General features: G+C 65.2%; 99 protein-coding genes (1 of these 99 running past the window's edge). 55 read left to right on the top strand and 44 right to left on the bottom strand.

The window, feature by feature from the left end:
• Positions 1–555: the 3' end of a DHA2 family efflux MFS transporter permease subunit gene (locus tag LK535_RS00500; protein ID WP_227769948.1), read on the top strand. It extends 1,032 nt beyond the left edge of the window; 555 of the gene's 1,587 nt are visible here — the last part of the coding sequence; its start codon lies off the left edge, out of view; the stop codon is at positions 553–555.
• 112 nt (positions 556–667) lie between these two features.
• Here the strand turns inward: LK535_RS00500 and LK535_RS00495 are convergent, their stop codons facing one another.
• Together LK535_RS00495 and LK535_RS00490 are read right to left on the bottom strand one after the other, a co-directional pair.
• Positions 668–1,696 carry an aspartate-semialdehyde dehydrogenase gene (locus LK535_RS00495; protein WP_227769947.1) on the bottom strand — a complete coding sequence of 343 codons (1,029 nt, stop codon included), beginning with the start codon at positions 1,694–1,696 and terminating at the stop codon, positions 668–670.
• Positions 1,697–1,762: 66 nt separating this feature from the next.
• Positions 1,763–3,994, bottom strand: a complete 2,232-nt coding sequence (locus LK535_RS00490; protein ID WP_415837046.1) for a DPP IV N-terminal domain-containing protein — start codon at positions 3,992–3,994, stop codon at positions 1,763–1,765.
• 213 nt (positions 3,995–4,207) lie between these two features.
• On the opposite strand from LK535_RS00490, the gene LK535_RS00485 reads away from it, so the two are divergent.
• On the top strand, positions 4,208–5,272 hold the full coding sequence (locus tag LK535_RS00485) for a potassium channel family protein (RefSeq protein ID WP_227769945.1): 1,065 nt from the start codon (positions 4,208–4,210) through the stop codon (positions 5,270–5,272).
• A 106-nt stretch (positions 5,273–5,378) separates the two neighbouring features.
• Here LK535_RS00485 and rplS read toward each other — a convergent pair whose 3' ends face one another.
• The 3 genes from rplS to LK535_RS00470 are packed head-to-tail and all read right to left on the bottom strand — an operon-like array spanning position 5,379 to position 8,007.
• Positions 5,379–5,765, bottom strand: coding sequence for a 50S ribosomal protein L19 (gene rplS / locus LK535_RS00480; protein ID WP_227771019.1), 387 nt, complete (start codon positions 5,763–5,765; stop codon positions 5,379–5,381).
• A gap of 5 nt (positions 5,766–5,770) precedes the next feature.
• Positions 5,771–6,496: a tRNA (guanosine(37)-N1)-methyltransferase TrmD gene (gene trmD, locus LK535_RS00475; protein WP_227769944.1), complete on the bottom strand. Its 726-nt coding sequence runs from the start codon at positions 6,494–6,496 to the stop codon at positions 5,771–5,773.
• The gene (locus tag LK535_RS00470) at positions 6,493–8,007 is read right to left on the bottom strand and encodes a serine hydrolase domain-containing protein (protein WP_227769943.1); all 1,515 of its coding nucleotides are present in this window, start codon (positions 8,005–8,007) and stop codon (positions 6,493–6,495) included. Before LK535_RS00470 ends, trmD begins: the two co-directional genes overlap by 4 nt.
• 171 nt (positions 8,008–8,178) lie before the next feature.
• Here LK535_RS00470 and LK535_RS00465 point away from each other — a divergent pair, with 171 nt between their 5' ends.
• Positions 8,179–9,084 (top strand): NAD(P)/FAD-dependent oxidoreductase, encoded by a 906-nt coding sequence (locus LK535_RS00465; RefSeq protein ID WP_227771018.1) that lies wholly within the window; start codon positions 8,179–8,181, stop codon positions 9,082–9,084.
• An 83-nt stretch (positions 9,085–9,167) separates the two neighbouring features.
• Here the strand turns inward: LK535_RS00465 and rimM are convergent, their stop codons facing one another.
• Genes rimM through ffh form a run of 4 tightly spaced genes read right to left on the bottom strand, consistent with a single transcriptional unit; the run spans position 9,168 to position 11,771 of the window.
• Positions 9,168–9,611, bottom strand: coding sequence for a ribosome maturation factor RimM (gene rimM / locus LK535_RS00460; protein ID WP_227769942.1), 444 nt, complete (start codon positions 9,609–9,611; stop codon positions 9,168–9,170).
• A gap of 13 nt (positions 9,612–9,624) precedes the next feature.
• On the bottom strand, positions 9,625–9,762 hold the full coding sequence (locus tag LK535_RS00455; protein WP_227769941.1) for a hypothetical protein: 138 nt from the start codon (positions 9,760–9,762) through the stop codon (positions 9,625–9,627).
• A gap of 48 nt (positions 9,763–9,810) precedes the next feature.
• Positions 9,811–10,224: a 30S ribosomal protein S16 gene (rpsP, locus tag LK535_RS00450; protein ID WP_227769940.1), complete on the bottom strand. Its 414-nt coding sequence runs from the start codon at positions 10,222–10,224 to the stop codon at positions 9,811–9,813.
• Between the two features lie 32 nt (positions 10,225–10,256).
• On the bottom strand, positions 10,257–11,771 hold the full coding sequence (ffh, locus tag LK535_RS00445; RefSeq protein WP_227769939.1) for a signal recognition particle protein: 1,515 nt from the start codon (positions 11,769–11,771) through the stop codon (positions 10,257–10,259).
• A gap of 196 nt (positions 11,772–11,967) precedes the next feature.
• On the opposite strand from ffh, the gene LK535_RS00440 reads away from it, so the two are divergent.
• Complete coding sequence (locus tag LK535_RS00440; protein ID WP_227769938.1) at positions 11,968–13,584, top strand: putative bifunctional diguanylate cyclase/phosphodiesterase; 1,617 nt, start codon at positions 11,968–11,970, stop codon at positions 13,582–13,584.
• Between the two features lie 16 nt (positions 13,585–13,600).
• Here LK535_RS00440 and LK535_RS00435 read toward each other — a convergent pair whose 3' ends face one another.
• Complete coding sequence (locus tag LK535_RS00435; RefSeq protein ID WP_227769937.1) at positions 13,601–15,109, bottom strand: YifB family Mg chelatase-like AAA ATPase; 1,509 nt, start codon at positions 15,107–15,109, stop codon at positions 13,601–13,603.
• A gap of 124 nt (positions 15,110–15,233) precedes the next feature.
• Between LK535_RS00435 and LK535_RS00430 the strand changes: the two genes are divergently transcribed.
• From LK535_RS00430 to dapE, 8 genes are all read left to right on the top strand, one after another.
• Positions 15,234–15,491 carry a hypothetical protein gene (locus LK535_RS00430; protein ID WP_227769936.1) on the top strand — a complete coding sequence of 86 codons (258 nt, stop codon included), beginning with the start codon at positions 15,234–15,236 and terminating at the stop codon, positions 15,489–15,491.
• Positions 15,492–15,575: 84 nt separating this feature from the next.
• The gene (gene rpmH / locus LK535_RS00425) at positions 15,576–15,710 is read left to right on the top strand and encodes a 50S ribosomal protein L34 (protein ID WP_028056723.1); all 135 of its coding nucleotides are present in this window, start codon (positions 15,576–15,578) and stop codon (positions 15,708–15,710) included.
• 35 nt (positions 15,711–15,745) lie between these two features.
• Complete coding sequence (gene rnpA / locus LK535_RS00420) at positions 15,746–16,066, top strand: ribonuclease P protein component (protein WP_227771017.1); 321 nt, start codon at positions 15,746–15,748, stop codon at positions 16,064–16,066.
• The gene (yidD, locus tag LK535_RS00415; protein ID WP_227769935.1) at positions 16,063–16,275 is read left to right on the top strand and encodes a membrane protein insertion efficiency factor YidD; all 213 of its coding nucleotides are present in this window, start codon (positions 16,063–16,065) and stop codon (positions 16,273–16,275) included. Before rnpA ends, yidD begins: the two co-directional genes overlap by 4 nt.
• Before the next feature lie 15 nt (positions 16,276–16,290).
• Entirely contained in the window at positions 16,291–17,994 is a 1,704-nt protein-coding gene (yidC, locus tag LK535_RS00410; RefSeq protein WP_227769934.1) for a membrane protein insertase YidC, read from the top strand.
• Entirely contained in the window at positions 17,991–18,701 is a 711-nt protein-coding gene (gene yihA / locus LK535_RS00405) for a ribosome biogenesis GTP-binding protein YihA/YsxC (RefSeq protein ID WP_227769933.1), read from the top strand. The genes yidC and yihA overlap by 4 nt, the downstream gene beginning before the upstream one ends.
• Positions 18,702–18,738: 37 nt before the next feature.
• A complete protein-coding gene (locus LK535_RS00400; protein WP_227769932.1) occupies positions 18,739–19,404 on the top strand; it encodes a glutathione S-transferase family protein in 666 nt (221 codons plus the stop codon).
• On the top strand, positions 19,401–20,528 hold the full coding sequence (dapE, locus tag LK535_RS00395) for a succinyl-diaminopimelate desuccinylase (RefSeq protein WP_227769931.1): 1,128 nt from the start codon (positions 19,401–19,403) through the stop codon (positions 20,526–20,528). The genes LK535_RS00400 and dapE overlap by 4 nt, the downstream gene beginning before the upstream one ends.
• A gap of 162 nt (positions 20,529–20,690) precedes the next feature.
• Here dapE and LK535_RS00390 read toward each other — a convergent pair whose 3' ends face one another.
• The 5 genes from LK535_RS00390 to LK535_RS00370 form a co-directional block, all read right to left on the bottom strand.
• The gene (locus LK535_RS00390) at positions 20,691–20,942 is read right to left on the bottom strand and encodes an ATP synthase F1 subunit epsilon (RefSeq protein WP_227769930.1); all 252 of its coding nucleotides are present in this window, start codon (positions 20,940–20,942) and stop codon (positions 20,691–20,693) included.
• A gap of 116 nt (positions 20,943–21,058) precedes the next feature.
• On the bottom strand, positions 21,059–22,531 hold the full coding sequence (atpD, locus tag LK535_RS00385; RefSeq protein ID WP_227769929.1) for a F0F1 ATP synthase subunit beta: 1,473 nt from the start codon (positions 22,529–22,531) through the stop codon (positions 21,059–21,061).
• A gap of 23 nt (positions 22,532–22,554) precedes the next feature.
• On the bottom strand, positions 22,555–23,436 hold the full coding sequence (locus tag LK535_RS00380) for a F0F1 ATP synthase subunit gamma (RefSeq protein WP_227769928.1): 882 nt from the start codon (positions 23,434–23,436) through the stop codon (positions 22,555–22,557).
• Between the two features lie 114 nt (positions 23,437–23,550).
• Complete coding sequence (atpA, locus tag LK535_RS00375; protein ID WP_227769927.1) at positions 23,551–25,080, bottom strand: F0F1 ATP synthase subunit alpha; 1,530 nt, start codon at positions 25,078–25,080, stop codon at positions 23,551–23,553.
• A gap of 3 nt (positions 25,081–25,083) precedes the next feature.
• Positions 25,084–25,653 (bottom strand): F0F1 ATP synthase subunit delta, encoded by a 570-nt coding sequence (locus tag LK535_RS00370; RefSeq protein ID WP_227769926.1) that lies wholly within the window; start codon positions 25,651–25,653, stop codon positions 25,084–25,086.
• A 135-nt stretch (positions 25,654–25,788) separates the two neighbouring features.
• On the opposite strand from LK535_RS00370, the gene LK535_RS00365 reads away from it, so the two are divergent.
• Positions 25,789–26,466, top strand: a complete 678-nt coding sequence (locus LK535_RS00365) for a dienelactone hydrolase family protein (RefSeq protein ID WP_227769925.1) — start codon at positions 25,789–25,791, stop codon at positions 26,464–26,466.
• 43 nt (positions 26,467–26,509) lie between these two features.
• On the opposite strand, the gene LK535_RS00360 is transcribed toward LK535_RS00365, so the two are convergent.
• The gene (locus LK535_RS00360; protein WP_227769924.1) at positions 26,510–28,033 is read right to left on the bottom strand and encodes a hypothetical protein; all 1,524 of its coding nucleotides are present in this window, start codon (positions 28,031–28,033) and stop codon (positions 26,510–26,512) included.
• 61 nt (positions 28,034–28,094) lie between these two features.
• Positions 28,095–28,874: an enoyl-CoA hydratase gene (locus LK535_RS00355; RefSeq protein WP_227769923.1), complete on the bottom strand. Its 780-nt coding sequence runs from the start codon at positions 28,872–28,874 to the stop codon at positions 28,095–28,097.
• A 115-nt stretch (positions 28,875–28,989) separates the two neighbouring features.
• Between LK535_RS00355 and LK535_RS00350 the strand changes: the two genes are divergently transcribed.
• The 3 genes from LK535_RS00350 (at position 28,990) to LK535_RS00340 (ending at position 33,263) form a co-directional block, all read left to right on the top strand.
• Positions 28,990–30,477 carry a hypothetical protein gene (locus tag LK535_RS00350; protein WP_227769922.1) on the top strand — a complete coding sequence of 496 codons (1,488 nt, stop codon included), beginning with the start codon at positions 28,990–28,992 and terminating at the stop codon, positions 30,475–30,477.
• Positions 30,478–30,538: 61 nt separating this feature from the next.
• Entirely contained in the window at positions 30,539–31,576 is a 1,038-nt protein-coding gene (gene ada / locus LK535_RS00345; protein WP_227769921.1) for a bifunctional DNA-binding transcriptional regulator/O6-methylguanine-DNA methyltransferase Ada, read from the top strand.
• A 163-nt stretch (positions 31,577–31,739) separates the two neighbouring features.
• Positions 31,740–33,263, top strand: coding sequence for a CpaF family protein (locus LK535_RS00340; RefSeq protein WP_227769920.1), 1,524 nt, complete (start codon positions 31,740–31,742; stop codon positions 33,261–33,263).
• A 57-nt stretch (positions 33,264–33,320) separates the two neighbouring features.
• Here LK535_RS00340 and LK535_RS00335 read toward each other — a convergent pair whose 3' ends face one another.
• Positions 33,321–35,501 (bottom strand): TonB-dependent receptor, encoded by a 2,181-nt coding sequence (locus LK535_RS00335; protein ID WP_227769919.1) that lies wholly within the window; start codon positions 35,499–35,501, stop codon positions 33,321–33,323.
• A gap of 119 nt (positions 35,502–35,620) precedes the next feature.
• Here LK535_RS00335 and LK535_RS00330 point away from each other — a divergent pair, with 119 nt between their 5' ends.
• The 6 genes from LK535_RS00330 (at position 35,621) to treY (ending at position 44,579) form a co-directional block, all read left to right on the top strand.
• Positions 35,621–36,040: a PilZ domain-containing protein gene (locus tag LK535_RS00330; protein ID WP_227769918.1), complete on the top strand. Its 420-nt coding sequence runs from the start codon at positions 35,621–35,623 to the stop codon at positions 36,038–36,040.
• 105 nt (positions 36,041–36,145) lie between these two features.
• Positions 36,146–36,505 carry a DUF2934 domain-containing protein gene (locus tag LK535_RS00325; RefSeq protein WP_227769917.1) on the top strand — a complete coding sequence of 120 codons (360 nt, stop codon included), beginning with the start codon at positions 36,146–36,148 and terminating at the stop codon, positions 36,503–36,505.
• An 82-nt stretch (positions 36,506–36,587) separates the two neighbouring features.
• The gene (gene glgX / locus LK535_RS00320) at positions 36,588–38,690 is read left to right on the top strand and encodes a glycogen debranching protein GlgX (RefSeq protein WP_227769916.1); all 2,103 of its coding nucleotides are present in this window, start codon (positions 36,588–36,590) and stop codon (positions 38,688–38,690) included.
• A complete protein-coding gene (gene treZ, locus LK535_RS00315; protein WP_227769915.1) occupies positions 38,678–40,375 on the top strand; it encodes a malto-oligosyltrehalose trehalohydrolase in 1,698 nt (565 codons plus the stop codon). Before glgX ends, treZ begins: the two co-directional genes overlap by 13 nt.
• On the top strand, positions 40,372–42,243 hold the full coding sequence (gene malQ / locus LK535_RS00310) for a 4-alpha-glucanotransferase (RefSeq protein WP_227769914.1): 1,872 nt from the start codon (positions 40,372–40,374) through the stop codon (positions 42,241–42,243). Before treZ ends, malQ begins: the two co-directional genes overlap by 4 nt.
• Positions 42,240–44,579 (top strand): malto-oligosyltrehalose synthase, encoded by a 2,340-nt coding sequence (treY, locus tag LK535_RS00305; protein WP_227769913.1) that lies wholly within the window; start codon positions 42,240–42,242, stop codon positions 44,577–44,579. Before malQ ends, treY begins: the two co-directional genes overlap by 4 nt.
• A 21-nt stretch (positions 44,580–44,600) precedes the next feature.
• Here treY and LK535_RS00300 read toward each other — a convergent pair whose 3' ends face one another.
• The gene (locus LK535_RS00300) at positions 44,601–45,260 is read right to left on the bottom strand and encodes an epoxyqueuosine reductase QueH (protein ID WP_227769912.1); all 660 of its coding nucleotides are present in this window, start codon (positions 45,258–45,260) and stop codon (positions 44,601–44,603) included.
• Positions 45,261–45,490: 230 nt separating this feature from the next.
• On the opposite strand from LK535_RS00300, the gene acnD reads away from it, so the two are divergent.
• From acnD to LK535_RS00270, 6 genes are all read left to right on the top strand, one after another.
• Positions 45,491–48,115, top strand: a complete 2,625-nt coding sequence (acnD, locus tag LK535_RS00295; protein ID WP_227769911.1) for a Fe/S-dependent 2-methylisocitrate dehydratase AcnD — start codon at positions 45,491–45,493, stop codon at positions 48,113–48,115.
• The gene (gene prpF / locus LK535_RS00290) at positions 48,115–49,305 is read left to right on the top strand and encodes a 2-methylaconitate cis-trans isomerase PrpF (RefSeq protein WP_227769910.1); all 1,191 of its coding nucleotides are present in this window, start codon (positions 48,115–48,117) and stop codon (positions 49,303–49,305) included. The genes acnD and prpF overlap by 1 nt, the downstream gene beginning before the upstream one ends.
• A gap of 77 nt (positions 49,306–49,382) precedes the next feature.
• Positions 49,383–50,540, top strand: coding sequence for a 2-methylcitrate synthase (gene prpC, locus LK535_RS00285; protein WP_227769909.1), 1,158 nt, complete (start codon positions 49,383–49,385; stop codon positions 50,538–50,540).
• A gap of 114 nt (positions 50,541–50,654) precedes the next feature.
• Positions 50,655–51,575 (top strand): methylisocitrate lyase, encoded by a 921-nt coding sequence (gene prpB, locus LK535_RS00280; protein WP_227769908.1) that lies wholly within the window; start codon positions 50,655–50,657, stop codon positions 51,573–51,575.
• Positions 51,576–51,715: 140 nt separating this feature from the next.
• Entirely contained in the window at positions 51,716–53,116 is a 1,401-nt protein-coding gene (locus LK535_RS00275) for a short-chain fatty acyl-CoA regulator family protein (protein WP_227769907.1), read from the top strand.
• Between the two features lie 87 nt (positions 53,117–53,203).
• Positions 53,204–55,351: a TonB-dependent siderophore receptor gene (locus LK535_RS00270; protein ID WP_227769906.1), complete on the top strand. Its 2,148-nt coding sequence runs from the start codon at positions 53,204–53,206 to the stop codon at positions 55,349–55,351.
• Between the two features lie 127 nt (positions 55,352–55,478).
• Here LK535_RS00270 and LK535_RS00265 read toward each other — a convergent pair whose 3' ends face one another.
• The 3 genes from LK535_RS00265 to LK535_RS00255 are packed head-to-tail and all read right to left on the bottom strand — an operon-like array spanning position 55,479 to position 58,655.
• Positions 55,479–56,381, bottom strand: coding sequence for an N-acetylmuramic acid 6-phosphate etherase (locus tag LK535_RS00265; protein WP_227769905.1), 903 nt, complete (start codon positions 56,379–56,381; stop codon positions 55,479–55,481).
• Positions 56,371–57,765 carry an FAD-binding oxidoreductase gene (locus tag LK535_RS00260; protein WP_227769904.1) on the bottom strand — a complete coding sequence of 465 codons (1,395 nt, stop codon included), beginning with the start codon at positions 57,763–57,765 and terminating at the stop codon, positions 56,371–56,373. The genes LK535_RS00265 and LK535_RS00260 overlap by 11 nt, the downstream gene beginning before the upstream one ends.
• Entirely contained in the window at positions 57,762–58,655 is an 894-nt protein-coding gene (locus LK535_RS00255) for a BadF/BadG/BcrA/BcrD ATPase family protein (protein WP_227769903.1), read from the bottom strand. Before LK535_RS00255 ends, LK535_RS00260 begins: the two co-directional genes overlap by 4 nt.
• 128 nt (positions 58,656–58,783) lie before the next feature.
• Here LK535_RS00255 and LK535_RS00250 point away from each other — a divergent pair, with 128 nt between their 5' ends.
• Together LK535_RS00250 and LK535_RS00245 are read left to right on the top strand one after the other, a co-directional pair.
• The gene (locus LK535_RS00250) at positions 58,784–60,292 is read left to right on the top strand and encodes an MFS transporter (protein WP_227769902.1); all 1,509 of its coding nucleotides are present in this window, start codon (positions 58,784–58,786) and stop codon (positions 60,290–60,292) included.
• Complete coding sequence (locus LK535_RS00245) at positions 60,289–61,305, top strand: serine hydrolase domain-containing protein (RefSeq protein WP_227769901.1); 1,017 nt, start codon at positions 60,289–60,291, stop codon at positions 61,303–61,305. The genes LK535_RS00250 and LK535_RS00245 overlap by 4 nt, the downstream gene beginning before the upstream one ends.
• Before the next feature lie 27 nt (positions 61,306–61,332).
• On the opposite strand, the gene LK535_RS00240 is transcribed toward LK535_RS00245, so the two are convergent.
• The 8 genes from LK535_RS00240 to LK535_RS00205 form a co-directional block, all read right to left on the bottom strand.
• Positions 61,333–61,671, bottom strand: a complete 339-nt coding sequence (locus LK535_RS00240; protein ID WP_227769900.1) for a YciI family protein — start codon at positions 61,669–61,671, stop codon at positions 61,333–61,335.
• Between the two features lie 91 nt (positions 61,672–61,762).
• The gene (gene dacB / locus LK535_RS00235; RefSeq protein ID WP_227769899.1) at positions 61,763–63,214 is read right to left on the bottom strand and encodes a D-alanyl-D-alanine carboxypeptidase/D-alanyl-D-alanine-endopeptidase; all 1,452 of its coding nucleotides are present in this window, start codon (positions 63,212–63,214) and stop codon (positions 61,763–61,765) included.
• The gene (locus LK535_RS00230) at positions 63,211–64,095 is read right to left on the bottom strand and encodes a LysR family transcriptional regulator (RefSeq protein ID WP_227769898.1); all 885 of its coding nucleotides are present in this window, start codon (positions 64,093–64,095) and stop codon (positions 63,211–63,213) included. The genes dacB and LK535_RS00230 overlap by 4 nt, the downstream gene beginning before the upstream one ends.
• A gap of 25 nt (positions 64,096–64,120) precedes the next feature.
• Positions 64,121–65,371, bottom strand: a complete 1,251-nt coding sequence (locus LK535_RS00225) for a dicarboxylate/amino acid:cation symporter (RefSeq protein ID WP_227769897.1) — start codon at positions 65,369–65,371, stop codon at positions 64,121–64,123.
• Positions 65,368–66,360: an N-acetyl-D-Glu racemase DgcA gene (gene dgcA, locus LK535_RS00220; protein ID WP_227769896.1), complete on the bottom strand. Its 993-nt coding sequence runs from the start codon at positions 66,358–66,360 to the stop codon at positions 65,368–65,370. Before dgcA ends, LK535_RS00225 begins: the two co-directional genes overlap by 4 nt.
• A complete protein-coding gene (gene dgcN, locus LK535_RS00215; RefSeq protein WP_227769895.1) occupies positions 66,344–67,363 on the bottom strand; it encodes an N-acetyltransferase DgcN in 1,020 nt (339 codons plus the stop codon). Before dgcN ends, dgcA begins: the two co-directional genes overlap by 17 nt.
• Positions 67,364–67,433: 70 nt before the next feature.
• Positions 67,434–69,029, bottom strand: a complete 1,596-nt coding sequence (locus tag LK535_RS00210; RefSeq protein ID WP_415837044.1) for an N-acyl-D-amino-acid deacylase family protein — start codon at positions 69,027–69,029, stop codon at positions 67,434–67,436.
• A complete protein-coding gene (locus tag LK535_RS00205; RefSeq protein WP_227769894.1) occupies positions 69,029–71,362 on the bottom strand; it encodes a penicillin acylase family protein in 2,334 nt (777 codons plus the stop codon). The genes LK535_RS00210 and LK535_RS00205 overlap by 1 nt, the downstream gene beginning before the upstream one ends.
• A 271-nt stretch (positions 71,363–71,633) precedes the next feature.
• Here LK535_RS00205 and LK535_RS00200 point away from each other — a divergent pair, with 271 nt between their 5' ends.
• Positions 71,634–74,663 (top strand): TonB-dependent receptor plug domain-containing protein, encoded by a 3,030-nt coding sequence (locus LK535_RS00200; protein ID WP_227769893.1) that lies wholly within the window; start codon positions 71,634–71,636, stop codon positions 74,661–74,663.
• 115 nt (positions 74,664–74,778) lie between these two features.
• Here LK535_RS00200 and LK535_RS00195 read toward each other — a convergent pair whose 3' ends face one another.
• Positions 74,779–75,471 carry a CatB-related O-acetyltransferase gene (locus tag LK535_RS00195; RefSeq protein ID WP_227769892.1) on the bottom strand — a complete coding sequence of 231 codons (693 nt, stop codon included), beginning with the start codon at positions 75,469–75,471 and terminating at the stop codon, positions 74,779–74,781.
• 119 nt (positions 75,472–75,590) lie between these two features.
• Here LK535_RS00195 and LK535_RS00190 point away from each other — a divergent pair, with 119 nt between their 5' ends.
• The 4 genes from LK535_RS00190 (at position 75,591) to LK535_RS00175 (ending at position 78,926) form a co-directional block, all read left to right on the top strand.
• A complete protein-coding gene (locus LK535_RS00190; protein WP_227769891.1) occupies positions 75,591–76,721 on the top strand; it encodes a right-handed parallel beta-helix repeat-containing protein in 1,131 nt (376 codons plus the stop codon).
• Complete coding sequence (locus LK535_RS00185) at positions 76,705–77,757, top strand: nodulation protein NodZ (RefSeq protein WP_227769890.1); 1,053 nt, start codon at positions 76,705–76,707, stop codon at positions 77,755–77,757. The genes LK535_RS00190 and LK535_RS00185 overlap by 17 nt, the downstream gene beginning before the upstream one ends.
• Before the next feature lie 120 nt (positions 77,758–77,877).
• On the top strand, positions 77,878–78,333 hold the full coding sequence (locus LK535_RS16865; protein WP_321576524.1) for a hypothetical protein: 456 nt from the start codon (positions 77,878–77,880) through the stop codon (positions 78,331–78,333).
• A complete protein-coding gene (locus LK535_RS00175; protein ID WP_321576523.1) occupies positions 78,330–78,926 on the top strand; it encodes an oligosaccharide flippase family protein in 597 nt (198 codons plus the stop codon). Before LK535_RS16865 ends, LK535_RS00175 begins: the two co-directional genes overlap by 4 nt.
• Before the next feature lie 205 nt (positions 78,927–79,131).
• Here LK535_RS00175 and LK535_RS00170 read toward each other — a convergent pair whose 3' ends face one another.
• The 3 genes from LK535_RS00170 to LK535_RS00160 are packed head-to-tail and all read right to left on the bottom strand — an operon-like array spanning position 79,132 to position 82,154.
• Complete coding sequence (locus LK535_RS00170) at positions 79,132–79,998, bottom strand: CpsD/CapB family tyrosine-protein kinase (RefSeq protein ID WP_227769888.1); 867 nt, start codon at positions 79,996–79,998, stop codon at positions 79,132–79,134.
• Positions 79,995–81,323: a GumC family protein gene (locus LK535_RS00165; protein ID WP_227771014.1), complete on the bottom strand. Its 1,329-nt coding sequence runs from the start codon at positions 81,321–81,323 to the stop codon at positions 79,995–79,997. The genes LK535_RS00170 and LK535_RS00165 overlap by 4 nt, the downstream gene beginning before the upstream one ends.
• Positions 81,324–81,335: 12 nt before the next feature.
• Positions 81,336–82,154, bottom strand: a complete 819-nt coding sequence (locus tag LK535_RS00160) for an SLBB domain-containing protein (RefSeq protein ID WP_227769887.1) — start codon at positions 82,152–82,154, stop codon at positions 81,336–81,338.
• A gap of 337 nt (positions 82,155–82,491) precedes the next feature.
• On the opposite strand from LK535_RS00160, the gene LK535_RS00155 reads away from it, so the two are divergent.
• From LK535_RS00155 to LK535_RS00130, 6 genes are all read left to right on the top strand, one after another.
• Positions 82,492–84,432, top strand: a complete 1,941-nt coding sequence (locus LK535_RS00155; protein WP_227769886.1) for a right-handed parallel beta-helix repeat-containing protein — start codon at positions 82,492–82,494, stop codon at positions 84,430–84,432.
• Between the two features lie 221 nt (positions 84,433–84,653).
• Positions 84,654–85,223: a CHAP domain-containing protein gene (locus LK535_RS00150; protein ID WP_227769885.1), complete on the top strand. Its 570-nt coding sequence runs from the start codon at positions 84,654–84,656 to the stop codon at positions 85,221–85,223.
• Between the two features lie 218 nt (positions 85,224–85,441).
• On the top strand, positions 85,442–86,689 hold the full coding sequence (locus LK535_RS00145) for an MgtC/SapB family protein (RefSeq protein ID WP_227769884.1): 1,248 nt from the start codon (positions 85,442–85,444) through the stop codon (positions 86,687–86,689).
• Between the two features lie 184 nt (positions 86,690–86,873).
• The gene (locus LK535_RS00140; RefSeq protein ID WP_227769883.1) at positions 86,874–87,257 is read left to right on the top strand and encodes a c-type cytochrome; all 384 of its coding nucleotides are present in this window, start codon (positions 86,874–86,876) and stop codon (positions 87,255–87,257) included.
• Between the two features lie 67 nt (positions 87,258–87,324).
• A complete protein-coding gene (locus LK535_RS00135; protein WP_227769882.1) occupies positions 87,325–87,801 on the top strand; it encodes an NUDIX domain-containing protein in 477 nt (158 codons plus the stop codon).
• A 195-nt stretch (positions 87,802–87,996) separates the two neighbouring features.
• Positions 87,997–89,517 (top strand): flavin-containing monooxygenase, encoded by a 1,521-nt coding sequence (locus LK535_RS00130; RefSeq protein WP_227769881.1) that lies wholly within the window; start codon positions 87,997–87,999, stop codon positions 89,515–89,517.
• Between the two features lie 226 nt (positions 89,518–89,743).
• Here the strand turns inward: LK535_RS00130 and ggt are convergent, their stop codons facing one another.
• Entirely contained in the window at positions 89,744–91,471 is a 1,728-nt protein-coding gene (gene ggt, locus LK535_RS00125; protein ID WP_227769880.1) for a gamma-glutamyltransferase, read from the bottom strand.
• Entirely contained in the window at positions 91,471–94,566 is a 3,096-nt protein-coding gene (locus tag LK535_RS00120) for a TonB-dependent receptor domain-containing protein (protein WP_227769879.1), read from the bottom strand. The genes ggt and LK535_RS00120 overlap by 1 nt, the downstream gene beginning before the upstream one ends.
• A gap of 335 nt (positions 94,567–94,901) precedes the next feature.
• Between LK535_RS00120 and LK535_RS00115 the strand changes: the two genes are divergently transcribed.
• Positions 94,902–95,111, top strand: coding sequence for a hypothetical protein (locus LK535_RS00115; RefSeq protein ID WP_227769878.1), 210 nt, complete (start codon positions 94,902–94,904; stop codon positions 95,109–95,111).
• Here LK535_RS00115 and trmB read toward each other — a convergent pair whose 3' ends face one another.
• The gene (gene trmB / locus LK535_RS00110; protein WP_227769877.1) at positions 95,112–95,792 is read right to left on the bottom strand and encodes a tRNA (guanine(46)-N(7))-methyltransferase TrmB; all 681 of its coding nucleotides are present in this window, start codon (positions 95,790–95,792) and stop codon (positions 95,112–95,114) included. It abuts the gene before it with no gap.
• Between the two features lie 65 nt (positions 95,793–95,857).
• Between trmB and LK535_RS00105 the strand changes: the two genes are divergently transcribed.
• Positions 95,858–96,502 (top strand): phosphatase PAP2 family protein, encoded by a 645-nt coding sequence (locus LK535_RS00105; protein ID WP_227769876.1) that lies wholly within the window; start codon positions 95,858–95,860, stop codon positions 96,500–96,502.
• Between the two features lie 116 nt (positions 96,503–96,618).
• Here the strand turns inward: LK535_RS00105 and metK are convergent, their stop codons facing one another.
• Together metK and lnt are read right to left on the bottom strand one after the other, a co-directional pair.
• Complete coding sequence (metK, locus tag LK535_RS00100; RefSeq protein WP_227769875.1) at positions 96,619–97,827, bottom strand: methionine adenosyltransferase; 1,209 nt, start codon at positions 97,825–97,827, stop codon at positions 96,619–96,621.
• Between the two features lie 60 nt (positions 97,828–97,887).
• Positions 97,888–99,435, bottom strand: coding sequence for an apolipoprotein N-acyltransferase (gene lnt / locus LK535_RS00095; RefSeq protein WP_227769874.1), 1,548 nt, complete (start codon positions 99,433–99,435; stop codon positions 97,888–97,890).
• A gap of 163 nt (positions 99,436–99,598) precedes the next feature.
• Between lnt and LK535_RS00090 the strand changes: the two genes are divergently transcribed.
• Entirely contained in the window at positions 99,599–100,045 is a 447-nt protein-coding gene (locus LK535_RS00090; protein ID WP_227771013.1) for a VOC family protein, read from the top strand.
• Positions 100,042–100,344, top strand: a complete 303-nt coding sequence (locus LK535_RS00085; protein ID WP_227769873.1) for a polyhydroxyalkanoic acid system family protein — start codon at positions 100,042–100,044, stop codon at positions 100,342–100,344. The genes LK535_RS00090 and LK535_RS00085 overlap by 4 nt, the downstream gene beginning before the upstream one ends.
• Positions 100,345–100,418: 74 nt before the next feature.
• Here the strand turns inward: LK535_RS00085 and LK535_RS00080 are convergent, their stop codons facing one another.
• From LK535_RS00080 to LK535_RS00070, 3 genes are read right to left on the bottom strand one after another with little or no spacing between them, the layout of a single operon-like run.
• Positions 100,419–101,432 (bottom strand): inorganic phosphate transporter, encoded by a 1,014-nt coding sequence (locus LK535_RS00080; protein ID WP_227769872.1) that lies wholly within the window; start codon positions 101,430–101,432, stop codon positions 100,419–100,421.
• A 15-nt stretch (positions 101,433–101,447) separates the two neighbouring features.
• A complete protein-coding gene (locus LK535_RS00075) occupies positions 101,448–102,092 on the bottom strand; it encodes a DUF47 domain-containing protein (RefSeq protein ID WP_227769871.1) in 645 nt (214 codons plus the stop codon).
• Positions 102,093–102,125: 33 nt separating this feature from the next.
• On the bottom strand, positions 102,126–103,325 hold the full coding sequence (locus LK535_RS00070; protein ID WP_227769870.1) for a penicillin-binding protein activator: 1,200 nt from the start codon (positions 103,323–103,325) through the stop codon (positions 102,126–102,128).
• On the opposite strand from LK535_RS00070, the gene rsmI reads away from it, so the two are divergent.
• Entirely contained in the window at positions 103,324–104,169 is an 846-nt protein-coding gene (gene rsmI / locus LK535_RS00065; RefSeq protein ID WP_227769869.1) for a 16S rRNA (cytidine(1402)-2'-O)-methyltransferase, read from the top strand. The two genes, LK535_RS00070 and rsmI, sit on opposite strands and share 2 nt — an antisense overlap.
• A gap of 29 nt (positions 104,170–104,198) precedes the next feature.
• Here rsmI and LK535_RS00060 read toward each other — a convergent pair whose 3' ends face one another.
• Positions 104,199–105,107, bottom strand: a complete 909-nt coding sequence (locus LK535_RS00060) for a calcium-binding protein (RefSeq protein WP_227769868.1) — start codon at positions 105,105–105,107, stop codon at positions 104,199–104,201.
• A 310-nt stretch (positions 105,108–105,417) separates the two neighbouring features.
• On the opposite strand from LK535_RS00060, the gene LK535_RS00055 reads away from it, so the two are divergent.
• The 3 genes from LK535_RS00055 to LK535_RS00045 all read left to right on the top strand — a co-directional run bounded on the left by LK535_RS00055 (position 105,418) and on the right by LK535_RS00045 (position 107,620).
• Positions 105,418–105,798, top strand: coding sequence for a YraN family protein (locus tag LK535_RS00055; protein WP_227769867.1), 381 nt, complete (start codon positions 105,418–105,420; stop codon positions 105,796–105,798).
• A gap of 118 nt (positions 105,799–105,916) precedes the next feature.
• A complete protein-coding gene (gene gshB / locus LK535_RS00050; protein WP_227769866.1) occupies positions 105,917–106,870 on the top strand; it encodes a glutathione synthase in 954 nt (317 codons plus the stop codon).
• A 141-nt stretch (positions 106,871–107,011) separates the two neighbouring features.
• A complete protein-coding gene (locus LK535_RS00045; protein ID WP_227769865.1) occupies positions 107,012–107,620 on the top strand; it encodes a DedA family protein in 609 nt (202 codons plus the stop codon).
• Between the two features lie 31 nt (positions 107,621–107,651).
• On the opposite strand, the gene thiS is transcribed toward LK535_RS00045, so the two are convergent.
• Positions 107,652–108,659, bottom strand: coding sequence for a sulfur carrier protein ThiS (thiS, locus tag LK535_RS00040; RefSeq protein WP_265333958.1), 1,008 nt, complete (start codon positions 108,657–108,659; stop codon positions 107,652–107,654).
• 110 nt (positions 108,660–108,769) lie between these two features.
• Between thiS and aroQ the strand changes: the two genes are divergently transcribed.
• The 6 genes from aroQ (at position 108,770) to purL (ending at position 115,303) form a co-directional block, all read left to right on the top strand.
• A complete protein-coding gene (aroQ, locus tag LK535_RS00030; protein ID WP_227769864.1) occupies positions 108,770–109,201 on the top strand; it encodes a type II 3-dehydroquinate dehydratase in 432 nt (143 codons plus the stop codon).
• 34 nt (positions 109,202–109,235) lie between these two features.
• Positions 109,236–109,727: an acetyl-CoA carboxylase biotin carboxyl carrier protein gene (gene accB, locus LK535_RS00025; protein WP_227769863.1), complete on the top strand. Its 492-nt coding sequence runs from the start codon at positions 109,236–109,238 to the stop codon at positions 109,725–109,727.
• Between the two features lies 1 nt (position 109,728).
• A complete protein-coding gene (gene accC, locus LK535_RS00020; protein WP_227769862.1) occupies positions 109,729–111,078 on the top strand; it encodes an acetyl-CoA carboxylase biotin carboxylase subunit in 1,350 nt (449 codons plus the stop codon).
• A 158-nt stretch (positions 111,079–111,236) separates the two neighbouring features.
• Entirely contained in the window at positions 111,237–111,557 is a 321-nt protein-coding gene (locus LK535_RS00015; protein WP_227769861.1) for an arsenate reductase family protein, read from the top strand.
• Positions 111,554–112,984, top strand: coding sequence for a phospholipase D-like domain-containing protein (locus LK535_RS00010; protein WP_227769860.1), 1,431 nt, complete (start codon positions 111,554–111,556; stop codon positions 112,982–112,984). The genes LK535_RS00015 and LK535_RS00010 overlap by 4 nt, the downstream gene beginning before the upstream one ends.
• 96 nt (positions 112,985–113,080) lie before the next feature.
• Positions 113,081–115,303, top strand: coding sequence for a phosphoribosylformylglycinamidine synthase subunit PurL (gene purL, locus LK535_RS00005; protein WP_227769859.1), 2,223 nt, complete (start codon positions 113,081–113,083; stop codon positions 115,301–115,303).
• Positions 115,304–115,343: the final 40 nt, after the last annotated feature.

Raw genomic sequence — 115,343 nt, 5'->3', positions numbered from 1 at the left:
CAGATGATGGGGAAGGTCGACACGCGCATCGTCATCATGGTGGGGCTGGTTATATTTGGCGTATCGCTGCGCCAGATGTCCGGCTTTTCCCTTGAGCAGGATTTCTGGCCGGTGATCACCGCGGGCTTCGTTCAGGGACTGGGCATGGGGCTGGTCTTCATGCCGCTGAACGCCCTCGCCTTTGCCACCCTAGACGGACGTTATCGGACCGACGGGTCGAGCCTGCTGAACCTGTTCCGGTCGATCGGGCAGTCAGCCGGCATTTCCATGGTCACCGTGCTGCTCGCTCGTAATACGCAGATCAGCCATGCGGACTTGGCGCAGCACGTTACCCGGAACACCATTGCAGGCTTCGATCTCGCACGGCTCAGCGAACTTGGCTCCCTGTCGGACGCTGCCATGTCGACGGCAGACGCGATGGTGAACAAGCAGGCGGCAATGATCGCCTATCTCGATGATTTCTACTTGATGAGCTGGATTTCGTTCGCGGCCGTTCCCTTGGTGCTGCTGTTGCAGAAGCCAAAGGGCAAGATCGAGGTGGTGCACAGCGAGTGACCTCCAGCGGGTGATCTCCCGGTCCCCATGCACGTCGCAACAGACGAAAACGGGGGCGCCGCCGTTGGAAGCGCCCCCGCATTGATCGAGCGAACCTAGACGAAAGAAGGCGTTAGGCCGCCTTCTTCAGGTGCCGGCGCCCCAGCAACTCCGCGATCTGCACTGCGTTGAGCGCCGCGCCCTTGCGCAGGTTGTCGCTCACGCACCAGAGCGACAGACCATTCTCGACCGTGGAGTCTTCCCGCACGCGGCTGATGAAGGTGGCATAATCGCCCACGCACTCCACAGGGGTGACGTAGCCGCCATCCTCACGCTTATCGACCAGCATCACGCCGGGCGCCTCGCGCAGGATCTTCTGCGCCTCTTCCGCGGAAATTTCGTTCTCGAACTCGATGTTGATCGCCTCTGAATGTCCGACGAACACGGGCACCCGCACGCAGGTGGCGGTGACTTTCACCTTCGGATCGAGGATCTTCTTGGTCTCCACCACCATCTTCCACTCTTCCTTGGTCGAGCCGTCCTCAAGGAAGCTGTCGATGTGCGGAATGACGTTGAAGGCGATCTGCTTGGTGAACTTCTTGGCCTCGGCCTGATCGCCGACGAAGATGTTCCGGCTCTGCTCGAACAGTTCGTCCATGCCCTGCTTGCCGGCTCCCGAAACCGACTGATAGGTCGCCACCACCACGCGCTTGATCTTTGCGACGTCGTGCAACGGCTTCAGGGCCACCACCATCTGCGCCGTGGAGCAATTCGGATTGGCAATGATGTTCTTCTTGCGGAAGCCATCGATGTCACCGGGGTTTACCTCAGGGACAATCAGCGGCACGTCTGGATCCATGCGGTACAGCGACGAATTGTCGATCACCGTGCAGCCAACCGCCGCGAACTTGGGAGCATAAACCTTGGTCGCCTCGCTGCCGATCGCGAACAGGGCGAAATCCCAACCGGTCGGATCGAAATGCTCGATGTTCTGGACCTTCAGCATCCGGCCCGTCTCGCCATATTCGATCTGGTCACCGACCGATCGAGAGGAGGCGAGTACGGCAATCTCGTCAGCCGGAAACTCGCGCTCAGCGAGGATGTTGATCATCTCGCGCCCGACATTGCCCGTCGCTCCAGCGACCACCACCCGGTAACCCATAAACCAGTCCTTCAACTCGTAACCGCGCGGCCTTAGCCGCGCGCGAAAGATTCTGCCAACAAAGCTTTACTTCACGCCATTTTTCGTCACGTGCCGGTCAAGGAAGTTGAGCATCGTCGTCCAGGGATGGATCTCCCGCACCGCGCCGTGTGCCTTGCCAGGATACAGCATCATCTCGAAGGGCTTGTTGGCGGACTGCATTCGGGCCGCAAACGCAGTCGCATTGTCGAGGAACACGTTGTCATCGGCCATGCCGTGCATCAGCATGAGTGGATCGCTGATCCGTGCCGCTTGCTCCAGCGCACTGGAGCCACGGTAAGCCTCCGCATCGCGCGTCGGATCACCCATGTAACGCTCTGTATAATGAGTATCATACAACGCCCAGTCCGTGACCGGCGCGCCTGAGATACCGGCCGCGAACACGCCCGGGTGTGCTTCCATCATCTTCAGGGTCAGATAGCCGCCGTAGGACCAGCCATAGATCGCGATCTTGTCCGGATCCACGAACGGGAGCGATTTCAGGTAACCGGCACCGGCGAGTTGGTCGTCCACCTCGACCGTGCCCATCGCGTGCCAGATTGCGTCCTCAAATGCTTTGCCACGATTGTCCGAACCGCGATTGTCGATCTGAAAAACGATCCATCCCTGCTGCACCAGGAACTGGCGCAGCGGCATGTTGCCGGGCCAATCGCGCCACACGTCCTGGCTGCCGGGACCGCCATAGTGCATGAAGAAGACGGGGTATCGCTTGCCCTTCTGCAGCACCGGCTTGATCATCTGCCAGTGCAAAGGCGTACCGTCCGCAGCCTTGATGGTGCCGAACTCGGTCGGGCGGTGCGTGGCCAGGAACGGCGCATAGGGGTGATCGCCTGCGACCGCATTCTCGTTCACCCAGGCGATCCGCTTGCCATTTGCGTCGGCGATATAGGTCTGCCTGGGCTGGCTCGGGTTGGATCGGCTGATGATGAAGCGCGTTCCTGCGCCATCCGCCGCCACTCCGCCGAGAGACCATCCGGTCTCGGTCAGCCGGGTGATCTGCTGCGGCCGCGCCAGGTTGAGCGCGTAGAGGTGGCGTTCAAGCACGCCATCCTTGTTGGCGGTAAAGACCACCCGGCCATTTGCCTCATCCACGGCAACCAGCGAGTCGACCACCCACTGCCCCTTGGTAAGCTGGGTCCAGTTGCCCGCCTTCCAGCGATACAAATGGCCGAAGCCGTCCCGCTCCGACCGCCAGATCAGGCTCCCGTCGCTAAGCAGCCGATAAGCGTCGGAAAGGTTGACCCAGCTCTTCTCGCCTGCCCGCTCGCTGAACAGCACGGTCGACTTGCCGGTCGCTGGATCGACTCGAAGCATGTCCAGCGTACGCTGGTCTCGCGACTGCCGCTGTACCAGCAACGCCGAACCATCCGGCAGCCAATCCACCCTGGCGAGATAAATGTCGCGCTCCGGTCCGAGGTCTACCTTTACCTTGCCCGTTCCATCCGGCTTCATGATGAAGAGATCGACCAGGACGTTCGGCGCCCCTGCCGCTGGGTAGCGCTGTTGGTAGATACTGGTGCCGGTCGCGCCGATCGAAGCCCGGGTAAACACACGCACCGGCGCCTCGTCGAACCGCTCGACGGCCAACAGCCGGTCGTTCGGCGACCACCAATAGCCGGTTCGCCGATGCATTTCCTCCTGCGCGACAAATTCTGCCTCGCCGAAGTGAACGGTACCGCTGCCCTCCGTGGTCAGCTGGCGCGCACCACCGCCGGCGGCGGGCTGCACCCACAGGTTCTGATCGCGGACGAAGCTGACGTAGGTGCCGCGCGGGGATACCACCGGGTTCAGTGCGCCCCGCGTTCCATCCAGCCGCTGAACGTTGCCATCGAGAGTGGCGACGAACAACTCGCCGTCCACCGGCACCAGGATCGACTTGCCATCCGGGGCCCAATCGTAGTCGAGGATGCCGGTCTTTCCGGTCTTGGACCGGTCGCGCTCGCGCTGCATCTTTTCCGCCTCGGAAAGTTCAGCGCCGCTACCAACCTTGCGCGAGTCCACCAGCATGCGGGATTGCCCGGTACGGGTGTCCATCGCCCACAGATCGAAGCGGTTGCGCTCGTCGGCACGCGGCCGCACCGACGTCAGCAGCGTGCCGTCGGGCGAAAGGCGCAACGCTTGGGGCTGACCGCCGGCAAGATCAGGACTTGCGAACACACGCTGGAGGGTCAACTTCTCCGGCGGCATAGGTGACTTAGCCATCGCAGCGCCTGCCCAGATCGTTAGCCCGGCTCCGATCGCCGCCATCCATATGCGCATTCACTCTTCCCAAATGCAGTGAGCCAGCGGGTTAGCCCGGCTTCCGCCGAAGCGCAAAGCGCGCAGCCGCGATCCCGCCGGCGCAGCACCGGGGGATTGTGCGCCGGCGTACCTGCTGGCCACCTCCCGCACGGGAGACGACCTGATCGTCGGCCCGCCCTGCGACGGCAGGGGATCTCGACTTGGTACGGCTTGCGGGTTTAGGTCGCGGCAATGCGCCTGAACAAGCACGTCAAGGATCTGCACCTGCGGCGCCGCAGCGCGCTGCCGGACTGGGCCAGCCTTGGACTGCGCGTCGCACTGGCGCTGGCGCTGATCGGGGTGGCGCTGGGCGGGCACTGGTTCGACCGCGAAGGTTTGCGCGACAACATCGATGGGTCGATCAGCTTCACGGACGTACTGTACTTCACCATGATCACCGTCACGACGGTGGGTTACGGCGACATTGTTCCGGTAACGGACAGCGCACGGCTGTTCGATACCTTCATCGTCACGCCTATCCGCTTGTTCGTGTGGCTGATCTTCCTAGGGACAGCTTATGACTTCCTGTTGCGGCGCACATGGCAAAGGTGGCGGATGAGGGTAATTCAACGTCAGTTGAGCGGCCATGTCGTGATCGCCGGTTACGGCACTAGCGGCACAGAGGCACTCCGGGAGCTGATCCGGCGAGAAGTGGATCCGGCAAACATCGTCGTCATCGATCGCGACGAGCGGGCGCTCTCCGATGCTGAGGGATGTGGCGCTGTCGTTCTGGACGGTGATGCGACCCGTGACGCGACCCTACAGATTGCCCGCATCGATCACGCCGCAACGCTGATGGTCTCTGCCGGGCGAGACGATACTACGATCCTGATCGTTCTGACGGCGCGCCGCCTTTCGGGACAGGTTCGGATCAGCGCGGTAATACGATCCGATGACAACGAGCCGCTCGCGCGCCAGGCGGGCGCGGACGTCGTGATCAATCCGGCGAGCTTTGCCGGGCTGTTGCTTGCGGGATCCACCAATGGTCCGCACGTCTCTGAATATCTGACTGATCTCGCCGCGGCCCACGGCCGCGTGGCCTTGCACGAAAGAGATGCGACGGCGGACGACGTCGGTCGGCCGCTAACCGGCCTTGCCACGGGGTTGGGCGTGCGCATGTTCAGGGGCGGCCTATGCATCGGCTTTGATCAGCCTGAGGCCGCATCCGTACAACTGGGCGATCGCATCGTGGAGATCGTTCGGGGCAGCGCTGATCTTCAGGGCGATCCGCCAAGGAGCCATCCGCGCGCTTCCTGATCCGCTTCGCGCCCGAGGGCATCCGCGTCGGCCGGCGACCTGACCAATAAAAAAAGGCGCCGGTGGTGGACCACCGACGCCTTTTTCGACTGATTGCGCTGAGGGATTACTCCGCAGCGGCAGCCGTCGGACGGTTGTCGCGACGCTCGGCGATACGCGCCGACTTGCCGGTACGACCGCGCAGGTAATAGAGCTTCGCGCGACGGACGGCGCCCTTACGCACCACCTCGATCGAATCAACGTTCGGCGAGTACAGCGGGAACACGCGCTCCACGCCCTCACCAAACGAGATCTTGCGGACGGTGAACGACGAGCCCATGCCCTTGTTCGAACGCGCGATGCACACGCCTTCGTAGTTCTGGACGCGGGTACGCTCACCCTCGACGACCTTCACACCGACCTTGAGCGTATCACCCGGGCGGAATTCCGGGATCTTCTTGTTCGCGGTCAGCTTGGCAATCTGCTCGGCTTCGAGCTGCTGGATCAGGTTCATAAACTTCATTCCTGTTCGTCGCCGCGCGCCAGAGGGCGGTTGACCCGAGCGCCGACGTGGCGCTCCCACAGGTCCGGCCGCCGTAGCCGTGTATCTTCCTCCGCCCGGCGCTGACGCCAAGCGGCGATTTTCGCATGATCCCCCGATCGCAGCACTTCGGGGATCGTGCGCCCTTCCCATTCCTGAGGTCGGGTATAATGCGGATACTCGAGCAGGCCGCTTTCGTGGCTTTCCTCGACACCGCTTGAAGCGGCGCCCATTACGCCGGGAAGCAGCCGGACGCAAGCGTCCAGGAGGACCAGCGCGGCCGTCTCCCCACCGGACAGCACATAGTCGCCGATCGAAACCTCCTCGATTTGGCGACCCTCGAACAGGCGCTCGTCAAAACCCTCGAAGCGCCCGCACAGAATGATGGCGCCCGGCCCTGCCGCAAGCGCTCGCACCCGCGCCTGGGTCAGCGGCTTGCCCCGCGGAGTCATGGCAAGAACTGGTCGGCCTTGCCCCTGCGCGTCCACCGCAGCCGCCAGGATATCGACCCGCAGTACCATTCCCGCCCCGCCGCCCGCCGGCGTGTCGTCCACCGTCCGGTGGCGGTCGGTGGCGAAGTCGCGAATATTGACGGCGTCGAGCGCCCAACGTCCCTCCGCCAGCGCCCTGCCGGCAATGGCATAGCCAAGTGGCCCGGGGAACATCTCGGGGTAAAGCGTCAGGACGGTTGCATGAAAGGTCACTCGGCGGCGGTAAAGCTCAACACCTGAAGACTCAACGATGGTGTCGGCGCACGCTGCACCCGTCCGGCGACGTTGCCGTTGGCGCACGTCCAGGTGAACGTGCCCTCCATGGCAGAGATGGGCGTAATCGGCGCATCGGTGCGACAGGCGCCGACGCGCTCCTTCAGTTCAACGATATCCTTGCGACGCCGGGCCAAATCGCGATCAAGCGCCACGTTGTTCGCCAGCGGCGCGCGAGCGGGATCACCGCGCTTCCACACGTCGCGCGCGATGTCATAGGCGCGGGCGAGGTCGGTGGAGACCGGAAGTGCGCGTTCATCCGCAAGCCCCGCCTGACGCAACTGGTAGAGCACCTCCAGCACCGGCTTGCTGGGTCCGGCATAGGTACGGTTCGCGAAGGCGAATACACCCACGCCTGCCTCCGGCAACATCATCACGATCGAGCCATAGCCCGGGTAACCGCCACTGTGAGACACGATGCGGCCGACATCACAGTCATTCACGACGGACCAGCCCATCCCATAAGCCGTGGCCACCCGGCACATCCGTCCGGACGCGCTCGCTTTGTCCACCGTGCTTACGAAATTGGCGCCTTCAACAATCTCGCGAACTGTCGCCCGCTTTATCGGACCGGCTTCGGCGCCGTCGCGGGCCGGCCAGCCAGAGAGAAGAAAGGCGACCCAGCGCCAGTAATCATTGGCACTGGTCTGCACCCCGCCCATCGCCCCGAACGCGCCGTCCGCCATGTCCGGTTCGCGAACCCAGGCGTCGTCCTGCCAGCGATAACCAAGAGCACGCACGTCCTGTGGCCCGTTCAGCACATCATAGCCTGTGGTCGTCATCCCCAAGGGCGCCATGATCTCGCGGCGTATGTAGTCCTGGTAGCGCACCCCCGACACATTGCTTACGATCCGCCCCAGCGTGGCATAACCAAGGTTGGAATATTCCATTCGTTGGCCAGGCGCCTGGGCGAACGGCACGCCCGACTTGAGCATGGCACTGAAAGCAGCTTCCGGCAGGGGCTGCTGCCGATCGCCCCAAGGATTGTCCTCGACAAAACCGGCAGTGTGGTGGAGCAGATCCGCCACCCGGATCCGCCGACTGTCCGCGCTGGGGTATGTCCAGCCGCGCATTTCGGGGACATAGCGTTCCGCCGGCGCATCCAGCGACAGGCGATCTTCGTCGCGCAGCTTCAGGATCGCCATGGCAGTGAAGGCCTTCGACATGGACGCAATACGAAACAGGCTGTCGGGCGTCACCGGCTTACCACTGGCGACGTCCTGCACGCCGAGCCCCCGCACCAGGACAAGTTTGCCGTCTTTCACCACGCCATAGACCAGCCCCGGCACATGGGTCTGCTTCATCCACGTGTCGAAGATCATGGTAAGCTGCGGCTCAAGGCCCTCCACGCTTGATGCGCGGGGTGCAGCAGCAGGCGCAGGTGCCACCACCTGCGCTGAGGCAGCAGTCGATGAGGCAAGCAGCAAGGCAGCAGATAACGCGCGGATCATGATCTTCCCCCGGGTCGTATTCGGGTGCCAGCGTTACCTGCCGCCCTTTGCCCGTCAACTACGACGGGCAACGCGGAACCGTCGTCGTCGATCGGGGCGGGCGAAACGGCCTCTCCCCGAAGCGCCGTTTCGGTGATGGAACCACCTGCGCTCTTGATCGCTCCGACCGCCATGCATGATTGTGTCATCATCGGCGGCGGACCGGCAGGACTGACGTCCGCCATTTATCTCGCCCGTTTTCACCTCGACATTCTGTTGTTCGACAACGGATCCAGCCGAGCCGCCCTGATCCCCTGCACCCACAATCACGCCGGTTTTCCGGGGGGGATCAGCGGCAAAGACCTGCTCGGGCGGATGAGCGAACAGGCCGCCTCCTTTGGCGTAAGGCGCCATCACGCACACGTCACCGGGATTGAGCCACAGGAGGACACCTTCCTCGTCCGCACTTCCGACATGGAGGTTCAGGCCAGGACAGTGCTGCTGGCGACCGGCGTGGTGAACAACCGACCCGACATGGATGATGCGCTGCATGACCGCGCCCTGGAACAAGGATTGCTTCGCTATTGCCCGATCTGCGACGGCTATGAGGTCACGGACAAGCGGATCGGGGTGATCGGAACCGGCAGCCACGGCATGCGGGAAGCGCTCTTCCTGCGCGGGTATTCCAGAGACATCACCCTGATTGCGCCGGATGCCGAGCACATGCTTGACGAAGAATGCGCTGCCGCACTTGATACTGCCGGCATCGCCCGCGTCGACGGCCCGTGTGGCGGCTTCGCGATCGAAGACGGACAGTTCGCCATGGATAGTGCAGCGGGACGCCTGCGCTTCGACAGCGTTTATCCCGCGCTGGGATCAAAGATCCGCTCTGAACTCGCGCTGGCAGCAGGCGCGCGCGGCACCGACGACGGCTGCATCGTCACGGACGAGCATCAACGTACCACGCTGCCCGGGCTGTACGCCGCAGGGGATGTCGTCAGGGGATTGGATCAGATCAGCCACGCCATGGGTCAAGCCGGGGTCGCGGCCACAACGATTCGTAACGAGCTCAGCGAGCGACGCGCGCTGCGACGTTAAATGCTGGACCTTGACGGTGAAGGCAGGATCAGCGGCAGAGATCAGCCGCTCATTGCGCGGAGCCACCGGCTCTCACGCGCCGATCACTCGGCTGCGAATGCCTCGGCAACGACCAGCCGTTCGCTATCCCATTCAGGCACAGCCTGCTGGTTCATGGGCACCATGAAACGCTTGCCGGTCGGCCGCTCGATTTCAATCACGTCGCCAGCCCCGAAATTTTCGACGGCAACGACTTGCCCAATCACCTCACCGGCTTCGGATGTGACGGGGAGCCCGAGCAAATCGGCATGATAATATTCCCCCTCCTCAAGAGGCGGGAGGGCCGATCGCGGCACCGTCAACTCGGTTCCGCGCAGCGCTTCTGCGGCGTTGCGGTCCAGTACTTCGGCGAACCGGGCGATGTTGCCGCGAAGCGACCGGAGCGTCAGCGCTCCGTTGTTGAACGACGTGAACGCCGCCACATCGTCGGCGAAAAGCTTCAGCTTCACTTCGCCGGCGATGCCGTGCGGCCCCGTCACCGCCGCCATGACGACGGTAGGCTCACCCGTTAGGTGAGCCTTCGTCGCCGGCCGGGGCGTCGTCGCGCCCTTCAGCTGGGTCGGGGGCGGAGACCCCTTCGTTGCTGGCGACCTTTTCGTCGTCATCATTGGCGGTCCGGGGGTCAGGATCTGGAATCATGGCGAGCTCCTTTCAGCGAAAGGAACGCGCCATGATCGGATCGGATGCTTACTCGGCGGTTGCTTCGGCCGCTTCGGTCTCGCCCGAACCTGCGTTCGCCGCTTCAGCCTCAGCCTCCTGCTGTGCCTTCAGCTTCTCGGCGCGCTCCTCGGCTCGCTCCTTGGCCTTCTCGCCCGGCTCGGCCTTCTTCGGGTTGTTGCGGGCCGCACGCTCACGCACGCCAGCCGCGTCAAGGAAGCGAGCAACGCGGTCGGTCGGCTGCGCACCGTTGCTCAGCCAGTGACGGGCACGCTCGGCGTCCAGCACAATGCGCTTCTCGTCGTCCTTGGCGAGCAGCGGGTTGTAGTTGCCGATCTTCTCGATGAAACGGCCGTCGCGGGGGCTACGCGCATCGGCAACGACGATGCGGTAATAAGGACGCTTCTTCGAACCGCCACGCGACAGGCGAATGCTCAGTGCCATTGTAGTCTCTTCCTTCTACGTATCTGAAAAAATTACTTCTTGAACTTCGGAAATCCCGGCGGCAGCGCGCCACCACCGCCCAAACCAGGCAGGCCCGGCAGCCCACCGCCACCCGCTTTGCCCAGCATGTCGCCAAGCTCCGGGCCGCCGATGGCATTACCGATGCCGGCCATGCCGCCGCCAGGGCCACCTTTGCCGAGCATGGCCAGCATGCCCTTGATGCCGCCCATCTTGCGGATCTTCTTCATCGCCGTGGACATTTCCTGATGCATCTTCAGGAGCTTGTTCACGTCCTGAACGGTCGTGCCGCTGCCCTTGGCGATGCGGATCTTGCGCTTGGCGTTGATCAGTTCCGGCTTGGCGCGCTCCTTGGGCGTCATCGAGGTGATCATCGCGTCCATACGAAGCAGGATGCGTTCATCGACCGCGCCGTTGGCCATCGCCGCCTGCGCCTTCTTCATGCCCGGGATCATGCCCGCGAGCGCGCCAAGGCCGCCCATGCGCCGCATCTGCGCCAGCTGGCCGCGCAGGTCGTTCATGTCGAACTGACCCTTGGCCAGCTTCGCCGCCATGCGTTCGGCGTCTTCCTGCTGGATCGACTCCGCCGCCTTTTCGACGAGGCTGACGACGTCGCCCATGCCGAGGATACGGCCGGCAACGCGCTCGGCATGGAACGCCTCGAGCGCATCCATCTTTTCGCCGACGCCGGCGAACTTGATCGGCTTGCCAGTGACGGCGCGCATCGAAAGCGCCGCGCCGCCGCGCGCGTCGCCATCCATCCGGGTCAGCACGACACCGGTGAGCGGCACCTGATCGGAGAAGCTCTGCGCGACGTTGACCGCGTCCTGCCCCGTCAGCGAGTCGACGACGAGCAGGATTTCCTGCGGCGTCGCGATTTCCGCGACGGCCTTCATCTCGTCCATCAACGCCTGGTCGACGTGCAAGCGGCCCGCCGTATCGAGCATCAGGACGTCGAAACCCTGCAGCTTCGCGGCCTGCAGCGCCCGCCGCGCAATCTCCACCGGTTGCTGGCCCGGCACGATGGGCAGCGTCTGGACCTCGACCTGCTTGCCGAGCGTCGCGAGCTGCTCCTGCGCAGCAGGACGATTGACGTCGAGCGACGCCATCAGCACCTTCTTGCGATCGCGACCCATCTGGCCGCCCGACAACCGCTTGGCGATCTTCGCGGTGGTAGTCGTCTTGCCCGAACCCTGCAGGCCGACCATCATCACCACCGCCGGCGGCGTGACGTCGATCTTCAGCTCGGCGGCCTGCGGATCTTCCCCGCCCAGCATCGCGACCAGCGCGTCATGGACGATCTTGACGACCTGCTGGCCCGGTGTGACCGAGCGAAGCACGTTCTGGCCGATCGCCTTCTCGGTTGCATCGTCGACGAACTGACGCGCAACCGGCAGCGCGACGTCCGCCTCCAGCAGGGCGACGCGCACTTCGCGCATCGCTTGGCGCACGTCCGCCTCCGTCAGCGCGCCGCGGCCGCGCAGACGATCGAACACACCGCCAAGACGATCGCTCAGGCTGTCGAACATCGCGTCAAAACTCCTTCACCCGCCCAAACGCAAAAGCGCCGGCGGGCGAAACCTCGCCGGCCAGCGTGCACCACATGGGCGCTTGTCATCAGCGTTCAACACGGAACGTGCGCGCCCTGTAACGCAACAAGCCAGCAAGGGCAAGCCGCGGCACCATTAACGCCTTCTACATACTATCGTCGCAAAGTGGCAGGACATGGATGAGTCCACCGCCTACGAGCCCGCGCGTCCTGCCGGGGGCGAGACGCGCGCGACGCCGGTCGGCCTCGCGACGATGGCGGCCGTCGCATTGTGCGTGGTCGTCATGGCCGCAGTGATCATAGCCGTTATCCGAAACGGGTCGGCAGCGGCGGAACCGCTGGTATGGCCGCTCATCATCGCACTTCTGCTGAATCTTGCGGTCATTCTCGTCGGTCGCAAACGCCACGTGGAGCTCGCACAGCGATTGCACCATCATCTGGACAGCAGCGAAGGTGCGCGTCGACTTTCCCTCAACGATCCCCTCACCGGTTTTCTGAACCGGCGCGCCCTGGTCGAAGAAGGCGCGGCGATGATCCAGGACGCTACGCAGCGCCGCCTCGCCGTTGCGATGCTCATGATCGACCTCGATCGGTTCAAGACGATTAACGATCTGCACGGCCACGCGGTTGGCGACGCGCTGCTTGCCCGCGTCGCGACGGAGATTCGCAACGAACTTCCGCCCTTGTCCCTCGCTGCGCGCGTCGGGGGGGACGAGTTTGCCTGCGTCTTCATCTTCAATCCATCCGAGCCGAAGACGGTGCAGCGTATCGCGGAACGGCTGGTCAGCCGGCTGGCGCGCCCGGTTGATCTTGGCGATACGTCGATCCGTGTTTCCGCCTCGATCGGGATCGCGCGCTCCGATCAGGAGCGCACCTCGGTCGAAGCCCTCATTCGGGCGGCAGACATCGCGATGTATGCCGCAAAGGAAGCCGGCCGAAATCGCTTCAGCTGGTTCGATCCGGACATGGCCCGCGCGCTGCACGCCCGCAACGAGTTGGAGAGCGCGCTTCGCGCCGCCATCCCGGCCGGGCAGATCGTGCCCTATTTCGACCAGCAGATCGATCTGAGCAGTGGCCAGCTGCTCGGCTTTGAAGTGCTCGCGCGGTGGGAACATCCGATACACGGTCAGATCAAACCGGATCGCTTCATCCCCATTGCCGAACAGACCGGCATGATAGCCGATCTTTCCCAGTCTCTGATGAGCCAAGCCCTCCAGGCCGCTCGCGATTGGGATCCGGCACTAACCATCTCGATCAACGTCTCGCCCGTCCAATTGCGCGATGCTTGGCTGCCGCAGAAGATCATCAAGCTACTGCTGGAAACCGGATTCCCCGCGCATCGGCTGGAGATCGAGATCACCGAACGGGCATTGCTCGAGAATCTGCCGCTTGCTCAATCCATTATCGGCAGCCTGAAGAACCAGGGCATCCGCGTCGCGCTCGACGATTTCGGCACTGGCTATTCCAGCCTCGGCCACCTGCGCGCGCTTCCCTTTGACCGGATCAAGATCGACCGCAGCTTCGTGCAGGCGATCGCTGATGATCAGGACAGCGCCGCCCTTGTGGGTGCCGTCGCCAGTGTCGGGGCTAGCCTGAACCTGCCGGTGACCGCGGAAGGCATTGAGGATCTTGCGCTGGAAGCGCGGATGCGCGCACTCGGGTGCGCGCGCGGACAGGGATATCTGTACGGCCGCCCGATGGACGCGGCGAATACGCGTCGGCTGCTGGCCGAGCGCCGTCTGCTAGCCGCCGGCAGCGCAGCGTCAGAAGCTGAGCGCCGCCTCGTCGGCTGAGCGAGCGGGACGCCGCCTAGTTCCTCGGCGGCTGCCGTCGATAGCTCAGCGCCTCGGCCACATGAAGGCGTCCGATCTCGGCACTGCCGGCCATGTCAGCGATCGTGCGCGCCACCCGCAGGATGCGGGTATAACCGCGAGCGGATAGCCGCATCGCTTCGGCCGCCTGCGCCAGCAGGGCGCGACCGGCAGGATCAGGCGTCGCGAACTTCTCCAGCAGCTCGCCATCGATTTCCGCATTCGTGCGGATCCCGGCTTCGCGATAACGCTCCGCCTGGGCGCTGCGCACTGCAGCGACTCGCGTCGCGACCTCCGCCGATCCTTCCGCGGAGGGTGGCAGCATCAGGTCCACGGCACTGACCGCCTGCACTTCCACGTGCAGGTCGATCCGGTCGAGCAGCGGACCAGAAACCTTCGCCTGGTAATCCGCCGCGCATTTTGGAGCTCTTGCGCACGCGAGCCCCGCATCGCCAAGATAGCCGCACCGGCACGGGTTCATCGCCGCGACCAACTGAACTTTCGCGGGGAACGTAACGTGCGCATTGGCCCGGGCCACGCTGACGTTCCCGGACTCGAGCGGCTGTCGCAGCGAGTCGAGGACCGCGCGCTGGAACTCAGGCAACTCGTCGAGAAAGAGTACGCCGAGGTGCGCCATGCTCACCTCGCCCGGCCGCACCTTCAGCCCGCCGCCCGTCAGCGCCGCCATGGAGGCAGAGTGATGCGGTGCGCGGAAGGGTCGGGTGCGCGTCAGCCGCCCACCCTCCAGCGTGCCGGCCACCGACTGCACCATGGAGACCTCAAGCGCTTCCCCGGGGTCGAGCGGCGGCAGTATTCCCGGCAGGCACGCCGCCATCAGCGACTTGCCCGAGCCCGGTGGCCCGACCATCAGCAGATTGTGGTTGCCGGCCGCTGCAATCTCCAGCGCGCGTTTTGCCGTTTCCTGACCACGGACCTGCCGCAGGTCGGGGCCCTTTGCGCTCGTCTCCACGTCGCCGGCGCGCGGTGCCGGCAAAAGGCCATGGCCTTTCAGATGATTGATGAGCGACAGGAGGTCGGGTGCGGCGACCACGTCGATTGATCCACTCCAGGCTGCCTCTGCGCCTTGGGACGCCGGACAAATCAGCCCCTTGCCGATCTCCGCCGCGTGCAGCGCCGCCAGCAACACGCCCGGCGAGGGCGCGAGCCGGCCATCCAGTGTCAGCTCGCCAACAATGACATATTCGGCCAGCGCTTCGGCATCGACCACCCCCATCGCGGCCAGCAGGCCAAGCGCAATCGGCAGGTCGAAATGCGACCCCTCCTTGGGCAAATCCGCCGGCGACAGGTTGACCGCAATTCTCTTCGGCGGCAGCGCAAGCCCCATCGCGGCGATTGCTCCCCGAACCCGCTCGCGACTCTCGCCCACCGCTTTATCGGCCAGTCCGACCAGATTAAATGCTGGCAAGCCTGCGATCAGCTGCACCTGCACTTCAACGGCGCGCGCCTCCAATCCGAGATACGCTACCGTTGCGACGATCGCCGCCATAGATCCCCCCTGCTCCCCGCCCCTGCTCATACCGGCTTTCCGGCCGCTGCGAAGCTCCCGCGCGCGTCTTGCCAATGCAACACACCTTCGCCACATGGCTGCCATGCGCGACCGCCATCCTGTGATGCGTATTCTGCAACTGACCCTCGGTGGGCTCCTGCTTGTGGGTGCCGCGCTGATGGGTCCCCTGCCCGGCCCCGGCGGCATCTTCCTGTTTGCAGGGGGCATGATCCTGATCCTGCGCAACTCGCGCTGGGCTCAGGTGCGCTGGGCGCGCGTGAAGCGGCGCTGGCCGCGCATTGGCAACATGGTCGATCGGGTCATGCGCCGGCCTAGCGAGCGGCGGCGGCGGGCGCGCGATCGTGTCCTCGGCTCGCGTTGACTTGCACCGCGCCTTCGCTTATGCCGCGCACCATTCGGGCCGTCCCTCGTGGCGGCCTTTATTTTTCAGATTCGGGAATGAACCATGAAGCGGACCTTTCAGCCGAGCAACCTGGTGCGGGCACGCCGTCACGGCTTCCGTGCACGGATGGCGACGGTCGGCGGTCGCGCCGTGATCCGCGCGCGCCGGGCGCGCGGCCGCAAGAAGCTGTCGGCCTAACCGTCTTACAGGATAAGACGGACTCAAGCTTGACCATGCTTACTCGCCGCCGGGATTTCCTGGCGGCGAATGCTGGACGGCGTGCGCCAATGCCTGGCTTCGTGCTGCTGGTGCGCCCACGCGATGATGGCGACGCTGCGATGCGCGTTGGCTACACCGTAACCAAGAAGATCGGCAACGCTGTGGTACGTAACCGGATGAAGCGCCGGTTGCGTGCCTTGGCGCGTGAGCTGTTGCCGACTGAGGGCGTATCTGGCGCCGATCACGTGCTGATTGGCCGCATGGGCGGCATCGAACGTGATTATGCCAGTCTTCGGGCGGAGCTCAGCAAGGCGCTGCGCAAGGTCAGCCGATGATCGCACGGCTGTTGATCCTCCTGGCGCGCGGCTGGCAGCTTGGCCCTTCGCTGATCCTGCCGCCGTCGTGCCGATATCAGCCAAGCTGTTCGGCCTATGCAATCGAGGCGCTGCGCCGCTATGGGGCCGCACGTGGCGGCTGGCTGGCGGCGAAGCGGATCGCGCGTTGTCATCCGTGGGGCGGGCACGGCTATGATCCGGTGCCGTAAGGGAATTGGGCGCTCGTGAACCAAGAGAATAAGAACTTTGTCCTGTTCGCGGTGATCGCGGCGCTGATCCTGTTCGGATGGCCGGTGATCCAGAACCGGTTCTTTCCGACCGCCAACCCTCCGGTAACCAAGATCGAGGCTGGCAAGCAGAAGGTTTTGCCTCAGCCTGCTGCCGATCCCACTGCCGACACGCCCGCTGCGATCCGTGATCGCACGGCTGTTCTGCGCGAAGCGCCGCGCGTTCAGATCGACACGCCGACCATGCATGGCTCGATCAATCTGCGCGGCGCCCGGATCGATGATCTGGTGCTGAAGAACTACAAGGAAACCATCGCTAAGGACTCGCCCCCGGTGCGTCTCCTGTCGCCGGCTGGCACGCGCGATGCGTATTTTGCTGGTTTCGGCTGGCGTGACGAGGGCTTGGCGCCTCCGTCCTCGGACACGGTCTGGACTGCATCTTCCCAGCTTCTGGCGCCCGGCAGGCCGGTGACGCTGACCGCCGCCAATGCGAAGGGTCAGCGCTTCGCGATCGAGCTGTCGGTTGATGACGGCTATATGTTCAGCATCAAGCAGACGGTGGCAAACGCGGGTCCGGCGCCTGTTCCCGTCGCCGCCTACGGCCTCGTCAACCGTGCTGGCGTTTCGGAGGATCCCGACAGCTGGACCGTTCACGTCGGGCCGATGTCGGTGCACAACGACAAGGCGGATTACGACGTCAACTTCAAGGACGTGGACGAAGGCGACAAGCGCTTCTCCACTACCGGCGGCTGGCTGGGCTTCGTCGACAAATATTGGCTCACTGCGCTGATCCCCGATCAGGCACGCGCCTTCGACGGCCAGTTCCGTGCGGGCGCCAACAAGGCGTACCAGGCCGATTACACCAGCAGCGCACAACTGCTGCAGCCCGGTCGTCAGGTCACGCAGAGCAGCCGCTTCTTCGCCGGCGCGAAGGAAGTCCGTCTGCTGGATCATTATACCGATAAGGAAGGCGTCAACCGCTTCGACTATGCGCTCGACTGGGGCTGGTTCCGCCTCATCGAAAAGCCGATCTTCTATTATCTCGACTGGCTGTTCCGCCACTTGGGCAACTTCGGCATCGCCATCATCCTGCTGACGCTGACGATCCGTCTCCTCATGTTCCCGATTGCTCAGCGCCAGTTCGCCTCCATGGCCAACATGCGCGCCGTGCAGCCGAAAATGAAGGCGATCCAGGAGCGGTACAAGGACGACAAGCCGCGCATGCAGCAGGAGATCATGGCGCTCTACAAGGCCGAGAAGGTCAATCCTCTCGCCGGCTGTCTGCCCACCCTGCTTCAGATCCCGATCTTCTACGCGCTGTACAAGATGCTGATGCTGACCATCGAAATGCGGCATCAGCCGTTCGTCGGCTGGATCAAGGATCTGTCCGCGCCCGATCCGCTCACCCCGGTGAACCTGTTCGGCCTGCTTGCCTTCACGCCTCCCTCGTTCCTCGCGATCGGCGTAGTGCCTATCCTGCTCGGCATCAGCATGTACTTCCAGTTCAAGCTGAACCCGGCTCCGATGGATGACGCGCAGAAGCAGATCTTCTCGCTGATGCCGTGGGTGCTGATGTTCGTAATGGCCCCGTTCGCAGTCGGCCTTCAGGTCTACTGGATCACCTCCAACGTGCTCACCATTCTGCAGCAAAAGCTGCTCTACGCCCGCCATCCAGGCCTGAAGGAAGCTCCCGCGAAATGACCACCCCCTCCCAGCCTGCGGAAGAGAACCAGCCGCAGGCTGGCGCGGAAGCTTTGACGGACGACGATCAGGCGACCAACTCGGCCGAGGCGATTGAAACCGCGCGCAAGATTTTCGCGGGGCCCATCACGTTTTTGAGATCGGCTCCGGCGCTTCAGTTCCTGCCAGAACCCCATGTTCCCGAAGTGGCCTTTGCCGGCCGCTCCAACGTCGGCAAATCGTCGCTGATCAATGCACTGACCGGCCGCAAGACCCTGGCGCGCACCTCTGTGACGCCGGGACGCACACAGGAATTGAACTTCTTCGACGTTGGCGAGCCGCTCCAGTTCCGCCTCGTCGACATGCCCGGCTACGGCTTCGCCAAGGCGCCCAAGGACATGGTCAAGAAGTGGCGCTTTCTGGTGAACGACTTCCTGCGCGGGCGGCAGGTTCTGAAGCGCGCGCTGGTGCTCATCGACGCGCGTCACGGCATCAAGGATGTGGATCGTGAGATCCTCGACATGCTCGACAAGGCGGCGGTCAGCTATCGCATGGTCCTGACCAAGGCAGACAAGATCAAGGCGACCGACCTTGCCGAGGTGACGCAGCGCACGATCGCGGAGGCTCGCAAGCGACCGGCCGCCCATCCGGAGATCATCGCCACTTCCTCGGAAAAGGGCATGGGCATTCCGGAACTGCGCGCGGCGGTAGTCGAAGCGATCGGTTGAGTTGCGCATGGGACGCGGCGGCGATACGCCCGGTCCCATGAAGCTCATCATCGGCAACAAGGCCTATTCGTCCTGGTCGCTCCGCGGCTGGCTCGCCTGCAAGCAATCGGGCCTGCCGTTCGAGGAAGTGGTCGTGCCGCTGTACGATCAGGATTGGGACCGCCGGCGTGAGGGCGCCGAATTCGCACCCTCTTCCGGGAAGGTGCCGATCCTGTGGGATGGCGAGGCTGTCGTGTGGGACAGTCTCGCGATCATCGAATATCTCGCCGACAAGGTTAGCCGGGACCGGTTCTGGCCGGCTGATGAGGCGGCCCGCGCCATGGCTCGCTCGATGGCGGCCGAGATGCATTCCAGCTTCATCGCGCTGCGCCGCGAGCATAGCATGAACATTCGCCAGGTTTATTCGCCAGTGCCGCCCTCTGAAGCTGTAGTGGCGGACCTCTCGCGAATCATGGAGCTCTGGGCACAAGCACGCGCGCGTTTCGCAGGAGACGGCCAGTTCCTGTTCGGGGACTTTGGGGCGACGGACATCATGTTCGCCCCAGTCTGCACCCGCATCGTCACCTATTCGCTGCCCGTTCCGCGATTTGCCGCCGCTTATATCCACTCGGTGCTCACCCACCCCTTCATGCAGGATTGGATTGCCGGTGCGCAGGAGGAGGATTGGGTGATTGAGCAGTTCGAGCAACCCGCCCGCGCATGACCGATACGCTTGAGCTGGCGAAGGCGCTGATCGCCTGCGAAAGCGTCACGCCGGCACGCGGAGCGGTGTTCGACGTTTTGGAAGCCGCGCTAGAGCCCCTCGGCTTCGACGTCGAGCGGTTCATACTTGGCGAGTCGCCGGACGGCCCGGTCGAAAACATGCTGGCGGTTCGCGGCAATGGCTCGCCCCATATCGCCTTCGCTGGTCATGTCGACGTGGTGCCACCCGGCGAGGGTTGGACGAGCGGCGCCTTTACTCCCGACGTCCGCGGCCGGCTGCTTTACGGTCGTGGCGCAGTCGACATGAAGGGCGCCATTGCAGCTTTCGTCGCGGCGGCAGCAAGGGCTCAGGGGCCGGGCACGACGAGCCTCATCATCACTGGCGATGAGGAAGGTCCAGCCGTCTACGGCACCCGTGCGCTGATCGAACGTATGCAGGCTCGGGGGTTGAAGCCGGACTTCTGCTTGGTGGGTGAGCCGACCTCTGCGGCGCGGCTCGGCGACATGATCAAGATCGGTCGCCGGGGATCGGTCAACATCTGGATCGACGTGCCTGGCCGCCAGGGCCACGTCGCTTATCCGCATCTCGCTGATAATCCTATCCCGCGGCTGGTCGCCGCCTTGGCCGAGATCGACGGCATTGTGCTTGATGAGGGTAATGCCTGGTTCCAGCCGTCGAATATCGAGGTCACGGACATTGCGGTCGGCAACCCGGCGACCAACGTCATTCCGGCCAAGGCCTCTGCCCGCCTGTCGATCCGCTTCAATGATCAGCATCGCGGCTTGGATCTGACGCAACGGATCACCTCCGTGGTTCACCGCCACGCTCCCGAAGCGCAGGTTCGCGGAATCGTATCGGGAGAGGCGTTTCTGACCGGACCAGGGCCGCTCTCGACGATCCTTTCAGCAGCCATCGAGGCAAACACCGGAATCACGCCCGAGCTTTCCACCACTGGCGGCACCTCGGACGCTCGCTTCCTCTCGGCACTCTGTCCGGTGGTCGAGTTCGGGCTGCTTAACGCCACCATGCACAAGCTAGACGAGGCCGTATCCGTCGCAGATCTCTACGCGCTTACTGACATTTACGCTGACTTTCTCGCCCGCATCGGCAACGCTGGTTCCTGAGACGGAGGGACTTACGCGCGGAGGTCAGCACCGGTGCCCGGCACGCAGCTCCACCCAGTGCTGGGGCAGAGCCCTCCGCCATTCACCCACCCTGCATACAGAAAGAGCGCGGAATGCCCCAGGCACTCCGCGCTCCCCTGATACGCGCCCACTGGCGTTGGATCAGCCGGCCTGTTCCGCAAGGACCGTCAGGCCGTTGGCATTCACTTCCGCGAAACCGCCGCGGATGGCGATCGTCTCGGGCGCGGCGCCCTGGGTCTTGTGAACCAGCAGGTCGCCATCGCGGATGGTCGACATCAGCGGAGCGTGGCCTTCCAGCACGCCGAAGTCACCTTCGGTGCCCGGCACGGTGACCATATAGACGTCTTCGCTACGGACGAGACGTTCGGGAGTGACGAGTTCGAAGTGGAGCATCTCTTCTTCTCACTCCCCTCCCGGATCCAGGAGGGGTTTGGGTAGGCCGCTTGGAAGGGGAGCCTTACGGCCGCCCCCTCCCCTGATCCCTCCCGCGGTGCGGGAGGGAGATCGGCTTACGCCTCCTGCGCCAGCTTCTCGGCCTTGGCGACGACTTCGTCGATGCCGCCGACCATGTAGAACGCTGCTTCCGGCAGGTGATCGTATTCGCCGTTCACGACTGCCTTGAACGAGCGGACCGTGTCCTCCAGCTGCACGAACTTGCCCGGAATGTTGGTGAACACCTCGGCGACGTGGAACGGCTGCGACAGGAAGCGCTGGATCTTGCGCGCGCGGCTGACGGTCAGCTTATCCTCTTCGGACAGCTCGTCCATGCCGAGGATGGCGATGATGTCCTGCAGAGACTTGTACTTCTGCAGGATCGTCTGCACCGCACGAGCCGTCTCGTAATGCTCCTGACCGACAACGCGCGGCTCGAGAACGCGGCTGGTCGAGTCCAGCGGGTCCACCGCCGGATAGATGCCGAGTTCGGAGATCGCGCGGCTGAGCACCGTCGTCGCGTCGAGGTGAGCGAACGAGGTGGCCGGCGCCGGGTCGGTAAGGTCGTCGGCGGGCACGTACACGGCCTGCACCGAAGTGATCGAGCCCTTGTTCGTCGAGGTGATGCGCTCCTGCAGCGCGCCCATGTCGGTCGACAGGGTCGGCTGGTAGCCCACGGCCGAAGGAATACGGCCGAGAAGTGCCGACACTTCTGCGCCCGCCTGGGTGAAGCGGAAGATGTTGTCGACGAAGAACAGCACGTCCTGGCCCTCGACGTCACGGAAATACTCCGCGATCGTCAGGCCCGAGAGAGCGACGCGTGCGCGGGCGCCCGGCGGCTCGTTCATCTGGCCGAACACCAGCGCCACCTTCGAACCTTCGCTGGTCGGGTTGCCGTCGGCGTCCTTGGCGATAACGCCAGCGTCGAGGAACTCGTGGTAAAGGTCGTTGCCCTCGCGGGTACGCTCACCGACGCCTGCAAACACCGACGTGCCGCCGTGGCCCTTCGCGATGTTGTTGATCAGCTCCTGGATGAGCACGGTCTTGCCCACGCCAGCGCCGCCGAACAGGCCGATCTTGCCGCCCTTCGCATAGGGGGCGAGCAGGTCGATGACCTTGATGCCGGTGACGAGAATGGCGCTCTCGGTCGACTGATCGACGAACAGCGGAGCGGACGCGTGGATCGGCGCATGGTGCGCCGAGTTGACCGGACCGCGCTCGTCGATCGGCTCGCCGACGACGTTCAGGATGCGGCCGAGCGTTGCCGGGCCAACCGGCACGGTGATCTGCGCACCGGTGTCGGTCACGTTCTGGCCGCGGGTCAGGCCCTCGGTCGAGTCCATCGCGATCGTGCGGACGGTGTTCTCACCCAGGTGCTGGGCAACCTCGAGCACAAGGCGCTGGCCGTTGTTCTCGGTTTCCAGCGCCGACAGGATCGCCGGCAGGTGGTTGTCGAACGTCACGTCGACGACGGCGCCGATCACCTGGCTGATGCGGCCGACATTGTTGCTGCCCGAAGTGGTCGGACGATCCTCAAGGACGGTGGCCATGTTCTGCTTCCTGCTTTCGAAACTTAGAGCGCTTCGGCGCCCGAGATGATCTCGACCAGCTCGGTCGTGATCGCTGCTTGGCGCGCGCGGTTATACTGAATGCTGAGGCGCTTGATCATATCGCCGGCGTTACGCGTCGCATTGTCCATCGCGGTCATGCGGCTGCCCTGCTCCGACGCGGCATTTTCCTGCATCGCGCGGAAGATCTGGATCGCGACGTTGCGCGGCAGCAGCTCGGCGAGGATCGCTTCCTCGTCGGGCTCATATTCCACCGCCGCACCGCCGTCGTTGGCCGTCGTCACCTCACCGGCCGGCACTGCCACCGGAATGATCTGCTGCCCGGTCGGGATCTGCACCAGCGCTGACTGGAACTTGGCGAAGAACAGGTGCGCGACGTCGAACTCGCCAGCTTCGTAACGGGCGATCAGATCGTCGGCGATCTCGCGCGCTTGCTCGAAGCCAAGCACCTTGTGCTGGCCAAGCTCATGGTCCGCAGCGATGCCGTTCGGATAGAAGCGGCGCAGCACGCGGCCCTTCTTGCCGGCGAGATAGAAGCGCACGGTCTTGCCAGCGCGCTCCAGCTCCTCGGCCTTCTTGCGGGCAGCGCGAACGATGTTGGTGTTGAACGCACCCGCCAGGCCGCGCTCCGAGGTCGCGACGACGAGCAAGTGGACCTGATCCTTGCCGGTGCCGGCGAGCAGCTTGGGGCTGTTCTCGCTGACGGTCACCTTCGATGCGAGGCTGGCCATCACCGCCTCCAGCCGCTCGGCATAAGGCCGGCCGGCCATCGCCGCTTCCTGCGCACGGCGCAACTTCGCGGCGGCGACCATCTTCATCGCCTTGGTGATCTTCTGCGTCGACTTCACCGAGCCGATGCGGATCTTGAGGGCCTTCAACGACGCCATTCTGTTTCCACTTTGTTGTGCCCCCGCCGCATCGGCGGAAGCCCAGACCGGGTTCCCGCGCCGGGCTTCATCAAGACGTTGCCTCGATGAACCCTATCGCGGGAACACAACTCCTTACGCGAAGGTCTTCGCGAACGCGTCGAGCGCAGCGACCACCTTGCCCTTGGCTTCGTCGCCAAGATCACGGCTGTCGCGGATCAGCTTCAGCGTGTCGCCATGCTGGTCGCGCATGAAGGCCAGCATTGCCGCCTCATAACGAACCACGTCCTGCACGGGCACGGTATCGAGATAGCCGTTGGTGCCGGCAAAAATCGACACCGTCTGCTCCTCGAACGGCAGCGGCGAGAACTGCGGCTGCTTCAGCAGCTCGGTCAGGCGCGCACCACGGTTCAGCAGCTTCTGCGTCGAGGCGTCGAGGTCCGAACCGAACTGAGCGAAGGCCGCCATTTCGCGGTACTGCGCCAGCTCCAGCTTGATCGAGCCGGACACCTTCTTCATCGCCTTGGTCTGCGCCGACGAGCCCACGCGGCTCACCGACAGACCCACGTTGATCGCTGGGCGGATGCCAGCGAAGAACAGGTCGGTTTCAAGGAAGATCTGGCCGTCGGTGATCGAGATCACGTTGGTCGGGATGTACGCCGACACGTCGCCCGCCTGAGTCTCGATGATCGGCAGCGCGGTCAGCGAGCCATTGCCATTGGCGTCGTTCATCTTCGCCGCACGCTCCAGCAGGCGCGAGTGGAGATAGAACACGTCGCCCGGATAGGCTTCGCGGCCCGGCGGACGGCGCAGCAGCAGCGACATCTGGCGGTAGGCAACTGCCTGCTTCGACAGATCGTCATACACGATCACGGCGTGCATGCCGTTGTCGCGGAAGAACTCACCCATCGCGCAGCCGGTATAGGGCGCAAGGAACTGCAGCGGCGCAGGATCCGACGCGGTCGCGGCGACGATGATGGAATATTCCATCGCGCCATTCTCTTCCAGCGTGCGGACAAGCTGAGCGACCGTCGAACGCTTCTGACCAACGGCGACGTAGATGCAGTAGAGCTTCTTCGACTCGTCGTCGCCCTTGTTCACTTCGCGCTGGTTGATGAACGTGTCGATCGCGACGGCCGACTTGCCGGTCTGACGGTCACCGATGATCAGCTCGCGCTGGCCACGGCCGACCGGCACGAGCGCGTCGATCGCCTTGAGACCGGTCTGCACGGGCTCGTGCACCGACTTGCGCGGAATGATGCCCGGCGCCTTCACCTCGACGCGGCGACGCTCGGTCGACACGATCGGGCCCTTGCCGTCGATCGGGTTGCCAAGGCCGTCGACCACGCGGCCGAGCAGGCCCTTGCCGACCGGTACGTCCACGATGGTGCCGGTACGACGAACGGTGTCGCCTTCCTTGATCTCGGCGTCCGAGCCGAAGATCACGACACCGACGTTGTCGGCTTCCAGGTTGAGGGCCATGCCCTGCACGCCATTGGCGAACTCGACCATCTCGCCCGCCTGGACGTTGTCGAGGCCGTAGATGCGCGCGATGCCGTCACCGACGCTGAGCACCTGGCCGGTCTCGCTGACCTGGGCCTCGGTGCCGAAATTGGCGATCTGGTCCTTGATGACCTTCGAGATTTCTGCGGCGCGGATATCCATCACTTAGCCTTTCATCGCGCTGGCGAGCGCATTCAAGCGGGTACGGATCGACGAATCGATCATCTGAGAACCGATGCGGACGACGAGCCCGCCAAGGAGCGCGGGGTCGACCGCCAAATCGACCGACACTTCGCGGCCGACGCGTTGGCGAAGCTGCTGCTTCAGCTCGGCGACCTGATCGTCGGTCAACGCGTGGGCGCTGGTCACTTCGGCGGTCACTTCGCCGCGATGACGCGCGGCGAGCGTGCGAAACGCGCGGATGATCGCGGGCAGCTCCGCCAGGCGGCGGTTCTGCGCCAGCACGCCCAGGAAATTGCGGGTTGTCGCGTCGACACCCAGCTCGTCCGCCGTGGCGAGCACGGCCTTGCTGGCTGCATCGCGCGCCACCACCGGCGACGTCGTCAGCGCCTTGAAATCATCCGATTGATCGAGCGCGGTGCGAACCTTTGCCAGGCTCGCCTCCACCGTATCGATCGTCTTCGCCTGTTCGGCGAGGTCGAACAGCGCGGTCGCATAACGCCCGCCCAGGCTCGCCTGGATGCTGCTGCCTAGATTACCGCTGGAACCATCCACGCGATTCGATCCCCGTTCGCACTAAGAGTAACCCCCATGCGAAAACACGGCGCGCGAACGGCGCCGTCGCTTGGGTTGGCCGGCGCGTAGCAAAGGGGTAGCGTTGATGCAACAAGCTGTAACGAGAGGGTGACGATGGGCGAAATGATCCGGATGGCGATGAGCGACGGTGCGAACATCGCCGTCTACCATGCACCTGCCGTGGGCGAGCGTCGCGGCGGCGTGGTGCTGGTGCAGGAGATCTTTGGGGTTACCGAGCATATTCGTGAGATGGCCGACGATTATGCCAGCGAAGGCTATGAGGTTCTGTCCCCCGCGCTTTTCGATCGTGAGCACCCCGGATTTGAGGCGGGCTATACCGGCCCCGATTTCGAACGCGCTGTTGAGCTCGCGCGTACGCTGCATCCGTTCGACTTGTCGTTGAAGGACACGCAGACCTGCATTGATGCCCTGCGCGACAAGGGGCCGGTGTTCGTGGTGGGCTATTGCTATGGTGGCTCCATCGCCTGGGCTGCGGCGACCAAGCTGGACGGCGTCGCGGCCGCTTCCGCTTATTACGGCAGCATGGTGCCCGCCTTCGCTGCTGAAGCGGCGCCGCGCGTGCCGGTGATCGCTCATTTCGGGCGCTACGATCGAGGAATCCCGATGGAGGGCGTGGAGTCGGTCATCGCCAAGGATTTCACGCTCGCCGAAGTGCACGTCTATGAAGCCGGTCACGGCTTCAATTCGGATCGCCGCAAGGATTATCACGAGCCATCGGCGGAGCTCGCCCGGGATCGCACCCTCACGCTGTTTCGTGAGAATGGCGGCTGATCCAGCGCTCCGCCGCCATCGTCATCTGTTAGAAGCGCCAGGTTCACTTTTCCCCGGCGCTTTCCTCCTCACCATTCGCCGCCCCCGCGCCCGCAGCGATGGCCTCCTCACCCTTAAGGCCCGCCTCCAGCGCGGCCAGCACCCGACTGGATGGGTTATCGACCCCGGCGTGGGGATTGTAGGCAAGCGGCCGTAGAAGCTGCTGGGCGGCCGGAATCTCGCCCGCGCCGATCCTCGCCATTGCGGCTGCGAAGCGCACGTAATTGTCCTGAGGGGCGAGCTCCTGCGCGCGGTGCAGCCCCTTGATCGCCGAAGGCGTGGGCTCGATCCCCTGCAGGATGAAGCTCTGCCAGAACCACCACAGGGGTTCGGCGTCGTCCGGATCAGCGCGATTCGCCTTTACGATGCTGGCGCGGGCGGCATTCCACGCTTTCGGGTCGGTGGATTTCGCCTGCCCTAATTGGCGAAGCTTCACGCGCCCCTGGTAAAGCAATGCCTGCACGGATTTCGGGTCGCGCCCCACCGCCTTTTGCGCGGCCGCAAGCGCCGCATCATCCTCGCCTGCGTCAAAGGCCATTTCGGCCAGCCATCCCTGCACCACCGGATCGTCGGCATGCCGGGCCCCGATCGGCGCCGCCTTGGCGTAGAGCTTGCGACCGCTTTCTCGATCAACGCCGCGCAATGATTGCATGCGCAGGTCAATCAGGTCCGCCTCGCCCTCGCTCAACCGGCGAATGGCGATCGGCGGGGTCTGCGTGCCGGCGAACGGCATGGACAGGCCGAGCATCCGGCGCTGGTTGAGATAGCCGGAGAGCTTTCGGTCCAGCAGCTTCAGATCACCAAACGTCTGCTCCGCCGCCGCGACCGAGCCGGTGCCCTGGTTCAGTGCCTTGAGATAATCGAGGAACTGCGCGTTCCGCTCCCCATCGAAGCTGAAATAATGGGTCATCAGCCAGCCGCGCCCGTAAAAGGCGTCCATGTCCATCCCGCTTTTGCGCACGGGATCGAACATCTGGCGCGCCGACAGCCGCTCGCCTTGCATCAGGCCGTAAGCGCGATGTTGCGCAGCATAGCCAATAGTGGCGTTTTCTTCCGTGATCCGCATGGTGGAGGCGAATTCGGCGAAGCCCTCGGAATACCAGGCGGGAAACGCAATGTTGTAGGTGCCCAGCAGGAAGTGATGGGCATATTCGTGGAACAGGACGATCCGGCCCCAGTCGTTGTGTTCGGTCCACCCACCCTTCGCGCTGTATGCGGTCGATCCGCTCACCCGCGACAAGTAGAAGCCGGCAGCATTGGTGCACCGGCAAAGCCGCCTCACATCGCCATCGTCGACCAGGAACACCGTCACCTTGCGGGACTCGATCTCCGGCTCGTCGGCCACCTTGAGGAACCGGCGCAGCCCCCAATCGAGGCGCTCCAGCGCCTCGGACTGGCGCCGAAGCACCTTCTCGGAGGTGTTCGAATATAAGGTGAAGTGCCTGGATTTCGCTTCCAGCCATTCGGCCTGCGCGGCCGGCGCCACGGCCAGCCCACACAGCAGGGCCAGCAACCCACGCCAGATCATCGTCCTCTTCCCCCTTTGTCCCCGGGGACGAGGCTAGCGCGGAAATTGCTGACTCAAAACCTTATTGTGATCGTCCGCGCGCCTGCACGGCGGCCCGCCGCGCTTCAACGGCCTCCGGCGTGACCGCCCGGTTCGCCGCCGACGAGCGCTCATGCTCCAACGCCATCGCTTCGCCGAACGGCCGGGCAAAGCCGTCGTCGATCAGCTTCTTGTATGCGGCAATGAAGTCCGCATCGGCGGAGGCGATGTCCGCGGCAAGCTGACGGGCCGTTGCCAGCAATTCGCTTGCGGGCACCACCCGGTTAACAAGGCCCCATCGCTCCGCGGTCGCGGCATCCAGGAAATTGCCACTGAGCGACAGTTCCTTGGCGCGCGAGATGCCGATCAGACGGGACAGCTTCTGGCTCAGCCCCCATCCCGGCATCACGCCGACGCGAGCGTGCGTGTCCGCAAACCGCGCCTTGTCGCTGGCGATTAGGATGTCACAAGCAAGCGCGACCTCGAAGCCGCCAGTGATCGCCACGCCATTGATCGCACCGATCACCGGCTTGCGGCACAGCTCGATCGCCTTGACCGGGTTCTCGTCCGCCCCGGTCGCGTTGGCCGAGCCAAGCGCCCCCGCCTTCGATCCGAGTTCCTTCAGGTCCAGCCCGGCGGTGAACGCCCGCTCGCCCGCCCCGGTCAGCACCACCGCGCGTACTGCATCGTCCGCATCCACCTGCGTCATTACGCGATACAGCTGCGACCGCAGCGCCGACGACAATGCGTTCATCGCCTCCGGCCGGTTCAGCGTCACCGTGGCAACACCATCCTCGATGTCCAGCAGTACCAGATCAGTCATTCCTCGCCTCTCTCATTATTTCGCCGCATCGTAACGACGGAGCCGCCAGCGTCCACTCCGTCTCTGGCGCGACACCGCGAGGCTGCTACGAGAGCGATCGGGGGGAGAATGTCAGATGCTTAAATTGTTGGTGCTTGCCGTTGCGGCCGCGGGGACGTTGGGTGCCGTGGCCGAGCCGTCACCGTCTGCGATGGCGGAACTAGAAAAAGCCACCGCAGCGTTTGATGAGCCGAACTGCCCGGCAGTGCTCGAGTCGGTGGCGCGCCTGAAAGCGATGCCAGACTACAAGCAGAACGACTTCGTTTACCGTGTCACGCTAGAATTTTCCGCGCTCTGTCTCGGACAATCGGGCAAGGAAGCCGACAAGGCCGCTGCCTATGCCGACGCGATGCTAGCGAGCGCGATGGCTGGCAGCGGTGACGGCGTCTGGGGTGTGCGGCTCGACCGCGAGGTGAGAACGAAAGATTGGCCGGCCGCCGTCACATCGTTCGAACGGGTCGCTGTCGAGCGGCCGCTCATGTTGAACAGGCTCCCCCTGGCATGGCTGAACTACATCGACCTGCAGCTACGCCGCGCCAATCAGACTGCGCTGCGTCGCCGCTATCTCGCGCTCTTCGCCGACAGCAGCTACTGGCCCGATGAGCCCGGCGGCAGCACCGAAGGCTTCCGCTTCCGCTACGCCCTGCTGCTGGCGGATGCCGGGGAACAGGAGAAGGCCAACGCCATTGCCCGCCTCCTCACCAATGCATCGTTGCTCATCTCGCTCAGTCTGGATCCCCGCTTCCGCCCCGTCTTCGGCGACGATCTCGACCTGCGCGCCGTCACCGAGGGCTACCTGACGCAGCTTCGCACCCAGGTCGGTCGCTTCCCCAACGCGATCCGGCCGGTGATCGACGTGGCGGAGCACCAGCGCCTGCTCGGCCGCCCGCAGGAGGCGCTGGCGACGCTGCGTGCGCTCGAACCGGCGATCAAGGGCGACACGCCGCTCAGCGACCGCGACGACAATGTGATCTGGTGGTGGGACCAGATATCGCGCGCCCATTATGCAGCGGGCGACGTTCCCGCCGCCATCGCCGCCCTGCGCACCGCGAGCGCGATTCGGGAAGGCAACGCCGTCAACGTCAGCCAGACGATCAACCTCGCCAACCTCCAGCTCACCACCGGCGATCCAGCCGGCGCGATGGCGACGCTCAAGCCACTCGATGGTGCCGGCGACGGCACCGCCAGCCCTTATGGCGTCATGCAGGTGGTCGGCGTGCGCGGCTGCGCCAGCCATCGACTCGGCCAGCAGGCGGTGGCTGACGCCGATCTCGCTTATGCCGCGTCACATCGCAGCGACGCGCCGAGCACGCTCACCATGCTCCAGCTGTGCCGCGGCGATCTCGACGGCGCCGCGGCCAGCATGATCGCGCGGCTGGAGAATAAGGATCAGCGCCACGGCGCGCTGGAGGAGCTCAGCACCTTCGACGCCCCGCCAAACACGCTGCCGCGCGATCCGGTCGACTTGGCGCTAGCGACATTGCGCACACGCCCTGACGTGAAGGCGGCGGCACAGAAGGCCGGCGGGACGCGGAACTTCAATATTCAGATGTCCGGCTTCTAGCACCGCTTTGATCGCAAGCGACGGGATGTGCGCCGCCGCCCGGCACGCTAGATCGGCAGGCATGAGCGACACGATCGATCACCAGAGCGCCTGGGCCGCCTTCGCCGCACGCGATCGGCAGGCGGACGGGCGCTTCGTCGTCGCGGTGCGCACCACCGGCATCTATTGCAAGCCGAGCTGCCCGGCGCGGCATCCCCGACGTGAGAACGTCAGCTTCTATCCCGATCCGGCGCAGGCACGCGCCGCGGGCTTTCGCGCGTGTCTGCGCTGCTGCCCCGACGACGAGGCGCGGGACCGCGTCGCCGTCGCTGGGGCGATCGCGCTCATGGAGGCGGCGGAGACCGGTCCTGGGCTCGAAGATCTTGCGGCAGCGGTGGGCTATGCCCCGCATCACTTCCACCGCCTCTTCAAGCGCGCGACCGGCGTCACCCCTGCGGCCTGGGCGCGCGCGCTGAAGTCGAGGCGCGCCGCCGAGGCGCTGAGCGAGGGCGCCACCATTACCCAAGCCATCTACGAGGCCGGCTATTCCTCCCCAAGCCGCTTTTATGCGCACGGGGCGCAACGGCTCGGCATGGCGCCAAGCGCTTGGGTGCGCGGCGGCGCTGGAGTCACCATCCGCTGGACCATCGCAACCACCAGCCTTGGCCCGATGCTGGTCGCAGCGACGGAGCGCGGGATTTGCCGGATCGCTTTCGATGAGAACGACAGCGCCCTGCGCGCGCGCTTTCCGGCGGCGGAGATCGCAGCCGGAGGCGAGTCGCTGGCCGCGCTGGCGGCGCAAGTGGTGGCCGCCGTGGAGCGCCCCGGACGCGACCTCACCCTGCCCCTCGACGTGCGCGGCACCGCCTTTCAGGAGGCAATCTGGCAAGCGCTCCGAACCATTCCGCCGGGCGAGACCAGATCCTATGCGGATCTTGCCGCTCTTGCCGGCCGTCCGGGTGCCGTTCGCGCCGCCGGCTCGGCATGTGGCGCAAACCACGTTCCCGTGCTGATCCCCTGTCATCGCGTAACCCGGGCGGATGGCGCGATCGGCGGCTATGCCTTCGGCGCCGAGCGCAAGCAGATCCTGCTCGATCGGGAGCGTGATCGGGCTGAGTGAGCCAGCCGATCCGCTACCCGAAGTCGCCCTGGTCTTTAAGCCGGCGCCTGGTCTTACCCTGCCGCGGCCCCTCTGCCGGCACCGCCCGCCTGGCCGCACGTTTAGGTAAACGTAAAGCCTTCGCGCGTAGATTGATGGTGCAGACAGCAGGATTGTTGGTCAAATGAACGCATTCGGGCGTCGTAATAATGTGGGTACGGGCTCGCGGCCGGGTTTCGGCGTGGCCCGTCCGATGCAGGGCGGTGCGCCGCGCCCTGATCACGGCGGTGAGCAATTCCCCTCGCTCGACGCGCTCCCCCTGCCGGGGGAGATTGCCGCACCGGATAATTTCGGCACCATCCCCGCCGTCCAGATGGACGCGATGCAGCGCCTGGCCGAGCGTCAGGCCGCCTCCGGGGAAGCCGGCAACAGCCGCGTCGAGGGCTTCGAATCCTCGATCCACAAGATCAAGGAACAGGTGCTCCCGCGCCTTCTTGAGCGCGTTGATCCAGAAGCTGCTGCCACGCTCGGCAAGGACGAGCTGGCGGAGGAATTCCGCCCGATCATCGGCGAAGTGCTCGCCGAACTGAAGCTGACCCTCAACCGCCGTGAGCAATTCGCGCTGGAAAAGGTGCTGGTGGACGAGCTCCTTGGCCTCGGTCCGCTAGAGGAGCTGCTCGCCGACCCCGAAATTTCGGACATAATGGTCAACGGCCCGGACCAGACCTTCATCGAAAAAAAGGGCAAGCTCCAGCTCGCGCACATTCAGTTCCGCGACGAGGAGCATTTGTTCCAGATCGCGCAGCGCATCTGCAACTCGGTGGGTCGCCGCGTCGACCAGACCACGCCGCTCGCCGACGCCCGCCTCAAGGACGGCAGCCGCGTCAACGTGATCGTGCCCCCGCTCAGCTTGCGCGGCACCGCCATCTCGATCCGTAAGTTTTCCGCCAAGCCGATCACCCTCGACATGATGGCCGGCTTCGGTTCGATGTCGCCCAAGATGGCGACCGCGCTGAAGATCGCCGGCGCCTGCCGCTTCAACATCGTCATCTCCGGCGGCACCGGCTCGGGCAAGACGACGATGCTCAACGCCCTGTCGAAGATGATCGACCCGGGTGAGCGCGTGCTGACGATCGAGGACGCAGCCGAGCTTCGCCTGCAACAGCCGCACTGGCTGCCGCTCGAAACCCGCCCCGCCAACCTTGAGGGTCAGGGCGAAATCTCGATCCGCGATCTCGTCAAGAACGCGCTGCGTATGCGACCGGATCGCATCATCCTGGGCGAAATCCGCGGCGCCGAGTGTTTCGACATGCTCTCGGCGATGAACACCGGCCACGATGGCTCGATGTGCACGCTCCACTCCAACAGCCCGCGTGAGGCGCTGGCGCGTATGGAGAACATGGTGATGATGTCGGACATCAAGGTGCCCAAGGAAGCGATCAGCCGTCAAATCGCGGATTCGGTCGACATGATCATTCAGGTGAAGCGCCTGCGCGACGGGTCGCGCCGCGTTACCAACGTCACCGAGGTGATCGGCATGGAAGGCCCCGTCATCGTGACGCAGGAGCTCTTCAAGTTCGAATATCTCGATGAGACCGCCGACGGAAAGATCATCGGCGAATATCGCGCGATGGGCCTTCGGCCGTACACGATCGACAAGGCCAAGCAGTTCGGCTTCGACCAGGCGTTCCTCGAAGCCTGCCTCTGACGCGTCCTTAAGCTGCGGATCACCGGAGGCGGCGCGAACACGCCGCCTCCGCGATCGTCAGAAGCTTACCCGAGCCGCAACCCGGATGTCCCGGCCGGCGAGCGGCACATAATCCTTCGTGAACGACGCATGCCGGCGCGCATCGACGTCGAAGATGTTGTTCGCCGAAAGGATCAGCGTCGTTTCGCTCTCCCGGCCGAATGGCTTGAAGGAAAGCGACGCGTTCACGAGCGTGAAATCGTCGGTCCGCGTCTCGAAGCTCGCGATCCGGTTTTGCGCCGTGACATGCTCCACCTCGACGCGTCCGCCGAAGTCTCCCATCCGCGCCGTTAGTCCGCCCAGCACGCGCAGCGGCGGAATACGCGGAACCGCACCGCCATTGTTGGTCAGCTTCGCGTTGACGTAATCGGCGACCAGATTGCCATCCAGTTCGAACCCGCTCGTTCGGATCAGGTCCGCGCTCAGCTCGCCTTCAAAGCCATAATAGCGCGCGCCCGCCTGGAAATACTGGAACAGCGGCAGTTCGTCGCGCTCCAGGCCAGTCGCGTTCTCATAAATATAATCGTCGAACCACGTGGCATAGCCGCTCACCTGGAACTGCACCGGCCCGGTACTGCCGCGCGCATATAGCTCCAGGCCCCAGCTCTTCTCGGTCTTGAAGTTGGGGTTGCCAACCTCGAACGCCTGGGTGGCGATATGCGGCCCGTTGGAGAACAATTCCTCCGCCGACGGCGCACGCACCGCGCGCGATCCGTTGATGCCGATCCTGACCTCCGGCGCCACTGCATAGGAGAAGCCGAGCGCGCCGGAGAATGAATCGAACCCGCGGCTGACCGAGACTGGCGGGGCATCCTCGTCCAGCCCGACCCGAACTGCTCCCGCGCGCACCGCGGCATGTTCGTAGCGGCCGGCGAACTCAAATTCCCAATTCCCGCGATTGATCTCCTGCAACGTGAACACGCCGTATTGGTCGGTCACATTGGGCGGCACGAACGCTTCTGCCCCGATCGCGGAGAAGTCGCGGGTAAAGCCCTGAAAGCCGGTGACGCCGCGCCATCCGTCGCGATCCGCCTGCACCAGTTCTAGCCGGCCTTCGAATGCCTGGGAGTTGAACACCGTGCCGACCTCGGCGCCTTCGAACTCGGTGTGCTTGTAGTCGGCAAAGCCGGCCCGGATCCGGATCTTGTCCAGGAAGTCGCCATTCACATTCACTTCGCCGCGCATGTCCGCGCGCAGCTGCTTGACGGCGATCGTCACATCGCCGTGATCATGGCCTTCTTCTTCATGGTCATGGTCATGATCGTCGTCGTGGTCATGGCCGTCGTCATGGTGGTGGCCGGCACCGGGGCGTTCCGGCACGCCATATTTGCTGTCGTAATAGCCGACCGAGAACCCCAGGCTTCCGCCCTCGTTGATCAGTCCCAGCCCCGCACCTAGCGTATAGGTTTCAGTGCCACTGTTCGGCACGCGGCCACGTCGATTGGCCCGCGCGGTCGCCTCGGCGGCTTCGGCTGCGTGTCCTTCCTCGGCCTCCTCCGCTGCGATCGCCAGCTGTTCGCGGCGAAGGCCGGGCGCGAGTTGGTAGCCGCCGATGCGCAGGTCGTCGGACTTGCGATAACTGCCGTCGACATGCGCGACGATCTGGTCGGACAGCGCGACGTCCAGACCAGCGCCGGCGCTGCGCTCATCCGCTGCCGAACCATAGGTGCCGATCGCGTCGACGTGATAGCCCTTCTCCGGCACCGCTCGCGGGATGCGCCGGTCGATCACGTTCACGGCACCGCCGATCGCCTGGCTCCCGAACAGCAGCACCGCCGGTCCACGCAGCACCTCGATGCGCTCGGCGGTCAGCGGATCGATCGTCACGCCATGGTCGGTTGAGGTATTCGACACGTCGAGCGAGCCGAGCCCATCGGTCAGCACGCGCACGCGCTCGCCCTGGAACCCGCGCAGCACCGGGCGGGAGGCGCCCGGGCCGAACGACGTGGCGGACACGCCCGGCTGGCTGGTCAGCGTCTCGCCGATCTGCGGGCGGATGTCGCGAACCAGCTCGTCGCCGGTGATCACCGACTTGCCGGCCAGCAGGTTGAGATCACGAACAAATGGCGCGGTGATGACGATTTCGGGATCGGCATCGACATGGGCCGACTTGTTCGTAGCCGGCTGATCGCTCGACTGCGCATAAGCGGGAATGCTGAACAGAGCCGTTCCCGCCAACAGGATCGCGTTTACTTTCACCCAAACCCCCAATGATCCGTTCGGCGCCCGGTTAACGGGTACGTAATAACATCACAATACTCATTTTCACGTTTCCGCCGCCGCTTGCAGACAGGTTATCGACCCCCCAACTGAAAGGTATGACGGAGGCAAACCCTTCCGAAGAGCAGGCCAGCGACGCCGCGGACCAGAAGCCGCGCGCGCCGCGCCACAGCGTGTTTCTGAGCGCAACGGTGGAGCATTTCGGCGGAAAGAAGCCGACCCGCCATCGCGTACGCGATCTTTCCACCGGCGGCGTGCGGATCGATCAGGCCGCCGGCTTTAGGGAAGGCGCCACCGTTCTCGTCAGCGTGGGTGCGCTGGATGCCGTCGGCGCAACGGTGGTCTGGACACGCGATAGCCTTGCCGGCCTGAAGTTCGTCGAGCCCATCGATCCGGAGGCGGCGCGCGCGAAGGCCGCCGTCGCGCCTCAGCCCTTCCGCGGCCAATCGCGAGACCTGAGCGTCAATGCCCCCACCGCCGGATGGGTGCCCAACCTCAACAGCCCGTATCGCCGCTAGGACCACGCCTCCGGCAGACTGCCGATCAGCACTGACATTTTCTCCGCCACGTGGGGTCGATTCCGCCGGAAACGCGTTTCACGGCAAACGGCAGGGAAAATGGCGATGGCTGACGATCGTGAGCGGCAGATCAGGGAACGGGCATATCGCATTTGGCAGGACGAGGGCGAACCCTCGGGCCGCGAACAGGATCACTGGTCCCGCGCCGAGGCGGAGCTTTCAGGCAACGATGCCGCTGAGAACGACGAACTGATCTCGGACAGCGCCGAGGATCTGCCGTTCGGCGAGCCTGAGGACACCGGCCGCGCGGATGCGTCGCTCACCGGTACCGAAGCCACCGATCAGGGCAAGGCCGGCGCCGCCGAGGTACCGGAGACCAGCGGCATCGCTGCCGCGGCCGGTCAGCCTGTCGCGCCTGCCCCGAAGGGCCGCAAATCGAAGGGCGGGATCAAGGTTTCCGACTAACCCCGCCCGCCGCCCCTATCCATGACCGACTGCGGCGGGGTGGAGGCTTCACCCTGCCCGCTACCATCGCGAGGCCGCACGCTTGCCATTCACCGTTGACCGGCTCCAGCCCGGCTCCCCCCACCCGCTGGGCGCCACCTTCGATGGCCTTGGCGTCAATTTTGCCGTCTTTTCCGCCAATGCCGATGCGATCGAGCTGTGCATCTTCGATCCCGCCGGCAAGCGCGAGATCAAGCGCTTCTGGCTGCCCGAGTGCACTGATGAGGTGTTCCACGGCTATCTGCCTGACGTCGAGCCTGGCCTTCTCTACGGCTATCGCGCGCACGGCCGCTATGAGCCGGAGGCTGGCCACCGCTTCAATCCCAACAAGCTGCTGCTCGATCCCTATGCGCGAAAGCTCCACGGCCAGATCCGCTGGACGGACGCGCTCCACGGCTATCGCATCGGCTCCCGCCGCGAGGATCTGAGCTTCGACAAGCGTGACAGCGCCGCCGCCATGCCAAAGGCGGTGGTGGTCGACGATCATTGGGATTGGTCACGCGATCGCCGCCCCAACACGCCCTGGTCGGAAACCGTCATCTACGAGGCGCACGTCAAGGGCCTGACCAAGCTGATGGAGGAAGTGCCCGCGCGCGATCGCGGCACCTATGCGGCGCTCGGCCACCCCGCCGTCATCCGCCACCTCCAGCGGCTCGGCGTCACCGCGATCGAGCTGCTGCCGATCCAGTCGTTCACGCAGGATCGCTTCCTGCAGGAAAAGGGCCTCAGGAATTACTGGGGCTATAACACGCTCGGCTTCTTCGCCCCCGAACAGGCCTATATGGCGCGCGACCAGCAGGACGAGCTTCGCCGAGCCGTGTTCCGCCTTCATCAGGCCGGGATCGAAGTCATCATGGACGTGGTGTACAACCACACCTGCGAGGGTTCCGAAAAGGGGCCGACGCTCTCCTGGCGCGGCCTCGACAACGCCAGTTACTATCGCCTCGTCGCCGACAATCCGCGCTATACGATCAACGACACCGGCACCGGCAACACGCTCAACATGAGCAAGGCGCGCGTGATCCAGATGGTCGCCGACAGCTTGCGCTATTGGGCGACCAGCTTCGGCATCGACGGCTTCCGCTTCGATCTCGGCCTCACCCTCGGGCGCGAGGCGACCGGCTTCGATCCCGGCGCCGCCTTCTTCGATGTCGTGCGCCAGGACCCGGTCCTCAGCCGGCTGAAGCTGATCGCAGAGCCATGGGATGTCGGCCCCGGCGGCTATCAGCTCGGCCATTTCCCGCCCGGTTTCGCCGAGTGGAACGACAAATACCGCGACACCGTGCGCAGCTATTGGAAGGGTGATCCCGGCACGCGCGGCGATCTCGCCGCCCGCCTGTCTGGCTCGGGCGACCTCTTCGACCGCCGCTCGCGCCGCCCATGGGCCAGCGTCAACTTCCTTGTCGCGCATGACGGCTTCACCCTCGCCGACACGGTGATGTACGAACATCGCCACAATGAGGCGAATGGCGAAGACAACCGCGACGGCCACGACAACAACCATTCCCGCAACTGGGGCGCGGAGGGGCCGACCGACGATCCCGCGATCAACGACGCCCGCGGCCGCGTCATGCGCTCGATGCTGACCACCTTGCTCGCCTCGCTCGGCACGCCGATGCTGGTCGCCGGCGACGAATTCGGCCGCACACAGCAAGGCAACAACAACGCCTATTGCCAGGATAATGAGATAAGCTGGCTCGACTGGACCGCCGCCGCAACGCCCGAGGGGCAGCAGCAAATCGATTTCACCGCCCGCCTGACCGAGCTTCGCCGCCGCTACCCCGTGCTGCGCGCGCCGACCTTCCTTTACGGCCAGGACTCGCCCGGCCACGGCGTCAACGATGTCGAATGGTGGGATGAGCGCGGTGAGCGGCTGAGCGACGCGGATTGGCAAAACCCGGAAGGCCGCGCGCTGATGATGCGCCGTGCCACCCGCACAGAGGCCGGCGAGGTGGAGGCGGTCTCGCTCCTCCTCAATGCCAGCGAGGATCCGATCACCTTCCACCTCCCTCCACCCGAAACCCGGCGCATCATCCTGATCGACAGCGCCAAGCCCGATCAGGGCGAACTGGAAATCGGCAACGAATATGAGGTTGCACCGCAAGGCGCCGTGCTCCTCACCTGGACCAGCGCATGGGACGCGTGACGTCCTGGGGGCCGGAGCCGCTGGCGGACGGCGGCACGCGCTTTCGCCTGTGGGCGCCCGGTGCTCCGCAAATCGCGCTGGAGTGCGACGGCGAGCACCTGCCGATGACCTCGCAGGGCGACGGCTGGCACTTCATCGATCATGCCGCTGGCGCCGGCACGCGCTACCGCTTCCGGATCGGCGATACGGCAGTTCCCGATCCCGCCTCGCGCCGCCAGCAGGGCGGCGTTCACGGTCACAGCGTCGTTCCCGATCACACCTATGACTGGCGAACGCCCGACTGGCGCGGTCGCCCGTGGCACGAGATGGTGATCATGGAGTTGCACGCCGGCGTGCTCGGCGGGTTCAGCGGCGTCCTGCAGCGCCTGCCCGCCATTGCCGCGCTTGGCGTCACTGCAATCCAGCTCATGCCGATCAACGCGTTCGCGGGGGACCGCGGATGGGGCTATGACGGCGTCCTGCCCTACGCCGTCCATGAAGCTTATGGCTCGCCCGACGAACTGCGCGCCCTCGTCGACGCGGCGCACGAACTCGGCCTCAGCGTCTTCCTCGACGTGGTCTACAATCACTTCGGCCCCGACGGTAACTACCTCGGCCTCTATGCCGATCGCTTCTTCCATCGCGATGTCGTCACGCCTTGGGGCGGGGCGGTTGCGGTGGATGAGCCAGCCGTCGCGCGCTTCTTCATCGACAATGCTTTGATGTGGCTTCGCGACTATCGCTTTGATGGCCTGCGCTTCGATGCCGTCCACGCCATCGACAACCCTGCGTTCCTCGACGCCATGGCTGCCGAGATCCGGGCGGCCTTGCCAAATCGCCACGTCCACCTGGTTCTCGAAAACGAACATAACGACGCCGGTCGCCTCCACGCCGACGCTTATGACGCGCAGTGGAACGACGATTTCCACAACGTCCTCCACGTCCTGCTGACCGGCGAAACCAGCGCCTATTACGGCGACTTCGCCGATCGTCCGGCGGAGCATCTCGCCCGCTGCCTCGCCGAAGGGTTCATCTACCAGGGCGATCCCTCGCCCAATCACGACGGCAAACTTCGCGGCACGCCGAGCGGGCATTTGCCCCCGACCCGCTTCGTCAGCTTCCTTCAGAACCACGATCAGGTCGGCAACCGCGCGATGGGCGAGCGGCTGACCCTCCTCACCGATTCCGGCAAGCTGCGCGCCGCCATCGCCTTGATGCTGCTCGCGCCGCAGATCCCGTTGCTTTTCATGGGTGAGGAGGAAGGCAGCGAAACCCCGTTCCTGTTCTTCACCGATTTTCAGGACGAGCTGGCCGAGGCCGTTCGTGAAGGCCGCCGCCGCGAATTCGCCAAGTTCGCGGCCTTCGCCGATCCGAAGGCTCGCGAGCGCATTCCCGATCCCAACGCGCCGTCGACCTTTGAAGCGTCCCTTCCGCTCCCTGGCGCCGACGCGTTGGTCTGGCGGGCCTTCTATCAGGATCTGCTGCGCCTGCGCCGGGAGCGGCTCGTTCAACATCTCGCCGACGCCACCGCCATCGGCGCGGAGGCCGTGGGCGATGCGGCCGTGGTCGCTCGCTGGCGCCTCGGCAATGGCGCTCGCCTGACCATTGCGATCGACCTTGCGGACACACCCGCCGCAGCGTGGCCAGCCTCGGACACGACACCGATCTTCATGACCGACGATCGCTTCGCGGCCTGGATAGAATGACCGATCTTCATGCCGCCGCCGCCGCCGCTGGCCTGAAACGGGATTGGACCGACGCGAGCGGCCGACCGCAACAGGTTGCCGACTCGGTGTTGGAGGCGCTGCTTTCGCGTCTCGACATGACACCTGCCGAGCAGCCGTTCGTATCGGCGACGGTGGGCGCTCCTATTCTCTTGCCGGGGGCTTCGGCAGGGATGGCTGATCTGGTGTTGGAGGATGGAACCACGCGCCCGCTGCCGGTGTCCGAGGCGGGCGTGGCCGCACCTCTCGACGTCATCGGCTATCATACGCTGTCGATCGGAAGGCATCGCTACACGATCGCCATCGCTCCCCCGCGCTGTCCGCAGCCGAGCGGACGCAGTTGGGGCGTGTCGGTGCAGATCCCCTCGCTCCGCGATCAGCGCGCATCCGCCTTCGGTGACTACGGCACGCTGGCGGACGCCGCCGCTGCCTTCGGCCGCGCGGGCGCTGCCGCCCTGGCGATCAGCCCGACCCACGCGCTCTTTCCGGCCGATCCGCATCGCTTCAGCCCCTATGCACCCTCTTCGCGGCTGTTCCACAATGCGATGCTCGCCGATCCGTCGCTGGTCGGTGCTCCCTTCCCTGATGAGCAGTCCGGCGACCTCATCGACTGGCCCAACGCGCTATCGGCGCGGCTCACGCACCTTCGCCGAGTGTATCTGGCCGAAAATCTCCGCCTACAGGCCGCGGTTACTGCATTCGCGGCCGAGAAGGGGCCGGATTTAGCCGCGCACGCCCGTTTTGATGCGCTGCACTGCCGGCTGGGCGGCGCCGGCTGGCCCGATTGGCCGACCGAGTTCCAGGATCCCGCGAGCCCCGCCGTTCAACGCTTCGCCACCGAACATGCGGATGAAATATCCTTCTTCATATTCCTTCAGTGGTTGGCCGACCAAGGCCTTGAACACGCTCAGAAGGCTGCCCGTAAACAGATGGCGATCGGCTTGATCGCAGACCTGGCCGTCGGCACCGACCGCGCTGGCAGCCACGGCTGGAGCCGGCGCTCCGATCTGCTCAGCGGCGTCTCCATCGGTGCACCCCCCGATCCGCTCGGCCCGGACGGCCAGAACTGGGGGATCTCCGCACTCGACCCCTACGCGCTTCAACGCACCGACTTTTCTTCGTTTATCAATACCATACGCACTGCTCTTCGACACGCCGGCGGCCTTCGCATCGATCACGCCATTGGCCTGGACCACCTCTGGATCGTGCCCGACGGCGGCACCGCCGCGGATGGCGCCTATCTCACCATGCCGGGCGACACGCTGAAGAATATCGTGGCAATCGAGGCATATCGCGCCAATACCATCGTCATCGCGGAGGATCTGGGGACGGTCCCGCCTGGGCTGCGCAACGATCTCTCTCGACGCGGCATGCTGGGCATGCGGGTTCTTCCTTTCGAACGTGACACCGAGGGCGAGTTCGTTCCGCCTGCTAAGTGGGATGCCGACGCCGTTGCCATGACCGGCACGCACGACACGCCCACCGTGGCTGGCTGGTGGAAAGGCCGCGACCTGGAATGGCGTACCAGGATCAGTGGCGTAACTGATCCCGCCTCGTCGACGCAGCGCAGAGAAGAACGCAGCTCCATGTCGCAAGCCATTGGGATATACAAAGATCAGCTTACCCCGCCCCTAGATGAGATCATGGAAGCCGTCGCAGAAGCGCCTGCCACGCTCGCGGTATTCCCGATGGAAGATCTCCTCGGCCTCGAAGAGCAACCGAACCTCCCTGGCACCACCGACCAGCACCCGAACTGGCGCCGCCGTATGCCAGCTGCCACCTCAGCCCTTCTCGCCCGACCGGACGTTCAACGCCGTACCCACATGCTTTCCGAGAAGAGGCCTGGATGATCCCTCGCGCCACCTACCGCCTGCAGTTTCACAAGGATTTCACCTTCGCCGATGCCGAGGCGATCCTGCCGTATCTGGACCGGCTCGGCATCAGTCACGTCTATGCCTCACCTGTCACCACCGCGGCTCCGGGCTCCAGGCACGGCTATGACGTGATCGATCCCACGCGCATCAATCCGGAGCTCGGCGGGGAGGAAGGCTTTCGACGCCTCGCGGCGGCGTTGCGCGCCCGCAGCATGGGGATCATCATCGACATCGTTCCCAATCACATGGGTGTCGCCGGCGACACAAACGCTTGGTGGAACGACGTGCTGCGCCACGGCCGCGACAGCCAATATGCCGACGTGTTCGACATCGACTGGTCGCGTCCGATCCTGCTTCCCGTCCTCGGCATTTCGCTCTCCGAGGCACTCGCGAACGGCGCGCTTACGGTGGAGCGGCATGAGGAGCGATGGTGGCTCGTCGCTTATGGCGACAAGCGCTTTCCACTCCGCGACGAAGATCAGGATGCGCCCGATCAGGCGCCGATCGAGGCGCTGCTCGACCGCCAGCACTACCGGCCGGCCTTGTGGCGCACGGCCAATGATGAACTCAACTGGCGACGCTTCTTCGCCATCAACGAACTCGCCGGCGTTCGGGTCGAGGACCCGGGCGTTTTTGACCTTACCCACGCGCTCTACCTCCGTCTCTATGGCGAGGGGCTGATCGACGGCGTTCGCGTGGATCACGTCGACGGGCTGACAGACCCGCTGGGATATTGCCGCAAGCTGCGGGAGCGGTTGGAAGCACAGGTCCGCCCTGCGGACGCGCCGCCGGGCCCGCCCTGGATCGTGATCGAAAAAATCCTGGGACCGGGCGAGCTCCTTTCGTCTGAATGGCAGGTACATGGCACAAGTGGCTATGATTTCATGGAAGAAGTGGCCGCACTTCTCCACGATCCCGCCGGCGCGGCGCCACTTGGTGAGATGTGGCGGGAGGTGAGCGGCCGCTCACCGGATCTCGAGCCGGAGGAATTGCTCGCTCGTCAGCAATTGCTCGCCTGGCAGTTCACGGGCCAGCTGGAAAGCTGTGTCGACGCCTTCGTCGCGATCGCGCCGGACGGGGTCACCCGCTCGATGCTCCGCCGGGCCGTCGAACGACTGCTATGGGTGTTTCCCGTGTATCGAACCTATGGCCCCGATGCGCCTGCCAGCGATCAGGCTGTACGCGATGCGGTGCGCGATCGCGTCCGGCCGCATGTGCCGCCCGGGGAAACCGAGGTCACGGACATGATCCTCGATTGGCTCGCGGGGCACGGGGCAGGAGATGCTGCACTCAGGGCAGAAGCGGTCCGCCGTTTCCAGCAACTCTCCGCGCCCATCGCTGCCAAGGCGCTCGAGGACACCGCCTTCTATCGCTACGGCCGGCTTCTTTCGCGCAACGACGTCGGTTTCGATGCAGGATGCATGTCGGTTTCTCCCGCCGCCTTCCATCAACGGATGGAGGCGCGCGCCCGCGATTGGCCGCACGCCATGCTGACGACTGCCACTCACGATCACAAGCGCGGCGAAGACACCCGCGCGCGGCTCGCCGTGCTCAGCGAGATGCCGGCGCGATGGCAGGCAATCGCGATGGAGTGGGAGCGGATCGCCGCCGACCATGCCGACGGCGTCGATCGGGCAGACCGCTACATGCTGTTCCAGTCGCTATTGGGCGCTTGGCCAGATTCGCCGGAAGAGGATTTCGCCGACCGCATCTCCGCCTGGCAGACCAAGGCGCTTCGGGAAGCCAAGTTGCGCTCCTCCTGGGAGGCACCGAACGAAGATTATGAAGACCGCTGCAACGATCTGGTCGGAAAGCTGATCGGAGACAGTCGGTTTGTCGCCTCCATGCAGTCCTTTCTAGCCGAGATCGAGCCGGCTACAGCCCGCAACAGCCTCATCCAGGTGGCGCTCCGGTACACCCTACCCGGCGTGCCGGATCTTTATCAGGGGAATGAGTTCGCGGATCTGAGCCTCGTAGATCCAGACAATCGACGCCCGGTCGATTACACCGCCCGCATCACAGCCCTGGACGCACCGCCACCCAAGCTCCAGCTGCTGTGCGATCTGCTCAGCGCGCGTCGACGATACCCGGATCTGTTCGCAAGCGGCAGCTATGAGCCAGCCACGGTAGAGGGCGCTGGGCCCTCGCGTCTGCTAGCCTTCGAACGACAACACGGAGGCGCGTCACTGCGCTGCGCCGTCGCACTGAATGGAACACCGCCCGCGAGCGCCTCGATCACGTTCCCGTCCGGTACCCGTTGCCCTGCCGCCGCGCTGTTCGCCCAATCACCGGTCTGGTTCGAGATCGCCTGAACTCGTCGCGGGATCAGCGTATCAAGACTGTTCGTCAGCCCCGTAGAACAGCTTGCCGATCTCGATCTCCGGCCGCCCCTGCGACACGCGATGCGCATTGGTGTCGCGCAGCGAATAGACGCAGCCGCAATATTCCTGCTGGTAGAAATGCTCGCGCTTGGAAATGTCGATCATCCGTGCCGCGCCGCCGCCCTTGCGCCAGTTGAACGTCCAATAGCTGAGGTCGGGGTAATGCGATGCCGCGCGTTCGCCGCAATCGTTGATCTGCGCCATGTTCTTCCAACGCGAAATCCCCAGCGACGAGGTGATGACCGGGAAGCCATTCTCATGCGCATAGAGCGCGGTGCGCTCGAACCGCATGTCGAAACACATGGTGCAGCGGATACCGCGCTCGGGCTCCTGCTCCATCCCCTTGGCGCGCTTGAACCAGTTCACCGTGTCATAATCGGCATCGACGAACGGCACGTCATGCTTCTCGGCGAAGCGGATATTCTCCTCCTTGCGCAGGAGATATTCTTCCTTGGGGTGGATGTTCGGATTGTAGAAGAAGATCGTGTAGTCGATCCCGCTCGCCGTCATCGCTTCCATCACCTCGCCGGAACACGGCGCGCAGCAGCTGTGCAGCAGCACTTTCTTGTGGCCCTCGGGCGGGGTCAGCAGGGGGCGTTCGATCTCGGTCATGGCGCGGCGATATACGGGAAGTCGGCCCGGAGGGCAAAAGCGCTATCTTCGCAAAGTTCGCAAGCCGTCCGGCGCGCATCCGCCGATCTTCGCCCTTTAACGGGCCCGCATGGGTTGCGTCGTTGCGGATAATGCACAAATGAAGGGACCGTGATCGTACGACGCGACGCGCACGCCCGGGTTAGAGCCTCGTTCCTGTGCGCCGAGCAACGCCAGGTAGAGATTCGCCCATGAACAAAGCATTCCGCAAACAGCTTCCCGGCACGAACGTCGACTTCTTCGACACGCGCGAGGCGATTGAGGCGATCCGCCCCGGCGCCTATGATGGCCTGCCCTATGTCTCGCGCGTGCTGGCCGAGCAGCTGGTGCGCCGCTGCGATCCCGCCTTGCTCACCGATGCGCTGACCCAGATCGTGGAGCGCAAGCGCGATCTCGATTTCCCCTGGTATCCCGCGCGCGTCGTCTGCCACGACATCCTCGGCCAGACCGCGCTCGTTGACCTCGCCGGCCTGCGCGATGCGATCGCCGACAAGGGCGGCGATCCGGCCAAGGTGAACCCGGTCGTCCCGACTCAGCTGATCGTCGATCACAGCCTCGCGGTGGAGCATGGCGGCTTCGATCCCCAGGCGTTCGAGAAGAACCGCGCGATCGAGGATCGCCGCAACGAGGATCGCTTCCACTTCATCGAGTGGACCAAAGAGGCGTTTCAGAACGTAGACGTGATCCCCGCCGGCAACGGCATCATGCACCAGATCAACCTGGAGAAGATGTCACCCGTCATCCAGCTGCGCGACGGCGTCGCCTTCCCCGACACCTGCGTCGGCACGGACAGCCACACGCCGCACGTTGACGCTCTGGGCGTGATCGCCATTGGCGTCGGCGGGCTTGAGGCGGAAACCGTCATGCTCGGCCGCGCATCGATGATGCGCCTCCCCGAAATCGTCGGCGTGAAGCTCACCGGCAAGCGCCAGCCCGGCATCACCGCGACCGACATCGTCCTCGCGATCACCGAATTCCTCCGCAAGGAGCGGGTCGTCGGCGCGTGGCTCGAATTCTTCGGGGAGGGTGCTGAAAGCCTAACGATCGGTGACCGCGCGACCATCTCCAACATGTGTCCCGAGTACGGCGCGACCGCCTCGATGTTCTACATCGACCAGCAGACGATCGACTATCTCCTTCTCACCGGCCGCGAGCCAGAGCAGGTGAAGCTGGTCGAAACTTACGCCAGGCACACGGGCTTGTGGGGCGATTCGCTGAAGACCGCGCAATATGAGCGTGTCCTTGAGTTCGACCTCTCGACCGTGGTGCGCAATCTCGCCGGCCCGTCCAACCCGCACCGCCGCCTGCCGACCTCCGCGTTGGAGGAAAGCGGCATCGCCGTCGGGCTTGAGGCCGCGCAGGAAGAGGAACGCCAGGGTCTGCTGCCGGACGGCGCGGTCATCATCGCCGCGATCACCAGCTGCACCAACACGTCGAATCCGCGCAACGTCGTCGCCGCCGGCCTCGTCGCGAAGAAGGCCAATGACCTTGGCCTCGTGCGCAAGCCTTGGGTGAAGACCAGCTTCGCCCCCGGCTCGATCGTCGCGCGCCTCTATCTGGAGGAGGCCGGCCTCCTGCCCGAGCTCGAGAAGCTCGGCTTCGGCATCGTCGGTTTCGCCTGCACCACCTGCAACGGCATGTCGGGGGCGCTCGATCCGGAGATCCAGCAGGAGATCATCGACCGCGATCTGTATGCTACCGCCGTTCTCTCGGGTAACCGCAACTTCGACGGCCGCATCCATCCTTATGCCAAGCAGGCGTTCCTCGCCTCGCCGCCGCTGGTGGTCGCCTATGCGCTCGCCGGCACCGTCCGCTTCGATATCGAGCAGGACGTGCTGGGTGTCGTAGACGGCAAGGAAATCCGCCTCAAGGATCTCTGGCCGACCGACGAGGAGATCGACGCGATCGTTTCCGCGCACGTGAAGCCGGAGCAGTTCCGCAAGGTCTATGAGCCGATGTTCGGCGCGCGCGCCCGCTCGGCGGAAAAGATCAGCCCGCTCTATGACTGGCGCCCGATGTCGACCTACATCCGCCGCCCGCCATACTGGGATACCGAGGGCGTCGGCGCGCTCGCCGCGCATCCGCGCACGCTGAAGGGGATGCGCCCGCTCGCCATCCTGCCGGACAATATCACCACCGACCACCTCTCGCCCTCGAATGCGATCCTGCCCTCGTCGGCGGCGGGTGAGTATCTGGCGAAGATGGGCGTGCCGGAGGAGGACTTTAACTCCTACGCCACGCACCGCGGCGATCACCTCACCGCGATGCGCGCGACCTTCGCCAACCCGCAGCTCGTCAACGAGATGGCGGTGGTCGACGGCCAGGTGAAGCGCGGCAGCCTCGCCCGGGTCGAGCCGGACGGTGTCGTCATGCGCATGTGGGAGGCGATGGAGACCTACGCGCAGCGCAAGCAGCCGCTGATCATCATCGCCGGCGCCGACTACGGCCAAGGCTCCTCGCGTGACTGGGCGGCTAAGGGCGTCCGCCTCGCCGGCGTCGAGGCAATCGTGGCTGAGGGCTTCGAGCGGATCCACCGCACCAACCTCATCGGCATGGGCGTGCTGCCGTGCGAGTTCAAGCCGGGCACCACCCGCCTGACGCTCGGCCTCGACGGTACCGAGACCTATGACGTGATCGGGGATCGTCAGCCCGGCGCCACGCTGACGCTGATCATTCACCGTAAGGATGGGACGACCGAAGAGGTGCCCGTCACCTGCCGCCTCGATACTGCCGAGGAAGTCTCGATCTACGAGGCGGGCGGCGTGCTGCAGCGGTTCGCACAGGATTTCCTCGAATCCGAAGCGGCGGCGGCATAATGGCCGGCCAGGTCCGCATCCCCGCCACCTACATGCGTGGCGGCACCAGCAAGGGCGTGTTCTTCCGGCTGGAGGATCTGCCCGAAGCCGCCCGGGTTCCGGGTCCCGCCCGTGACAAGCTGTTCCAGCGCGTCATCGGCAGCCCCGATCCCTATGGCGCGCAGATCGACGGCATGGGCGGCGCGACGTCCAGTACCAGCAAATGCGTCATCGTCTCGCCGAGCAGCCAGCCGGATCATGACGTCGACTATCTCTACGGTCAGGTGTCGATCGACACCGATTTCGTCGACTGGTCGGGCAATTGCGGCAACCTGTCGACCGGCGCGGGCGCCTTTGCGATCCACGCCGGCTATGTCGATGCGAACCGCGCCGAAAACGGGATGTGCACGGTGCGCATCTGGCAGGCGAACATCAACAAGACGATCATCGCGCACGTCCCCGTCGCCAACGGGGAAGTGCAGGAAACCGGCGACTTCGAGCTCGATGGCGTCACTTTCCCGGCGGCCGAGATCGTCCTTGAATTCGTCGACCCCGCCGACGACGGCGAAGAGGGCGGCTCGATGTTCCCGACCGGCAACCTCGTCGACGAACTCGACGTGCCGGAGGAGATCGTGCCCGGCGGCAAGCTCAAGGCGACGATGATCACCGCCGGCATCCCGACGATCTTCGTTAATGCCGCCGACATCGGCTTCACCGGCACCGAACTCCGCGAGACGATCAACAACAATCCCGACACGCTGCGCCGCTTCGAGACGCTGCGCACGATCGGCGCGCTCAAGATGGGCCTCATCAAGTCGCCCGAGGAAGCCGCCAAGCGGCAGCACACGCCAAAGATCGCCTTTGTCGCGCCCCCGACCGACTACGCCTCGTCGAGCGGCAAGATCGTCAAGGGCGAGGATATCGACCTGCTCGTCCGCGCGCTGTCGATGGGCAAGCTCCACCATGCGATGATGGGCACCGCCTCGGTCGCCATCGCCACCGCCGCGGCCGTGCCCGGCACCCTCGTCAACCAGGCGGCCGGCGGCGGGGAACCCCAGGCGGTCCGCTTCGGCCACCCCTCGGGCACCTTGCGCGTTGGCGCCGAGGCGAAGCTGGTCGACGGCCAGTGGACCGTCACCAAGGCGATCATGAGCCGCAGCGCACGTATCCTCATGGAAGGGCATGTGCGCGTGCCCGAAGGAAGCTTCTGACCAGCTGCCCGGCACGGGTAGAAGCTGCAACACGCCCGAAACGGGCAGATTGATTAGTCAAAGAGGACCGAAAGAGCATGACCGACACCGCCACCGCTCCCACCTTCAAGCCGAAGAAGTCCGTCGCCCTCTCCGGCGTCACCGCCGGCAACACCGCGCTGTGCACCGTCGGCCGCACCGGCAACGACCTGCACTACCGCGGCTATGACATCCTCGATTTCGCCGAGACGGCGGAGTTCGAGGAAATTGCCCACCTCCTCGTCCACGGCTGGCTCCCCAATGCGGCCGAGCTCAAGGCGTACAAGGCGAAACTGAAGGCGTTGCGCGGCCTGCCGCTGGCCGTGAAGGAGGCGCTCGCCGCCCTCCCCGCCGCCGCCCACCCGATGGACGTGATGCGCACCGGCGTGTCGGCGCTCGGCTGCGCGCTGCCGGAAAAGGACGATCACAACTCACCGGGCGCGCGCGACATCGCCGACCGGCTGATGGCTAGCCTCGGCTCGATGCTGCTCTATTGGTACCATCTGTCGAACAACGGCGTTGAGATCGAAGTCGAGACCGACGATGAATCGATCGGCGGCCACTTCCTCCACCTGCTCCACGGCGAAAAGCCGTCCGATAGCTGGGTGCAGGCGATGCACACCTCGCTGATCCTCTATGCCGAGCATGAGTTCAACGCCTCGACCTTCACCAGCCGCGTCATCGCCGGCACCGGGTCGGACATGCATTCGTGCATCACCGGCGCGATCGGCGCGCTGCGCGGCCCCAAGCACGGCGGCGCCAACGAAGTCGCGTTCGAGATCCAGAAGCGCTACCAGAACCCGGACGAGGCAGAGGCCGACATCCGCAAGCGCATGGAAGCCAAGGAAGTCATCATCGGCTTCGGCCACCCCGTCTATACGATCAGCGATCCGCGCAACGTCGTCATCAAGCGCGTCGCCAAGAAGCTGTCGGACGAGGCTGGCTCCACCAAGATGTACGACATCGCCGACCGGCTTGAATCGGTGATGATGGAAGTGAAGAAGATGTTCCCGAACCTCGATTGGTTCTCGGCCGTCTCCTATCACATGATGGGCGTCCCCACCGCGATGTTCACCCCGCTGTTCGTCATCGCCCGCACCTCGGGCTGGGCAGCGCACGTCATCGAACAGCGCGAAGACAACAAGATCATCCGCCCGTCGGCGAACTACACGGGTCCGGAAGACCTCAAGTGGGTGCCGCTGGCCGAGCGCAAGTAAGCGCCCGCTGACGTAGTGAGAGGATCGGAGGCGCGGCCATCGTCGAGGGCCGCGCCAAGCTAAAAAAATGCTGACGCCAACCCAAATCAGACGCTGAATAAGCAAGGACCGATAATGCCTTACCTCCTCGCCTCCGACCTCCCCACCGAATCCGCCGGCAAGCGCTTCCGCGCCGGCCTCGAGCGTCCGGGCATCTTCCAGCTGCCCGGCGCGCACAATGGCCAGGCCGCGATCCAGGCGCGCAACGCCGGCTTCGACGGCCTGTACCTGTCGGGCGCGGCGATGACCGCCTCGATGGGCCTGCCCGATCTCGGCATCATCACCGTCGATGAAGTCGCCTTCTTCATCCGCCAGATCGTCCGCTCGTCGGGCCTGCCGCTGCTCGTCGATGGCGACACCGGCTATGGCGAGGCGTTGAACGTGATGCACATGGTCCGCACCTTCGAGGATGCCGGGGCCGGCGCAGTCCACCTCGAGGACCAGATCCTGCCGAAGAAGTGCGGCCACCTGAACGGCAAGAACCTCGTCTCGGCGATGGACATGGCGACCAAGGTCGCCGCTGCGAAGAAGGCCGCGCGTGACATCGTCATCGTCGCCCGCACCGACGCCGCCGGTGTCGAGGGCTTCGACGCCGCGGTCGATCGCGCCAAGCTCTATGTCGAGGCCGGCGCCGACGCGATCTTCCCCGAGGCGCTTAACACGCGCGAATTGTTCGAGAAGTTCGCCAAGGCACTGCCCAACGTGCCGCTGCTCGCCAACATGACCGAATTCGGCAAGACGCCCTTCTACACCGCGAAGGAATTCGAGGAGATGGGCTACAAGATGGTGATCTGGCCGGTTTCGTCCCTACGCGTCGCCAACAAGGCGCAGGCGGAACTCTATGCTTCGATCAAGGAGCATGGCGGCACGCACAAGTATGTCGACCGGATGCAGACTCGTCAGGAGCTGTACGACACGATCGGCCTCCATGATTTCGAGGAACTCGACGCCAGCATCATCAAGACGGTGGTGCCGGTGATGCCGCAGGAGGGCTGATCCGCTTCGGTATGCCCGGCCGGCGTCGCGCCGGCCGGGCAGCCACCCGCCTTTTCGCAACATCCGCAAGGCGCTAAGCTCCCGATCCGGCAACGCTGGCTTCCCGCCGGCCGCTGGATGCGAAAGGTGCAAAGGCGCACATGCGGAAGACCTTCATGGGCGTGCGGCTGCGGCGGCTACGCGAGGAACGGCGACTGAAACAGGTCGAGCTCGCCCATGCGCTCGGCATCTCGACCAGCTACCTCAACCAGATCGAACAGAACCAGCGCCCGCTGACCATGCCGGTGCTGCTGAAGATCAACGCCGTTTTCGGCATCGACGTGCAGCTATTCTCGGAGGATGAGGAGGCGCGCCTCATCACCGACCTGCGCGACAGCCTCGCCGAAGCGCCCGAGCCGATCGCGCTCGCCGAAATCCGCGAGCTCGCCACCAACATGCCCGCCGTGGCGCGCACCCTCATCAGCCTCCAGCGCCGTCACCGCGAGATGATCGAGCGGACCGAGGCGATGGCTGATCAGCTTGGCAATGAATGGCTCGGCGGTGGCTCGGCGCGCATGCCGTTCGAACAGGTGCGCGAGTTCTTCCATGCGCATAACAACCATATCGAACCGCTCGATCAGGCGGCCGAGCGCCTCTACCGGGAGGCCGGTTTTGCCCCCCGTATGGTCCATGCGGGGCTGATCGAGCGCTTCCAGCGGCTGCACGACATCCGCGTCGTCCATGCCCAGCCGGGCTCGGTGCAGCGCCGCTACGATCCCGACACCCGCGTCCTTCACATCTCGCCCGATCTGCGGGCCGGCCAGCAGGCGTTCCAGATGGCGACGCAGCTCGCCTTCCTGGAAGTCGGCGACCTGATCGACGATCTCGCCAGCAGCCCGGTTCTGACCGGCAGCGAGGCACGCCGGCTCGCGCGGATCGGCCTAGCCAATTACTTCGCCGGCGCGCTGCTTCTCCCCTATGCCGACTTTCTCGCCACGGCGGAGCCGCAGGCCTATGATATCGAGCGCCTCGGGCGCTATTTCGGCGTCGGGTTCGAAACGATCTGCCACCGTCTTTCCACGCTCCAGCGGCCAGAGGCGCGCGGCGTCCCCTTCTTCTTCATCCGCGTCGACCGCGCGGGCAATATCTCCAAGCGGCAGTCGGCGACCGACTTCCACTTCTCGCGCGTCGGCGGCAGCTGCCCCTTGTGGAAGGTGTATGAGGCCTTCGCCCAGCCCGGCCGCGTGCTGCGCCAGGTCGCGCAAATGCCCGACGGCCGCACCTATCTGTGGGTCGCGCGCACGGTGCGCCGCACCGCCGGCGCCTTTGGCGAGCCCGGCAAGACCTTCGCCATCGCGCTCGGCTGCGACATCCGCCACGCGCACCGCCTCGTCTATTCGCGCGGTTTTGACCTCAGCGATCCGTCCGCCGCCACCCCGATCGGCGTCGCGTGCAAGGTGTGCGAACGCACCGCCTGCCCGCAACGCGCCTTCCCCATGATTGGCCGCGCGGTCGCCGCGGATGAGAACCGCGCGACCCTGACCCCCTATCCAGTCGCCTAATCCAGCCTCAACTTCCGATAATGAGTTTCGCTTGCAATAGCAGGCAAACGCTTCTAGCGGGCTTCCCATTCAAGGGAGGCACGAACCATGATGATCTCTGCATTGCTGGCCAGCGCTGCCGCGATTGCCGCTCCGGAAGCGCTCGCCGAGGCGCAGCGCGGCGAGGACATCGTGGTGACCGGTCAGCGCAGCGAAGGCAGCGATGATTATGGTGTGCGGACGCAACGAACCGCCACACGCATTCAGATGAGCCAGCGGGAGACGCCGCAGTCCATCAGCGTCGTGACCCGCGCCCAGATCGACGATTTCCAGCTGAACGACGTCAACGCACTGCTGAATACCGTGCCGGGCGTCAGCGTCCTGACTTCGGACACTGACCGCATCTACTACTCTGCGCGCGGGTTCGACATTCAGACGTTCCAGGTCGACGGGATTGGCCTGCCCTTTTCATTTGGCATCCAGACCGGGTCCATCGATACCGCCATCTATGATCGCATCGAAGTGGTCCGTGGCGCGCCCGGCCTGCTATCCCCCACGGGTAACCCTTCAGCCGTGGTCAACTTCATCCGGAAACGCCCCTACCGCGAGCTGAAGGCCTCCGGCAGTGTGCAATATGGCTCCTACGACAATTTCCGCGTCGATGCCGATGTCAGCGTACCGCTGACCCGGGACGGTTCGATCCGGGCCCGCGCGGTCGGTGCGTATCTTGATACGGACAGCCACCTTGATCGCTACGGCCTGCAGCGTTGGACGGGCTATGGCATCGTCGAGGCCGATCTTGGTTCCAACACCGTGATCTCCGCAGGCTATGGCCATCAGGATCATCGCAGTCGCGGCGCCATGTGGGGGGCGATCCCGCTTTATTATACTGATGGCACGCGGCTCGAGTTTGATCGCAGCGCGAATTACGCGCCGGAATGGTCCTCATGGGGCGTGGTGGAGCGCCAGATCTTCGGAGATCTGACCCACGACTTCGGGAACGGCTGGACGGCAAAACTGTCGGTACTGCGGCGCGCCAACAGCGAGGACGACCGGCTCTTCTACGTCTACGGCAACCCGGTCCGCGGCGCACCAGGCGGTATCGACTTCGGGGATCCGAACGATCCCGACGATACACGCGCGATCTTCAGCTATCCCGGCGCCTTCAAGGGCGAGACTCGAAACCTGACGATTGATGGGTATCTCAGCGGCAAGCTCTCGGCCGGCGGCCGGGATCACGACGTCGTGCTCGGGCTGCAGCGCGGTGCCGAAAAGTACCGGCAATATTCCAGTTATGATTACAGCCAGGTCGGCATTCCGCTGTCGCTCGACACCTTCTTCGATGGTGCGTTCCCTCGGGTCGATTTCCCGACGCCCTACGCACTCAGCCTCGACACCCACCTGGTACGCGAGACCGTCTACGGCCTCGCACGCCTGAATCTGGCTGATCCGCTGAAGGTCATGCTGGGCGGCAACTTCACCCACGCCACCAGTGAAGGCGATTCCTACGGAACAGCCCAGGCTTACGACCGCTCGCGCTTCTCGCCGTTCGTCGGCGCCACATTCGATATCTCCTCAAACCTCAGCCTGTATGCCAGCTATGCGAAGATCTTCCGTCCGCAGGTTGAGGTAAGCGCGACAAACGAAATCCTGCCGCCGATCGTGGGGGACAATCTCGAGGCTGGCCTCAAGGCGGAATGGTTCGGCGGACGGCTATACGCCAGCGCAGCATTGTTCCAGGCGCGCCAGAACAACACCGCCTTCGGCCAGTTCGACTCGACCCTGGGCCGCACCGTGTACATTCCGGTCGATGCAAAGTCGCAAGGCGTTGAGCTTGAGTTCGGCGGTGAGCTCGCGGCGGGCCTGCAAGCCACTGGTGGCTTCACGACGATGCGGATCCGGGATCAGAACGACGAACCCGAGCGCACGTTCGTGCCCCGCAACGTTGGTCGCCTGAACATCACCTACGCACCGCCAGCGCTGCCAAAGCTGAAGCTTGGCACCTCACTCCAGTACCAGAGTGACTTCTACTTCGAGCCGGGCGGCCTCACGCCTGCTGGTGATCCGATCCGGCTGGAACAGGGTGGGTATGTGCTAATGGACCTGATGGGCCGCTACGAACTCACGCCGAATGTTGCGATCGGCGTCAACGTGCGCAACGCTACGAACAAGCGGTACCTTAGTGCCCTGACGTTCGACCAAAGCTTCTACGGCCCGCCCCGGACGGTCCTCGGGACGGTGAGCTTCCGCTACTGATCGAGACAGTCTACGCCTCTTGGTCCCGCTCGGTTCGAGCGGGACCGGCGATATACCGGCGCTGGTGCGGCTATTGACTGCTGACCAACGCAGCGGCGCCTGCCCTGATCAACCCAGCGCTTCGCGATCAGCACTCTGCCGCTTGCCGTGGCCTCAAAGCCGCCATTGCTCCCGCCAGAGCACCGTCATGCGCGACGAGCAAGTCGTCTGCCTCGTCCGCGGATGCACCCAGAGCCACCAGCACCGCCCTCCGGATCTCTTCTCCCGCCCGGTCCAGGGCCGCAGCTGCCACGTCGCGGCTGACCCCGGCAATATTCGAGACCATCGCCTCAGCGCGCCCACGCAGCTTGCGGTTGGAGACCCGCATGTTCACCATCAGGCCCTGATGCACCAATCCGCGGCGCAGCATGATGGTGGTGGACAGCAGGTTGAGCACCGCCTTTTGCGCTGTTCCCGCCTTCATCCGGGTCGATCCAGCCACGATTTCACTTCCCGTGTCCGCCAGGATCGCATGCTCCGCCTTGGTAAGCAGGCCGACGCCTGGATTGTTCGCTACCCCGATGGTCAAGGCGCCCGCCTCGCGCGCAGCCTCGGTCACTGCCAACGTGTAGGGTGTACGCCCGCTGGCGGCGACGCCGATCACCACGTCGCTCGCCTCAACGCCAAGCTGCGCGACCGCTTCACGGCCGGCTGCTGCATCATCTTCGGCTCCCTCGACACTTTCGGTCAGGGCAGCCGATCCGCCGGCCATCAGGAATACGAGCCGCTCGCGCGGCCAGTTATAGGTCGGGAACAACTCCACCCCATCCTGCACGGCAACGCGGCCCGACGTACCCGCGCCAGCATAAATCAATCGCCCCGTGGCCCCGAGCCGCCGGGCAGCAGCCTCCGCGGCGGACGCAATGGTCGCGACCTGGCTCTTGATCGCCGCAATGGCCGCCATCTGGCCCTCCAGCATGGCCTCGACCGCAGAGACGGATGGCCAGCAGTCGATGGAGACGTAGCGCGGATCGACCTGCTCAGTGCTCATCGGCCGACGCCTCCGCGAAGATCTTGCCAGGGTTCATCAGGCCTGCCGGATCGATCGCGGCCTTCAACTGCCGCATCAGCGCGACGGCTTCACCGCCATGCTCACGCAACAGCGCCCCCCGTTTGCCAATACCAATGCCATGTTCCCCGGTGCAGGTTCCCCCAACCGACAGCGCAAAGTCGATCAGTTCCTCGTTGACCTGCCGCGCTCTTGCCCAAGCGCTCGGATCATCCCGGCGCAAGACGAAGAAGACGTGGTAATTCCCATCGCCCACATGCCCCAGTATCGGCGCCAGCAACCCTGCGGCATCGATTGCCGCCCTCGCACGCCTGATCGCCTCCGCCAGGCTGGAGATCGGAACGCAGATGTCGGTGGACCATGTCACCGCATCCGGCACTAGCGCGCGCGCTGCCGGCAGCGCGGCGTGACGCGCGCGCCACAGGCGGCGTTGTTCGTCACGGTCAGCTGACATCACCAGCGTGCCCGCACCATTCGACCCGCCGATCGCTTCCAGCTGCTCGCATTGCTCCTGAACGGCTCGGGGCGAACCATGCAATTCCACGAACAACGTCGGCTGTTCCGGCAGCGAAAGGCCTGCGTAAGCGTTACAGGCTCGGATCGCCACCGGGTCCAGCAACTCCATCCGCGCCACGGGAACGCCGCTCTGGATCGTCTCGATCACCGTTTGAACGGCGCCCTCCAGGCTGCCGAACCCCCAACTTCCGGCGAGAACGGTCTCCGGGATGCCGTGCAACCGAACTGTGGCTTCCACGATCAGCCCGAGTGTGCCCTCCGATCCGGTGAACAGATGTGTGAGATCATAACCCGCGGCTGACTTTCGCGCCCGACTGCCAGTCCGGATCATCGTGCCATCCGGCAGCACGACCTTCAGCCCCAGCACGTTTTCCCGCATCGTACCGTAGCGCACGGCGTTCGTTCCTGACGCCCTGGTGGAGATCATGCCTCCGATCGTCGCATTCGCGCCGGGATCGATCGGGAAGAACAAGCCCGTTGCGCGCAGCTCCTCATTCAGTGCCTCGCGAGTGACTCCGGGCTCCACCACGCACAGAAGGTCTTCTGGCGCCACTTCAAGGACGCGGTTCATGCCCGACAGGTCGACCGAGACCGCGTCGACGACCGCGCCGGCGTTGCCCTCCAAAGAGGTGCCGACGCCCAGCGGCACGATCGGCACTGCCAGAGCTGTCGCCGCCCGCATTAGGATCTGTACTTCTTCTGCGGTGCGTGGCTGCGCCACGACGTCTGGCAGTAGGGCCTCGTGGTGCCCTTCGGCTGCCATGAACTGTGCGCGGCCGGCTTCGTGCGTGATCCACCGTTCGCCGAAACGATCGGCCATTTGCTCGCTCAGCCTGATCAGCGCCGTCATTCGCGTGTCACCTCCGGCAAGGCAAAGCCTGCAAGGAATAGCGCCCCGTCCAAAGCATCCCCAAGCGGCTCGCTGAGCTTCGCAACCGTTCGGGCGCGCAACCACGGTCGCAGGTGCGGTGCGAGTCCGCCCAGGATCGCGCAGGCCGGCGCGCCCCGCTCAAAGATCGTTTCGATGAACCGCTCCACATGGCCGGCGGCATCCTCCACGATGGATCGCGCGATCGGATCGTCCGCTTGCGCATATTGGATCACGATCGGCGCGAGGGCGGCATAATCCGCCGGCGTCGCGCGATCCATCCATGCAATCGCTTGCGGAATGGCGTGTCCGAAGCGCGCAGCGATGGCAAGAGCGAGCGGCGTGCGGGTCGTGCGCCCATCCAGCGCACGAAGGGCGTGCCGCATCGCCGAGAGGCCAAGCGCCGCTCCGCTGCCCTCATCCGAAATGGGAAACCCGTAGCCGCCAATCGCGAAATCGGTGCCACCCACCCGCAATTGCGCAATGCTGCCAGTGCCCAGGATCAGAGTCGCACCGTCTCGCCCCCGATGGGCGCCGAGGTTGGCGATCGCCGCGTCCGTCGCGAACGCTATTCTGGCCAGACCAAAGTCAATGGCGCGCAGCGCTTCGGCGCTCCCGGGCCGTGACAAGCCAGCGATGCCGACGCCTGCCGCGATATCGGCGCGCGCGCTCGCGGCAAGGCCAGCGGACTCCAGGGCTTGATCGATCACATCGTCGAAAACTGCCCGCACGGCGGCAGCGCCGATGCGCATGTTGGCCGGCCCGGCGTGTCCCGTGCCGATCACCAACCCGCTTTGGTCGATCAATCGCGCGCGGCAGTGGCTGCCGCCCGCATCCACACCGAGATACCAGCTTACCATCGCAATCGCCATTCTGCGCTCGCGGGCGCGTGATGACCCATATCGGCTTGTCTCGCCGGTATAACCAGCAGTGATGCCGTCGCCACTCACCGCAGCTGCCGGGATTGACGCGAGCGAGCGGGCGTTGAACGATCGGCGGCATGACCGAACTGGCTGCTCCGGCAGCGCTCGCTGAGCCACCTTCCGCACCGGCCGCCATCGATCGCCGCGGCATGGCCCTTTATGGCGTGCTGGGGTTCGCCGCGGGCCTGCCCTTTTACATGTTCTCCACGGTGCTCGCGCTCCGGCTACAGGCACATGGCGTGGCGCTGGCCGTGATCGGCTTCTTCGCCTGGGTGCAGCTGCTGCCCACCCTGAAGTTCGTCTGGGCGCCGCTGCTGGATCGGTATGCCGTCCCCGGCTTCTCCCGATTCTACGGGCAGCGCCGCGGCTGGATGATGCTGGCCCAGCTTGGGATCTTCACTTCTCTTGTCGCGATGGCGTGGACCGCTGAAGACGCCTCTCTCGGGGTGACCGCGCTGTTTGCCGTGTTGCTGGCTTTCTGGACAACCACGCTGGAAGTCGCCGCCGATGCCTGGCGTATCGAACTTTATCCTACGCAGGACGAGCAAGGCCCGATCGTTGCCGCCAATCTGTGGGGCTATCGCGGAGCGATGGTCGCCGCTGGCAGCGGCGCGCTCCTGCTTGCCGATTGGGGTGGTTGGACGATTGCCTACCTCGCCATCGCGGCGGCCGCATTTCTTCCCTTTCCGATCCTGGCCGCCATGCGCGGCCACACGCCCGACGCCCGGGAGAGGGTTCCCGCGCTTGCTACCGGACTGGTCGCCAGCGGCATGATCCTCGGCAGCGCCATGGTTGCCACCGCCGCCATCGGCTGGCTCATCCTGTGGGCCGCGTCCGGCGCGGGAATTGATGCCGACACGAACGTCACCCCCTGGGTGCTGGGCTGCTGCATGCTTCCGTTTCTGCTCATGGCCGCCGCACTCCCGCAGATCCGCCGCGCACCCAGCGACGCGCCGATCCGCCGCTCCGCGCTGCTCGGCCCCTACGTCGATTTCTTCTGGCGCTATGGCTTCGGCGCGCTGATCCTGCTGGCGTTCGTCTCGCTTTATCGGATGGGCGACGTTCTCGCGCTCAATCTCTCCAAGCCGATGATCAAGGATCTCGGCTACTCCCTGTCACAGATTGGCCGTGCGGATAGCGTTGTGGCGCTTGCCGCCAGCGCGATCGGCGTTGGTCTCGCTGGCTGGATGGTCACTCGGCACGCCATGTCATGGATGCTGGCGATCGGGGCCCTCGTGGCTGCGATCGGCAATTTCGGCTTTGTCTGGCTTCAGCATCAGCCCGTCAGCGAAGGGCTCCTCTACATCGCAACCGGTGCAGACCAGTTCGGCAACGGCTTCGCTGGTGCCGTTTTCGTGGTCTATCTCTCCTTGCTGGTGAACCCGCGGTATCCCGGTGCTCAATATGCCTTCCTGACCGGCTTTGCCTTTTTGCTCCCGAGGCTGCTTTCAGGCGCCGGCGGGACGATCGTCGGCCGGATCGGCTATGACAATTTCTTCCTGTTGTCTGGCGCACTGAGCCTTGTGGCCGTCGTGTTCCTGCCGCTGCTCGCCCATATCCGCCCCAGATCCGAAGAGAGCGAATGATCGATTCCATTGTCGAAGGCGGCTTTGCGCCCGCCGCCGCGGCTGTGTCCGCTGGCCGTATTCCAGGCGCCGCTTTAGGCATCGTTACGGCCGATGGTACGCGCGCCGTTCGCCTAGCCGGCCTGGCGCAGCGAGAACCGGAGGAAGAGCCGCTCACGCGCGAACACTGGTTCGATCTTGCATCGGTCAGCAAGGTTATCGCCACGACCAGTTTCATCCTGCGGCTGGCGGACGAAGGTCGGCTGGATCTCGATCGTCCGCTCACTGACGCCATCCCGGATCTGCGCCAATATGATGTCGCGAATGCGCCGGAACGTCGGCTGACCTTCCGGGACTGCCTGGTGCATCGCACCTTTCTCCCGGCCGTGGAGCCGATCTACACCTATGGCGATGATCCGGCGCGCCTGCGGGCCTTCGTTCTTCAGCGCGAATGGCGGCACGGCCCGTCGGTCTACTCGGATATCAACTTCATCCTGCTCGGCATCGCTATCGAGCGACTGACCGGCGCCGGGCTGGAAGCCCAGCCGCTCGGCAAAGGCCTCAGCTGGGGTCCGCCCCCGGGCCCGGCGGTCGCAACCGAACACTGCCAATGGCGGGGCCGGGTCATGAAGGGCGAAGTGCACGACGAAAATTGCTGGGCGATGGGCGGGCGTACCGGCCATGCCGGACTGTTCGGAACCGTCGACGGCGTCCTCGATTTCGCTCGCGGCCTGCTGGACGGCTCTGCCGCTTCTCCCGCGATGCTGGACGCAATTCGGACACCGGTTGAGGGTCATCGTACGGCCGGCTGGGAGATCCGCTTTCCCGGCTGGTCGGGTGGTCAGGCCTGCTCGCCTGGCGCCATCGGCCACACAGGCTTCACCGGCACCGGTCTCTGGATCGATTTCGAGCGTGACCTTGCGTGGACGCTACTCACCAATCGCGTCCACCCCACGCGCCATCATGACAGCGGCATCTTCACCCTTCGCCCGGAAACCGGCGACGCGGTGATCCAGGCTTTCGACGCCGCTTGAACACAGGCAGCACTGCCGGTCACCTCCTCAGCTCGCCGGATCGTACATGAACTCGCGCAGTTCCTGGGAACACCGGCAAGCGACCGCAAGCCGGCGCGCCCAGGCCATCGCCTCGTCCCGCGTCGGCAGTTCCAGGATCGTGAACCCGCCACGCAGCTGACTGCCCGGATAGATCTGCGGCGATGCGGACCCGTCGCCCGCCACCAAAACCGGCGCCACCTGCTCGTTGATGCCTCCGCCGAAGACATAAACGCCTGCCGCCTTCGCTTGCTCGATCACGGCGCGCGCCGCATCCGCCACCGCCTGCAACTCGTCCTCCGGGACGATCATGGCTTCGCTCGGAAACGAGATCAGGTACTTCGTCATGGCTCTAATCCTGCGCCGCTTGAGCGCTGGCCGCAATGCGGGGGATTTGCTCCCGCCATTGCGCCCCTCAGGCGGCGCCGGATCGGCTTCCTCAGTTCGCCGCCGCCACGGCGACCAGTGCCGCGTCAAGCGAAGCGGTGGCGCTGACGTCGCCGGGCATGTCATTCGCGTAAGCGGCGAAGGTAAAGGTGCGGCCGGTCGCCGTCGTGAAATAACCAGCAAGTGCGTTGGAGGCATTCAGTGTGCCGGTCTTCGCAAACAGCCGCCCCTCCAGAGCCGTGCCCTTGAAACGGTTTGCCAGCGTCCCATCCTTACCCGCGATCGGGAAGGTTCCGCGCCACGCCGCGCCCCAGGGCTGTTCCGCACCCCAACGGAGCAGCCTGACACTGGCACGCGGGGTCACCCGATTATAGTTGGACATCCCGGATCCGTCGCCAAAGTCATATTGCCAGCGCTGGATGCCCGCCCGCTCAAGCACGGCATCCATCGCGGCATGTCCGTCGGCCACCGATCCGCTTCCGGATACCGCACCCACCCGCCGCAACAGCAATTCGGTGTGCAGGTTCTGGCTCACCTTGTTCGTGTGCACCAAATCCTCGCGGAGCGGTGCCGGGGTCAGCCTTGCCAACGCGGGTACTTCGGGCGGCCTCGCTGCCGGCGCGTTGCCGCGCACCTTGGGATCGTCCGCCGGCATCACCGGCCGATGCCGCACGCCCACCTTGCCGGTGACCCGGACGCCCGCCGACCGCAGAAGTTCGGCAAAGCGCCAGGCGGCACGGTGCGCCGGATCATCGACACCCAATCTGACTTCATAGGGTGAGGCATCCGCCGGGATGGTGCCCGTCAGCCGCAGCAGATCGCTTCCGGGCTCGCGCATATAACCGATCGAGCGCTTGCCTCCTGCGGGCACGGTCACCACGCGATTGTCGATCCGGTAATAGCCGTCACCGGAAACCTCAGGCGCGCTACCCGCGCGGCCAGGGCGCACCATCAGCGCCACTTCATTATCGTCCATCGTCAACGCGGACACGGCCGTGCCATAGCGGCCCACCATGTTGTTCCAGCTCATGCCCGCTGGCCAGCGTTCGTCCGGAAACGCGGTGTCGTCACCGATCACGTCGCCCACGACCTTCGTCTCACGTGCCACGGCATCCACCAGCGTCGCCAGGCAATCGTTGGTGCAATCCCGCGCGCTGGAAAGCCGCGCATCCCCCGCGCCCACCAGAACCACGTCCCGCAGTGCGCCGCGCGGTTCCAGCCGCACGCTGGCGCCCGCAGCCGTATCGGCACCTTCCGTCTCCAGCATGGCAAAGGCCGCGGCGGTGGTAAACAATTTGGTGTTCGACGCTGGAACGAAGCGGTCGTCCGGCCGGATCGCGACGATCTCGCGTCCGGTCTCGTCAACCACCAGCAGGCCGATACGGGTGCCGGTCGCCGCGGTCCCAAGCGCCTCCGTCACCGGAGCGGGCGCGGCAGTGGCCGGGGTCGGGGATGATGTGTCCGCCGCAGCGGCAGCCAGCAACGGCAGCAGGATCAGCATCATTCCGTATCGATCTCCTCTCGCAAGACAGCCAGAAACTCGCTCGCCAGCGCTGAGGGCGGCCGGTCGAGCAGGTGAATCGCGTGCACGTCAAAGGTGAGCGACGGCTTCAACGGCCGCGTGGCGAGCCCTTCCGCCACCCACGCCTCGGCCGTAAAACTGTCCACCACCGTGATGCCGACGCCGGCGCGCACCAGCGCGGCCGCGATATAGAAGGTGCGCGCCGCAACCACTTCGTCCAGCGCGATGCCCAGCCGGTCGAGCTCGTCGGTCAGCAGCGTACCGATCGGCCCGCTTCCGGCCAGTGAGATGAAGCGGCGGTTGGCAAGCTCCGCCAGCTCCACCCGGGCGGGCGCGTCGGGCATTTCCGCTTCGCGATAGAGCACCACCAATTCCCCCTCGCCGAGCCACGTATTGCTCAGCGCGGCGCCGCGTGGGGGTTCGCTCGCCACGGCAATGTCGGTCTCGCGCTCGTACAGCTTGCGGAGGAGGTCGTCGTGATGAACCGTCTGTAGGTCGAAGTGGACGTCCGGGTGGCGCTCCATGAAGCGCGAAACGGCTGCGGGCAGGACGCCGAGGGCAAGGCTTGGCAGCGCGGAAATACGCAACCTGCCGCCACCGCCGCTGCGCATGTTGCGCCCGGCTTCGCGTAGGGCGCGCACGCGCTCCTGGATCTCCGCGACATCGGCGAAGAGGTTGTGGGCGTCCTCGGTCGGCACCAGCCGGCCGCCGATCCGCTGGAACAGGTCGAAACCCAGCAGCGTCTCGGCGTGACGCAGGGTTTTCGATACCGAGGGCTGCGACACATTCAGCGCACGGGCCGCGGCGGAAACGGAGCCGTTGACGTAAACGGCGTGGAAGATTTCGATATGGCGCAGGTTCACGGCCGGGTCCCTAGCGCCGCTGCCGTCACTCGACTACCCGTCCGCGGAACCGTTCTTCGTCCAATCCTCCCTCAGCGCGCGCCACAAGGGTCGCGACCGTCAGGTTGGCCGAAGCGGACGGAACGGTGCGCGTCATGTCGAGCAGCCGGTCGAACGGCAGCACCAGCCCCACCACCAGCGCGGTCTGCTCCGGCGACACGCCCACCGCCGACAGCATCGCCGCCAGCATGAACAACGAGGCGGACGGCACCGGCGCCGTGCCGAACGCGGCCAGCGCACCGGTTGCCAGCATCACGACCAGCATCTGCGCATCGGGAATGATGCCCAGCGCCTGTAGCGCGAACTGGCCGAGCAGCCCGACATACATCGCCGTCCCGTCCTTGCCGATCGCCGCGCCCAGCGGCAGCACGGTGGAGGCGACGGGCCGCGCTACGCCCAGATTGTCGTGCGCCACGCGCAGCGCCACTGGCAGCGTCGCGGAGGAGGAGGCGGTCGAGAATGCGATCGCCAGCGCATCGACGATCCCGCGGAAGAATCGCACCACCGGCAGCCGTGCGACCAGCGCGATCAGCCCGGCATGCACCACCAGCATCTGCGCCAGCGAGGCGACGATCACGCACAGCGCCAGCCAGCCGACGTTGACGAACACCGCCGCGCCATTGGCGGCTACCGCATTGGCGATCAGTGCGAAGACACCGAACGGCGTCACTTCCATCACGATCCGCACGATATGCATCAGCACCGCGGCCAGGCCCTGCAACAGCGCGACGACCGGCTTGCCTGCCTCGCCCGCCAGCACGCTGCCGATGCCCAGCAGGATTGCGGTGAAGATGATCGCCAGCATGTCGCCCTTGGCCAGCGCCTCGATGATGTTGGCCGGCACGATCGACAGCAACTGGTCGCTTGGCGACACCGCCGCGCCCAGCACGTGCGGTGCGACACCGGCCAGCGCGATCCCCTCACCCGGCCGAACCAAGAGGCCGACGGCCATGCCCAGCGATACCGCGATCAGCGTCGTCACCGCGAACAGCCCGATCGTGCGCCCGCCGATCGGCCCCAGCCGCCTCGGGTCGCCGAGCCCCGCGATCCCCGCCGCGATGGTGATCAACACCACCGGCACGACCAGCATCTTGATCAGCCGCACGAACAGGTCGCCGACGATCTTCACCGCCGGCGCCGCATCGGGCCAGATCAGGCCGAGCAGCGCGCCGAGCACCAGCCCGGCCACTACCCGCTTCCACAAAGTTATCGCGAACCATCCACGCAGGATGGTCACGCCGGCGTTCCCCAGAAGCCCGGCGCCGGCGGCTGCATCCAGCCGGCCTCGTCACGCACCCCGCCCTCGCGATCAGCGGCCAGCCACAAGGGCCCGTCCAGATCGACGAACGACGCGCGCTCCGCGACCAGCATCGCCGGGGCAATGCCCAGCGACGACGACACCATGCAACCCACCATCAGGCCAAACCCCATCCCCAGCGCCGCATCGGCGAGCGCCAGGGCTTCGGTCAGACCGCCGGTCTTGTCGAGCTTGATGTTGACGTAATCATAGCGGCCACGCAGCCGCGGCAGGTCCGCACGGGTATGCAGCGCCTCGTCGGCACAGATCGGAATTCGGCTGCCCAGCCCTTCCAGCCCTGCGTCCTCATCGGCCGGCACCGGCTGCTCGAGCAAGTCGACGCGGTGCGCCAGCAACATGTCCTGCCACCGCGCGACATCCTCGACCCGCCAGCTTTCGTTGGGATCGACGATCAGGCGCGGCAGCGCCGCCACCGCTCGCACGGCGGCCAGCTGCGCCTCCGCTTCTTCGCGGTTCAGCTTCACCTTCAGCAGCGGCACCGACGTGTGGCGCTGCGCCACCGCCGCCATCGCCTCGGGCGTATCGATGCCGATCGTGATCGCGGAGGCCAGCGCCTCGGGCGCGCGGCATCCTGTCAGCGCCGCGACGCTCGTCCCCGCGCGCTTCGCCTCCAGGTCCCACAACGCGCAATCCACCGCGTTGCGCGCGGCGCCCGCCGGCATCGCGGCGGCAAGCTCCTCGCGCGACGCGCCACCTTCGATCAGCGCCCGCACGCCCTCGATCGCCGCCAGCGACCCCTCGACTGTCTCGCCATAGCGCGGATAGGGAACCCCCTCGCCGCGCCCGACATGGTCGCCGTCGCGCACCGAGACCGTCACCACATCGGCAACCGTCTTCACCCCGCGCGAGATGCGGAACGGGGTGTGCAGCGCGAAGCCGTCGTGGCGGGCGTCAAGCGTTCGCGGCATCGGTCGCCAGCAGATGGTCGATGATTGGATCGGCGCCAAAGCGGAACGGATCGGTGCACGGCAGGCCATGCGCCTCGCTCGTCGCCGCCAGCAGGTCGCGCGCCTCGGCCTCGCCCAGCTTGGCAGTGTTCAGCGCGATGCCGACAAACCGCACCGCCGGGCTGGTCAGCCGCGCCACGCGCAGGTTCGCGTCGATGCACTCGGCAAGGTCGACCAGCGGATAATGCGGCAGACCGCGCATGTGCGGCCGCGTCGGATCGTGGCACATCACCAGCGCCTGCGGCTGCGCCCCATGCAGCAACCCGGTCGACACGCCGGCAAAGGCCGGGTGGAACAGCGATCCCTGCCCCTCGATCAGGTCCCAGCCATCATCGCTGCGGGCGGGCGCCAGATCCTCGATCGCGCCGGCGATGAAATCGGCCACCACCGCGTCGAGCGGCACGCCGTCGCCCGCGATCAGGATCCCAGTCTGCCCGGTCGCGCGAAAATCGGCGGTGACGCCGCGCGCGCGCAGCGCGTCGCGCAGGCACAGCGTCGTGTACATCTTGCCGACCGAACAATCGGTGCCGACCGTCAGCAGCCGCTTGCCCGCGCGCTTCTTGCCATTGCCCACCGGCAGGTCGGGCCGCGGGTCGCGAATGTCGAACAGCTGCACGCCCGCTGCCTTCGCCGCCTCGACCAGCCGCGGCTCGTCCTTCAGCCGCTGGTGCAGGCCGCACGCGAGGTTCATCCCGGCCGCGATCGCTGCCAGCGCATCGGCCATCATCCATTCGGGGAAACGTCCCCCGGCATTGGCGATGCCCAGCACCAGCGTCCGGGCGCCCGCCGCTGCCCCGGCTGCCGCGTCCATGCGTGGCAGGTCAAAGCTGAACGGGCAGTCGTCGTGCCGCCATTCGCCGACGCAATCCTGGCGTCGAAACGTGGCGAGGCCGCGCGAGGTCTTGAGGCCAAATTCGTCGTCCGAATGGCCGAGGTACAGCAGATATGGTGCCGGAATGCTCATAGCGCTGGACGATAGATGGCGCCCGCAGGGACCCGCCAATCGCGCTCGCAGCTTTGCCTATAACGCAAGGCTATTGCCCGCAATTGACTGGCCGCGGCCGCAGCAGGGCACGTCCCGCCGCGGCCCCGGTTACCGCCCCGTCCTTCAGCGCCAGCTTGCCGTTGACGAACAATGCGCTGACGCCGGCACTCGGCTCGCGCGGCCGGATGTAGTCGGCCCGCGGGGCGTAACCCACAGGATCGAACACCACGACATCGGCGAATGCGCCGGGCTTCAGATAGCCACGATCCTTGATGCGATACATGTCGGCGGTCGCTCCGCTCGACCGGCGGATGAACTGCGCCAGGGTGATCACCGGCCGCTTCATGACATAATCCTGATACAGTTTGGGGAAGGTCGCATATTGCCGCGGATGCCCGTTCGATCCGTCGGAGGAGGTGACGACCCACGGCTGCTTCATGATCAGGTCGACGTCGCGTTCCGCCATGTTGAAGCTCGCGACGCCAGAGCCGGCGGGGTCGGTCCCGTTGGCATTGGCGACGCGCAGGATGCGGATCGCCGCGTCGATCGGATCGAGCTTCCACGTCGCCGCCATCTGCGCCAGCGTCTTGCCGGTCCACGGCTGCCCCTGGGAGATCAGCAGCAGCGATTCCGCCCCGCCGCGACGTCGCAGATTCTCGCGCATCTCCGCCTTGATCTTCGCCATGGTCGCAGGCGTGTCGAACCGCTTGATCATCGCCTGATAGCCGCCATCGACCGCCCAGGCGGGGACCAGCGAGGCGTCGACGCTCGATCCGCTCGCGAGCCACGGATATTGGTCGGCGGTCACCTCCTGCCCCGCCGCGCGCGCTTCCTCGATCGTACGGATCAGGTCGGGCGCCTTGCCGTGCAGGTCGACGCCCAGCGCCTTCAGGTGCGCGAAATGCACCGGGGCTCCCGCTCGGCGCCCGATCTCGATCGCTTCCTTGGTGGAGGCAATCAGGCCGATGTTATAGTTGGACTCATCGCGCTGGTGGCTGTCGTACATCCCGCCGCGCTTGCCCACCTCGGCCGCCACTGCGGCGACCTCATCGGTCTTGGCAAAGCTCTGCGGCGGATAGAACAGCCCGGCCGACAGGCCATAGGCACCCTCGCACATCGCCTTCGCCGCCAGCCGCTTTTCCTCCGCCAGTTCGGCCGGGGTCGGCGTGCGATCGGCCTTGCCCAGCACGCGCTGGCGGATCCCGCCAAAACCGACGAACGGCACCACATTGGTCCCGATCCCGCTCGCCTCCAGCTTGCGCGCGTCATCGCCCACATCGGGCGTGCCATAGCCGTCGACGCCGATCACGATCGTCGACACCCCCTGCGCCAGCCACGGCAGGTTCAACCGAACCTTGGGATCATCTGACCGGATATAGCTGTCCGGGTGCGTATGCGCGTCGATGAAGCCGGGCGCGACGATCTGCCCCTTGGCCTCCACCACCTGCCCGGCGCGCGTGCCACGGCCCGGCCCGACATAGACGATGCGATCGCCCGCGATCTCGACGTCGCCGGTGATCGGCGGCGTGTCGGCGCCGGTGTAGATCGTGCCCCCGCGGATCACGACATCGACGTTCGGCCCGCTCGCCGCGCCCAGCGCCAGCAGCGATCCAATCGCTACCCCGGCGCGCAACATGCCCCGCATCACTTGTCCTTCCCCTGCGGCGTCAGCGTCGAACGGCTGACAGTCGCCGCGTCCACCGCCGCGCGGCTGAACGGCATCGGCTGCATCTCACCCTTGATCCACGGGGCATATTGGTCGCGGTAATGCGGTGATCGCGGGTCGTTCGACTGCCCCGGCAGGTTCAGCATCACCGATTTGTCCCAATCCCCCACGTCGATGACATGAAGGTAGCTCGCGCCGCCGCCGGTCCGCCAGCCCGGTCCATTGCCCAGCCAACGCGCCATGACGGTATAGCTGTCACCGCCCGATCCCTCGCCCTCGATCGGCGGGAAGGCCGCGGCGATCGCCGGGATGCTCGACAGCGGATGCGCGATCCGCACCTGATGCAACGTGCCCCAGCGCCAGGCGGCGGGGTCGCTGCCCATCAGCCGCTGCGCCTCGGCCCAGCCGCTCGCCAGCGCGGCGTCCACCATGTCGGGCCGGCTCGCGGCGCGGCGCAGCAGCTCGGACGGCGCGATCTCGTCGACCAGCTCCCTGGCCTGTGCCGGCACGATCGCCGCCAGCATCCGCTTGCCCAGGTCGCGCCACACGATCTCGTACAGCGCCGCAGCGCCGCTATCCTTGTCGAGCCGCGCGTCCCATCCGGACAGCACCTTCACCGCCGGCGCCGCGCCCGCCGACGGCTGCTTGGGCAGCAGCGCCAGGAACTGCTTGGCCGGCGTCGACAGCGTGTCGAACTGCAATGCCACGCTGTCCGCAACCGAATGGTGCGGCTGCGATTCCAGCACCTCGGCGACGCGCTCGTAACGATAGGGGTCGCGGAACGAGAAGGCCGGGATCTTATCGCGCGGCCAGTCGGCCGGCAGGTTGTTCTGGTTGGCCGATGCGAACCAGCCCTTCTTCGGGTTGAACTCGCTCGGCAGCGCGCGGAAATCGCGATAGCCGTTCCAGTCGTAACGCCCGTCGCCCGGCACCGGCATCAGCCCGTCGCCCTTTTTCCGCTGCGGAACGAACCCGATCACCTGCCAGCCGTGGTTCCCTTCCACATCGGCATAATGGAAATTGGTCGGCGAGGCGTGCAGCTTGAACGCCTCCTTCAGGCTGTTCCAGTCGCGCGACAGGTTGATTGCCACCATCGCGAAGGATCCGGACCCGCCGGGCTGCATCCCGATCGAACCAAGCACGGTGGCGCGCCCGCCCGCCGGATCGTGCATGATTACCGGTCCCTGCACGGCATAGCGCAGCACCACCTTCTGCGAAGTGCCGCCCTTGACAAGGATCGTCTCCTCTACCCGATCGAACCGCTTCCACCCGCCATCATGGCGATACCGCTCCGGATCCTTGGGATCGAGCTCGAGCACGAACAGGTCTTGCTGGTCGATGTGGAAGTTCGTGCGGCCAAAGGCGAAGCCGTCAGTGTGCCCTTGCATGATGCCCGGCAGCCCCGGCGCACCGCCGCCGATCACGTCCAGGCCCGGCGCAGTCAGATGCGCCACATGCCGCGGCCCGAAGCCGCCGATGCCCAGGTGCGGGTCGTTGGCCAGGATCGGGCGGCCGGTGGTGGTGCGGCTGCCCGCCACGGTCCAGGCATTGGACCCTGCCTGAGAACGATCGAGCTGCTCATCCGGGTCGCGCGTCGGCGTGTCCGGTCCGAAGGGCAGCCGCCCCAGCTGCAGAACGCCAAGATCCGCGTCGCTCACCTTTGACGCGTCCAGCCCGGCCGGCACCTCCAGCTTCCAGGCTGGCCGCAGCGGTGCGATCACCGCATCCAGCTCCAGTAGGCCGAGCGCAGCCAGCTTTGCGCGCCGGATCTCGTCGTCCGCATTGCCGATCGATCCCCCGCGCGCCAGCACCAGATCACGAATGTCCCAGCGCAGCGGCATCACGCCCAGGATGCGATATTCCAGCGGCAGCTGGCTCGGATCCTTTTCCACCTCCGCGATGCGAGCGTTCATGCCGGCGATATACCCGGCCACGCAGCTGCGAACCTCCTCGGGCACTCGCGCCAGCTCCGCATCCAGGTCGCCCCGGTAATGGAACAGCCGCGCCACGGCGTCGTGCTTGGCAAAACCCGGCCCGAACGCCTCGGCCATCCGGCCCAGCTCCCGACGATGCGCCAGGTCGATCTGGAACAACCGGTCGCGCGCCACGACATAGCCTTGGCCGAAGAACGCATCCGGCTTCGTCTGCGCGCGGATATGCGGCACGCCCCACCGATCGTCGATGATCTCGATGGGCGCCGATAATCCTTTTACGCGGAGCGGGCGGGCGGTCGGCGCGGATTGCCCGTGGCATGCGACGGACACCAGCGCCGTCGCCGCGGAGCCAAGCAGAAACAGGCGCCGGTCGAGCATTGCGATCCTTTCGTCATCGGTCTCGCCGCAGGCTAACGCCCTCGTAAGCGGCGCGTCCATGACAAGCGCGCTCCACCTCATAGAAGGCGGTTATGCGGCCGCGCAGCGGCGCTTCCATATGCGCAATCTATGGATCAACAAACAAACGTAAGTCGATCGCCTCTTGACGCCTTTCCGCCCATACCGGCACGTTCCACAGTAACGGCGATCTGCGACAACAGCATGACGCACGCGGGTAGGTTCAGGTTCAAGAGCTTTCGGGGGACGGCACATGCGTGGTATTTTCTTGTCCAGGGCAATGCTCGGCACAACGGGGCTCATCGCCCTTGCGGCTGGCCTTGCAACGCCGGCAGCGGCACAAACACAACCGTCGAATGTCGCGACGGCCCAGATCGGCGATCCTGCGCCGGGAACCAGCGATGACAGCAGCGGGCCAGACGTGGTCGTCACCGGCACCCGCATCGTCCGGGATGGATTCCAGGCACCTACGCCGCTCACGGTGCTGACCCAGGAAGAAATTCAGAACTCCTCCCCGTCTAACAACGTGGCGGACTTCGTGAACCAGCTGCCAGCCCTGGCCGGCTCGACCCGCCCGTCCAACTCGCGCCTGAACCTTTCGAGCGGGCAGGCCGGCATCAACGCGCTCAACCTGCGCAACCTGGGCGAATCGCGCACGCTGGTGCTGCTTGACGGCCGCCGCTCGGTTGCCTCGACCGTCACCGGGCTGGTCGACGTCAACACCATCCCGCAGGCGCTAATCAAGAGCGTGGAGGTCGTCACTGGCGGCGCGTCATCCGCTTACGGCTCGGATGCGGTGGCTGGTGTGGTGAACTTCGTGCTCGACAAGAAGTACACCGGGCTCAAGGTCGCCATCGACAGCGGCATCACCGGAGAGGGCGACGGCGCCAATTACTCGTTCGCCGTGACGGGCGGCCTTGAGTGGGGCAGCGAAGGTCGTGGCCACCTGCTGGTCAACGCGGAGCTCGCACATCGCGACGGCATCTTCGAAGTCGACCGCGATTGGAACGCCACCGGCTATGTTCGCATCCAGGATCCGAACTGGACCGCGACCAGCACCACGCCGCAGTATTTGATCCGCCGCCAGGTCGGCTCGGCCAACTCCACCCCCGGCGGCCTGATCACGGCCTCGACGGGCACCCGCACCAATCAGCTGCGCGGGACGTATTTCGGCTATAACGGGTCGGTAAACCAATATCAGTACGGCGCCCTCACCTTCCCGTCGCCGACGGGCACGGCGGTACCGTCGCTGACCCAGGGTGGTGACTGGCGGGTCAACGACTCCGGCCGCCGTATCGGCCTCGATCCCGAAGACGATCGCCGCGGTGTCTTTGCCCGCGCCAGCTACGAAATCGCCGACGATATCGAGATTTTTGCGGAGGGTTCGTACAACTGGCAGCAGGTGTTCTTCAACGCCGGGCCGAACCTGTCGACCGGCATTGCGCTCAACGCCACCGGCTGCACCACCGTGCCCGTTCCGGTCACCTGCAACGCGTTCCTGTATAACGCACTTGGCCCGGCGGCGCTCAACGGGATCACCGGCGTCACCCTTGCCACGACGGCGGCAGACCTGCCGTTCCGCGCTGCCGACAACAAGCGTGAGGTGCAGCGTTACGCGATCGGCGCCGAGGGCACGGCTGAGGTGTTCGGCAAGAACGCGATCTGGAACATCTACGGCCAATATGGCCGCGCGGATCTGCGTGAACAGCTTCGCAACATCATGCACATCAACCGCATGAACAATGCGACGGCGGCTGCTTTCGCCCCGGCCGGCAGCAGCTATGCCCCCGGTTCGATTCAGTGCCTGATCAACGTCGACGCCAGCACGACGAACAACGATCCGAACTGCGTCCCGCTCAACCGTCTGGGTATCGGTGTCGCGAACCCCGCCGCCATCGCCTATGTGCTTGGTGATCCGTACCGCGACGAAGTGGTCGAACAGTATAACGCTGCCTTCAACGTCTCGGTCACGCCGTTCCGCACCTGGGCGGGCGACGTAAGCATCGCGACCGGCGCGGAATACCGCGAGGAGAAGATTCGCGGCTTCGTGCCGACCGAGTTCCAGCCGACGGCGACCACCAATGCCGCTGGCCGGCCGACCACGTCGAACGCTTGGTCGGTGGGTAACTATCTGCCCACCAACGGCAGCTACAACGTGAAGGAAGTCTTCCTCGAAACGGTGGTGCCGCTCGGGTTCGGGCTGGAGTTCAATGGCGCCGTTCGTGCAACGGACTATTCCACCGCCGGCTATGTCACCACTTGGAAGGCCGGTGCGACGTGGCAGCCGATCGACGACTTCCGCGTCCGTGTCACTCGCTCGCGTGATATTCGTGCGCCCAACCTGAACGAACTGTACCAGGGCGGCTCCGCCAACAGTGACTCGGTTCGCAACCCTGCCTACACCACCGATGGCGCCAACGGTCCGTCGTCGTTCGGCTACTCGGGCTTTGTCACTGGCAACACCAACCTGCGCGTCGAAAAGTCCGATTCCTGGAACGCCGGCATCGTTCTGACGCCGCGCTTCCTGCCCGGCTTCAACCTGTCGGTCGATTACTTCGACATCCAGATCGAGGACGGGATCACCACCTTCAGCGCACAGAGCATCTTTGACCTGTGCTATGTCGGCAATCAGGATTTCTGCGCCGCGATCTCGGACGATCCGAGCCGCTCGACGCCGGGTCAGCCGTATAAGCTGGTTCGCAGCCAGCCGTTCAACGCTGCCGGTCAGACGGTGCGCGGCGTCGACATCGACGCCTCCTATCGCCTGCCGCTGCAGCGGGTCTTCGCCGACGCGGAGGGTACCTTCACCCTGCGCGGCGTGGCGACGCGGTATATCGACAACATCCTCGACACTGGCGTGCCGGGTGCCGTTATCTCCAACTCGGTCGGCGTGAATGGCGGCCAGTCCACCACGCCCAAGTGGATTTACCGTTTCAGCGCGACCTACGACACGCCGAACTTCGCGATCACGGCGGTCGGTCGCGGTATCAGCGCGGGCAAATATGTCGCGAACGGTGTGGAATGCACCACCGGCTGCCCGGTTTCGACGGTCAACGCACCCACCTATGAAAGCAATCGAGTGTCGGGTGTGTTCTATGCCGACCTGAACCTGACGCAGAAGGTGACGTTCGGTGACGCGGAGGCGCAGTTCTTCGTGAACGTCACCAACCTCTTCGATCGCTGGCCGCTGCTGCTGCCGGAAACAGGTCTCGCCGCGAACAGCACCTATTCGGATCTGCTCGGCCGCCAGTTCCGCATCGGCCTCCGCATGGAGACGCGCTGATCGCCATCAAGGGGGCGAGCGCAACCGCTCGCCCCTTTTTCTTTCGTCGGCAGCCCAGCAAAGGGCGCCGCCGGCGCGCTCGACGCCGCGCCTCCGGGCTATTCGTCGCGTCCGATCATCTGCCGGCGCCCGCCGCCCGCAGGCTCTCGCACTGCTTCACCAGCGTCCGCGCACTCTGCTCCGTCAGCGGCTGGAACAGCAGCGACTGCCACCCAGCCACCGTCTCCAGGTCGAAGTCCCACCAGCGCGATTCCGCGACCAGCGTTGCGATGGGATCCGGGAAGCGCGCCCGGAGCATACGGGCTGGGACGCCGCCCATGATCGCGAACGGTGGGACGTCGCGTGTCACCACGGCTCCTGCCGCCAGCACCGCGCCGTCGCCGATGCTGCGGCAACCGCTTAAGATCGTGACGCGGTCACCGATCCAGACATCATTGCCGATCACCAGCGGGTTTTCTTCGTCCAGCGGTATCGTATCGCGCGGCACCAGGCCCAGCTTCGCATTGTAGAAAAAGGGATGCTGGCTCACCCGTTCGATGGGATGGTCCCGGCGCCGCACGATCAGTTCCTGACCGACGGAGCACCAGCGGCCTACCACCGTGCCGCGCGGCAACACGCCGCGGTGCAGGATCGCGCCATAGGAATAGTCGCCGATCGTCACCCCCTGATGCGCCCGCATCAACCTGCGCAGCCGCGGGGAGCGCATTTCCCCGCCGTCCCAGCGCCGCATCAGCCGAAGGAACCAGCCGTGCGATCGTCGCCCGGCGTACAGTTTCTCCAACACCGTTGATTGCAGCGCCTCGATCATTCCGCTCCCCCGTTATTCCCGGCGCCTGAACCAGGCTGCTCCATTTCTGCGCCAACTCTTTCCGCAGCCCGCACGACCGGCGGTATCTGTGTTGGTGCAGCATCACGCGGCGGGGGACCATGCCGATCACCTCAATCCGATCCGTTTCGGCCACGATTGCTGGCTGCATCGGCGCGTTCATCGCAGGCTCGGCGATACCGGCGCCTGCCGCCATGAGGGACGTGGTGGTGCGCGACACACCGCAGCTTGTGACAGTGCTGCGGCAGTCCCGCGGGGGGAAGCGTGTCCTGCTCGCACCGGGCGAATATGCGCCCTTCGCGCTGCGCGGCATTGCCCCGCCAGCCGAACTGGTGATCACCTCTCAGGATCCTTCAAGGCGGGCGGTGCTCACCGGGGTCAACCTGCGGGACGGCGCAAACCTCACCTTCCGCAATCTCGTGCTGCGCGGCTCGGGCAAGGCGGTGCAGGAAGACTTTCTGTTCCGTCGCATGCGCAAGCTGACGATCAGCAACATTCTCGCCAGCGGACGTCCCGGTGCGGTCGGCCTCGCCGAGGACAAGATCATGCAATTGCGTGAATGCACGGATGCCGCGATCACGCGCGCCGAGTTCACCAATGCGGTGATCGCCCTGTCACTTCTCGACACGAAAGGCGTGTCGGTAACGTCCAGTTACTTTCACGGCCTGCGGATGGATGCGATCCGTGGCGGCGGCAATTCGGATGTTCTGATCGGGTATAATTATATCACGGGCTTCAGCCCAAAGGCAGGGGACCACCCCGATGGCATCCAGTTCTGGACTAGTCGTCAGAAAGCTGCCGCGCATGACATCAGGATCGTTGGTAATGTCATTCATCGCGGCCGCGGAAAGGCGATGCAGGGCATCTTCATGCGCGATGAAACCAGCAACCTTCCTTATCGCAACGTATATATTCAGGATAATTTAGTCGCCGGGGGCATGTTCAACGGCATCGCTGTTCTCTCCCAGACCAAATCCCTTACCCTTAAGAACAACGTCGTCGCTGCGTACCCGGATCAGAAGAGCTGGATACGGGTAAACGACTACGCAACGCTGCGTGATAACAGCGCGCCGATCTACCTCATCGGCAACAACCGCGCGAAGGTTGTGGCCAACAACCATATTACACCCGTTCGCGCGGATGCTGGCGCGGCAGCGCTAAAAGCCTGGGCGCGCGGGCGCCCGCTCCATCGCTACAGCGAAAGTCTCCGCCGCCATGTCGACAGTCTCTGAAGCGCGCGCGCCCTTGCGGCCGACGCCCGCCAACGATCCTTTCCCTCCTGCGACGAAGGCGGCGCCGCCGGCGGGGTCGCGAACACTGCTGATCAAGGCGAAGGGTGGCCTTGGCAACCGTATGCTGGCCGCGGTCACCGGGGTGATCCTCGCCCAGCTCAGCGGTCGCACTCCGGTCATCGACTGGCGGGACGGGCTGTACGTGCCGGAGGGTACCAATCTCTATCCGCTGCTATTTCGTGACCCGATCGGCATCGATCCTGCTCATTTTGACGACAGCACGGCGGTGGCACCTTCGCTGTGGGCTGGCCGCCTGACCGAACAGCCAGTCACCATCATCGCCCGCCACTTTCCGGATAAACATTCCAGCCCGTTCATTTACCGGCGCCTGTCCGTCCCGTTGACCGCCGCCGACCCCGCCGCTCCTGTGGGTGTGTTCTGGTCCTACCTACCGAAACTTGCGCGTCTCCGGGGGCGCCTGCGGGCGGATCGCCGGTTCGACGGGCGGAGCCTGGACGCGATCACGCAGGATATGCTGTACCGCTTCTTCACCCCCAACGATCGGGTGCGGCAGGCTGTCAGCCATCTTTTCGCCGGGCGTCGGCGCCCGGTGATTGGTGTCCACATCCGTTTCACCGACCGCAAGGTTCCGCTCGCGAAGATCGAACGTGCGTTGATCAGGCTGCGCGCACATTCGCCGGCGAGCGACATCTTTCTGGCAACCGACAGCGTGGAGGCTCAGCGGTACATCACGTCCCGCTTCAAGCGGGTCTTCACCATCGACAAGCAGCTGGTGGAGGATGGGCGAGCGCTACATTACGCCGGAACCCAGATGAGCGACCCGCTACGGGAAGCGGAAAACGCCGTGATCGACATGTTCGCGCTCGCGGGATGCGACTGGCTCATCCACTCCCGGCATTCCACCTTCTCGGTCGCAGCCAGCCTGATCGGGGGAATCTCGCCCAAGCGCCAGATCGACGTTGATCGCTTCAATGCGAAGGTGATCGTCAAACGCTGGTTCCAGTCCTTTGCCTGATCGCTCGTTGATGTATCGCGTGGGGCAACGCCGCTGATGTCGGTTATGGCTGACCATCTCGGATCCGTGCACACACGGGCCCGGCCCAAGGTGGCCCTACGTCGTGGGCGCCTCGTGCGAGTGTCCACGCCCGCACCGGGGACACCCGCCCCTGTCCCGGAGGCGCGGCTCACGCCGGTGCCGCAATTGGCCCTGCGTACCAGAGCGGCCATCGTGCTGTTCGTCGCCGCGCTGTTCCTGCCATCGGTGTATTTCATCGGGCCCGTCGTGCTCTCGCCCGCGCTGCTTTACCTGGCCTTGGGCTTCCTCCCTTTGCTCGCCTTCTGGCTGATGGGTCACGCCGGCCCGCGCCTCGCGACTGACATGCTGGTGCTCGCCTTCGCGGGATGGGCCTTCCTTACCCGCTTCGTACAGCTGGACGTCGCTGCTGCGTTGGAGCCGGCCGGCGTCGTGCTGCTTCAGACAGCTGGCGCCTATATCGCCGGCCGCGTGCTCGCCCAGAATGCAGCGGCGACCGGATCATCGTTCTTCACCGCTTCGGGCCGGCCGCGCTTGGCTGGTTCAGCGCGGCAGTGATGCTTACGCTCACGCCTGCTAACCTGATCGCCAAGTCGCTGCAGACGGTGACGCTGCCTCCTCTTTCCCGCGCCCGCTCGGATACCGGTGACTTCCAGCGCATCTACGACCGCTGCTGTAGCGTGACCGCGCTGGCTGCACTTGCCAGCATCCTGGGCGCCTTGTTGCTCGGCAAGGTCATCATCGCCTTGCTCTTCGGCGAGAAGTTCATGCCCGCGGCGGGCTTCCTCACCGCTCTCGCCTGCATGAATGCGCTTCGCCTCCTCCGTGTGGCGCCGACGATTGCGGCCATGGCGCATGGCGAGACCCGCAATCCGCTCTACGCGAACATGGTGCGAGCGCTTGGCGTACCGCTCGCAATGGCTGCGGCGACTCTCAGCGGATCAGGTCGACCCACCTTCACCGCATTCGTCGCGCTTCCGACTTTGCTACGGAGCGATCAAAGGGGCTCGTCGCTTTCTCAAAGATGCCTCGGCTGGAACTGGTCGCCATCAACTGGCGCCAGCGTACCCACGATCAGCCCCCAGATGTCACATCAACGCTCGGAAACGCACCGCTCGTCGCGCACCCCACGATCGACACGGCAGCGATGATGAACGTCGAATCCCTTCTGAGGATCTACCAAGCCGTCACACAAGCGCCGCCCATTCCGCCAATGCGTGATTTACCTCTGCTCGTGGGACTGACCTCGCTTGAACCCAGCGCCTGCGCAATCAACCGGGCCGCTGGCCCGCGCTCACCTTGGCGAACGTCCGGCTGACGCCGCCGCAACGGTGCCTGCGCCCTCGCGCACGCCTATCAAAAATCCGTGAGGAAGCTTCCCGCCAACTTGACCCGATCACTACTGAGCTCGTCCGCCGTTCTCTTCATGTCGGCCAGCAACGTCACGTCGCGGCGGGCGACGATCATCGCGTAGCGCACGCTCATCGCCACATGTCTCGCGTCAGTCGCGCCACCCGTCGCCGGCGCGTCCACGATCGTGAAATCAAACGATCGCATGCAGGCGTCCATGATGTCCTTGAAGCGGCGCTGCTGAGGGACAAGCCCAGCCGCTCCGAGGGTGAGCCCACCTGCAAACAGAACGGAAAGGTTGGGCCGAATGTCGCGCCGGATTTCGTCCACGCGCCCGGCCGAATCCGCCATCAGCATTTCAGCAAGTCCGGCTACCCGATCTGCCGGCGCAATGAACTGGTGGACCGCTGGCCGCGTCAGGTTGGCGTCCACCAGCAATGTGTTGATGCCCGCCTGAGCGCAGGCCAGCGCGAGGTTTACGGCGACCGTGGTACAGCCGGAGCCGATCTGCGGGGAGCAAAGCGCCAGGCCGCGACGGCCATCCCCTATGTGTCTGGCAAGCAAGTACGTTTGCAACGATCGATAGCTTGCCGCTGCTGCTCCCTCGGGCGCAGACAAACACACTAGCCGGCGCGAAAAAGCATAACCCGGCCGTCCCCCATCCGAGGCGCCGTCAGGTCGAAACGCATCTTGATTGGGCAGCTGCCCAAACGGCGGCTCACCGGCGTAGGTCGTCGCCCCCGTCAAGCCCGCCTGGCGATCGCGCCTCTCGGCGCCGCTTCCCGCGTCTGCCGCCACGCTGCTTTGCTCCCCACCCGCGCCCGGCACGACATCGCTCAAGGCCGCAGCAGCCACATCGCTCGACGTGTTCATGCAATTGCCCTCCCGCCCGACCGTGATCTGAGAAGGTCAGGTAGGCGCCAGCCAGAGGAGGAACGCGGAAGCATCCCGATCACCGGCACTCCCGCCATGCTCAGGTCCTCGGGTCCACGAACGCGGCGGCGGATCAGCTCAAGCACAATGGCAGTCAGCACCCCCAGGACACCGCCTGCCGCCAACCCGCCCAGGATCAGCAGCCACCGGCCAGGCGTCACTGGCGCCCTCGGCACTGCTGCCGCGCCAAGCCTGCTGAACCCGGCCTCCGTGGATCGCGCCTGCAATTCGAATTCCGCCGCTCGCTGCATTGTTTTGGCCACTTGCTCGCGCAGCACCGTCACGTCGCCGGCGAGGCGCCTCGCCTCATCCACCAACCCGCGCTGGGCCAGAACCTTGCGCGTCTGGGCGCTCAAGTTTCCACCTGCCGAGCCGACCGCCGCCGATGCATGGCTGGCCGCCCGCGCGCTCGCCAACTCGCGGCTCACCGCTGCGGAAAGCGCCGCGCGCTGTCGCTCGAGCGCAATGATGTCCGGATGATTGCGCCCCATCGATTGCCGCGCAGCCGCAAGCTGGGCATCCACCTGCGCCAGCTGCGTTGACGATGGCGCAATCGCAGGAGCGGCCATGGCGGCCGGTGCCGCTGGCGCGCTGCTGGCGAGCGCGCGCAGCTTGGACGATTCGGCGTCCACATTGTCGTCCTGGAGCACGATGGTGTTGGCGCGCTCGAAGCTGGCCTTCCGCTGCTCTGCCGTGGCGAGGCGGCCTTTCAGCGTCTCCGCCTGTCGTGCAAACCATTGTGCCTTGTGCGCCGCGTCCCCCCGTTTGCTGTCCAGCGCTTCGGCGATGAAGGCGTCGCGAACAGCATCTGCACCGCGCCGAGCGGTCTCCGGGACGGTTGAGCTATAGGCAATCTCCAGCAGCGGACTGTTGCGGATCATGGTCGCCCGCGTCCGTTGGGACACGTCTTCGGCCAGCCAATCGCGCAAGCCTGCCTGCGCTCCGGCGCTTACCGCGCGCTGATGGGCCGCGCGCAAGCTCGGCGATTGCGTCCAGCCGAAATGATCGACCACCCGCCGGGTCACCCGGGGGTCGCGCACGAGTTCAACCTGCGCCGCCAGGAACGTCTCCAGCGTGCGGGGCGGCAGCGTCTCCCCAGTGACGGGATCCGCCTTCAGCATGTCGACAACGATGCGGGAGCGCGCTTCGTAGCGCGAAGGCATCCACTTCGCCGCGATGGCGCCGGCCACTCCCCCGATCAGGGCCAGCAGGACGATCAGCCATGATCGCGCACGCAGCATGCGCAGGATCTGAATTGGAGACATGCTCACCAGGCCTCAGAAAAACCGTTCGCCGACCACGAGCACGTCGTCGGACTGCACGTCTTCGTTCAGACCGACCTTCAGCTCCTTGCCAGCACGAACCAGCTTCACCCGCTTGGCCGAACCAAGCGCTGTCAGGCCGCCGCCGCGCGCCAACGCCATCTGCACGGTCATAGGGCGCTCGATTGGGAAGGCTCCCGGCGTGTTCACCTGCCCATAGATGTAAAACGTCGGGGGCGGCACCACGAACACCTTGTCCCCCGATTCTACGCGCGGGTCCTGCGTGGCCGGCGCGGCGGCGATCGCGCGCAGCGACAATGACCGCGACGAGCCGTCCGGTCGGGTCAACACGATGGTGTCCGCCGATGAGCGGACGCCACCTGCACGCGCCACGATCTCAGACAATCGATAAGCACGATCGATCGGCACCACCCCGGGCTGATTGACCTGCCCCAGCACGGTCACATAGCGGCTGCCGAAGGTCGCGACGGATACGGTGACGACGGGATCCTCCAGGAAGTTGCCGCGCATCAATCGGGCGCGCAATTCATCCCGCAACTGAAGGGCCGTTCTCCCGGCCACGGGTACGACGCCCACGAACGGCAGCTGCACCGCGCCATCTTCCTGCACCTGCACGCGCGCGTTGAAGTCCGTCCGGCCAATTACCGCTGTTTCAATGACATCGCCCCGCCCGAGCACATAGGGCGGGCGCTGGTCGATGATCCCTGAACTGCCGTCGGCGGCGGACTGCGCCGGATCGCTCTGCTGCGCCTGGGCGGGAGAACACGCGATTGCAATCGCACCAATGAAGAAGCGGGCCCATCCTTTTGTCATCGCGTCCCTCCCAGCATGACGAACACGACCGCAGTCGCGGATACGGCGAGGCAGTTCGATCCATAGTCGACCGATCCTTTTCGCCCTTCGTCATAGATTACGGGACCATTTCGTACGCTGTTTCTTCCCCTTCTCAACCTTTCGAACAGCCATTTACATCCAAAATGGATGAACATCCATCAACATCAGATCATTCTTTCCCACGATGTTCTATGGAATGATCCGCTATAGTACTTGTCCTTAGCTATTCTTTAACCTTTCTTCTAAGGCTCCGGCCGCATCAGTCTCTGCATTGGAAGCCCGCGCCGTTACGCGGGATCTGAGGCAGGAACTTCTCATGGCAACGATAAGCGTCTCCACGGCTGCGGAACTGATGGCGGCTGCGGCACGCGCTCGGTCGGGCGATACGATCGCGCTGGCCGCTGGCAATTACGACAACGTCGTTCTGCGCAATATCAAGTTCGACGGTCCCGTGACGATCACCTCCGCTGCGCCGGGCGCACCCGCTGAGATCAACGGGCTGAAGGCGATCGGTGTTGAGAACCTCACGTTCCGCAACGTCGTGTTCGCAGACAAGGATGCGTCAACGCCTTACGATTTCGAGATCAAGAACGCGGCAAAGGTAAGCTTCGACGGGGTCGTCATTCGCGGCCAGGATGGCGAAGCGGGTTACCAGTCCAACGCCTTCATGGTGCGTGGCAGCCGCGATATCTCCGTCACCAATTCGGAAATCACGCACCTGCGTTACGGCATCAACATGCTCGACAACTCGGGCGTGACGCTCAAGGGCAATTATTTCCACGACATGCGTGCGGATGGCTTCCACGGCGGCGGCCTTTCCAACGTGCTCATTGCGGACAACGTCTTCACCGATTTTCATCCGGCAGCGGGCGACCATCCTGATGCCATCCAGTTCTGGACCGCCGGTCAGAAGGTCAGTGCCGAGAACATCACCATCACCGGCAACGTCATCCATCGCGGCGACGGTGCGGCGATCCAGGGCATCTTCATGGGCGACGAGACGGATGCCCTGCCCTACAAGAACGTCACCATTTCCGACAATCTGGTGGTCGGCGGCATGTACAACGGCATCCATGTCGAGCGTGCCGCAGGGCTCACCGTCACCGACAATATCGTGGCCGGCTATCTCGATCAGGCCTCGTGGATCCGGGTTGCGGACGTGACGGCGATGAGCGGCAACGTGGCGCAGTTGTACGTGATCGACGGCAAGACGGTGGAGCCGCCGCGCGGCAACGCGGTAACGCGTGCGATCTATGACGACGGCAGCGCGTTCGTAGGCAGCTGGCTGGCGGCGAACACCGATTGGGTTCGCTTCGCCCATGCCTCGCCGGTCCTGGGCGGTGTCGCCGATGAGCTTCGCCACCTCGCCGATCTCCCGCCCCCGCCGGTGCCGCTCACCCGCATCATGGGGACCGACGGCGCAGACCGGCTGACGGCAGCCGCGATCGGCGACAGCATCCTGTTCGGCGGCAAGGGTAATGACCAGCTGACCGGCGGCGACGGGCACACCCGCATGGAGGGCGGCGTTGGAGACGACATCTACTTCGTCCGGTCCGACCGGGACGTCGTGGTGGAGGAGCGCAACGCTGGCTCCGACACCGTCTATGCTTCCATCGACTATCAGCTGCCCGATAATGTGGAAACGCTCCGCATGCTTGAACCCGGTCGCATCGGGCGCGGCAACGCGCTGGACAACCGGCTGGCGGGCACGGCCGGCACCGACATCCTCTACGGCGGCAAGGGCAATGACTCGATCCAGGGCATGGACGGCAACGACACGCTCTATGGTGAGGACGGGAAGGACAATCTGCACGGCGGTGCCGGAAACGACCTCATCTACGGCGGCAGCGGCGGTGACACGCTGATCGGCGGCGAAGGCAACGATAAGATCTGGGGCGGCGCTCAGGTGGACATCATCGAAGGCGGTGTCGGGAATGATGTCATGAGCGGCGGCGCTTGCGGCGATACCTTCCTGTTCCGTGACGAATCGTTCGGCGATCGCGACGTCATCACCGATTTCGCGAAGGGCGACCGGATCTCGCTGTCGCTGATGGATGCGAACCTCGGCACTGACGCGAACGATGCCTTCCGGTTCATCGGCACCGGCGCATTCACCGGGGCGGCCGGCGAGTTGCGTTACGAACGCACCGGAGAGGGTGTGGTGTGCATGGCCGACATGACGGGAGACCGAGTGGCGGACCTCACCATCACGCTGGTCGGCGTCGATCACCTCACGGCTTCAGCCTTCCTCCTGTAAACTCCCCGAAAGCGGCCGGCAGCGATGTCGGCCGCTTGATTGGCGAATCGTCACCCGCTCACCGCTATGGCGATTCGCCATTGTTGAGCGGGTGGTACCGCTATTCACGAAATTCCCCGCCGTTTAGGCCTCGTTCCGCCGCATTGCCGGGGCGATCAACCCGGTGTTAACCGTGGTCGGCAACTGATCGCATGCATCGTTTGGGATAGTCGGAAGGCGTGATGAAGCGCTCCTCTCTTGCTATTATCGCAGCCTGCGCGTGCGCCCTTGCCGCACCTGCGCAAGCCCGTTCGCTGCTCGATTACGTGGGCCAGTGCGTGCCCTTCGCTCGCCAGGCCTCCGGCATCCAGATCTATGGCGATGCGTGGACCTGGTGGGATCAGGCCCAGGATCGTTACAATCGTGGTGAGCAACCGCGCGTTGGCTCCGTAATCGCCTTCGCTCGTCAGGCCCGTCTGCCGCTCGGACACGTGGCGGTGGTCAGTCGCATCGTCGAATCGCGCGTTCTGATGCTCACCCATGCCAATTGGTCGCGGTTCGATGGGGAGCGCGGGCATGCCGAGCAGGACGTCACCGTCTTCGACGTCAGCAAGGACAATGACTGGAGCGAAGTGAAGGTCTGGTTCCGCGATTCCAACGGGCTGGGTGGCACCGTCTACAAGGTGCACGGCTTCATCTACGCGCCCGGCCGCCCGCACGAAAACCTCACGTCCACGAGCCCGGACTATGTTGGCGCGCTGATCGATGCCTACGTCCCGGGTGCTGGCGCTGGATCGCGCAGCGTCCGCTGACCGATCAGGCGTGAACGAACGCGGGTTGCATGCCGCCGTTTGTCAGCCAGCTTCTTCTTTCCTAGTAACATCTGGCACTCGCCGGGCCGAAGAGGTCTCGCGCCGCCATGACATTCCTGGGAAGGGAACAGCATCGATGAGCATGGATCCCGCACCTTGCCGCCATGAACCCGCGCTCCGCTTCACCGGGCCATGCCCGCGCTGAACGGAACAAGGGCGTGGAGTTGGAACAACAGTCCGTGGCGCTCGCCGGCGCGCTTGCGTGCGGCATCCTGATCGGCATCGAACGGGGCTGGACTCAGCGTCACGAGGCGCCGGGAACGCGCATCGCCGGCATCAGGACTTTCGCACTTCTGTCGCTGGTCGGCGGGGTGGCAGGCCTGATCGCGACGTCGGGCGCAGCCCTCGTGTCCGCCATGCTGGTCCTCGGAGCGGCAGCTGTTCTCCTGTTCGGCTATTCGCGAACCTTGCTGGAGCGCCGCGACTCCACCACCGCCGTGGCGGCGCTGCTGGTGGTCGGGCTTGGCTTTCTGGCCGGCTCCGGCAGCCTCGGCGTCGCGCTGGCCGCCGCTGCGGCGGCGGTTCTGATCCTGGCCCTGCGCGAAGAGCTTCACGGTTGGGTCAACCGGCTCGACTCCCATGACGTGAAGGCCCTTGCCCGCTTCGCCGTCATCGCGCTCGCCATTCTCCCCTTCTTGCCGGATCGGGCGATGGGGCCGTTCGACGCGTGGAACCCGGCCAATCTCTGGTGGGTGATCATCGCGGTGACCGGCTTTTCCTTTGCCGGTTATATCGCGAACCGGATCTTCGGCGCACGCCATGGCACCATCGCCACCGCGATCATCGGCGGCGCCTATTCGTCGACCGCGGTCACGCAGTCACTCGCGCAAAGGCTGGGACGGGACGAGCGGACCGGGGCCGAGGCCGCGGGCATCGCCCTGGCTAGCGCCGTCATGTACTTGCGCGTTCTGATCCTGGTCGCCGCGCTCGCCACGCGTTTGTTCGCGGCCTTCGCCATTCTGGTGGCGCCGGCGCTTCTGGTCGCTGGCCTTGCGGGATGGTGGCTGTACCGGCGCGCGCCTGCCGCCGCTGCGCCGCCCGCCCCGGGCAACCCGATTGCGTTGCTGCCCGCGCTGGGCTTCGTCGGCTTCGTCGCCATTGCGGCCGTTGCGGCTCGTTGGGCAGAGGGCCAGCTCGGCGGTCAGGGCATCGCCGTGCTGCTGTTCGTGATGGGCGCGGTGGATGTTGATGCCTCGATCATCACTGCCGGCGGCTTGCCGGCCAGCGCCATCACGGCCGAGCTTGCCGCCATTGCCATCGGCGGCACGATCATCGCGAACATGGCGGTGAAGATCGGCGTCACCCTGGCCTATGCAGGCCGCCACGGCAGGATTGCCGCCCTGGCGTTGGCCGCCAGCACCGCCACCCTCATCATATCACTGCTGGTCGGCTGGCTCGTTCTTTAAGTGCGCGCTCCGCTCTGCTGGTCGCCGATCACGGCCCTTCAAAGATACGCAATGTTACTAGGTTCGGCGCACCGGCAGACGCCGTATCCCGGCGCAGGTCTGGGCCATCTGCTCGGTGCGCGCTCAACTCTGGTGCCGGCGTCACGCAGGATCGTGTGACCGCCGCTCGCCTTCGGAGGGTATAATGAAAATCCTTGCCCTGCTCCCCATCCCTTTCCTCCTCGCGGCCTGTCAGGTCGAGGGGCCCAGGGAAACGGCAGGAAATTCGATGATCGCGCAAGGCAGAGCGCTCGCGCAGGCCAACTGCAGCGGATGCCACGCGATCGGCCCCTCGGGAACGTCGAACTATTCCGAGGCTCCGACCTTCTCGACGCTCGTCAACCAAAAGGGCGCAACAGCAGAAACGCTGTCGGCATGGTTGCGGGAAGCGCACAACTATCCCCAGGAAATGGATCTCTACCTGCTTCCGCCGCAGGCAGACGCGCTCGCCGCTTATATGCTGACGCTGAAGCAAGGCGGTCATCATCAGTCGCGCACCCCGACGGACGGAGCCACAACCAACGAATAGCGTCGTCGCTATGCCCAAAGCAGCCGGCGGCCCTTCTATCGCCGGCGCAATGCGATAGCCTGCCCTCATGTCCCGAACTTCCCAGCGCCCGCGCAGCGCCGCGATCCTCCTGTACCGCCGCACCGGAGACGTGCCGGAGGTGCTGCTGGTTCACCCGGGAGGGCCCTTCTGGCGCAATCGCTGGCGCGGCTGGTGGCAGCTTCCCAAGGGCATGATCGAGCCCGGTGAGGAAGCGCTTGCCGCGGCTCGCCGCGAGTTCGCGGAGGAGCTGGGGTCGCCCTGCGCGGGAGCGGCGTCGCCGCTCGGCGAGGTAACGCAGGCAGCCGGAAAGCGCGTGGTCGCGTTCGCGGTGGAGGGCGACCTCGATCCCTCGACCATCGCCGGCGCTCAGTTCACGGTCGAGTGGCCACCGCGCAGCGGCGTGTCCGCCAGCTTTCCCGAAGTCGACGCCGCCCGCTGGTTCTCGCTCGAAGAGGCCGCGGACGAGATGCTCCCCAGCCAACGCCCCTTCCTGGACCGCCTCCTACCGTTACTCGCCTCATGAAAGGCGCCCCGTCGTTACCGGCGGGCAAGCACTCCGCGCGGCGCGACGACCGGCCGGCGACATCCATATCCGTAAACCCCCGGATAACTGCTCTCCCGCGGTCTTAGTACCCCAGCACGATCCCGCACCGATCCAGCGGCGGACAGAACATGCCGCAAGGTCGGAGGTCACACGGGCCAGGATAGGAGATGGAGGATGATCGCGGTGGGGGAAGCCAGGGAAAGTGACGCTGCCGTGGGCAGTGATGCTGAAGGCCTGAACGTCGACGTGCTGATCGTCGGCGCCGGCATTTCCGGGATCGGGTCGGCATTCCACCTGCAAGACCAATGCCCGGGCAAGAGCTATCTGATCTTGGAGGCCAAGGAGTCCTTCGGTGGCACTTGGCACACCCATCAATATCCGGGCGTTCGCTCGGACTCCGATCTCTACACCTTCGGCTATCGATTCAAACCGTGGGTCGGCGCGCCGATCGCGAGCGGATCGGAGATCCTCAAATATCTGAATGAAGTGATCGCCGAGAACGGCATCGACAAGAACATCCGCTACGGTCACCGGATCACCGCCTGCCACTGGTCCAGCGCGCAGAACCGCTGGACTGTCGAGGCGCTCAGGCTCGCCGACCATGTCCCGGTCGTGCTGACCGCCCGCTTTTTGTGGATGTGCCAGGGCTATTACGATCACGAGCGGCCCTACGTCCCCGATTGGCCGGGGCGTTCAACCTATGGCGGCGTCTTCCAGCACGCCCAGCTTTGGGATCCCGCAACCGACTGTGCCGGAAAGCGGGTGCTCGTCATCGGGTCCGGCGCAACGGCGGCCACGCTCGTCCCCGCGCTTGCGAAAGAGGCGGAGCACGTCACCATGCTCCAGCGATCGCCGACCTATTTCTACTGCTCGCCAAACCGCAACGAACTGGCCGATCGCCTGCGCGAAATCGGCATAGACGAGCCTACTATTCACCGCGTGGTCCGCGCCCAGATCAGCCATGATCAGGACGTGATGACGAGGCGCTGCATGGAGGAGCCGGACACGGTCTTCGAGGAGTTGAAGGCGGCAATCCGCACCTATGCCGGCGAAGATTTCGAGATCGGGCCGGAGTTCACGCCCAAATATCGCGTCTGGCAACAGCGTCTGGCGTTCTGCCCCGAGGGCGACCTCTTTCAGGCGGTTCGCGACGGCAAGGTGGACGTCGTCACCGACCAGATCGAGCGCTTCACTGAAAAGGGTGTGGTGACGATGTCGGGTCGAGCGATCGACGCCGACTTGATCATCGCCGCAACCGGCTTCCGCCTGCTGATGATGGGCAACATTTCGTGCGACGTGGACGGGCGCCCCGTCGATTGGCACGAAACGGTCACCTACCGGGGCATGATGTTTACCGGCGTGCCGAACATGGCCTGGGTCATGGGCTATTTCCGCGCGAGCTGGACGTTGCGCGTGGATCTGCTCGCCGACTTCGTCTGCCGGCTTCTCCGGCACATGGATGAACAGGGCGCCGAGCGCGTCGAGGTTCAGCTGCGACCCGACGACGCCGGCATGCCATTGCTGCCCTGGATCGACAGCGAGAACTTCAATCCGGGCTATCTTCTCCGCGGCCTCGATCAGATGCCTCTACGCGGCGACAAGCCCGAATGGATGCACAATCAGGATTATTGGCGCGAACGCGAAGAGATCCCGGCGATCAACCTGGATGGCCCCGAATTCCGCTACGCGACGTGACCGCCCGGGCCGGGATCGGACTGGGTTGCGGCAGGAGCGAGCACTCGCGTCGCGCCCAGCGCCACTGCCGTCAAAGTGGCCCGGTGGCGGCACTGCGGCGCCAGGAGGGGAACTGGCCGCTCCCTCTCCCTTCGAGGCCGGAAAACGGCCGAACTACTCCGATGGCAGGCCGGCCGCGAACCAGTCGCGGCCACTTTCGCCCGCTCTATCGTCCCGCCGGAACGGCTTACTTGACCCCGATCGCCGCGGCGTCGGGCCGCCGGGAATCGGCCGCGCCCAGGAAGCGCTCGCCGTCCACCATGATCGATTGGGTGCTGCCCATCGTGTTGGATGGCCGCACCTTGTGCCCGCGCGCTTCCAGCAGCGGCACGATATCGGGCGAGAAGCCTTCCTCCAGTTCCAGCGGCGCGTCGCCGCCGCCTTGGTTCACCCGCGGACGCTGCGCCGCTTCAGCGACGTTCAGGCCGTGGTCGAGCACGTTCGACAGCAATTGTACCATGGTTGCAATGATATAGCCGCCGCCCGGCGTACCCGTGACGAGCCACGGCCGATCGTTCTTGAAGACAATGATCGGTGTGATGGTCGACCCGACCCGCTTGCCCGGCACTGGCAGCGTGGCCTTGTCGTCCCCCGAACGGCCCCAGGCGAGATTGCCCATCGAGTTGTTGAGCAGCACGCCGGTCCCAGGCACAACGACATGCGCGCCGTAGGAGGCTGACAGGGTATAAGTGTTGCTCACCGCATTGCCGGCCGCATCGGCGATCGAATAATGCGTCGTGTCCTGGCTCTCGTACGGATAAGGATTGCCATCCGTGGCCTCCTTCGCCCCCAGCGACTGACCAGGCCGGATCAGCTTGGCGCGCTCGGCGGCATAGGCCTTTGACGCCAATCCCTTGGTCGGCGAACGCCAGTCCGGCCCGCCGCCCACAAGGCGGCGATCGGCCGACACCAGCTTCATCGTTTCCGAGAGAAGATGGAGGTTCGCCACGGAGCCCCAACGCTGTTCGCGAACCGGGAAAGTCTCCAGGATGTTCATCGCTTCGGCAACGCTGACGCCCGAGGCGGTTGGCGGCATGTAGGCAATCTTTTGCCCGCGGTAGCTTGACCAGATCGGTGCCGAGACGATGGCGCGATAACTCGCCAGGTCCTGCGCGTCGATCACGCCGCCCCCGGCCTTGATCCCCGCCGCCATCCGCTCGGCCAGTGGTCCGGTATAGAAGCCGTCGCGCCCCTTGGCGGCGATCACCTTCAGCGTCGCAGCAAGGTCCGGCTGCTTCCAGCGCTCGCCCGGCGCATACGCGCTGCCATCGGGCTTGAAGAACATGGCGAGCGCGGCCGGATCATCGGCCATCGCGGCCTTCTGATCGGCATTCGCCTTGGCTTCGTCGTCGGATAGGATGACGCCCTGTTTTGCCATCGCAATGGCCGGCGCGATCAGCTTACCCCATTGCATTGACCCAAAGCGCTGGTGCGCTTCCCAAAGGCCAGCGACGGTGCCCGGGATTGCCGCGCCCTTCATCGAATAACCCTTGGCAGGGTCGAAGCGACCGTTGGCCCCCAGCAGCAGGTCAGGCGTGGTATGCCGGCTGGCCTGACCGTAATAGTCGATCGCAATGTCCTGCGCCGGCTTGCCGTCCTTCGCGGCCATATGAACCAGCATATACCCGCCGCCGCCAATGTTGCCCGCGCGCGGCAGGGTCACTGCGAGCGCGAAACCCATCGCAACAGCCGCGTCCACGGCGTTGCCGCCCTTGCGCAGGATCTCCGCACCGACCCTCGATGCGATGATGTTCTGGCTGACAACCATTCCCCCGCGACCGATCACGGGCTTGTGGATCTGGTCGTAGGCAACGATGTCCCCGCCCGTCCCGGTGCGGGAGGGCGGTTTGCCCTCCTGCGCCACGAGCGGGGTGGCAAGCGCGAGAAGCGCAGCGGCGGCGGCGATGCGGCGCATCAGAACGTCGACCGCAGGTTGGCGTACCAGTAGCGGGCATAGGGCGTGTAGAGCGAGCCCAGGAATCCGCTCGTCGCCAGCGGCGGCTGCTTGTCCGTCAGGTTGCGCACGCCGATCCGGAACCGATGCTGCCCCTCGCCGTGGCTGCGGTCGCCGAATTCCACCTGGCCATACAGGTTGATCGTGGTGCGAGCGTCAACCCGCCACGGCACGCCGTTCACGGTACCGTCCGTGTCATCCACGTCGCTGGTGTAGCTGGTGAACGTGCCAATCTGGAATGGGCCCGAGGACCAAGTCAGCGATCCGCTGACACGCCATTCCGGCTTGCCGTTCTGGCGAACCAAATCGCCGCCGTCGACGATGACGATCTCGCGGCTGATCGTGCCCGCAGCCCGCGCGTCAATCAGCGTCTGCACGCCCGGGGACGGGGTGAGGAAATAGGTCTTCAGATACGCCGCGTTCACATTCGCGACGATCTTGCCAATGCCGAAATCGCGCACGCGCCAGTTGAAGCCGAAGTCCCAGCCGGAGACGGTCTGCGGCTGAAGGTTCTGGTACTGGTCGTTGACGAACTGCACGCGGCCCACGGGTGCGATCCCGCTGCCCATGAACAACGCGACGTCGTCTGCTGTCGGTGCCAGACGGACTACGTTCGGATCGCTCGAGCCGCCAACCCGCAGCAGATAGTCGTTGATGAGCGCATTGGCCTCACCAAAGATGCCGACGATATCGCGCTGCTTGATGTTCCAGTAATCGGCGGTCAGCGTGATCCGGCCCACCGCATCATCGAGGAAGCTGGGCTGAAGCACCACGCCTGCGGTCCAGTTGGTGGACTGCTCCGGCTTCAGATCCGGATTGCCCGCGCGCTGCGCGGTGGTCGCGAAGCTCTGGGTGCAGTTGGCGAACGAGCTGATAGCGCCGGTGCGCACCTGGGCTTCGCAGCGGATCGGGTCGAGCCGCGTGTTGGAACGCGTGACGAGCTGCGCGTTGACCTGCTCCAGGTTCGGGGCGCGGAAGCTCTCGGCGTACGATCCGCGCAGGCGGATGCCGGGCACGATGTCCCAGGCGCCGGCAATCTTCGGCTTGGCGACCGAGCCCGCGTCCGAATAATGCTCGAACCGTCCCGCCAGCTGGAGTTCCAGCCGGTTGACCAGCGGGATGTTCATATCCGGCGACACCACCGGAACCGCAGCCTCGACATAGGCGCCGAACACGTCGCGGCGGCCGCGGGTGTCGGGCGAGTTGCTCGTGCCAACCAGGTCGGACGGGTTCACGAAGCCGGTCACGCTATCGCGGAACTGGATCGTCCCGTCGACGCGCGGGTCGCGGTCGTCAAGCTGGGTTTCGCGACGCACTTCAACCCCGAACGCGACGCCCAGATTGCCGCCCGGAAGGGCGAACAGGTCGGACTTCGAGCCCTTCAGGTCAGCCAGCGCGAGGGTCGCCTTGCTGCGACGAGTCGTGGTGATCCGGATCGCGTCGATCGCTGCCTGGTTCGACGGCGTCGTATCGGCGAGGCTCGGCGACACCAGGTTGGCGCCGTTGAAGGGATTGTATGCGTCCGGCGTGGCGAGGCCCAGCTGACGCTGCAACAGGGTGGCGCTGACGCCCGTCGATGTGTCGGTGACGACGGCTTCGGAATACAGCGCCGCGCTTTCGAAATCGATGCCGAACAGGTTGAAGCGGACGCCGGCGAGCGCACGCCACTGCTCGTTATCGACCTTCACGATGTTCGGGCCGAAATCGGAGAAATTATAGCTCGTCAGCGTCAGGTCGAGACCGGCTGCTGGCGTATTAAGCCCAGGGATGCGGCCTGCGCTGCCGACGGCACCGAATGGATTGTAGTAATTGCTGGCCGGGATCACGATCGGTCCCGCCGCCAGCGTGCCCGGCGAGCTCTGGATGCTGTCGGTCGACGCCTGATAATAGCCGGCCTCCCCGAACAGCTCCAACGAATCCGTCAGCTCATAATTGGCGTTGGCGAACAGGTTGTAGCGCTCGACCTTGGGCAGGATCGTCCGGTTATACGCCTTGGTCTGATCGAAGCGCAGGTTGCGATCGCCTTGAGCGGTATTGTTGCCATCGTCGATGCAGATGCCGGGATTGGACGGGATCGCCGCAGAACAGCCGCCATTCGCCGTGGGCTGGATATGGAACACGCCGGCAGCGCTGGTCACCAGCGCGCCGGTGGTGCCGACACCCTGACGCACGGGCACGCCGCCGCGGGTGGTGAACACACCCCAGGGGGTGATCGTTGAGCGGCCGTCGACCAACGTCGACCCTGCCAGTGGCGTGCCGGCGAACAACGGGCTTTTGTCGTCCGATGCCGTGTAATCCTGATCCGCCGCCCGCATCATCGTACGGGATTCGCGCGAGGCGAAGAGGGTGATATTGCCGCGATCGCCCAGCTTCGTGCCGGCCAGCAGGTTCAGGTTCGTTTCCAGCAGGCTGGTGTCCTCAGCGAAGCCGACCTGGCCTTCCACCTGCACACCTTCGAAGTCGGACTGCAGCACCGTGTTGACCACCCCGGCGACGGCGTCGGAGCCGTAGATCGCGGCAGCGCCGTCACGCAGAACTTCCAGACGCTCGATGCCGAAGGCGGGAATGGTGTTGCTGTTGACGGTCAGCACGGGAACGAGGTTCTCGTTCGCCCGGCTGGTCGGGTGATTGACGACGCGGCGACCGTTCAGCAGCACCAGCGTGTTGCCGACGCCGAGGTTGCGAAGGTTGACCGAGCCGACGTCACCCCGTGCCGCGTTCGAGCTGTTGGGCAGGTAGCTGGCGTTGAAGGTCACGTCACCCAGCTGCGGGATCGAGCGCAGCAATTCGTCGCCAGAGGTAGCGCCGATTGCCGCGAAATCCTCCTGGCCGACCACGGTGACCGGCAAAGCGGCCGCAACAGAGCTGCCGCGGATCTGGCTGCCGACGACCACAATGTCCTCTGCCGGTGCCGTATCGTCGCCCTGGACAGCTGCCTCCACAGCCGCGGTCGACGCCGCATTGTCCGATGTCGCCTGGGTTTGCGCAACAGCGGAGCTGGCGATGGCTAGTGAAGCAAAGGCCGTAGTCGCCAGAAAAGCGCCGCGGTTGATCATCGATATACCCCCTGAAAGTCTCTTTTGGATGCTCCCGCATCCACCACCAAAGTTGGTCGTTTGCCGCCGCACGCCTGCCTCGCGTTGGAACGGAGATCGCCGGCCGCACCACTTCGTTAGGCGCGCCTGCATAAGCATGGCAGATTGTTCCACAACCGACGTCCCACTTATCGTTATATAACCGTGGGGCATCCCACCGTGCATCGCGCAGTCGTGAAGTAACGCTGATACGTCCATGCGGCGGATGTGCCGGGCACCTGTCGCGCGGCACGACGCTCCCGGCGACTTACATCGCCAGTTCAGAGCAGGTCGCCACGATACCGGGAAGTCGCCAGATGGCTTTTCGCGAGCGCCATTCTCAGTGGTCTCACCTGGACGTCGCCAGTCTCCTCTCCGATGCCGCGACGTCATCACCGGCGGACTTCTTCATCAGGAAAGGAAACAAGCCGCGATGGGGCCTGAACACCTTCAGTGCCTCCCGGAATATTCAGAACGCCGCGATAGTCCTGGAAGGTCCCGGCAAGCCGATGAAGCCGGGCCGATGATCACCTCCGAATGTATCGGAAGTACCAGACTTCATGCCCTTGCCGGCGCGCCTTGCGTTCGTAGCGGGTCTCCGGCCAGTCCTCCGGCCGTTCCAGAAAATCGGTCGGCCGCTCGGCCAACCAGGTGAAGTCCTGCCGCTGCGCCATCACCATCATCGACCAACGGCAGTAGGTCGGGTCGTCGGTACCAAGGCGGAACTCGGCGCCCGGCTTCAGCTTGGACGCGATCAGGTCCAGCGGTCCGTGGTTCATCATGCGCCGCTTCGCATGGCGCGCCTTGCGCCATGGATCGGGATGCAACAGGTACACGGCATCCAGCGACGCGTTCGGCAGCCGCTCCACCACGGCAAGCGCATCGCCCATATAGAGCCGCACGTTGCCAAGCGAGCCGTCGCGAATATGGCCGAGCGCCCCGACGACGCCATTCAGGAAAGGTTCGCAGCCGATGAAGCCGGTGTCCGGCCGTGCACTCGCCTGCCCCGCCAGATGCTCACCGGCACCAAAGCCGATTTCCAGCCGCAGCGGCCGATCATCGCCGAACAATCGAGCCGCGTCGACCGGCCCCTCTTCGGGCACCGCCACCTTGGGCAGCAAATCTTCGACAAGCGCCGCCTGTCCCTTGCGCAGCTTGTGGCCCTGGGCACGCCCATAAAGCCGACGGATGGTAGCGGGATCGTTCATCGGCGCGGGCGATAGCGCCACTCCGGCGCGGAGCAAAGCTGCACCAGCATCGTTCACCGTCAGCGATGGGAAAGAACAAGAAAAAGGCGAAAAGGATCGCCGAGGCCGAGCATGAACTGGTGGGGTCGGTCGCCGCTGCTGCTGAGCACAAGCCGGTCGCGCTTCTGGGCGCCGCAAGCGAGATCGCAGACCAGCCGCCTCTTGTCGCCCTCTCCGTCGCAACGATCGCGGCCGGTCTCATCCTTCGCCGCCGAGACATCACTCGGACGGGGGCGCGGATGCTGCTCGCCCATGCTCTGGCAACAGGAGGGAAGACCATTTTGAAGCGATCGATTGATCGCTCCCGCCCTGCTCGCGCGCTCCTCGACGGCGAGGCAAAGGTCGGCGCGGGTAAAGGCGCCGATGATACTGAGTTCAATTCCTTTCCGTCAGGCCACACCGCCGGGGCCGTGAGCGTTGCGGAGGCTGTCGCGCGCACCGCGCCGCGACTGGCCTGGCCCGCCCGGTCCGGGGCGGCCGCCGTTGCCGCGGTGCAATTGCCCCGAGGTGCGCATTATCCGACCGACGTGGCGATTGGCGCCGTGATCGGCTGGACGGCGGAGCGGCTCGCGGATGCTATCATCGATGCGGCCGAACGCGGGTTCAATCGGGTTCGCGAGCAGCGGCTGGAAAGTACCGCATTGGCGCTCGCAGAGGCGCATCCCAGCTAGGAAGCGCGGTGGGCTGCTACAGCCCAGTTCCGTTTTGCGCTGGTCAGACGGGACAGCGTTTCAACGCCGATGGTTCACCCCGGCTGTCTCCAGCCGAGGTGAGAACCAGGCTTCGATCAGGCCAGTGCGGCCTTCAGATCATCGACGAGATCCAGCTTCTCCCACGGGAAGAAGTCACCATCCGGGTTGCGGCCGAAATGGCCATACGCGGCGGTACGCTCGTAGATTGGCTTGTTGAGGCCCAGGTGCAGACGGATGCCGCGCGGCGTCAGGTCGCCCAGCTTCTCGATCCCGGCAATCGCAGCCTCGATCTTATCGTCGCCCACCGATCCGGTGCCATGCGTGTCGACATAGAGCGACAGCGGCTTCGCAACGCCGATCGCATAAGCGAGCTGGATCGTGCAGCGCTTGGCGAGACCGGCCGCGACGATGTTCTTCGCCAAATAGCGCGTGATGTACGCCGCGGAGCGATCGACCTTGGTCGGATCCTTGCCGCTGAACGCGCCGCCACCGTGCGGGCTCGCACCGCCATAGGTGTCCACGATGATCTTGCGGCCGGTCAGGCCAGCGTCACCGTCCGGGCCGCCGATCTCGAAGCTGCCAGTCGGGTTGATGTGATAAACGGTCGCGTCGGACAGCAGCTCGGCGGGCAGGACGTCTGCCACCACCTTCTTCACATAAGCGTGAAGCTCGGCTTCCTGGTCACCCTTGTCATAGCCCTTCGCGTGCTGCGTCGACACCACGATGGCGGTGCACGCGACCGGCTTCCCGTTCTCGAAGCGCAGCGTCACCTGGCTCTTCGCGTCCGGCTCCAGGAACGGTGCCGCGCCCGAATGCCGGTCCTGCGCCATGCGGTGCAGGATGCGGTGGCTGTAATAGAGCGTCGCCGGCATCAGATCCGGCGTCTCGTCGCATGCGAAACCGAACATGATGCCTTGGTCGCCGGCGCCTTCGTCCTTGTTGCCGCTCGCGTCCACACCCTGCGCGATATGGGCCGACTGGCCATGCAGGTTGTTCTCGAAGCGGAAGGTCTGCCAGTGAAAGCCGTCCTGCTGATAGCCGATGCGCTTCACCGTGTTACGCACGGTGGCCTCGATCTCTTCCTGAGCGCCCGGCGCCCAGGCGCCATTCTCGTACACGCCCTTGCACCGGATCTCGCCAGCCAGAACGACGAGCTGGGTCGTCGTCAGCGTCTCGCACGCAATGCGCGCTTCCGGATCCTTGGACAGGAACAGATCGACGATCGCGTCGGAAATCTGGTCCGCCACCTTGTCCGGATGACCTTCGCTGACGGATTCACTGGTGAAAAGGTACGATTGGCGCATGGTCACTCCGCCTGAGCTTTGATGAGATAAGGATATAAAGATAGCTTTATATGCCTATCGTCACCGGCGACGAATGGCAATGGCCGTGGCGCCCAGCAGAATGGCAACGATCGCCGCCAGCCAATTGCCCAGTCGCGAGAAAAGCGTGGGGGGAGCTGGCGCGGGAAGCGGTACCTCGATCGCGCCGGCTTGCTCATGCGGAACGGTGGCGATCAACGTCCCGTCCGCGGCGATGACGGCGGAGATGCCGTTGGGGGTCGCGCGGATGACCGGCAGGCCCTCCTCGATGGCGCGCATCCGTGCCTGGGCAAGGTGCTGCGGCGGCCCCCATTTGCCGAACCATGCGTCATTGGAAGGGTTGAAGATCATGCGCGGGCGCTGGCTCCGGTCCACCACCTGCCCCGAGAAAATGATTTCGTAGCAGATCTGGATGCCGATCGCGCCGAAGCCGGGGATATCGAGCGCGCGTGGTCCAGGCCCCTCGGCAAAGTCCATTGATCCCGGCACCAGCCGGTCCAGCCCCAGCCGCTTGAGCAGCCATGGCATCGGCAGATATTCGCCATAAGGCACCAGATGCGCCTTGTCGTAACGCTCCTTGCCCAGGCGGGCGCGTGGATCGACCGCAAACACTGAATTGGTGGCAGTTACCGCATTGCCGGCCTTGTCGAACTGCAAGGCGGTGCCGCCGGTCAGTAGCATGTCGCGCGGGCCCAACAGCCGGGCCATGCGCCAGCGCAGCCAGAACGGGTCCGTCCCATAGGCATAATCGGGATAGCCGTCTTCGAGGTAATCGCGGATCACGCCCTCCGGCCAGACGATCAGCCGAGGTGCCGCCCCTGGAGCGCCCGACAGTTGAGACAGCTTGGCGAGCATCATCTCGCCGTCGCTCTCGCCACGTGCGTCCTGTGGCACATTGGGTTGCACGACCCGCACGCGCGGCTGATCGGCAGTTGCCGAACTCCCCGCCGGGGGCGTGCCATAACTCAGCCATTGCGCACCCAACAGCGCCAGCACGACCGCTCCAGCGCCGGCGAGCGGCACGGGGCGACGCGGAACGAGCAGCAGGAGCCCCGTCAGCAATACCGTCAAACCGGACAGGGCGTAGGTGCCGACCAAAGCCGCCACCTGCGCGATCGGCTGCACCGGTATCCAGATCACGCTTAGCGGATCCCAGGCGTAGCCGGTGAACATCACGCTGCGCAGCCACTCACTGACTATCCACGCCGCGGCAAAGGCGAGCACGTAGCTTGCCGTGATCCGGCTGCCACGCATCCGCCAGGCAAGCCCGCTCGCGAGCGCCGGATACACCGCCAGGTAGAGAGCCAGGGCAATCGGCGCCGCATAGCCAAGCACCGGCGGCATCTTGTCCTGGAAATCGAATGCGTGCTGAAACCAGTTGTTGTTGATCGTGAAGTGGCCCACGCCGAAGGCCCACCCACGCCAGAGAGCCGCCTTCATGTTCGGGGCGCGATGCACGATCAGCATCCACGCGGCGACACACGCGATCGTCAGCCACCACCATTGCAGGGGCGCAAAGCCGCACGCCGCAATCGCACCAAGAACAAGAGATGTAAGCGCCGGCCGACGCGTAGGGAAAGACAAGGCCATTGCCCCTCCGCTATCAAATAAGCCCCGCCAGAGGGAGAGGCACGACAAGGAATCTTGAGCCGGCCAGTAGCGTCTCGATGCCACGGCTCCGCAACTTCCGGTGCTGGGCGCCTTGTTTCGCCGCCCCTTTCCGGGGCACGCAAGGATGGTGTATCACGACGGCATGACACTTCGCCCCTTCCACCTCGCCTTTCCCGTCCATGATCTCGCCGCAGCCCGCGCCTTTTACGGTGACGTGCTGGGCTGCCGGGAGGGCCGCTCGAGCGACCGCTGGATCGACTTTGATTTGGGCGGCCATCAGATCGTCGCTCATCTCGACGAAAGCGCGCGCGCCGCAGGCGCCAGCAATCCTGTTGACGGCCATGACGTGCCCGTCCCCCATTTTGGCGTGGTGCTGACCATGCCGGACTGGGAAGCGCTCGCCGCTCGCCTGGAGAAGGCCGGGATCAGCTTCGGGATCGCCCCGCATATCAGGTTCAAGGGTCAGGCGGGGGAACAGGCAACGATGTTCTTCCGCGATCCGTCCGGCAACGCGCTCGAGTTCAAGGCGTTTGCCGACGACGCCCAGCTCTTTGCCACGGAGCTCGCGCCCAAGGAGAACGCCCAGTGACTGCTCCGATCGAGGTCGACATTCCCCACCGTCTCGGCACTGCGGCCGCAAAGGAACGCATCGGCAGCAGCTTCGGCAAGCTCGCCGATTTCATCCCCGGCGGCGCTGTGACCGAACACCGCTGGGACGGGAATTCACTTCACTTCACGGTTGAAGGGCTCGGACAGCGGGTGGGCGCGCGCCTCGACGTCAGCGACGCAAACGTCCACGCCGTCTTTGAGCTTCCGGCCTTCCTGGCCATGTTCTCGGACAAAATCCGCGCAAAGCTTCAAAAGGAAGCGCCCAAGCTGCTCGAATAGCCGGCGGCGCATTATCGGATTGCCGGCTGGCCGGGGCGACACGAACACGCGCGCCGCCGGCTAGCCGATCCGGTTCAGAACAACAGAGTCAGCGCGTAAAAGGCTGCACCCACCGCCGCCGAGCAGGGGATCGTGATGATCCATGCCACCACAACGTTGCTCGCGGTGCCCCAGCGAACGGCGGAGGTCCGCCGGGCGACGCCTGCGCCGATGATTGCGCCGGTGATCGTATGGGTTGTCGACACCGGAATGCCCATTGCGGATGCGGTGAACAGCACGATCGAACCGCCCGTCGAGGCGCTGAAGCCCTGATGCTGGGACAGCTTGGTGATCCGCGATCCCATCGTTTCAATGATCTTCCATCCGCCCGAAAGCGTGCCGAGACCGATCGCCACATAGCAGCTGATCGCCACCCAATGCGGCACCTCGAATTCGCCGGAGAGATAGCCGGTCGAATACAGCAGCACCGTGATGATCCCCATTGTCTTCTGCGCGTCGTTGAGGCCGTGGCTCAGCGAATAAGCGGCGGATGAAACGAGGTGTAGCGCGCGGAAGCTGGTTTCGGCCTGCCGCGCGGTGGAGCGCCGCAGCGCCCAGCTGCTGGCCAGCATCACCAACATGGCAAGGATCATGCCCAGCGTGGGCGAGATCACGATGGCCACCAGCGTCTTGGTCAGGCCGCCGATGTGAACGCTATGAATGCTGGCATGGGTAACGCCGGCTCCCACCAGCCCGCCCACCAACGCGTGGCTGGATGAGGAAGGGATGCCCTTCTGCCAGGTCACGATGTTCCAGAACATGGCACCGCCAAGCGCGCCGAAGATCACGGCTGGGGTGACGACGTCCTTGTCGATCAAGCCCTTACCGATGGTTTCCGCCACGGCATGCAAGCTTGGCACGGCAAGCGTCACGAAATACGCCGCAAAGTTGAAGAACCCGGCGAAGACCACCGCCTGGACGGGCGACAGCAATCGGGTGGCGACCACGGTCGCAATGGAATTGGCCGCATCATGCAGCCCGTTGAGGAAATCAAACGCCAAAGCCAGGACGATCAGTCCGATCAGCAGCGGAAGAGCAAGCTCATGCATGTGAGGCTGGATCGCTCAGGCGTGGTCGATGACGATGCCGTCGATCTCGTTCGCCACGTCCTCGAACGCGTCGGAGATCTTTTCGAGATGCTTGTAGATCTCGCGCTCGACGACGAACTGCATCGCGTCGCCGCCGCGGTAATGTTCGAACAATCGCTTCAGCCCCCGCTCGTGCATCGCGTCGGCCTCGCCTTCCAGCTGGACCAGCCGCTCGGTGAGCTGGTGGATCCGGGGCCCGTTACGCGCGACGTCGCGCAGCAATTGCATGGCTTCCACCGTCACGGCGGCCGCTTCGGTCATGCTGCTCGCCATTTGATGCATGTCCGGCGTGAAGCTGCGCACGCCGTACAGGCTGACGGCCGTAAGCGCGGCGTCCATCGCGTCAATGGCGTCGTCCATGGATCCGATCAGGTCGCTGATCGCGCTTCGATCGAACGGCGTCAGGAAGGTGATGCGTACGGTCTGGAGCACCGTGCGGGTAATATCGTCCGCCTGATGTTCCAGGTCCTTCACCTCGGCGATGACCTGTTCGGGATTAGCATCGCCGGCGAACAGCCGGGTGGTCGCTTCCGCCGCGCGCAGCGTCACTGCTGCATGCGCATCGAACAGCTCGAAGAAATTGCCGCGCTTCGGAAGGAGGCGCTGGAACCAGGCGAACATCAGAAACGATCCTTGTAGGAAAGGTAAGAGGCTTCAGCGCCCGAAACTCGCGGGGGCTGGTGAAACAACGGTTGTGCTGCCGCTGCGGATTTCCTGCACTTCCAGCGCCCGCTCGGCCACGCCGTCGCGGCCAAAGCGGAACGCGCCGTCGATGCCGGCAAAGCCTTCTCCGGACCGCAAACGCGTTTCCGGGAATGGTGCGCCGATCCGCCAATCGCGGGAGATGCGCGCCGTCAACAACACCGCATCATAGCCAAGGCTGGAAAGGCGATACGGCGCGGTGCCGAAGCGGGCGCGATACTTGGCCGCATATTGGCGGTACAAGGTGTTGGAAACGCTGGCGAACCAGGCACCATTCAGGGCCGGACGCGCCGAGATACCGTTGTCGCTGTTCCACAATTCGGTACCAAGCACCTTGGTGTTCGGGCTCGCCTTGCGCAGCAGCGGCACGGCAGTCGCGGCGGTGGCACCCGAATCGGCGATCAGCACGGCGTCGAACGGCGCATCCTTGGCCATCCGGCTCACCGCTGCACCAACGCCGCCTGCCGTGCGGTCATAGGTCTGCAACGCCACGACGCGGCCACCTGCCGATTCCACCGCCCGCAGGAACGTGGTCGAAGCGCGCGTGCCGTAGAGGGCATTCGGCACCAGGCCACCGAAGTTCGTCACCCCGCGGCTACGCGCAAAATCGACCACCCGCTCGATCGATTGGCTCGGCGTGTAGCCCATCAGGTACACGCCATCACCGGCGACGCTGTTGTCGTTGGAGAAGGCGAGCACCGGCACGCCCGCCCGGCGCGCGATCGGCGCCACCGCCCGCACATCCTCGGACAGCAACGGCCCCAAGATCAGCTGCGCTCCATCCGCCACGGCGCGCTGAGCGGCCGCCGCGGCGCCGGTTGCGGTATCGTAATTCGTGATGCGGACCTGCTCGTTGCGCGTGTCGAGCAGCGCAAGCTGAGTCGCATTGGCCAGGCTCTTGCCCACGCCGGCGTTCGTGCCGGACAACGGCACGAGCAGCGCAACGCGGTTGCGCGCCGTATCGCGGGGGATGCCTGCCTCGACGCCCACGTCCGGCCGCGCGACGGGCGGCGGCGCCTTGGTCGGTCCGGTCGGGCCCGCCGGCCCGCGCGGCACCACGGTGGAGCAAGCGGAAACGAGCAGCGCCGTCATGGCGACAAACCCGCGGACGATGGTGTTCGCCCGTTGCGATACGGTTGCGGCCTCTGCCATGACACTCCTCGTGGAAAAACTAAGCCCCGGCCTGTACATCGTCGCAACCCCGATCGGCAATCTCGGGGACCTGTCTCCACGTGCCGCCGACATCCTGTCGCGGGCGGACCTAATCGCCGCAGAAGACACTCGTGTTACAATTGGGTTACTGCGACACATCGGAACGAAGCGTCCGATGACTCCTTATCATGATCACAACGCCGATCACGTCCGCCCGCAGTTGATCGCGCGTCTGGCCACCGAAGCGATCGCACTGGTGTCTGACGCCGGCACGCCACTAATCTCGGATCCGGGCTACAAACTGGTCCGCGATGCCCGCGCGGCAGGTCATGCGGTGGTGACGATCCCCGGTCCGTGCGCCGCCGTAGCCGCCCTCACCTTGGCTGGCCTGCCGACCGATCGCTTCCTGTTTGCAGGCTTTCTGCCGTCCAAGGCGAAGGCACGGGCCGATGCGATCGACGAACTCGGCGCTGTTCGTGCCACTTTGGTCTTTTATGAAAGCGGCCCGCGCCTCGGTGCCACGCTGGCGGCGCTCGCCGCGCAGCTTGGCGATCGCGAAGCGGCCGTAACGCGCGAAATCACCAAGCGATTCGAGGAAGCGGTCACGGGCACCCTCCCGATGCTGGCCGAACGCTATGCAGACGCGCCGCCCAAGGGGGAAATCGTCATCGTCGTCGGGCCGCCGGGCGAAGCGCCTCCTGCCAGCGAGGAGGACGCCGATGCCGCTCTCGCTGAAGCACTTACGCGCCTGCCCCCCGCGAAGGCCGCGGGCGAAGTGGCCAAGCGTCTCGGCCTTGATCGCAAGGCGCTCTACGCCCGCGCGCTCGCCTTGAAGGAAGGCTAAGCGCTTTCTTCCGCGCCGGCGGTAAGGCCCTACAGCACGAAATCGGCTGGGACGAAGACAAACGCCTGTGCCGGATCGGTAAGCAATTCGATTCGGTCGGCCGGCGCGCCGCCGAGTTGCGAGAGGTCGATCGTCACCAGCCCCGTCGAATCGTCCCGGCTAGTCGCGGCCAGGATCTTGTCGAACGTGACCGGCGCGAACAGGCCATTGAGCCCGATTCGGTCCTCTCCCTGTACGAAGTCGATGATCCGGTCGCGATTGGTGCCGTATGAAAAATAGAACAGATCGGCACCGGCGCCGCCAACCAGTCGATCCCGGCCCGAACCTCCATCCAGGATATCGATGCCACCGCCACCCCACAGCTGGTCGGCGCCTGCGCCTCCGCGAAGCTCATCCGCTCCGTCACCTGCCCTGATGATGTCCGCACCGCTGCCGCCGGAGAAGGACACGCGTTCGACGCCGGTAACCACTGTCCCGTCCGCAAGGGTCTGAACTCGATGCGGCGTGGAGAAGTCGGCCTTGAACGCGACACTGCTGCTTTGTCGCAGGATAACTGCAAGATCGTCGCCGGAGCCGCCATCGATCAGATCGGCGCTCTCGCTATAGATATAGTCGTCGCCAGCGCCACCCAGCAGCTGGTCATAGCCGCTGTCGGACGTCCGCCCGTCTCCCCCGGAGAGCCAGTCATTACCTGCGTCACCCGACACGAGGTCCGCCCCCGCCCCGCCTCTCAGCACATCATTGTCGTCGCCGCCGAACAGCCGGTCGTCGCCATCCTCTCCGTCCAGGTAATCGATTCCCGCCTCGCCCAGCACGAAGTCATCGCCGGCACCGCCGGAAACAAAGTCCATGCCCGCGCCTGCAATGATGTCGTCATCGCCCGCAGTGCCGCGCAGTTCGTCATCGCCGGCAGAGCCCGTGATCAGCGTTCTGGCCATTGGATTACTCCCCAAATTGGAAGGGTCGAACACGTCGGCGTTGAAGGCAATCCGAAGGCGTCACCTACCGACCGGCGGAACCTATTGCGGGACATTCGACAAGCCAGAGGCGCATCGGAGGTAGCGGTCCGGCGCGCTCAGCCCCCCCCCCAAGGTCGAATGGACGGTTGAAGCTAGTATGACCAACGCCCTCCCCGGCCACGAGCCAGCCTCGCTCGGGCGAATGACCTTTCTTTGAGGATGATCGTCCTTCGCGTCCGGACGCCGGCAAAGCTTGCCCGGGTCGCTCCCTCGGCGCAGACGGTCTGCCATGCGTCGCCTCCGCCATACCCAAAGCCCCGATCAACGCCGCACCGCTGAGGCGGCCGGGCGCCGCGGGGAGCGGCTGGCCGCCTGGTGGCTGCGACTAAAGGGCTGGCGCATCCTCGACCAGCGCGTGCGCACCCCGGCTGGCGAAGTCGATCTGGTCGCGCAAAAGGGCGCTCTCATCGCCTTTGTCGAGGTGAAGACCCGGGCCAGCGCTGGGGAACTGGACTTTGCCATTGACCAGCGGCGGCTTGCACGGGTGGCCGCCGCGGCCGAATTGTTGATGCCGCGCTATGCCACTGCGGGCGAGGACATCCGCGTGGATGTCATCCTTCTGGCCCCCGGAACCGCGCCACGTCACATCGAGAATGCCTGGATCGGGTGACAAGCCCGATGCACCGCCTTACCTGCCGGTGCATGTCGCGCCTGACGCGGTCTGCTATTGCACTGCCCCATGACGGGAAGGCGTGACCTTCCTTCGGCCGGGGCGAACGGAGGTTTGCGTGAGTCTCACCGTCGCCGTCCAGATGGACCCGCTCGAATCGATCAACATCGCTGGCGATTCGAGCTTTGCGTTGATGCTGGCGGCGCAGAAGCGCGGGCACCGGCTGTTCCATTATGCCGCTGAGGATCTGAACTGGTCGGACGGGCGGCTGTGGGCAAAGGCGCGGCCGGTGACGGTGCAACGAGTGGAGGGTAACCACTTCGACGCTGGTGAACCCGTCAGCCTCGACCTGGGTGACGAAGCGGACGTCGTGCTGATGCGCCAGGATCCGCCCTTCGATCTCGGCTACATCACCGCCACCCACCTCCTGGAGCGGATTGCCGATCGCACGCTCGTGGTGAACGATCCGGCGAGCGTCCGGAACGCACCGGAAAAGGTGTTCGTGCTCGATTACGCGCGCTTCATGCCGCCGACGCTCGTCACCCGGTCGCTCGACGAAGCACGCGCCTTCCTTCGCCAGCATGGGGCAATCGTGGTGAAGCCGCTCCACGGCAACGGTGGGAAGGCCATCTTCCGCGTCGGGCCAGAAGGTGAGAACCTTTCGGCGCTGATTGAAGTGTTCAACACCGCCTATCGCGAGCCGCACATGGTGCAGGCGTTCCTTCCGGACGTGGCAAAGGGTGACAAGCGCATCGTGCTGGTCGACGGCGAGGTTGCCGGCGCAATCAACCGCCTGCCCGGTGAGGGCGAGATTCGCAGCAATCTCGCCGTCGGCGGCTCGGCGGAAAAAACCGAACTTACCGCGCGCGAGCGTGAGATCTGCGCCGCGCTCGGGCCGGAGCTGAAGCGTCGCGGCCTGATCTTTGTGGGCATTGACGTGATCGGCGGCCAATGGCTGACGGAGATCAACGTCACTTCGCCGACCGGCATCGTGGCGATCGAGCGGTTCGACGGCACCGACGTCGCTGGCCTGATCTGGGATGCGATCGAGCGCCGCCTGGCGGAACGCTGATTCGCTTAACCCTTCCGCGCCTCGGCAGGCGCAACTCGGGGCCGCTACCACCGCTGCGACGAAGCAGGCATAAGGCGCTGGCGGGGGGATCGCGGGGATGCGCCCACCTCCCCGCTTCAACAGGACGATTGCTGACCTTCAATGACTGACATCATCATCGATCTAATCGCCCGCGGGGGATACATCGGCATCTTCCTGCTGATGGCGCTGGAAAACATCATTCCGCCGATCCCGTCAGAGGTCATCATGGGGCTTGGCGGCATGGCCGTGGCCCGCGGACAGATGGATCTGTGGTGGCTGATCTTCTGGGCCACGATGGGCACCACGGCCGGCAACCTGTTCTGGTACGAACTCGGCCGGCGCCTCGGCATTCAGCGCTTCAAGCCAATGGTGGATCGCTATTCGCGCTGGATGACGATGGAATGGGAGGACGTGGAGCACCTGAACCGCTTCTTTCAGAAATACGGTCACTGGGTGATTTTCGTCTTCCGCTTTCTCCCCACCTTCCGCACGGTCATCTCCCTGCCGGCCGGCATGGCGAAAATGTCGATGTGGAAGTTCCTGCTGTTCACCTTCACCGGCAGCGCGATCTGGAATTCGGTACTGGCGGGCGCCGGTCTCTTCCTTGGGCTGAAGATGGAGCAGTTGGAGAAGTTCGTCGGCCCGCTCGCCGTCGGCACCGTGATCGCGATCGTGCTGCTGTACTTCTACCGAGTCTTCACCTGGAAGCCTCGGGAACAGCGGGGCTGATCCCCCCGCTGCCAAGCGTCGCCGGACAGGTTCAGATCAGTCCGGCGAGCGGCGACGACGGGTCTGCATAGCGGCGGATCCCCATGCGCCCCGCGCGATAGGACAGTCGCCCGGCCTCGACCGCCGCCTTCATCGCGGCGGCCATCATCACCGGATCCTTGGCCTCGGCGATCGCGGTGTTCATCAGCACGCCGTCACAGCCCAGCTCCATTGCGACCGCTGCATCGGATGCCGTGCCGACGCCGGCGTCGACCAGCACCGGCACCTTGGCGCCTTCCACGATCAGGCGGATCGTCACCCGGTTCTGGATACCGAGGCCCGAACCGATCGGCGCGCCCAGCGGCATGATCGCGACGGCACCCGCCTCTTCCAGCTGCTTCGCAGCGATCGGGTCATCGACGCAATAGACCATCGGCTTGAAGCCCTCCTTCACCAGGACTTCAGTCGCCTTCAGCGTCTCACGCATGTCGGGGTAGAGCGTGCGCGCCTCACCCAGCACCTCCAGCTTGACGAGATCCCAGCCGCCCGCCTCGCGCGCTAGCCGCAGCGTGCGGATCGCCTCGTCCGCGGTGAAGCAGCCAGCGGTATTAGGCAGGTAGGTGAACCGCTTGGGATCGATGAAGTCGGTCAGCATCGGCGCGTTGGGATCGCTGACGTTGACGCGGCGCACTGCGACCGTGACGATCTCCGCGCCCGAGGCCTCCAGCGCCGCGGCGTTCTGCGCGAAATCCTTGTACTTGCCGGTGCCGACGATCAGGCGCGAGCGGAACGTCTTGCCCGCGACGGTCCAGCTGTCGGTGGGCACGGCGCCGCCATGATCCCCGCCGCCGACGAAATGAACAATCTCGATATCGTCGCCATCCTCCACGCACACGTCTGCCAGCGTCGAGCGCGGCACCACTTCCAGATTGCGCTCCACCGCGACCTTCTCGGGTATCAGGCCCAGCTCGGTCGCCAGTTGCGCCAGCGTCAGCCCGGCGGTGACACGGCGGTGCGCGCCGTTCACGGTGATCGATACGGTTCCGTCGGTATGGGGCATGATATCCTTTGCGGGGCGGCAGAGCCCCTCTCATTCAGATTGTCATTCGGTCGGATGAATTGCCTTCCACCTAGGCTTGGCGCACATGCCGTTCAAGGAAGGAGCCACCCTTGTCGCTGATCTACGTCCTGAACGGCCCGAACCTGAACCTGCTCGGCACGCGCGAGCCGGAGATCTACGGGCATGAAACCCTGGACGATATTGCCGGTCAGCTGGAGGATCGCGCACGCGAACTCGGCCTCGAGGTCGACATGCGCCAGTCGAATCACGAGGGCCATCTCGTTGATTGGCTGCACGAGGCGCAGGCTCAGGGGGCAAAGGCGGTGATTCTCAACGCCGGCGCCTTTACCCACACGTCGATCGCACTTCATGATGCGATCAAATCCGTCCGCACCCCGGTTATCGAGGTGCATTTGTCCAATCCGCATGCTCGTGAAGAATTCCGCCATCTCTCCTACGTCGGCCGTGCCGCACGTGGAACAATCGCAGGGTTCGGTGCGCTGTCGTACCTGCTCGCGCTTGAAGCGGCGGCGCGGTTCTGACACAGCGCGCGCCCTGTTCAGGGAAAGGGTCGCAATGGCCGATAAGGAAAATGGAGCGATGAAGGTCGACGTCGATCTCGTCCGCCAGCTTGCCGAGCTGCTCGACACGACGCAGCTCACCGAAATTGAAGTGGAAGACGGGGATCGCCGCATCCGCGTTGCCCGCAAGGCTGCGGCTGCCGCCGCGCCCGCCGTCTATCACGCACCGCCGCCCGCTTCGGCGGCGCCGGCGCCCAGCACGGCAACCGCTGCGCTGCCGACAGCAGAGCCTGCCGCGGCAGAGCCCTCGCTTGCCAATGCCGTTCGCTCGCCGATGGTCGGCACGGCCTATCTCGCTGCCGAGCCGGGCGCTGCCGCCTTCGTTTCTGTCGGCAAGCAGGTGCAGGCCGGCGACACGCTGCTGATCGTTGAGGCGATGAAGGTCATGAATCCGATCACCGCGCCCAGTGCCGGCACGGTGAAGGCGATCCTGGTCGACAATGGCCAGCCGGTCGAGTTCGACCAGCCGCTGGTGGTCGTCGAGTAAGATGCCCGAGATCAAGAAGCTCCTGATTGCCAATCGTGGTGAGATCGCGCTGCGAATCCACCGCGCCTGCCACGAGATGGGGATCAAGACCGTCGCGGTGCACTCCACCGCCGACGCCGATGCAATGCATGTCCGCCTGGCGGATGAGGCGATCTGCATCGGCCCGCCGGCGGCGAGCGAGAGCTATCTCAACATCGCCAACATCATCTCCGCCGCCGAGATCTCGGGCGCGGATGCGATCCACCCGGGCTACGGCTTCCTCAGCGAAAACGCGAAGTTCGCCGAGATCGTCGAGGCGCACGGACTGATCTTCGTCGGGCCGAAGCCTGAACATATCCGCACCATGGGCGACAAGGTGGAGGCAAAGCGCACCGCCGGCGCGCTCGGCCTCCCGCTGGTCCCCGGCTCGGATGGGGCGCTGACCGATTCGGCGGAGGCCAAGCGCCTCGCGCGTGACATCGGCTATCCCGTGCTGATCAAGGCCGCATCGGGCGGCGGCGGCCGCGGCATGAAGGTCGTGCCGTCAGAGGACGAGATGGACACGCTGATGGCGCAGGCCGGCAGCGAGGCGAAGGCCGCGTTCGGCGACGCCACCGTCTACATGGAAAAGTACCTCGGCAATCCGCGGCACATCGAATTCCAGGTATTCGGCGACGGCAACGGCAACGCCATTCACCTTGGTGAGCGTGACTGCTCGCTGCAGCGCCGCCACCAGAAGGTCCTCGAGGAAGCTCCTTCTCCCGTTATCTCGGCGGAAGAGCGCGATCGTATGGGCGGGATCGTCGCCAAGGCGATGGCCGACATGGGTTATCGGGGCGCCGGCACGATCGAGTTCCTCTGGGAAAACGGTGAGTTCTACTTCATCGAGATGAACACCCGCCTTCAGGTGGAGCATCCGGTGACGGAGGCGATCACTGGCCTCGATCTCGTTCGCGAGCAGATCCGAGTCGCGGAAGGCCATCCGCTGACGCTGCGCCAGGAGGATGTTGTCTTCCGCGGTCACGCCATCGAGTGCCGCATCAATGCGGAGGATCCGCGTACCTTCGCGCCCTCCCCGGGCCTCGTGAAGCAATATCACGCACCCGGTGGCATGCACGTGCGCGTCGATTCGGGCCTCTACGCCGGCTACAAGGTGCCGCCTTACTACGACAGCATGATCGCCAAGCTGATCGTCTATGGCACCACCCGCCAAGGCGCGCTTCGCCGTCTTCGTCGCGCACTTGAGGAGTTCGTGATCGAGGGGATGAAGACAACCATCCCGCTTCATCAGGCGCTGCTGGACGATCCTGAGTTCCAACAGGGCGATTACACCATCAAATGGCTGGAGGAGTGGCTGGCCGAGCAGGCCTGAGCCACCCCTCCGGATGCGTCCGGCATTCGGCGGTACGCCTCGCATCCCCTGGGATTGCGGGCTCCCCGGATGCCGGTTCGCTTGGGCGCGACGTCATCGACATTTTGCCTTCACATTCTGCTCGGAGACTTTAGCCTGGATCAAGAAGGAGCGCGGCATTGAAGGCGACGATCTGGCATAATCCGCGTTGTTCCAAATCGCGTCAGGCGCTGGCGCTACTCACCGAGGCCGGCGCTGAGGTGGAAATCATCGACTATCTCAAGCAGCCGCCGGCTCGCGAGGAACTCGCGCGGCTGTATGCACGTGGCGGGCTGTTGCCGCGCGACGCGATGCGCAAGGACGCGCCCGCCGCGGCAAGCGACGAAGAGGCGCTGGACATCATGGCCGCCGATCCTGCCACCATCGAACGGCCGCTGGTGGAAACCGACAAGGGCGTGGTGCTCGCGCGCCCGCCCGAACGCGTTCACGACATTCTGTGAACCTGCCGGAGGAGGCCCGCTGGCGCATCGAACGGGCAAGCCGCGCCGCGGTGGTGATCGACGCCGACACCTATTTTCGCCTGGCACGTGCCGCCATGATGAAAGCGCGCAAGCAGATCCTGCTGGTTGGCTGGGATTTCGACGCTCGCATTCGCCTTGCCTGGGAAAACGAGCCACCTGGCGTCCCGACCGAAGTCGGCGAATTCATCACTTGGCTGGTGCGCCGACGCCCGGATCTCAACGTCTACATTCTCCGCTGGGACAAGGGCGCCTTCAAGACGCTGTTCCGCGGCAAGACGCTGCTGACGCTGACCAAGTGGCGTTTCCTGCGCAAGCGCATCCACCTGAAGCTCGACGGTCATCATCCCGTTGGCGCCTCCCAGCATCAGAAAATCGTCGTTATCGACGATTGCCTCGCCTTTTGCGGCGGCATCGACATGACGGACGAGCGTTGGGACACGCGCTCGCATAGGGACGACGACCCGCACCGTACCTCGCCCAGCGGCTGGCCCAACAAGCCATGGCACGATGCCACGACGGCGCTGGAAGGTCCGGTGGCCAAGGCGCTCGGCGATCTCTGCCGTACCCGCTGGCAGATTGCCGGTGGCGGTGAGATCCCCGAACCCGACAGCAAGGTCGATTGCTGGCCCGTTGATCTGAAGCCGGACTTCCGAGACGTTGATGTCGCCATTTCGCGGTCTCAACCGGAATATGGCCCGCAGGAGTCGATCCGGGAGATTGAACAGCTTTATCTCTCGCTGATCGCGCGTGCGAAGCGCCGCATCTACGCCGAAAGCCAGTATTTCGCGTCGCGCCGCGTGGCGGAGGCCATTGCGCGGCGCTTGGACGAGCCGGACGGTCCGGAAATCGTCATCATCAATCCCGTTTCAGCGCAGGGCTGGCTTGAACCCATTGCGATGGACACCGCCCGCGCCCGGCTGTTCCAGGCGCTGAAGCAGCGCGACAAGCACGATCGCCTGCGCATGTACCACCCGCACACCGCTGGTGGAGAGCCGATCTACGTTCACGCCAAGGTGCTGGTGATCGATGAGGAGGTGATCCGCATCGGCTCCTCCAACTTCAACAATCGCTCGCTCCGGCTCGACACGGAATGTGACGTTACCATCGAGAATGACGACGATCGCATCGCCGCCATCCGCGACGATCTGATTGCCGAACATCTCGGCACCGAACCTGCGACCGTCAGCGAGGCGATTGCATCGCATGGCCTGATCGGCGCGATCGAGCACCTGCGCGGTGCGGGCAAGACGCTCATTCCCTATGAGGTGCCGGATCTCACCTCCGTCGAGGCATGGCTCGCCGACAACAAGATTCTCGATCCCGAAGGACCGGAGGAGATGTTCGAGGCGCTTTCCGCCCGGCGCCCGCTGCTTCATCGCCTCCGGCGCTTCCGCCGCCGCCGGTAAGCCATGGCGGGCCGCAGGCGCCTTGTTCAAGCCGCCGGGGTATCTTGAGGTCAGCCTTGTGGTGACACCGGGCGCCGCCGCCGCTATCGCGCGCGCATGACCGCCATCACGCCTGAAGTCGTCGCCGAACACGGCCTGTCTCCCGAGGAATATGATCGCGTCCTCCACGCGCTCGGCCGTGAGCCGAACCTGGTGGAACTGGGCATCTTCTCGGTGATGTGGTCGGAGCATTGCTCCTACAAATCCTCGCGAATCCACCTGAAGAAGCTGCCGACCGAGGCCCCCTGGGTGATCTGCGGCCCGGGCGAGAATGCCGGCGTCATCGACATCGGCGATGGCCAGGCCGCGATCTTCAAGATGGAATCGCACAACCACCCCTCGTACATCGAGCCGTATCAGGGCGCGGCGACGGGCGTCGGCGGCATTCTGCGCGACGTTTTCACCATGGGCGCGCGGCCCGTCGCGAACATGAACGCGCTTCGCTTCGGCCGCCCCGATCACCCCAAGATGCGCCACCTCATCTCGGGCGTGGTCCATGGCATCGGCGGCTACGGCAATTGCGTCGGCGTGCCGACGGTGGGCGGAGAGGTGAACTTCCACCCCGCCTATGACGGCAACATCCTCGTCAACGCCATGACGGTCGGCGTCGCGGATCAGGACAAGATCTTCTATTCGGCCGCCAGCGGCATCGGCAATCCGATCGTCTATGTCGGCAGCAAGACCGGCCGCGACGGCATCCACGGCGCCACCATGGCCTCGGCCGACTTCGGCGAGGATGCGGAGGAGAAGCGCCCGACGGTGCAGGTCGGCGATCCCTTCACCGAAAAGCTGCTGATCGAGGCGTGTCTCGAGCTGATGGCCTCCGACGCGATCGTCGCGATCCAGGACATGGGCGCCGCCGGCCTCACCTCCTCCAGCGTCGAGATGGCGTCAAAGGGCGGCGTCGGCATCGAACTGATCATGGACGACGTGCCGCAGCGCGAAGAGGGCATGACGCCCTACGAAATGATGCTCTCCGAATCGCAGGAGCGCATGCTGATGGTGCTGAAGCCGGGCCGCGAGGCCTTCGCCGAGGCGATCTTCCGCAAGTGGGAACTCGACTTCGCCGTCATCGGCCATGTCACCGACACGGGCCGCATGGTGCTGAAGTGGAAGGGCGACACCGTCTGCGACATCCCGCTCGCCCCGCTCGCTGACGAGGCCCCGCTCTACGATCGCCCGCACGTCCCCACCCCGCCCGCCAAGGCGCTGGTCAACGTGCCCGAGTGCAAGGACATCGCCGCCGATCTCGTCACGCTGATGGGCTCGCCCGACATCGCCAGCCGCCGCTGGATCTGGGAGCAGTACGACCACATGGTCGGCGCCGACACGGTGCAGCGCCCGGGCGGCGACGCCGCGGTGGTTCGCGTCCACGGCACCGACAAGGCGCTGGCGATCACCACCGATTGCACCCCGCGCTATTGCTACGCCGACCCCGTCGAGGGCGGCAAGCAGGCCGTCGCCGAGACCTGGCGCAACCTCACCGCGGTCGGCGCAAAGCCGCTCGCCATCACCAACTGCCTCAACTTCGCCAACCCGCAGCGCCCGGAAATCATGGGCCAGATCGTCGGCTGCCTCGATGGCATGGCGCAGGCGTGCCGCGCGCTCGACTACCCCATCGTCTCCGGCAACGTCTCGCTCTACAATGAATCGAAGGCGACCGGCGGCGGTTCGGCGATCCTCCCCACCCCCGCGATCGGCGGCGTCGGCCTGATGGCGGACTGGTCGAAGAGCGCCACCATCGCCTTCAAGGGCGCGGGCGACGTCATCCTCGCGGTCGGCACCCGCCGCGGCGATCTCGGCCAGTCGCTCTGGCTGCGCGAGATCCACGGCCGCGAGGAAGGCCCCCCGCCCCGCGTCGATCTCCAGCAGGAGAAGGCCACCGGCGATCTCATCCGCCACGCCATCGACCTGGGTCAGCTCTCCGCCGTCCACGACGTCTCCGATGGCGGCATCGCCGTCACGCTCGCCGAGATGGCGCTCGCCGGCAACATCGGCGCGATCATCGATCGCAAGCAGCCGTTCGACTGCGCGCATTCCTTCTTCGGCGAGGATCAGGGCGTCTACATCGTCACCGTCCACGATCACGCGCTGGCCGATTTCCTCCAGGCCGCGCTCGAGGCCGGCGTCGAGGCGGAGCCGATGGGCCGCACCGGCGGCAAGCGCCTGATCTTCGAGCGGCCCGACCGCGACGATGTCGTCACGCTCGACACGCTGCGTGCGGCGCATGAGGGCTTCTTCCCGAAGCTGATGAGCGCGGAGGTATCGCTGGAGGGCTGACCGGCCCTCCCGCCGCCCCCACCGCACGGGCTGTCCTACA

The organism is Sphingomonas sp. IC4-52, from assembly GCF_020707225.1.
Taxonomy (GTDB): domain Bacteria; phylum Pseudomonadota; class Alphaproteobacteria; order Sphingomonadales; family Sphingomonadaceae; genus Sphingomonas.
The sequence above is the reverse complement of the archived record's forward strand: the minus strand, read 5'-3'. Positions and strand labels throughout refer to the sequence as shown.

Bases quoted from the DNA above. Each gene is read 5' to 3' on its own strand.
- LK535_RS00495 (WP_227769947.1), bottom strand. From the start codon at position 1,696: ATGGGTTACCGGGTGGTGGTCGCTGGAGCGACGGGCAATGTCGGGCGC.
- LK535_RS00490 (WP_415837046.1), bottom strand. From the start codon at position 3,994: ATGCGCATATGGATGGCGGCGATCGGAGCCGGGCTAACGATCTGGGCA.
- LK535_RS00485 (WP_227769945.1), top strand. From the start codon at position 4,208: ATGCGCCTGAACAAGCACGTCAAGGATCTGCACCTGCGGCGCCGCAGC.
- rplS (WP_227771019.1), bottom strand. From the start codon at position 5,765: ATGAACCTGATCCAGCAGCTCGAAGCCGAGCAGATTGCCAAGCTGACC.
- LK535_RS00470 (WP_227769943.1), bottom strand. From the start codon at position 8,007: ATGATCCGCGCGTTATCTGCTGCCTTGCTGCTTGCCTCATCGACTGCT.
- LK535_RS00465 (WP_227771018.1), top strand. From the start codon at position 8,179: ATGCATGATTGTGTCATCATCGGCGGCGGACCGGCAGGACTGACGTCC.
- rimM (WP_227769942.1), bottom strand. From the start codon at position 9,611: ATGGCGGCGGTGACGGGGCCGCACGGCATCGCCGGCGAAGTGAAGCTG.
- LK535_RS00455 (WP_227769941.1), bottom strand. From the start codon at position 9,762: ATGATTCCAGATCCTGACCCCCGGACCGCCAATGATGACGACGAAAAG.
- rpsP (WP_227769940.1), bottom strand. From the start codon at position 10,224: ATGGCACTGAGCATTCGCCTGTCGCGTGGCGGTTCGAAGAAGCGTCCT.
- ffh (WP_227769939.1), bottom strand. From the start codon at position 11,771: ATGTTCGACAGCCTGAGCGATCGTCTTGGCGGTGTGTTCGATCGTCTG.
- LK535_RS00440 (WP_227769938.1), top strand. From the start codon at position 11,968: ATGGATGAGTCCACCGCCTACGAGCCCGCGCGTCCTGCCGGGGGCGAG.
- LK535_RS00435 (WP_227769937.1), bottom strand. From the start codon at position 15,109: ATGGCGGCGATCGTCGCAACGGTAGCGTATCTCGGATTGGAGGCGCGC.
- LK535_RS00430 (WP_227769936.1), top strand. From the start codon at position 15,234: ATGCGTATTCTGCAACTGACCCTCGGTGGGCTCCTGCTTGTGGGTGCC.
- rpmH (WP_028056723.1), top strand. From the start codon at position 15,576: ATGAAGCGGACCTTTCAGCCGAGCAACCTGGTGCGGGCACGCCGTCAC.
- rnpA (WP_227771017.1), top strand. From the start codon at position 15,746: ATGCTTACTCGCCGCCGGGATTTCCTGGCGGCGAATGCTGGACGGCGT.
- yidD (WP_227769935.1), top strand. From the start codon at position 16,063: ATGATCGCACGGCTGTTGATCCTCCTGGCGCGCGGCTGGCAGCTTGGC.
- yihA (WP_227769933.1), top strand. From the start codon at position 17,991: ATGACCACCCCCTCCCAGCCTGCGGAAGAGAACCAGCCGCAGGCTGGC.
- LK535_RS00400 (WP_227769932.1), top strand. From the start codon at position 18,739: ATGAAGCTCATCATCGGCAACAAGGCCTATTCGTCCTGGTCGCTCCGC.
- dapE (WP_227769931.1), top strand. From the start codon at position 19,401: ATGACCGATACGCTTGAGCTGGCGAAGGCGCTGATCGCCTGCGAAAGC.
- LK535_RS00390 (WP_227769930.1), bottom strand. From the start codon at position 20,942: ATGCTCCACTTCGAACTCGTCACTCCCGAACGTCTCGTCCGTAGCGAA.
- atpD (WP_227769929.1), bottom strand. From the start codon at position 22,531: ATGGCCACCGTCCTTGAGGATCGTCCGACCACTTCGGGCAGCAACAAT.
- LK535_RS00380 (WP_227769928.1), bottom strand. From the start codon at position 23,436: ATGGCGTCGTTGAAGGCCCTCAAGATCCGCATCGGCTCGGTGAAGTCG.
- atpA (WP_227769927.1), bottom strand. From the start codon at position 25,080: ATGGATATCCGCGCCGCAGAAATCTCGAAGGTCATCAAGGACCAGATC.
- LK535_RS00365 (WP_227769925.1), top strand. From the start codon at position 25,789: ATGGGCGAAATGATCCGGATGGCGATGAGCGACGGTGCGAACATCGCC.
- LK535_RS00360 (WP_227769924.1), bottom strand. From the start codon at position 28,033: ATGATCTGGCGTGGGTTGCTGGCCCTGCTGTGTGGGCTGGCCGTGGCG.
- LK535_RS00355 (WP_227769923.1), bottom strand. From the start codon at position 28,874: ATGACTGATCTGGTACTGCTGGACATCGAGGATGGTGTTGCCACGGTG.
- LK535_RS00350 (WP_227769922.1), top strand. From the start codon at position 28,990: ATGCTTAAATTGTTGGTGCTTGCCGTTGCGGCCGCGGGGACGTTGGGT.
- ada (WP_227769921.1), top strand. From the start codon at position 30,539: ATGAGCGACACGATCGATCACCAGAGCGCCTGGGCCGCCTTCGCCGCA.
- LK535_RS00340 (WP_227769920.1), top strand. From the start codon at position 31,740: ATGAACGCATTCGGGCGTCGTAATAATGTGGGTACGGGCTCGCGGCCG.
- LK535_RS00330 (WP_227769918.1), top strand. From the start codon at position 35,621: ATGACGGAGGCAAACCCTTCCGAAGAGCAGGCCAGCGACGCCGCGGAC.
- LK535_RS00325 (WP_227769917.1), top strand. From the start codon at position 36,146: ATGGCTGACGATCGTGAGCGGCAGATCAGGGAACGGGCATATCGCATT.
- treZ (WP_227769915.1), top strand. From the start codon at position 38,678: ATGGGACGCGTGACGTCCTGGGGGCCGGAGCCGCTGGCGGACGGCGGC.
- malQ (WP_227769914.1), top strand. From the start codon at position 40,372: ATGACCGATCTTCATGCCGCCGCCGCCGCCGCTGGCCTGAAACGGGAT.
- treY (WP_227769913.1), top strand. From the start codon at position 42,240: ATGATCCCTCGCGCCACCTACCGCCTGCAGTTTCACAAGGATTTCACC.
- LK535_RS00300 (WP_227769912.1), bottom strand. From the start codon at position 45,260: ATGACCGAGATCGAACGCCCCCTGCTGACCCCGCCCGAGGGCCACAAG.
- acnD (WP_227769911.1), top strand. From the start codon at position 45,491: ATGAACAAAGCATTCCGCAAACAGCTTCCCGGCACGAACGTCGACTTC.
- prpF (WP_227769910.1), top strand. From the start codon at position 48,115: ATGGCCGGCCAGGTCCGCATCCCCGCCACCTACATGCGTGGCGGCACC.
- prpC (WP_227769909.1), top strand. From the start codon at position 49,383: ATGACCGACACCGCCACCGCTCCCACCTTCAAGCCGAAGAAGTCCGTC.
- prpB (WP_227769908.1), top strand. From the start codon at position 50,655: ATGCCTTACCTCCTCGCCTCCGACCTCCCCACCGAATCCGCCGGCAAG.
- LK535_RS00275 (WP_227769907.1), top strand. From the start codon at position 51,716: ATGCGGAAGACCTTCATGGGCGTGCGGCTGCGGCGGCTACGCGAGGAA.
- LK535_RS00270 (WP_227769906.1), top strand. From the start codon at position 53,204: ATGATGATCTCTGCATTGCTGGCCAGCGCTGCCGCGATTGCCGCTCCG.
- LK535_RS00265 (WP_227769905.1), bottom strand. From the start codon at position 56,381: ATGAGCACTGAGCAGGTCGATCCGCGCTACGTCTCCATCGACTGCTGG.
- LK535_RS00260 (WP_227769904.1), bottom strand. From the start codon at position 57,765: ATGACGGCGCTGATCAGGCTGAGCGAGCAAATGGCCGATCGTTTCGGC.
- LK535_RS00255 (WP_227769903.1), bottom strand. From the start codon at position 58,655: ATGGCGATTGCGATGGTAAGCTGGTATCTCGGTGTGGATGCGGGCGGC.
- LK535_RS00250 (WP_227769902.1), top strand. From the start codon at position 58,784: ATGACCGAACTGGCTGCTCCGGCAGCGCTCGCTGAGCCACCTTCCGCA.
- LK535_RS00245 (WP_227769901.1), top strand. From the start codon at position 60,289: ATGATCGATTCCATTGTCGAAGGCGGCTTTGCGCCCGCCGCCGCGGCT.
- LK535_RS00240 (WP_227769900.1), bottom strand. From the start codon at position 61,671: ATGACGAAGTACCTGATCTCGTTTCCGAGCGAAGCCATGATCGTCCCG.
- dacB (WP_227769899.1), bottom strand. From the start codon at position 63,214: ATGATGCTGATCCTGCTGCCGTTGCTGGCTGCCGCTGCGGCGGACACA.
- dgcA (WP_227769896.1), bottom strand. From the start codon at position 66,360: ATGCCGCGAACGCTTGACGCCCGCCACGACGGCTTCGCGCTGCACACC.
- dgcN (WP_227769895.1), bottom strand. From the start codon at position 67,363: ATGAGCATTCCGGCACCATATCTGCTGTACCTCGGCCATTCGGACGAC.
- LK535_RS00210 (WP_415837044.1), bottom strand. From the start codon at position 69,029: ATGCGGGGCATGTTGCGCGCCGGGGTAGCGATTGGATCGCTGCTGGCG.
- LK535_RS00205 (WP_227769894.1), bottom strand. From the start codon at position 71,362: ATGCTCGACCGGCGCCTGTTTCTGCTTGGCTCCGCGGCGACGGCGCTG.
- LK535_RS00200 (WP_227769893.1), top strand. From the start codon at position 71,634: ATGCGTGGTATTTTCTTGTCCAGGGCAATGCTCGGCACAACGGGGCTC.
- LK535_RS00195 (WP_227769892.1), bottom strand. From the start codon at position 75,471: ATGATCGAGGCGCTGCAATCAACGGTGTTGGAGAAACTGTACGCCGGG.
- LK535_RS00190 (WP_227769891.1), top strand. From the start codon at position 75,591: ATGCCGATCACCTCAATCCGATCCGTTTCGGCCACGATTGCTGGCTGC.
- LK535_RS00185 (WP_227769890.1), top strand. From the start codon at position 76,705: ATGTCGACAGTCTCTGAAGCGCGCGCGCCCTTGCGGCCGACGCCCGCC.
- LK535_RS00170 (WP_227769888.1), bottom strand. From the start codon at position 79,998: ATGAACACGTCGAGCGATGTGGCTGCTGCGGCCTTGAGCGATGTCGTG.
- LK535_RS00165 (WP_227771014.1), bottom strand. From the start codon at position 81,323: ATGTCTCCAATTCAGATCCTGCGCATGCTGCGTGCGCGATCATGGCTG.
- LK535_RS00160 (WP_227769887.1), bottom strand. From the start codon at position 82,154: ATGACAAAAGGATGGGCCCGCTTCTTCATTGGTGCGATTGCAATCGCG.
- LK535_RS00155 (WP_227769886.1), top strand. From the start codon at position 82,492: ATGGCAACGATAAGCGTCTCCACGGCTGCGGAACTGATGGCGGCTGCG.
- LK535_RS00150 (WP_227769885.1), top strand. From the start codon at position 84,654: ATGAAGCGCTCCTCTCTTGCTATTATCGCAGCCTGCGCGTGCGCCCTT.
- LK535_RS00140 (WP_227769883.1), top strand. From the start codon at position 86,874: ATGAAAATCCTTGCCCTGCTCCCCATCCCTTTCCTCCTCGCGGCCTGT.
- LK535_RS00135 (WP_227769882.1), top strand. From the start codon at position 87,325: ATGTCCCGAACTTCCCAGCGCCCGCGCAGCGCCGCGATCCTCCTGTAC.
- LK535_RS00130 (WP_227769881.1), top strand. From the start codon at position 87,997: ATGATCGCGGTGGGGGAAGCCAGGGAAAGTGACGCTGCCGTGGGCAGT.
- ggt (WP_227769880.1), bottom strand. From the start codon at position 91,471: ATGCGCCGCATCGCCGCCGCCGCTGCGCTTCTCGCGCTTGCCACCCCG.
- LK535_RS00120 (WP_227769879.1), bottom strand. From the start codon at position 94,566: ATGATCAACCGCGGCGCTTTTCTGGCGACTACGGCCTTTGCTTCACTA.
- LK535_RS00115 (WP_227769878.1), top strand. From the start codon at position 94,902: ATGGCTTTTCGCGAGCGCCATTCTCAGTGGTCTCACCTGGACGTCGCC.
- trmB (WP_227769877.1), bottom strand. From the start codon at position 95,792: ATGAACGATCCCGCTACCATCCGTCGGCTTTATGGGCGTGCCCAGGGC.
- LK535_RS00105 (WP_227769876.1), top strand. From the start codon at position 95,858: ATGGGAAAGAACAAGAAAAAGGCGAAAAGGATCGCCGAGGCCGAGCAT.
- metK (WP_227769875.1), bottom strand. From the start codon at position 97,827: ATGCGCCAATCGTACCTTTTCACCAGTGAATCCGTCAGCGAAGGTCAT.
- lnt (WP_227769874.1), bottom strand. From the start codon at position 99,435: ATGGCCTTGTCTTTCCCTACGCGTCGGCCGGCGCTTACATCTCTTGTT.
- LK535_RS00090 (WP_227771013.1), top strand. From the start codon at position 99,599: ATGACACTTCGCCCCTTCCACCTCGCCTTTCCCGTCCATGATCTCGCC.
- LK535_RS00080 (WP_227769872.1), bottom strand. From the start codon at position 101,432: ATGCATGAGCTTGCTCTTCCGCTGCTGATCGGACTGATCGTCCTGGCT.
- LK535_RS00075 (WP_227769871.1), bottom strand. From the start codon at position 102,092: ATGTTCGCCTGGTTCCAGCGCCTCCTTCCGAAGCGCGGCAATTTCTTC.
- rsmI (WP_227769869.1), top strand. From the start codon at position 103,324: ATGACACTCCTCGTGGAAAAACTAAGCCCCGGCCTGTACATCGTCGCA.
- LK535_RS00070 (WP_227769870.1), bottom strand. From the start codon at position 103,325: ATGGCAGAGGCCGCAACCGTATCGCAACGGGCGAACACCATCGTCCGC.
- LK535_RS00060 (WP_227769868.1), bottom strand. From the start codon at position 105,107: ATGGCCAGAACGCTGATCACGGGCTCTGCCGGCGATGACGAACTGCGC.
- LK535_RS00055 (WP_227769867.1), top strand. From the start codon at position 105,418: ATGCGTCGCCTCCGCCATACCCAAAGCCCCGATCAACGCCGCACCGCT.
- LK535_RS00045 (WP_227769865.1), top strand. From the start codon at position 107,012: ATGACTGACATCATCATCGATCTAATCGCCCGCGGGGGATACATCGGC.
- thiS (WP_265333958.1), bottom strand. From the start codon at position 108,659: ATGCCCCATACCGACGGAACCGTATCGATCACCGTGAACGGCGCGCAC.
- accB (WP_227769863.1), top strand. From the start codon at position 109,236: ATGGCCGATAAGGAAAATGGAGCGATGAAGGTCGACGTCGATCTCGTC.
- accC (WP_227769862.1), top strand. From the start codon at position 109,729: ATGCCCGAGATCAAGAAGCTCCTGATTGCCAATCGTGGTGAGATCGCG.
- purL (WP_227769859.1), top strand. From the start codon at position 113,081: ATGACCGCCATCACGCCTGAAGTCGTCGCCGAACACGGCCTGTCTCCC.